This window comes from Staphylococcus sp. Ze2, assembly GCF_048568365.1.
GTDB classification, from domain to species: Bacteria; Bacillota; Bacilli; order Staphylococcales; family Staphylococcaceae; genus Staphylococcus; species Staphylococcus xylosus.
Genome location: NZ_CP183486.1, coordinates 230,686 through 346,028 on the forward strand (window position 1 = coordinate 230,686; position 115,343 = coordinate 346,028).

Annotated in this window: 85 protein-coding genes, 2 tRNA genes, 2 pseudogenes, 1 riboswitch and 1 other annotated feature (2 of these 91 only partly in view); of the genes and pseudogenes, 55 read left to right on the forward strand and 34 right to left on the reverse strand. The window is 32.6% G+C overall.

The window, feature by feature from the left end:
- The 7 genes from metE to ACM591_RS00990 all read left to right on the forward strand — a co-directional run.
- On the forward strand, nucleotides 1–300 hold the final stretch of the coding sequence (gene metE / locus ACM591_RS00960) for a 5-methyltetrahydropteroyltriglutamate--homocysteine S-methyltransferase (RefSeq protein WP_326026113.1). It extends 1,947 nt beyond the left edge of the window; 300 of the gene's 2,247 nt are visible here — the last part of the coding sequence; the start codon falls outside the window, past its left edge; it ends in the stop codon at nucleotides 298–300.
- A gap of 24 nt (nucleotides 301–324) precedes the next feature.
- Nucleotides 325–1,065: a cyclase family protein gene (locus ACM591_RS00965; RefSeq protein ID WP_029378761.1), complete on the forward strand. Its 741-nt coding sequence runs from the start codon at nucleotides 325–327 to the stop codon at nucleotides 1,063–1,065.
- A gap of 430 nt (nucleotides 1,066–1,495) precedes the next feature.
- Nucleotides 1,496–3,352 carry a diflavin oxidoreductase gene (locus ACM591_RS00970; RefSeq protein WP_326026096.1) on the forward strand — a complete coding sequence of 619 codons (1,857 nt, stop codon included), beginning with the start codon at nucleotides 1,496–1,498 and terminating at the stop codon, nucleotides 3,350–3,352.
- Between the two features lie 132 nt (nucleotides 3,353–3,484).
- On the forward strand, nucleotides 3,485–4,552 hold the full coding sequence (locus tag ACM591_RS00975; protein ID WP_138406174.1) for a WD40/YVTN/BNR-like repeat-containing protein: 1,068 nt from the start codon (nucleotides 3,485–3,487) through the stop codon (nucleotides 4,550–4,552).
- Nucleotides 4,553–4,738: 186 nt separating this feature from the next.
- Nucleotides 4,739–5,179 (forward strand): LytTR family DNA-binding domain-containing protein, encoded by a 441-nt coding sequence (locus tag ACM591_RS00980; RefSeq protein ID WP_029378758.1) that lies wholly within the window; start codon nucleotides 4,739–4,741, stop codon nucleotides 5,177–5,179.
- Nucleotides 5,176–5,652 (forward strand): DUF3021 domain-containing protein, encoded by a 477-nt coding sequence (locus ACM591_RS00985; RefSeq protein ID WP_138406172.1) that lies wholly within the window; start codon nucleotides 5,176–5,178, stop codon nucleotides 5,650–5,652. Before ACM591_RS00980 ends, ACM591_RS00985 begins: the two co-directional genes overlap by 4 nt.
- Complete coding sequence (locus tag ACM591_RS00990) at nucleotides 5,639–6,109, forward strand: DUF4188 domain-containing protein (RefSeq protein WP_138406171.1); 471 nt, start codon at nucleotides 5,639–5,641, stop codon at nucleotides 6,107–6,109. The genes ACM591_RS00985 and ACM591_RS00990 overlap by 14 nt, the downstream gene beginning before the upstream one ends.
- A gap of 611 nt (nucleotides 6,110–6,720) precedes the next feature.
- On the opposite strand, the gene ACM591_RS00995 is transcribed toward ACM591_RS00990, so the two are convergent.
- The 5 genes from ACM591_RS00995 to ACM591_RS01015 form a co-directional block, all read right to left on the reverse strand.
- Nucleotides 6,721–7,905 (reverse strand): thiolase family protein, encoded by a 1,185-nt coding sequence (locus ACM591_RS00995; protein WP_038679492.1) that lies wholly within the window; start codon nucleotides 7,903–7,905, stop codon nucleotides 6,721–6,723.
- 32 nt (nucleotides 7,906–7,937) lie between these two features.
- A complete protein-coding gene (locus ACM591_RS01000) occupies nucleotides 7,938–10,196 on the reverse strand; it encodes a 3-hydroxyacyl-CoA dehydrogenase/enoyl-CoA hydratase family protein (protein ID WP_029378754.1) in 2,259 nt (752 codons plus the stop codon).
- A 42-nt stretch (nucleotides 10,197–10,238) separates the two neighbouring features.
- Nucleotides 10,239–11,447, reverse strand: coding sequence for an acyl-CoA dehydrogenase family protein (locus ACM591_RS01005; protein ID WP_029378753.1), 1,209 nt, complete (start codon nucleotides 11,445–11,447; stop codon nucleotides 10,239–10,241).
- 61 nt (nucleotides 11,448–11,508) lie between these two features.
- Complete coding sequence (locus ACM591_RS01010) at nucleotides 11,509–13,035, reverse strand: class I adenylate-forming enzyme family protein (RefSeq protein WP_326026940.1); 1,527 nt, start codon at nucleotides 13,033–13,035, stop codon at nucleotides 11,509–11,511.
- 17 nt (nucleotides 13,036–13,052) lie between these two features.
- Nucleotides 13,053–14,627, reverse strand: coding sequence for a CoA-transferase (locus ACM591_RS01015; RefSeq protein WP_216715575.1), 1,575 nt, complete (start codon nucleotides 14,625–14,627; stop codon nucleotides 13,053–13,055).
- A 1,142-nt stretch (nucleotides 14,628–15,769) separates the two neighbouring features.
- Here ACM591_RS01015 and mgtE point away from each other — a divergent pair.
- Nucleotides 15,770–17,155, forward strand: a complete 1,386-nt coding sequence (gene mgtE / locus ACM591_RS01020; protein ID WP_216715576.1) for a magnesium transporter — start codon at nucleotides 15,770–15,772, stop codon at nucleotides 17,153–17,155.
- 456 nt (nucleotides 17,156–17,611) lie between these two features.
- Here the strand turns inward: mgtE and ACM591_RS01025 are convergent, their stop codons facing one another.
- The 6 genes from ACM591_RS01025 to ACM591_RS01050 form a co-directional block, all read right to left on the reverse strand.
- Nucleotides 17,612–18,565 (reverse strand): metal ABC transporter substrate-binding protein, encoded by a 954-nt coding sequence (locus ACM591_RS01025; RefSeq protein WP_029378749.1) that lies wholly within the window; start codon nucleotides 18,563–18,565, stop codon nucleotides 17,612–17,614.
- Nucleotides 18,566–18,576: 11 nt separating this feature from the next.
- Entirely contained in the window at nucleotides 18,577–19,419 is an 843-nt protein-coding gene (locus ACM591_RS01030) for a metal ABC transporter permease (protein WP_326026093.1), read from the reverse strand.
- Nucleotides 19,412–20,149 carry a metal ABC transporter ATP-binding protein gene (locus tag ACM591_RS01035; protein WP_029378747.1) on the reverse strand — a complete coding sequence of 246 codons (738 nt, stop codon included), beginning with the start codon at nucleotides 20,147–20,149 and terminating at the stop codon, nucleotides 19,412–19,414. Before ACM591_RS01035 ends, ACM591_RS01030 begins: the two co-directional genes overlap by 8 nt.
- Before the next feature lie 297 nt (nucleotides 20,150–20,446).
- Nucleotides 20,447–21,517: an acyltransferase gene (locus ACM591_RS01040; protein ID WP_038679489.1), complete on the reverse strand. Its 1,071-nt coding sequence runs from the start codon at nucleotides 21,515–21,517 to the stop codon at nucleotides 20,447–20,449.
- Nucleotides 21,518–21,820: 303 nt separating this feature from the next.
- Nucleotides 21,821–23,200 carry an MFS transporter gene (locus tag ACM591_RS01045; protein WP_029378740.1) on the reverse strand — a complete coding sequence of 460 codons (1,380 nt, stop codon included), beginning with the start codon at nucleotides 23,198–23,200 and terminating at the stop codon, nucleotides 21,821–21,823.
- A 163-nt stretch (nucleotides 23,201–23,363) separates the two neighbouring features.
- Entirely contained in the window at nucleotides 23,364–24,164 is an 801-nt protein-coding gene (locus ACM591_RS01050; RefSeq protein ID WP_029378739.1) for a Cof-type HAD-IIB family hydrolase, read from the reverse strand.
- Nucleotides 24,165–24,374: 210 nt separating this feature from the next.
- Here ACM591_RS01050 and cidR point away from each other — a divergent pair, with 210 nt between their 5' ends.
- The 3 genes from cidR (at nucleotide 24,375) to ACM591_RS01065 (ending at nucleotide 26,282) form a co-directional block, all read left to right on the forward strand.
- Complete coding sequence (gene cidR / locus ACM591_RS01055; protein WP_029378738.1) at nucleotides 24,375–25,262, forward strand: cidABC operon transcriptional activator CidR; 888 nt, start codon at nucleotides 24,375–24,377, stop codon at nucleotides 25,260–25,262.
- Nucleotides 25,263–25,374: 112 nt separating this feature from the next.
- Entirely contained in the window at nucleotides 25,375–25,911 is a 537-nt protein-coding gene (locus ACM591_RS01060; protein ID WP_029378737.1) for an acyl-CoA thioesterase, read from the forward strand.
- Nucleotides 25,908–26,282, forward strand: a complete 375-nt coding sequence (locus ACM591_RS01065) for a hypothetical protein (RefSeq protein ID WP_029378736.1) — start codon at nucleotides 25,908–25,910, stop codon at nucleotides 26,280–26,282. The genes ACM591_RS01060 and ACM591_RS01065 overlap by 4 nt, the downstream gene beginning before the upstream one ends.
- A gap of 487 nt (nucleotides 26,283–26,769) precedes the next feature.
- Here ACM591_RS01065 and ACM591_RS01070 read toward each other — a convergent pair whose 3' ends face one another.
- The gene (locus ACM591_RS01070) at nucleotides 26,770–28,797 is read right to left on the reverse strand and encodes an acyltransferase family protein (protein ID WP_216715579.1); all 2,028 of its coding nucleotides are present in this window, start codon (nucleotides 28,795–28,797) and stop codon (nucleotides 26,770–26,772) included.
- Nucleotides 28,798–29,015: 218 nt separating this feature from the next.
- Nucleotides 29,016–30,458 carry a glycosyltransferase family 2 protein gene (locus ACM591_RS01075; RefSeq protein ID WP_216715580.1) on the reverse strand — a complete coding sequence of 481 codons (1,443 nt, stop codon included), beginning with the start codon at nucleotides 30,456–30,458 and terminating at the stop codon, nucleotides 29,016–29,018.
- Between the two features lie 103 nt (nucleotides 30,459–30,561).
- On the opposite strand from ACM591_RS01075, the gene ACM591_RS01080 reads away from it, so the two are divergent.
- Both ACM591_RS01080 and ACM591_RS01085 read left to right on the forward strand, forming a co-directional pair.
- Nucleotides 30,562–33,750, forward strand: coding sequence for a CDP-glycerol glycerophosphotransferase family protein (locus ACM591_RS01080; RefSeq protein ID WP_326026091.1), 3,189 nt, complete (start codon nucleotides 30,562–30,564; stop codon nucleotides 33,748–33,750).
- Nucleotides 33,751–33,851: 101 nt separating this feature from the next.
- Nucleotides 33,852–36,041, forward strand: a complete 2,190-nt coding sequence (locus ACM591_RS01085; protein ID WP_326026090.1) for a bifunctional glycosyltransferase family 2 protein/CDP-glycerol:glycerophosphate glycerophosphotransferase — start codon at nucleotides 33,852–33,854, stop codon at nucleotides 36,039–36,041.
- Between the two features lie 399 nt (nucleotides 36,042–36,440).
- Here ACM591_RS01085 and ACM591_RS01090 read toward each other — a convergent pair whose 3' ends face one another.
- The 5 genes from ACM591_RS01090 to ACM591_RS01110 form a co-directional block, all read right to left on the reverse strand.
- Nucleotides 36,441–36,959 carry a hypothetical protein gene (locus ACM591_RS01090; RefSeq protein ID WP_029378730.1) on the reverse strand — a complete coding sequence of 173 codons (519 nt, stop codon included), beginning with the start codon at nucleotides 36,957–36,959 and terminating at the stop codon, nucleotides 36,441–36,443.
- A gap of 105 nt (nucleotides 36,960–37,064) precedes the next feature.
- The gene (locus ACM591_RS01095) at nucleotides 37,065–38,984 is read right to left on the reverse strand and encodes a hypothetical protein (RefSeq protein WP_232164241.1); all 1,920 of its coding nucleotides are present in this window, start codon (nucleotides 38,982–38,984) and stop codon (nucleotides 37,065–37,067) included.
- Nucleotides 38,985–39,605: 621 nt separating this feature from the next.
- Nucleotides 39,606–43,982, reverse strand: coding sequence for an amino acid adenylation domain-containing protein (locus ACM591_RS01100; RefSeq protein WP_326026900.1), 4,377 nt, complete (start codon nucleotides 43,980–43,982; stop codon nucleotides 39,606–39,608).
- A gap of 253 nt (nucleotides 43,983–44,235) precedes the next feature.
- Entirely contained in the window at nucleotides 44,236–44,982 is a 747-nt protein-coding gene (locus ACM591_RS01105) for an SDR family NAD(P)-dependent oxidoreductase (RefSeq protein WP_029378727.1), read from the reverse strand.
- Between the two features lie 358 nt (nucleotides 44,983–45,340).
- Nucleotides 45,341–46,762 (reverse strand): APC family permease, encoded by a 1,422-nt coding sequence (locus ACM591_RS01110; protein WP_029378726.1) that lies wholly within the window; start codon nucleotides 46,760–46,762, stop codon nucleotides 45,341–45,343.
- A gap of 217 nt (nucleotides 46,763–46,979) precedes the next feature.
- On the opposite strand from ACM591_RS01110, the gene ACM591_RS01115 reads away from it, so the two are divergent.
- On the forward strand, nucleotides 46,980–47,813 hold the full coding sequence (locus ACM591_RS01115) for an aldo/keto reductase (protein ID WP_038679475.1): 834 nt from the start codon (nucleotides 46,980–46,982) through the stop codon (nucleotides 47,811–47,813).
- Between the two features lie 65 nt (nucleotides 47,814–47,878).
- Here the strand turns inward: ACM591_RS01115 and ACM591_RS01120 are convergent, their stop codons facing one another.
- Together ACM591_RS01120 and ACM591_RS01125 are read right to left on the reverse strand one after the other, a co-directional pair.
- Nucleotides 47,879–48,778 carry an ABC transporter substrate-binding protein gene (locus tag ACM591_RS01120; RefSeq protein WP_029378724.1) on the reverse strand — a complete coding sequence of 300 codons (900 nt, stop codon included), beginning with the start codon at nucleotides 48,776–48,778 and terminating at the stop codon, nucleotides 47,879–47,881.
- A gap of 251 nt (nucleotides 48,779–49,029) precedes the next feature.
- On the reverse strand, nucleotides 49,030–49,326 hold the full coding sequence (locus ACM591_RS01125) for a hypothetical protein (RefSeq protein ID WP_029378723.1): 297 nt from the start codon (nucleotides 49,324–49,326) through the stop codon (nucleotides 49,030–49,032).
- A gap of 398 nt (nucleotides 49,327–49,724) precedes the next feature.
- Here ACM591_RS01125 and ACM591_RS01130 point away from each other — a divergent pair, with 398 nt between their 5' ends.
- From ACM591_RS01130 to ACM591_RS01140, 3 genes are read left to right on the forward strand one after another with little or no spacing between them, the layout of a single operon-like run.
- The gene (locus ACM591_RS01130) at nucleotides 49,725–49,961 is read left to right on the forward strand and encodes a FeoA family protein (RefSeq protein WP_029378722.1); all 237 of its coding nucleotides are present in this window, start codon (nucleotides 49,725–49,727) and stop codon (nucleotides 49,959–49,961) included.
- Entirely contained in the window at nucleotides 49,954–51,948 is a 1,995-nt protein-coding gene (gene feoB, locus ACM591_RS01135; protein WP_029378721.1) for a ferrous iron transport protein B, read from the forward strand. Before ACM591_RS01130 ends, feoB begins: the two co-directional genes overlap by 8 nt.
- 12 nt (nucleotides 51,949–51,960) lie before the next feature.
- Nucleotides 51,961–52,110: a FeoB-associated Cys-rich membrane protein gene (locus ACM591_RS01140; RefSeq protein ID WP_080661273.1), complete on the forward strand. Its 150-nt coding sequence runs from the start codon at nucleotides 51,961–51,963 to the stop codon at nucleotides 52,108–52,110.
- An 81-nt stretch (nucleotides 52,111–52,191) separates the two neighbouring features.
- Here the strand turns inward: ACM591_RS01140 and ACM591_RS01145 are convergent, their stop codons facing one another.
- Nucleotides 52,192–52,953 carry a MerR family transcriptional regulator gene (locus ACM591_RS01145; protein WP_058625792.1) on the reverse strand — a complete coding sequence of 254 codons (762 nt, stop codon included), beginning with the start codon at nucleotides 52,951–52,953 and terminating at the stop codon, nucleotides 52,192–52,194.
- A gap of 661 nt (nucleotides 52,954–53,614) precedes the next feature.
- Here ACM591_RS01145 and ACM591_RS01150 point away from each other — a divergent pair.
- Both ACM591_RS01150 and ACM591_RS01155 read left to right on the forward strand, forming a co-directional pair.
- Nucleotides 53,615–53,968 (forward strand): hypothetical protein, encoded by a 354-nt coding sequence (locus tag ACM591_RS01150; RefSeq protein WP_029378719.1) that lies wholly within the window; start codon nucleotides 53,615–53,617, stop codon nucleotides 53,966–53,968.
- Nucleotides 53,969–54,033: 65 nt separating this feature from the next.
- Entirely contained in the window at nucleotides 54,034–54,741 is a 708-nt protein-coding gene (locus tag ACM591_RS01155; protein WP_029378718.1) for a peroxiredoxin, read from the forward strand.
- Nucleotides 54,742–54,919: 178 nt separating this feature from the next.
- On the opposite strand, the gene ACM591_RS01160 is transcribed toward ACM591_RS01155, so the two are convergent.
- From ACM591_RS01160 to rpmH, 10 genes are all read right to left on the reverse strand, one after another.
- Nucleotides 54,920–56,647, reverse strand: coding sequence for a solute:sodium symporter family transporter (locus ACM591_RS01160; protein ID WP_029378717.1), 1,728 nt, complete (start codon nucleotides 56,645–56,647; stop codon nucleotides 54,920–54,922).
- A gap of 226 nt (nucleotides 56,648–56,873) precedes the next feature.
- Nucleotides 56,874–57,434: a helix-turn-helix domain-containing protein gene (locus tag ACM591_RS01165; RefSeq protein WP_069796794.1), complete on the reverse strand. Its 561-nt coding sequence runs from the start codon at nucleotides 57,432–57,434 to the stop codon at nucleotides 56,874–56,876.
- Between the two features lie 317 nt (nucleotides 57,435–57,751).
- The gene (glpT, locus tag ACM591_RS01170; RefSeq protein WP_326008162.1) at nucleotides 57,752–59,101 is read right to left on the reverse strand and encodes a glycerol-3-phosphate transporter; all 1,350 of its coding nucleotides are present in this window, start codon (nucleotides 59,099–59,101) and stop codon (nucleotides 57,752–57,754) included.
- 252 nt (nucleotides 59,102–59,353) lie between these two features.
- Nucleotides 59,354–60,811, reverse strand: a complete 1,458-nt coding sequence (locus ACM591_RS01175) for a carbon starvation protein A (protein WP_326026898.1) — start codon at nucleotides 60,809–60,811, stop codon at nucleotides 59,354–59,356.
- 414 nt (nucleotides 60,812–61,225) lie between these two features.
- Entirely contained in the window at nucleotides 61,226–62,062 is an 837-nt protein-coding gene (locus tag ACM591_RS01180; RefSeq protein ID WP_029378714.1) for a ParB/RepB/Spo0J family partition protein, read from the reverse strand.
- A 46-nt stretch (nucleotides 62,063–62,108) separates the two neighbouring features.
- Entirely contained in the window at nucleotides 62,109–62,828 is a 720-nt protein-coding gene (gene rsmG / locus ACM591_RS01185) for a 16S rRNA (guanine(527)-N(7))-methyltransferase RsmG (protein ID WP_029378713.1), read from the reverse strand.
- Nucleotide 62,829: 1 nt separating this feature from the next.
- The gene (gene mnmG / locus ACM591_RS01190) at nucleotides 62,830–64,707 is read right to left on the reverse strand and encodes a tRNA uridine-5-carboxymethylaminomethyl(34) synthesis enzyme MnmG (protein ID WP_042363514.1); all 1,878 of its coding nucleotides are present in this window, start codon (nucleotides 64,705–64,707) and stop codon (nucleotides 62,830–62,832) included.
- 15 nt (nucleotides 64,708–64,722) lie between these two features.
- Entirely contained in the window at nucleotides 64,723–66,102 is a 1,380-nt protein-coding gene (gene mnmE / locus ACM591_RS01195; RefSeq protein WP_029378711.1) for a tRNA uridine-5-carboxymethylaminomethyl(34) synthesis GTPase MnmE, read from the reverse strand.
- A gap of 173 nt (nucleotides 66,103–66,275) precedes the next feature.
- Nucleotides 66,276–66,620: a ribonuclease P protein component gene (gene rnpA / locus ACM591_RS01200; RefSeq protein WP_029378710.1), complete on the reverse strand. Its 345-nt coding sequence runs from the start codon at nucleotides 66,618–66,620 to the stop codon at nucleotides 66,276–66,278.
- 158 nt (nucleotides 66,621–66,778) lie between these two features.
- The gene (gene rpmH / locus ACM591_RS01205) at nucleotides 66,779–66,916 is read right to left on the reverse strand and encodes a 50S ribosomal protein L34 (protein WP_000240855.1); all 138 of its coding nucleotides are present in this window, start codon (nucleotides 66,914–66,916) and stop codon (nucleotides 66,779–66,781) included.
- A 732-nt stretch (nucleotides 66,917–67,648) separates the two neighbouring features.
- Between rpmH and dnaA the strand changes: the two genes are divergently transcribed.
- From dnaA to gyrA, 6 genes are all read left to right on the forward strand, one after another.
- A complete protein-coding gene (gene dnaA, locus ACM591_RS01210; protein ID WP_029378709.1) occupies nucleotides 67,649–69,016 on the forward strand; it encodes a chromosomal replication initiator protein DnaA in 1,368 nt (455 codons plus the stop codon).
- Nucleotides 69,017–69,258: 242 nt separating this feature from the next.
- Nucleotides 69,259–70,392, forward strand: a complete 1,134-nt coding sequence (dnaN, locus tag ACM591_RS01215) for a DNA polymerase III subunit beta (protein WP_418354401.1) — start codon at nucleotides 69,259–69,261, stop codon at nucleotides 70,390–70,392.
- A gap of 654 nt (nucleotides 70,393–71,046) precedes the next feature.
- Nucleotides 71,047–71,280, forward strand: a complete 234-nt coding sequence (gene yaaA, locus ACM591_RS01220) for a S4 domain-containing protein YaaA (RefSeq protein ID WP_171031830.1) — start codon at nucleotides 71,047–71,049, stop codon at nucleotides 71,278–71,280.
- Nucleotides 71,277–72,392: a DNA replication/repair protein RecF gene (recF, locus tag ACM591_RS01225; RefSeq protein ID WP_029378707.1), complete on the forward strand. Its 1,116-nt coding sequence runs from the start codon at nucleotides 71,277–71,279 to the stop codon at nucleotides 72,390–72,392. The genes yaaA and recF overlap by 4 nt, the downstream gene beginning before the upstream one ends.
- Nucleotides 72,393–72,404: 12 nt before the next feature.
- On the forward strand, nucleotides 72,405–74,339 hold the full coding sequence (gene gyrB, locus ACM591_RS01230) for a DNA topoisomerase (ATP-hydrolyzing) subunit B (protein WP_029378706.1): 1,935 nt from the start codon (nucleotides 72,405–72,407) through the stop codon (nucleotides 74,337–74,339).
- Nucleotides 74,340–74,374: 35 nt separating this feature from the next.
- Nucleotides 74,375–77,089: a DNA gyrase subunit A gene (gene gyrA / locus ACM591_RS01235; protein ID WP_029378705.1), complete on the forward strand. Its 2,715-nt coding sequence runs from the start codon at nucleotides 74,375–74,377 to the stop codon at nucleotides 77,087–77,089.
- A gap of 47 nt (nucleotides 77,090–77,136) precedes the next feature.
- Here gyrA and ACM591_RS01240 read toward each other — a convergent pair whose 3' ends face one another.
- Nucleotides 77,137–77,952: an NAD(P)H-hydrate dehydratase gene (locus tag ACM591_RS01240; RefSeq protein ID WP_042361707.1), complete on the reverse strand. Its 816-nt coding sequence runs from the start codon at nucleotides 77,950–77,952 to the stop codon at nucleotides 77,137–77,139.
- 390 nt (nucleotides 77,953–78,342) lie between these two features.
- Here ACM591_RS01240 and hutH point away from each other — a divergent pair, with 390 nt between their 5' ends.
- The 10 genes from hutH to ACM591_RS01290 all read left to right on the forward strand — a co-directional run bounded on the left by hutH (nucleotide 78,343) and on the right by ACM591_RS01290 (nucleotide 90,740).
- Nucleotides 78,343–79,851: a histidine ammonia-lyase gene (hutH, locus tag ACM591_RS01245; RefSeq protein ID WP_038679466.1), complete on the forward strand. Its 1,509-nt coding sequence runs from the start codon at nucleotides 78,343–78,345 to the stop codon at nucleotides 79,849–79,851.
- 62 nt (nucleotides 79,852–79,913) lie between these two features.
- Nucleotides 79,914–80,114: a binding site (T-box leader), on the forward strand.
- Between the two features lie 65 nt (nucleotides 80,115–80,179).
- Nucleotides 80,180–81,463: a serine--tRNA ligase gene (serS, locus tag ACM591_RS01250; RefSeq protein ID WP_326026086.1), complete on the forward strand. Its 1,284-nt coding sequence runs from the start codon at nucleotides 80,180–80,182 to the stop codon at nucleotides 81,461–81,463.
- Between the two features lie 343 nt (nucleotides 81,464–81,806).
- Nucleotides 81,807–82,508 (forward strand): AzlC family ABC transporter permease, encoded by a 702-nt coding sequence (locus ACM591_RS01255; RefSeq protein WP_326008147.1) that lies wholly within the window; start codon nucleotides 81,807–81,809, stop codon nucleotides 82,506–82,508.
- Nucleotides 82,505–82,834, forward strand: coding sequence for an AzlD domain-containing protein (locus ACM591_RS01260; RefSeq protein ID WP_135059211.1), 330 nt, complete (start codon nucleotides 82,505–82,507; stop codon nucleotides 82,832–82,834). Before ACM591_RS01255 ends, ACM591_RS01260 begins: the two co-directional genes overlap by 4 nt.
- A 131-nt stretch (nucleotides 82,835–82,965) precedes the next feature.
- Nucleotides 82,966–83,065, forward strand: a riboswitch (SAM riboswitch).
- Between the two features lie 60 nt (nucleotides 83,066–83,125).
- Nucleotides 83,126–84,094: a homoserine O-acetyltransferase MetX gene (metX, locus tag ACM591_RS01265; RefSeq protein WP_029378699.1), complete on the forward strand. Its 969-nt coding sequence runs from the start codon at nucleotides 83,126–83,128 to the stop codon at nucleotides 84,092–84,094.
- 292 nt (nucleotides 84,095–84,386) lie between these two features.
- Nucleotides 84,387–85,313, forward strand: coding sequence for a DUF2232 domain-containing protein (locus tag ACM591_RS01270; protein WP_171031829.1), 927 nt, complete (start codon nucleotides 84,387–84,389; stop codon nucleotides 85,311–85,313).
- A 14-nt stretch (nucleotides 85,314–85,327) separates the two neighbouring features.
- Nucleotides 85,328–87,295, forward strand: coding sequence for a DHH family phosphoesterase (locus ACM591_RS01275; protein WP_029378697.1), 1,968 nt, complete (start codon nucleotides 85,328–85,330; stop codon nucleotides 87,293–87,295).
- Nucleotides 87,292–87,738, forward strand: coding sequence for a 50S ribosomal protein L9 (rplI, locus tag ACM591_RS01280; protein ID WP_017723688.1), 447 nt, complete (start codon nucleotides 87,292–87,294; stop codon nucleotides 87,736–87,738). Before ACM591_RS01275 ends, rplI begins: the two co-directional genes overlap by 4 nt.
- Before the next feature lie 30 nt (nucleotides 87,739–87,768).
- Complete coding sequence (gene dnaB, locus ACM591_RS01285) at nucleotides 87,769–89,169, forward strand: replicative DNA helicase (RefSeq protein WP_042361712.1); 1,401 nt, start codon at nucleotides 87,769–87,771, stop codon at nucleotides 89,167–89,169.
- 287 nt (nucleotides 89,170–89,456) lie between these two features.
- Nucleotides 89,457–90,740, forward strand: coding sequence for an adenylosuccinate synthase (locus tag ACM591_RS01290; protein ID WP_326008141.1), 1,284 nt, complete (start codon nucleotides 89,457–89,459; stop codon nucleotides 90,738–90,740).
- Nucleotides 90,741–90,831: 91 nt separating this feature from the next.
- Here the strand turns inward: ACM591_RS01290 and ACM591_RS01295 are convergent, their stop codons facing one another.
- Nucleotides 90,832–92,049, reverse strand: a complete 1,218-nt coding sequence (locus ACM591_RS01295) for a macrolide family glycosyltransferase (protein WP_029378694.1) — start codon at nucleotides 92,047–92,049, stop codon at nucleotides 90,832–90,834.
- A gap of 307 nt (nucleotides 92,050–92,356) precedes the next feature.
- Between ACM591_RS01295 and ACM591_RS01300 the strand changes: the two genes are divergently transcribed.
- The 8 genes from ACM591_RS01300 (at nucleotide 92,357) to rlmH (ending at nucleotide 99,889) form a co-directional block, all read left to right on the forward strand.
- Nucleotides 92,357–92,431 (forward strand) — tRNA-Glu (locus ACM591_RS01300).
- A 7-nt stretch (nucleotides 92,432–92,438) separates the two neighbouring features.
- Nucleotides 92,439–92,511 (forward strand) — tRNA-Asp (locus tag ACM591_RS01305).
- Nucleotides 92,512–92,926: 415 nt separating this feature from the next.
- Entirely contained in the window at nucleotides 92,927–93,628 is a 702-nt protein-coding gene (gene yycF, locus ACM591_RS01310) for a response regulator YycF (RefSeq protein WP_029378693.1), read from the forward strand.
- Nucleotides 93,629–93,640: 12 nt separating this feature from the next.
- The gene (gene walK, locus ACM591_RS01315) at nucleotides 93,641–95,473 is read left to right on the forward strand and encodes a cell wall metabolism sensor histidine kinase WalK (protein WP_038679457.1); all 1,833 of its coding nucleotides are present in this window, start codon (nucleotides 93,641–93,643) and stop codon (nucleotides 95,471–95,473) included.
- Nucleotides 95,463–96,800, forward strand: a complete 1,338-nt coding sequence (gene yycH / locus ACM591_RS01320) for a two-component system activity regulator YycH (protein WP_069794190.1) — start codon at nucleotides 95,463–95,465, stop codon at nucleotides 96,798–96,800. Before walK ends, yycH begins: the two co-directional genes overlap by 11 nt.
- Nucleotides 96,801–97,583 (forward strand): two-component system regulatory protein YycI, encoded by a 783-nt coding sequence (locus tag ACM591_RS01325; protein WP_029378690.1) that lies wholly within the window; start codon nucleotides 96,801–96,803, stop codon nucleotides 97,581–97,583. It abuts the gene before it with no gap.
- A gap of 419 nt (nucleotides 97,584–98,002) precedes the next feature.
- Complete coding sequence (locus ACM591_RS01330) at nucleotides 98,003–98,803, forward strand: MBL fold metallo-hydrolase (RefSeq protein WP_029378689.1); 801 nt, start codon at nucleotides 98,003–98,005, stop codon at nucleotides 98,801–98,803.
- A gap of 606 nt (nucleotides 98,804–99,409) precedes the next feature.
- A complete protein-coding gene (gene rlmH, locus ACM591_RS01335; protein ID WP_326008137.1) occupies nucleotides 99,410–99,889 on the forward strand; it encodes a 23S rRNA (pseudouridine(1915)-N(3))-methyltransferase RlmH in 480 nt (159 codons plus the stop codon).
- Nucleotides 99,890–100,086: 197 nt separating this feature from the next.
- Here the strand turns inward: rlmH and ACM591_RS01340 are convergent.
- A pseudogene (locus ACM591_RS01340) lies at nucleotides 100,087–100,206 on the reverse strand (IS3 family transposase); the annotation flags it as partial.
- Between the two features lie 197 nt (nucleotides 100,207–100,403).
- Between ACM591_RS01340 and ACM591_RS01345 the strand changes: the two are divergent.
- The 12 genes and pseudogenes from ACM591_RS01345 to ACM591_RS01400 form a co-directional block, all read left to right on the forward strand.
- A complete protein-coding gene (locus ACM591_RS01345; RefSeq protein WP_326008062.1) occupies nucleotides 100,404–102,467 on the forward strand; it encodes a heavy metal translocating P-type ATPase in 2,064 nt (687 codons plus the stop codon).
- Between the two features lie 17 nt (nucleotides 102,468–102,484).
- On the forward strand, nucleotides 102,485–103,030 hold the full coding sequence (locus ACM591_RS01350; RefSeq protein ID WP_000592150.1) for a YdhK family protein: 546 nt from the start codon (nucleotides 102,485–102,487) through the stop codon (nucleotides 103,028–103,030).
- A gap of 792 nt (nucleotides 103,031–103,822) precedes the next feature.
- Nucleotides 103,823–105,856 (forward strand): MrcB family domain-containing protein, encoded by a 2,034-nt coding sequence (locus ACM591_RS01355; protein WP_326026083.1) that lies wholly within the window; start codon nucleotides 103,823–103,825, stop codon nucleotides 105,854–105,856.
- The gene (locus ACM591_RS01360) at nucleotides 105,843–107,165 is read left to right on the forward strand and encodes a 5-methylcytosine restriction system specificity protein McrC (protein ID WP_418354402.1); all 1,323 of its coding nucleotides are present in this window, start codon (nucleotides 105,843–105,845) and stop codon (nucleotides 107,163–107,165) included. The genes ACM591_RS01355 and ACM591_RS01360 overlap by 14 nt, the downstream gene beginning before the upstream one ends.
- A 461-nt stretch (nucleotides 107,166–107,626) precedes the next feature.
- On the forward strand, nucleotides 107,627–108,055 hold the full coding sequence (locus ACM591_RS01365) for an Rrf2 family transcriptional regulator (protein WP_029378672.1): 429 nt from the start codon (nucleotides 107,627–107,629) through the stop codon (nucleotides 108,053–108,055).
- 144 nt (nucleotides 108,056–108,199) lie between these two features.
- The gene (locus ACM591_RS01370) at nucleotides 108,200–108,859 is read left to right on the forward strand and encodes a DsbA family oxidoreductase (protein ID WP_069796384.1); all 660 of its coding nucleotides are present in this window, start codon (nucleotides 108,200–108,202) and stop codon (nucleotides 108,857–108,859) included.
- 44 nt (nucleotides 108,860–108,903) lie between these two features.
- Entirely contained in the window at nucleotides 108,904–109,542 is a 639-nt protein-coding gene (locus ACM591_RS01375) for an NAD(P)-dependent oxidoreductase (protein WP_326026080.1), read from the forward strand.
- A gap of 646 nt (nucleotides 109,543–110,188) precedes the next feature.
- Nucleotides 110,189–111,055: pseudogene (locus tag ACM591_RS01380) on the forward strand (LysR family transcriptional regulator).
- A 125-nt stretch (nucleotides 111,056–111,180) separates the two neighbouring features.
- On the forward strand, nucleotides 111,181–112,674 hold the full coding sequence (gene tcuA, locus ACM591_RS01385; RefSeq protein WP_038679330.1) for an FAD-dependent tricarballylate dehydrogenase TcuA: 1,494 nt from the start codon (nucleotides 111,181–111,183) through the stop codon (nucleotides 112,672–112,674).
- A gap of 357 nt (nucleotides 112,675–113,031) precedes the next feature.
- A complete protein-coding gene (locus ACM591_RS01390) occupies nucleotides 113,032–114,012 on the forward strand; it encodes a tripartite tricarboxylate transporter substrate binding protein (RefSeq protein WP_058625638.1) in 981 nt (326 codons plus the stop codon).
- A 12-nt stretch (nucleotides 114,013–114,024) separates the two neighbouring features.
- On the forward strand, nucleotides 114,025–114,468 hold the full coding sequence (locus ACM591_RS01395) for a tripartite tricarboxylate transporter TctB family protein (RefSeq protein WP_029378666.1): 444 nt from the start codon (nucleotides 114,025–114,027) through the stop codon (nucleotides 114,466–114,468).
- Nucleotides 114,469–114,482: 14 nt separating this feature from the next.
- Nucleotides 114,483–115,343, forward strand: partial view of a tripartite tricarboxylate transporter permease gene (locus tag ACM591_RS01400; protein ID WP_029378665.1) — the 5' portion only. It continues 639 nt past the right edge of the window; the window shows 861 of its 1,500 coding nt (coding positions 1–861); the start codon lies at nucleotides 114,483–114,485; its stop codon lies off the right edge, out of view.

Here is a 115,343-nt window from a genome sequence, read left to right on the forward strand (position 1 = left end):
GTCATTTCTATTGAAACATCACGTAGCCATGGTGATTTAATTCAAGACTTTGAAGACATCACATACGATTTAGGTATCGGTTTAGGTGTATATGATATTCATAGTCCACGTATTCCAACTGAATCAGAAATTACAGAAGCAATTAACCGTGCTTTACAAGAAATTGATCGTTCACTATTCTGGGTAAACCCTGACTGTGGTTTGAAAACACGTAAAGAAGATGAAGTTAAAGAAGCACTTAGCGTGTTAGTAAATTCCGTAGATAAATTACGTAAATCAACAAATACTGCAACTGTTTAATTATCAATCTTGTAGGTGATGCCAATGAGTTATCCTTTATGGAAGCAATTAGAACAATTAAAATCATCAACGTGGGTCGACCTGACCCACACCTTTGATGAAACTATTCCCTGTTTCAGTGAATTTGAACGTGCCAAAGTTTCAACACTTTTCAATGTTCCAGACGATGGCTTTTATGTTCAAAATTGGAATATTGTAAGTCAGTATGGTACTCATATTGACGCCCCTATTCACTTTGTAGAAAATACACGTTACTTACATGAATTAAATTTAAAAGAATTAGCCCTACCACTTGTAGTTTTAGATTTTTCACAAAATGTAGCGGAAGATGCCGATTTTATTTTAACGCGTAGTCATATTGAACAATGGGAAGCTGAGCATGGCACAATTGAACCTGAGACATTTGTTGCCTTTCGCAGTGATTGGTCAAAACGTTGGCCAAATATCGAAGCATTTGAAAATAAAGACTCCGATGGTAACCAACATTTACCAGGTTGGGGGCTAGACGCTTTGAAGTATTTACTTGAAGAACGTAAAGTTAAAGCGATTGGTCATGAAACTTTCGATACAGATGCCTCAGTAGATATTGCAAAAAACGGTGACATCATAGGTGAACGTTACGTGTTAGGTCAAGACACCTACCAAGTTGAGCTACTAACCAATTTAGATCAATTGCCTAATCGAGGCGCAATCATTTATGCCATTAGCCCCAAACCGAAAGATGCACCAGGGTTCCCTGTTCGTGCATTCGCGATAAAACCTTAAACTTAAAACATAAGATTAGTACCATCCATATAAAGGTCCGAGGCATACATATATGTCTCGGACCTTTATTAATACATCAACCTGAAGCAAATTATTCCTACACATAAAATCAAAGGTGCTCTTATTGATTTTCATGCTCATTATGTATTGTCTTTAGCCTAGTAAACATTTTGAACCAAACATTTGCGTTCTTAGTTATCTTTACCTGATTGTGAGTCAGAAATCTCTTTAGAACAATAAAGTTTTGGGTTCTTTTTATTTATTTCATAGTACAAAATATATAGGTCATTAGTTTGATTTTCCATAAATGATAATCCATATCATTTAAAATAATTTAATCAATGTTATAATTCAAGAAAATTCAATATAGTTTATTTTGGGTGTTTTCCACCTATTTTCTATATAAATACTATAAATAGAGGTGACTTTTTTGCAACTTAATCAAACCAACACCCCTTTTAACGAGGAGCAATTGGCGCTCATAAATCAACTACTACCAATGCTTTCGACAGAACAGCAACATTGGTTAAGTGGTTACCTTATCAACCCAAATGCACATCAGTCTGAGCACGATACTTCAGCAACACAAGAACCAAACACCGCAGACAACCCAGAGTATGAAACAGATAATACAACTTCTATAGTTAATTCAGCAGAACCTATAGATGTTAATATATTATATGGTACAGAAACAGGTAACGCTGAAGAAATTGCCGAAACATTTGAAGGTAAGTTGAAAGAACATAATTTTAATGCACATTTATGGGATATGGATGATTTCTCTAAAGAATCATTAAGCGATGTTGAACATCTCTTTATCATTTGTTCAACACAAGGTGTGGGTGAACCCCCTATTAATGCTTTAGATTTATATGACTACCTTCATAGCGATGAGGCGCCTCAACTAGAAAGTGTTAACTTTGCAGTATTAGCTCTTGGTGACCAAGACTTTCCAGATTTTTGTCAGGCCGGCAAAGACTTCGATCATATTCTAGGTGAACTTGGTGCAAATAGAATAGCTGACCGTGTGGATTGTGATTTTGACTTTGAAGAAACTGCCGAGCAATGGATTTCAAATATGCTTGAATTGCTTTCTCAAACATCAACGAATATAGATACGATTGATGAAGATGATGAACCTGTCACTATAGATGAACCTGAAGTGCCATTTTCCCGATCAAACCCTTTTCAAGCAGAAGTGTTAACAAATATAGTACTCACACAACCAGAAGCTTCTCGTGAAGTACGTCACTTAGAATTATCACTTGAAGGTTACTCTGAAACATACGAACCTGGAGATAGCCTAGTCGTTATGCCGCACAATGACTTAACATTAGTTTCAAGTTTAATCTCAGCATTAGGTTGGGAAGCTGATACTAATATTCAACTAAGCGACAATGATGCGCCACGCTCACTTAAAGATGTATTGTTATATGACTTTGAAATCTCTAAATTAACACCCGCGCTCTTGCACAATGCGGCAGAATTGTTTGGCAACCCAATGTTAAATGCAAATGTCCAAAAATCAGAATGGATTCAGAATTATATATATGGTAGAGATGTGATTGATTTAATTCAAGACTTCACACCCGTATCCTTAGAACCTCAAATGCTGCCACAACTATTAAGAAAGTTACCACCAAGAGAGTATTCTATAGCGAGTAGTAATCAGGTCAATCCTTCCAGTGTCGATATTACAGTTCGTGTTGTTAAGTACGAAGCTCATCGTCGCGAGCGTTTTGGCGTTTGTTCTGTACAACTAGCAGAACGGACGCCTATAGGAGACAAATTACCCGTATACCTTAAAAAGAATCCAAATTTCAAATTTCCTTATGAAGCTGATACACCAGTGATTATGATTGGAGCTGGAACTGGAATAGCGCCATACCGGGCTTACCTTCAAGAGAGAGCTCACTTAGGTCTAAAAGGGTCACAATGGCTCATATTTGGTAATCAAAATTATTACCACGACTTCCTCTATCAAAATGATTTAGAGAGTTGGCTTAATGAAGGTGTATTAAGTAAATTAGATTTAGCTTTTTCAAGAGAAACAGAAAATAAAATTTATGTTCAACATCGCATTGAGGAAAATAGTGCTGAATTTTACCAATGGATTACTCAAGGCGCTATTATTTATCTTTGTGGTAATAAAGACGAGATGGCAAGTGGCGTCCATCAATCACTGATCAACGTTCTTAAGAGAGAAGGTAATTACAACCAAGTAGACGCTGAGAACTATTTGACAGAAATGATAAAACATCAACGTTACCAACGTGACGTATATTAATCTGTGGAGCCAGTAACTTAATTTCAATAATGTTTTAATTATCATTAACTATAAAAGTGTTATGCATGCACTGACAAACGTAAGCTGAATCCATGATTAAATTACACTTAAATTTTAAAAGGTGGCTATCATATGACACAATTTGCAATCACTTATGACAATGCATTAATACTAATTAATAAGGAACATAACGAAATCCAACTCGAAAGAAAACTTGAAGGTATGAATATCATTTCAATAGCTCAAGACCCTAACGCTAAAGACATTCTTTATTGCGGCACGTTTGATCGTGGTTTATGGAAAAGTGTGGACAAAGGTCAAAATTGGTTCCCTATTGGTACACGTTTCACATACAATAGCCCCTTCAAACATGATGACATTCACATGACTTCTATCACTGCAGTTACAGTTATAGATACAGGCAATCATCATAGTTCTGTGCTCGTAGGTACTGAACCTAGCGCTTTATTCATATCAGATGATCAGGGAGATTCATTTGAATTACTCACTGATTTTAGTCATATTGCTGGTAAAGAACACTGGTTCTTCCCACCTAGACCACATACTCATCATGTGAAATGGTTTGATACAAATACTAAATCATCAAATGTCATTAACCTCACAATTGAAGCTGGTGGTTTTATACAATCTACAGATTCAGGCCAACATTGGTCAGCACCACAAACTCAAGATACACCTATTGATATTCACGTGTTAAAAAGCTATCCAGATTATCCGAATAAATTGTACGGAGTATTAGGTGATGCTTTCTTAAATGGTGGACGTGATACATTTATTGAAAGTGATGATTATGGTAAGACTTGGACAACGTTTATTAAAGGAATTGAACACAGATATGGCTATGGTTTAGCGATAAATTCTCAAAACCCAGATAATATTGTCATCGCTACTTCAAACTCTCCATATAACGCACATAACTATGGAGACAATACCTTTTCAACCATTTACACTATTAATAAAGCACAAGATAGTGAGTGGACTGAAGTAACTACAGGACTCCCTTCCCCAAATGGCACATTGGTTTCATCTATTACCGAGCTAGATGGCACCTTTTATATTGCCAATAATAATGGAGTCTATTACTCAGATGATGGTGGTATCAATTGGACAGCATTTGACATCACATGGCCAGATTCACTCACATCTCAACACGCACATCAATTTATTACTTTAAATTAGAAATTGTTAAACGCATAACCTTAGATCTTGGTTGTTAACCAAAATTTAAGGTTATTTTTTTGCGCAAACATAACAATATTTAGCGGAATATATACCACTTAAACGTAAATACATGCCACTTATATAATTTATATAGTATTTATAGTTAAAATTTGTTTTACTTATGGCAATAGGAGGTGTGTCTTTATGGATTTAGAAATAATACACGATAATAATTTACCCAAGGGCAAGGTTATCATTCAAAGTCACAAACATACTGAACAATTACCAGAAATTATCGCTTTTATGAAGCAACTATCTCAAAACAAATTATTTCCCGGAAAATATAATAACGATATTTACTATATCAAACATCAAGATATTATTAGTTTTCGTATAGAAAATAAAGTTCTAACGATTATAACGTCAGACCATCAATACACCAGTACTCAACGCTTATATGAAGTTAAATTACAAATTAGCATGCAATTTCTACAGATTTCAAAATCTGAAATAATTAATATCAACTATATCGATCATTTGAAACTAAATAAAAATGGCACTATCGAGATTCGTTTTACTAATAATGACTTCACATACTCTTCACGGAGATATTTGCCATTAATCAAGGAGGCTTTAAAATTATGAAACGTTTATTTCGCGGGGCAACCATCGGTATTGCCATTGGTGTCATCATTGCTTTAATCTTTTCATCTATTTTTGCTCGCACAGCTTTTCATCCTGTCTCACCGGTATCAACCATGGGACACTTCTATTTTCAACATTTAAACGAATTACAAATTATGCTTATTTCAGTTGTTATCTGGGCCTTAATTGGTGTTAGTTTCAGTTTTGGCGAACTCATATTTTCAAGTTCTAGAAAATCGCTCTTGTTTAAAACATCACTTCATTTTAGCCTTATGTTTATGCTTATGTTGCCTTTAGCTATACTAGCAGGATGGTTTCCACTTAAATTATCAGCAATTTTGTTTTTCATCATCATCTATACAATTACTTATTTTATAATTTGGATCATAGAAACGAGACGCAATCAAAACGATATCAATGAAATTAACGCTATGCTTTCTAGCAGAAGGAATGATAAAAATGAACAAAGGTAGATATACTGTGTTACCAAGCAAACCGATTACTCTATTCTTAATTGGCCTTCGTGTGAACAAGTGGTATAAAATTCATAAATGGTTACCCGTTCTTTTAGCTATGCCGCCTATGCTCAAGGAGTTATTAAATAATAAGTCACTCGGGTGTCTATCTTATGAAATGTTTTTTAAATATCGTGGCGTGATGATAGTCCAATATTGGGAGTCGAATGAACAACTTTTAAATTATTCAAAAATGCCAAAACACTTAAAAGCGTGGCGCAAATTTTCAAAGGCGTTAAGGCAAAATGACGCTGTCGGATTCTATCATGAGACTTATAATTCAGAATCAAAGCAATATGAAAATATTTATCTCAATATGCCAGACTTTGGTCTAGGTAAAGCACGTGCATATGATAATCAAATAGTAAATAATGCAACACAATCTGCAAAACAAAGACTACGTGCTCAAAAATAACCTCAGTTTCAGTGTTTTAAAAGTAAATGCATATTAAACATAATAAGGCCGAGACATCATGTTTGGTGTCCCGGCCTCAGAACATTGACAAACCCTTCGCAAATTAATGCGAAAGGTTTGTTTATTTTCTTATTTAAATAAATTTTTCAAAATAGTAGTAATCTTTCAGACCATTAATGGTCCTTTTATTAGTCACATTGCGATTTTTTAAGATTCATGTCAGCACAAATCAGTGTGATATCCATGGAAACTTTGTCATGGCTTCTATACCTCGTTCATCGCATACCACGCTGCACTTTTGCATCATCAAAGCTTCTCTCTACTGTTTGACTTCGCATTTTATATTGTTTTTTACTATATCCACCAATCTTATATATTCAACATAAACACCATCACTGTTTAATTTACATATATTATCATAATTTTTTTGTCATATTGGCAGTGGTTTATGCCGACTCCTGCTGGAATAGCACTAGCCCAAGACTACAGGCTAAGGCAGTGCCCGCGGAAAGCGTGCATAAAAAACTGCCAACAAAGTCGGAGACTTTGTCGACAGACTGAGGCTGTGACATCAAATATGATGTCACGGCCATTATTATATTCATTATATATTACCTTATATATTCGAAGATGCCTGCAGCGCCCATGCCGACACCGATACACATTGTTACCATGCCATATTTTGTATCTGGTCTTTTCTTCATTTCCGATAATAATCTCCCCACCAACATAGCACCGGTCGCACCTAGTGGATGTCCTAATGCAATTGCACCACCATTGACATTCGTCTTCTCAGTATCTAATCCAACTTCTCTCATAGATGCTAATGTTTGAGATGCAAAAGCTTCATTTAATTCTACTAAATCTATATCGCTAACATCTAAGTCAGCTTGTTTTAACACTTCAGGAATCGCGTAAGCGGGTCCGATACCCATTAATTTAGGATCTACACCAACAGCTTTAAATCCTACAAAGCGTGCAATTGGTTTAACACCTAATTCCTTTACTTTTTCTCCAGACATCACAACTACGAATCCGGAACCATCTGTTAATGGTGCAGATTGTCCAGCGGTCACTGTGCCGTCAGCCTTAAATACTGTACGTAGCTTAGCAAGTGCTTCTTTATTTGTGTCGGGTCTAATCAATTCGTCATCTTTAAACACTTCTTTGCTAATAACCGGACCATTTTGATCATAAGTCACCTTATTGACCTCTATAGGAATAATTTCATCTTCAAATTTTCCGGACTGCTGCGCTTCTGCTGCTCGTTGATGACTTTGCACAGCGTATGCATCTTGGTCTTCTCTCGAAACATTATATGTTTCAGCAACCATTTCTGCAGTCAATCCCATAGGATAAGAAACACCAGAATCTTCATCTTGAAGTATTGGATTATTCGTTGGTTCATTGCCTCCCATTGGTACTGCACTCATCAATTCAATACCACCAGCGACAAGGACATCTGCTTGGTCAGCAATAATTTGATTTGCCGCATGTGCAATCGTTTGAAGCCCTGAAGAACAATAGCGATTCACCGTTTGTCCTGGAACTTCATTAGGCATACCTGCAAGTAATGCAATCGTTCGTGCAATATTTTGACCTTGCAAACCTTCTGGGAATGAGTTACCGACAATCACATCTTCTACCATGCTTGGCTCAAATGAACCTCCAACTCTTTCTAATACACCTTTTAATACTTTAGCGGCCACCTCATCTGGTCTTTCATGAGCCATCGCACCATTTTTTGCTTTACCAGCTGCTGAACGTCCATAAGCAACAATATATGCATCTCGCATTTAAGTTCACCCTTTCTTATCCTGATTAATGATTAGTTACGTAGTGGTTTACCTTTTTCTAACATATGTGAAATTCTGTCATACGTTTTTTTGTTTTGTAAAAGTTCTAAAAATCTCTCTTTTTCAAGTTTTTGCAAGTATCTTTGATTAACGTAAGTGTTACGCGGAATATCTCCACCCGATAATACTTCTGCCACTTTCAACGTAATTTCATAATCATAGTCACTGATAAAATGACCCATACGTTGTGCGTCTAACTGGCCTTCAGCTAATGCTTTAAAGTCTTTTCCTAACGCTATATATTGTGTTTTTGGCGTTGGCACATAATTTGTTTCCGCTTCATAACGCGCTCTGTTTAAGGCTACCTCTACACGTCTTTCAGTATTTAAAATTACTGTATCTGTATTTCTTAAATAACCAAATTGGATAGCTTCATAGGCATTAGTTGAAACTTTAGCAAAACCAATTTGCATTAATATATCCGTAATTGATTTTTGTTTATCATCATTTTTATGATTCGTACGTAGCACTCTATCTGTTAATTCAGCGAGCCCACCACCAGCAGGTAATAAGCCAACTCCTGTTTCAACAAGACCTATATAAGATTCACTTGCAGCAACTACAATTGGTGAATGTAAAACTAACTCACAACCACCACCTAAGGCTCTACCGTGAACTGCTGTCACTACTGGTTTCAATGAATATTTCAATCTAGAGAATACATGGTGTAGTTGTTCAACTGCTGCGCCAACTTCTTCTACTACACGACCTTCTTCATGTGCTTTTTTCATTTGGAATAAGTTCGCGCCAACACTAAAGTTATTTCCACCGCCATAAATGACCATGCTCGTATAATCTTCGCTTTCTAATTTATTAATTGCATCTAATAAATCATCAAGAAAACCATTAGAGATAACATTATTTTTACTTTGTAGTTTTAATAAAAGTTGGTCTTTATTGGCTACTGATAAATTTGAGTCCTCTTTATCCCAAATTTCTTCATCAATATATTCTGCTACCGGTGTAATTCGCTCGATTGATTCACCTTCACTATAGAATGGCGCAGTACGTTGTTCTATCCAATCTGGTAGCTGACCTAACTCTTCTTTCATACGTGATTTCACACGTTCGAATCCCATTAAATCCCATAGTTGAAATGCTCCTAGCTTCCAATTGAATCCCCATACTAATGCACGATCAATATCTTTGAAGGATTCTGCAGCTTTCGGCACATTAACTGCTGAATAATAGAAATTATTTCTTAACGTTTCCCATAAGAACACGCCTGCATCATCTTGTGCGTTAAAGATAACGTCTAAATTATTAACTAAGTCTTTACTGAATTTACCTAAAATTTCTAATTGTGGTTGTTCAGGCGCTACATAATCATTCTGTTCTGGGTCAAACACATAACGCTTTTTATCTACTTTTTTATAAAACCCTTGTTTAGTTTTATTACCTAACGCGCCATTTTCCACTAATTTTTCAGACAGTTTAATATCGTGGAAGAAGGGCTGTTCTTCAGGTATACTTTGTAATCCTTTGATAACTGCTATAGCGATATCTAATCCTACTAAATCAGACAAGCCATATGTCCCCATCTTAGGACGCCCAATACTTCGACCCGTTAATGCATCTACTTCTGTTATAGAAAATCCTTGTTGTTCAGCTCTATACATAATGTCATTCATCGTTTGAGTACCGACGCGGTTAGCAACAAATCCTGGCACGTCATTTGCAACAATGACACCTTTACCAAGTACGTCTTCAGCAAATGCCTGCACACGTGCAATAACTTTTTCAGAAGTATTACTATTTGGAATAACCTCCACTAATTTCATAATACGTGGTGGGTTGAAGAAATGCATTCCAAAGAATCTTTCTTTATCTTGTGTATCAAATACATTTGCGATTGATTCGATTGGTATTCCTGAAGTATTCGTCGCAAATATCGCTTCTTTTTTGGCAACGTCTTTCACTTTAGTCCAAACTTGATGCTTAATATCTACTTCTTCTTTAACTGCTTCTATATAAATATCTGCATCATCTTGTCCTACTAAATCTTCATTGAAATTTCCGTAAGATAAATTGGATGCAAATGCTAAATCAAATAATTGTGGACGTTTAGGATTTGTTATAATCTCATATGCTTTTCTTGAAATTTTATTAGGATCATTTTCATCAATCACAATATCTAGCAGTTTTACTTTTAGCCCTGCATTAACAAGCAGTGCTGCGATTTGACTGCCCATTGTACCTGCGCCTAATACTGTTGCTTTTCTTATCGTCATACTAAACCCTCCAAATTTTTTCTTGAATTACATATATGTGTGCTAAATAAATGCCGAATCACCCGTGATTGCTCTTCCAATTACTAAGGCGTTAACTTCATGTGTGCCTTCATAAGTGTAAATAGCTTCAGCATCTGCAAAGAATCTAGCGATATCATATTCTCCAGCTAAAATACCATTACCTCCATGTACACCACGTCCCATAGCTACAGATTCTCTTAATCTTAATGAGTTCATCATTTTCGCAGTTGAGGTCGCTACTTCGTCGTACTCTCCATTAGCCTGCATGCGAGCAAGCTGTGCACATGTAGCCATTGCTTGCGCTAAATTACCTTGCATCATGGCTAATTTTTCTTGAATTAACTGGAACTTACTAATCTCTTTACCAAACTGTTTACGTTTTGTTACATAGTCTGTCGTTGCTCTCAAAGCACCAGCCATAGCGCCTGTAGCCATATATGCAACACCAGCACGTGTAGAGTACAAGACTTTCGCAATATCTTTAAAGGAATTAATATTTTGCAAACGTTTATCCTCTTTGACGACTACATTTTTCAATCGAATTTTTGCGTTAGGAACAATTCTTAATGCTATTTTATGTTCTAACAGTTCAATTTCCACACCTTCTTGACTTGGTTCAATGATGAAACCTTTTGGCTTACCTGTATCGACATCAACCGCATATACAGGCATAACATCAGCTACATTTGCTCCGCCAATCCATTTCTTCTCACCATTGATAATCCATTCATCGCCTTCTCTTTTAGCCGTCGTTTCTAATCCACCTGCAACATCAGATCCATGCTCTGGTTCAGTTAATGCAAAACATGTACGCAATTCATGAGATTGTAATTTGGGTAAGTAGTAAGCTTGTTGTTCTTTACTACCACCAAACCAAAATGAATTATGTCCTAATCCTTGATGGACACCTAACAATGTCGCTAAAGAGACATCAAATCTTGCTATTGTATATGACATAAAGAATTGGAACATTTGGCTTGGTGTTTGCGCACCTTCACGACCTTCAAAAAGTAATGGGTTTCTGAAATAATTTAATTTACCTAACTCTTCGAAATAACCTTCTGGTTCAGTAGCATTTAACCAATGCTCATTGACTGAATCTCGGTATTTTTCTTCTAACATGTCATTCAACTGTTTTAGCAGTTTAACTTCGCCTTCCGTTAAATCTTTCGCAATGCTTAAGATGTCCTCTGGGTATAGTGCTTTGATTGTTTCTTCTTTTGTTGGCATAATTAAAACCTCCATTGTAATGTTTGCGCTTACATTTTTATAGAAAAAATTTGCTTATTAATTAATTTAATTCATCTTTACCTTGAGCTAACTTCTGAGCTTTATCATTCATGTATTTCTTAAGTTCCAACTTGTCTGCTTTTGAAGTAGAATTTAAAGGCATATGTGTCAGTTTTAGATATAATCTCGGTATTTTATAACCTGCAATGTTCTCTCGCATATGTTTATCTAATTTCTGTTCAAAGTCTGGGTCATCTTCAGTAAGTACAACCGCTGCAGAAACTGATTCACCATATTTAGGGCTATCATATCCGACAACCACACCTTGAGCTACAAGTGGATGTTCTGATAATACCGCTTCAACTTCGGAAGGTAATACATTCTCGCCACCAGTAATAATCATTTCTTTGCGGCGATCAACGATATAGATATCACCATCTTCATCTACTTTGGCTAAATCACCAGTTAAGAAATATTCACCATGAAACGTTTTTGCAGTTTCTTCTGGTTTATTCCAATAACCTGGTGTCACGTTATTCCCACGAACCCCAAGTTCACCAATTTCTCCAACTTCTACTTCTTCTAAATTATTATCAAATATGCATATATCCATGAACATTACTGGTTGTCCAATACTACCGGGCTTCTGCGCCCCATTCTCTGGTGTATTAACCATGACGAGTGGTGCTTCAGTTAAACCATAACCGTTAATAATAGAATATCCCATACTATTAAATTTCTTTTGAACCATTGGTAATGGGGCTGAGCCACCTTGAATTAAGAAATCGATACTTTCAAAGTTTTTCAGGTCAAAATTTTCAGCTACTAACATTGCATAATACATCGTTGGAATCTGAATTAAATAATTTGGCTGGTACTGAGCCATTAAATCATTTAAAGATTCGCCATTAAAGTAACGTTGCAGTATAAGCGTGCCACCAGCCATTAATAAAGGTAGTGTCAAATCGTTAAACCCTAATACATGAAACATAGGTGTTGAAATAATAGTTGTGTACGTCGAATTAATTTTATAAGTTAGCGCTATATTAATTGGATTATTGACAAAAGAATCATATGAAAACATAACTCCTTTAGGCAATCCCGTCGTACCACTTGTATACATTAAAGAAGCTAAATCACTTCCTTCAACACTTACAGTATTGAAAGGGCGATGTTGTGTTGGGTCTACAATGTCATCATATACTTTTGAGTCTATATCCATGTGTAGTAATTCATCTGCAACGCCTTCTAAACTTGAAACATGCTTTTCAGCGTAGAAAATGAGTTTCACATTTGAATCAGTGATAACACTCTCAATCTCCTGCGTTTTTAAACGCCAATTAATCGGCAAGTATACTGCACCTAATTTAAATGAAGCAAACATTAAATCTAATAGCGCTACATCATTAGGTGTGAATATACCGACGACATCACCACGTTTAATACCTTGATCTTGTAAATAATTGGCTAAGTTTTCTGCACGAATATTCAAATCTTTATAGGACCATTCAGTGCCTTTGAATGGATCAATCACTGCGGCTTTATTATCGTCAAACGTTGCTCTTGTTTTAATCCAGTCGTAGTTCATATTTTTCTCCCCCTTATTTAAATACGATGTTCCGACTTAATTGCTTGAGACAATCCTCCCCATTCATCTTGATAAATATCGCTATCGGTCACTTTGATATCATCTGCAATGATAGGTTTAAATGCCATATGTGCTAAAATGTCTTTTTCTAGATCCAAGCCAGGTGCTATCTCAAGAAGTTTTAACCCCTTAGACGTTAATACAAAAACTGCGCGTTCCGTTACAAAATAAACTTCTTGCTTTAGTTCCAAAGCGTTGTGGGCGTTAAAATCCGTATTACCAATATTATTTACAAATTTTGAAGTATGACCCTCTTGCTTCACAGTTACTTTGTTATTTTCATACGATAGTTGACCCCCGACAACCATCGAACCTGAAAAAACAATGGTGTGCACTGTTTGGCTGATGTCTATAAAGCCGCCACAGCCATTCATTTTATCTCCAAACTTTGAAACATTTACATTTCCATATTGATCAACTTCGGCAAAACTGAGATACGCTACATCTAACCCATCGTTATAAATGAAATCCCATGTCATGTCGTGTCTCATACGAGCACTCAAATTATAATTCATACCAAATCGCGATCCACTACTGATTAAACCACCGAAAACACCTGTATCAATATTTGGTTGTACTAGATGATTCACTTGTTCTTCAATTAACACATTGGATAATTCATTATTTATGCCAAAACCAATACTGATTACGTCTCCCTCGAGTAGAAATTGAGCTGCACGTCTCAAGATTACTTTACGGGTACCTAAAGCTATATATGGTTCTCGCATCTTAACAATTTGATAATGACCAGAGAGTGCTGGATCATAATGTGTTTGTACGACCTGTCTATGAAGCTTTAGATTCGTATTAATCACTACATAATCCACTAGCTTTCCTGGAATAAATACATCGCTTGGGTTAAAGCTGCCTTTTTCTACAACATCTTTAACTTGAACAATCACTTTTCCTTTATTCCTATGCGTTGCAGCCGCCAAACTATAACCTTCGCCTAAATGGGCCTCATGAGTCATATAAATATTTCCATCTGTGTCGGCATATGTACCTCTTAATAGTGCTATATCAATATCAGGAAAATGATACTGTAAATACTTTTGATCATTAATTTCTATCAATGACACTAAATCCTCTGTTGTACATGTATTGACTTTACCTCCTGAATAACGAGGATCTACATTGGTATTTAGGCCGATTTTAGATATTATGCCTGGTGAAGCGTGTGTTTTATTTCTATAGTGTGTCGTAATCACACCTTGTGGTAAATAATATGCTTCAATGTCATTATTGCGCATTGCATTGATGGTTTCTGGTGAACCAGTAATGATGCTTGTAATTAATCGCTTAATCATACCCCTTGTTGTAAAAGAATCTAAATCATAACTATCTCCACGATAATCACTAATGTCATTCGCTAGCATAAAAGTAAAATCCTTAAAAGATTGATCTTCATCATTATGTTCGACTAACGTTTTCAATATCTCAGCTGGTAAATTAGCCGTTGATAAGGCTGCCAGAGCTATAACATCACCTTTTTTAATGATGCTTGTTAAATCTGAAAATGGAATAATTTTCATATAGGTGTCTCCTATCTTTATTTAATCCAAACTGTTATACATAATTTCCCCTTTTAAAGCCTCTCCTTTTTTATAAATGTAAGCCCTTACATGTAATATACCATTATTTTTGAAAATTATGCAAAAATTTCAAAAATTACAATTAAATTCCTTTTCACAAATTATAATCAAGGTATTTATCAACTAAACATCATCTGCAAACTAATATTTTCATCTAATATACTTAATGTTATCTGGTAATAATTATAGAGGCAATAATACCTGAGAGTGCTTGTGATGATTGGTTAATAGTCTACTATTATTCAAGTTCTATAAATCATAAGAATTTTATTTTTGTGAAGAAAGTTAACGTTTTAAGTTATGTTTTTTTACACAAATTTTGAATACAAAAACTTTTATAATAATATGTAAATGTAATATAAATTCAAAACAAAGGGGTGCTTGATTATGTTATCTGGATTATTAGGACCAATCGTTGATTTAATTGCTGCTTTAGGACTTTAATTTCTTTGACTCAGAATTCATAGACAATACTTCATATTCTCATTTCATAGGAATGTTGATGATATCAATTTAAACAAGGGGGCGCTTGATTATGTTATCTGGACTATTAGGACCAATCGTTGATTTAATTGCTGCTTTAGGACTTTAATTCTCTGACTCAGAATTCATAGACAACACTTCATATTCTCACTTCATAGGAATGTTGATGATATCAATTTAAACAAGGGGGCGCTTGATTATGTTATCTGGACTATTAGGACCAATCGTTGATTTAATTGCTGCTTTAGGACTTTAATTAAACACAATCAGTGCATTGTTATAAACATCAAACTAAAACACTTTCGCCGAATTTATTAAGCGAAAGTGTTTTTTATATCTGGACAGCTACGATCGTCTGCTTTTTTAAAATAAATAAAAGCGAAACTTAACAATTATGTATATATCGCGCATCATATAATTATAAATATCTAATTTATATATTAGGTTAGCCTAAATATATTGTTAAGAAGATGAAAATATGTCATAATTGCACACATGGTTTTTAAGTGAACAAGTAAATAATTATGAAATACTTTGTATGAATATGATGTCTATCACCTTCCCTTAAATAAGACACCCTAGTGATTGGAGATGATAAAATGAAAGTAAACAATAATATTCTAGAAAGAAATAACGCGTTATTCAATAAATATGAAGCGTTATTGAAAATGATTCAACAAGGAGAAGATAGTCAATTTATATATAGTTTTTCTTGTTTACATCCATATGAAAAAAGTGAATTTTTCTTGCTAGTGGATGAAGAAGAAAGGTTATATATGTATCACTGTCTAAATTCGGAAGAAATGGCACAAATTTTAAGTAATACCGAAAGCCTAAGACAAGATATGTCAATTATCTTTAAAGAAATGCCTAATGATTTTTCTAGAGAAGCAATATTAAAAATGTCAGATGACGATGCAACTTATGTATTAAATTTATTAGATAATGATCAAAGATTAGAAATTTTCAACTCCTTACCAGATCAGAAAGCATATGAGCTTAAAAATTTAATGAGTTATCACCACGAAACTGCTGGCAGTATCATGACAACCGAATATATATCAATTTCACCAACAATGACAGCTGGAGATGCATTGAAGCATATTAAGACACGTTCCGGCAAAGTACAAACGATTTATGTAGTCTATGTAGTAAATAACGATAATGAACTTATTGGCGTGCTTTCTCTCAGAAACATTATTAATTCAGATCCTACCCAACGTATTAGCGATGTGATGAATTCAGATGTTATTAAAATTGAGAGTTTTATAGATCAAGAAGAAATTGCACATGTGATGCGTAAATATGATTTCTTAGCCATCCCAGTAGTTGACAATTATAATCATCTAGTAGGAATGATTACTGTAGATGACATCATTGATGTAATCGATAAAGAAGCAAATGAAGACTATCTAAAAATGGCCGCTCTTGACCATGTGAGCGATGCAGAGGGCACAGTCATTAATAGAGCAACTAAACGTTTACCTTGGTTAATATTACTTACCTTTTTAGGGATGATTACTGCCACTATACTAAGTTCTTTTGAAGATACTTTAGCTAAAGTGTCACTGCTCGCAGCGTTTATTCCTATTATTAGTGGTATGTCCGGTAATACAGGTACACAATCATTAGCAGTATCAGTAAGAGGGATATCTACAGGAGAAATGAAAAAGAAAAATAAATTTAAGCACGCCCTAAAAGAATCAACGAGCGGCTTAATCACTGGTAGTGTATGTGGCTTTATCCTCTTTTTAGTTATATTAATTATTTATAGCCAACCTTTATTAGGTTTGATTGTAGCTATCAGTTTAACAATTGCTATGACAGTAGGTACTACAATTGGTTCATTAATACCATTCTTAATGACTAAGATAGGTATTGACCCAGCTGTCGCTAGTGGTCCCTTCATCACAACGATTAACGATATCGTAAGCATGCTAGTATACTTCAGCCTTGCTACAACATTTATAAGTTCTCTCACTTAAAATATGTTCCATTTAAAACGTCACTACTCAATTATTTGAGTATGTGGCGTTTTTTGTTAACTTCCTTTAACTCACTCGATATACTTATTAATTTAAACACCGTCTGGTTAGGCATTAGTCAGTCACTGAACATTTAAAATAGTATTAGAATGAGATAATAATCTAATTTAGGTAAAAAGATTTTATCGCCCCACTACCAAGTCAAAATGACTAGGATTGGTAGGCATAAAAGATTTACCTGAGATGAAATTCTTATGTAATCACTACTAATATGCACAAGTAGACGACCTGAACAAAGGCTCATGCAGACGTCCCATCCTTATAAACAAAAAAACGGCAAGGCTAGACAAGAATCTAATTTTACTCATTAGATATCGCCGTCTTGGCCTTATCATTTTTAGTTTATTGAAGTTTTTACTTATAGTATAAATGTCCCTCTAGTGCTATTAATTTTCTTTATTTTTTCAATCCATCTGTAAGCACATCTAAATTATATTCAAGGTATTTCAAATAAGTATCTGCTTGCTCACCTTTTTTACCTATTTCATCTGAATAGATTGGCTTTTTATAAATAGGTACACCAGTTTCGTTAGATACTGTTTTCATTGGACGTGTATCGACGTTAGATTCTACAAATAAAGTAGCAGGTTTATTACTTTTTATAAATTTAGTTAAATCTTTGATTTGATTTGGAGTGCCATTCTCATCCGTATCAATTGGCCAAATATAACCTTCTTTTAGATCATAACGGTCAGTCAGATATTGAAAGGCTTGCTCACTAGCTACAAATACACGGTCTTCTTCAGGGATACTACCGAGTTGTTGGTTATAGTCATCCTCAATGTTATTTAATTTCTTTAAGTATTCTTTTTCATTAGCTTCATAATAACTTTTATATTTGGGATTTCTTTCTGATAATGATTTTGTAATATTTTTAATCATTTTTTCTCCAACATTTGGGTCGATGAAAGCATGTGGATTTACTTCTTTATTACCATCTTCGTCTTTAATGTATTTAGGTGAAACCCCTTCTGATACTTTAATAGCATTCTTTTTAGAAAAATCGGTAGAACTTAAAGCTTTAGAGAGCCAACCTTGATCTCCACCTTCTAAATTCAACCCATTATAAAAAACTAAATCAGCTTGAGATAAATGTTTAATGTCGCTTGGTTGCGGCTCGTAATCGTGTGGATCTGTACCAGTCGGAACAAGATTGGTTACTTCCACATGTTTCCCACCTATTTCTTTGGCCATATCCTCAATCATTGAAAAACTTGTAACGACTTTAACTTTATCTTTATCAACAGCTTCCAGCTGATTGTCAGAATCGGTGTCTTTTTGATTATTGCCACATGCTGATAATATTATCGTTAATAACGCTGTAGCTAAAATTAATATTATTTTTTTCATTGTGAGACCTCCTATCTAGAATTTATCATTTTCCATAGCAATCCATTTTTCGGTGCTAAGAAGAATGTAATGATGAATATGATTGTAATTACCAACACGATGACTACGCCTGATGGTAAATTAAATGTCACGCTAAAGAACAGTCCAATCACAGATGACACCATACCTATCAACGCAGAAGTTAAGATCATCGTTGATAACCTTTTGGTCAATAAATAAGCCGTAGATGCTGGCGTAATTAATAATGAAACAACTAAAATCACACCTACTGTTTGTAGTGAAGCTACAGTTACTAACGTTAATAAAACCATAAGCGTATAGTGGGTGAATTTTACTGGTAAGCCAGACGCAGCTGCCATTGTGGGATCAAAACTGGATAGTAAAAATTCTTTATAAAATACAATAATGACTATCAAGACAATCGCTACTACAATAAATGTGATAGTTCTATCTTCTGGCTTCACAGTTAACACGTTACCAAATAAAATTTCTGTCAAATCTATGGATGACTGTGCTTTAGTAATGAGTAATACACCCAGCGCTAAAAATGAAGAAAATACAATACCTATTGAGGAATCACTCTTAATCTTACTGTTTTGGTTAACAAAACCAATGCCTAATGCCGCTAGTACACCAAATACCACAGCCCCATAAAAGAAATTAATCCCCATCATATAAGAAATTGCCACACCAGGTAGGACAGCATGTGAAATCGCGTCTCCCATTAAAGCAAGACTTCTAAGTACAATAAAGCACCCTATCACACCACAAATCATCCCTATTACAATTGAAGTAATGAGCGCTCGTTGTAGAAAACTAAATTCAAATACATCGTGTATAAACTGACTAACCATGATGCGCCCCACTTTCTGAAGCGATTAAAATATCAGTACCGTAGGCAGCTTTTAAATTACTGCTATTAAATACTGTCCCTACCGAACCAAAATCAATTAATCGTTTATTTAAAATAATTAAACTATCAAAGTATTTCTCTACTTTAGATAAGTCATGATGAACAATTATAATTGTTTTACCTTTTTGAGATAACTCTTTTAACAATTTGACTATAATTTCTTCACTTGTAATATCGATACCAACAAAAGGTTCATCTAATAAAATAAGATCTGTTTGTTGAACGAGTGTTCTCGCAATAAGTACACGTTGAAATTGTCCACCTGATAGCTCTCCAATTTGATTATCTTTATACTCAAGCATATTTACTTTTTTAAGTGCCAATTCAGCCTCATGTTTTTGTTTTTTACTTGGTAATTGCCACGGTTTTAATATCGGATAAAACCCTAACATCACACAATCTAAAACTTTCATTGGAAATGTTGAATCAATATTACTTTTTTGTTCGACATATGAAATATTTTTAGGTTGCTTAGCTATTGGCAAATCGTTGAAGCGTACTATGCCTTTATGCGGCATCAAATTAACTATAGACTTAATTAACGTTGTTTTGCCTGCCCCATTAGGCCCGACAATGCCTACAATTTGTCCTTTTATAAGTTGGAAAGAAACATCTTGTAACGCTTCTGTTTTATTTTCGTACGTTACAGATAAATTTTTTATATCTAACATGAAATTACTCCTTTCCTTCTTTTATGATATAAAAACAATAATATTAGGCTAACCTAATTTATATATTTAGTCAATAAAATAATTTTATTCAAGATGTTATTAAAACAATAATTATATGTTTAACTTTGCAGTTATTTTTGATTTTAAAACGATTGGCAGATCAAATTAATGTTATCGCTTAAAACCTAAAATGTTAAAATTCAATTTTTCCTTATACTTAAAGAAATAAAAAATAACAGCTAATATTTCTTAAATATAAATAAAAAACTTCCCACCTAAGGCAGAAAGTTTGAATGGCTATTTATTTTCTAAATTTTTATTTACGATTGCTTTTTTAGATGGAATAGGAACAATAAAACTGGAGAAAGGTAATTTACTTATTAAATAAATCACTAATACTGAAATACATAATACAATGATATATGAAGCAACAAATGTAGAAGGATTATTTACAATATCAACATATGGAGTTTGTCTATATACCATAATTATAAAAACGTGAATTAAATAAATTCCCATAGAATAATTACCTATAACTGTTAAAGTTTGAGTTAACAACGTATGATTCTTAACATGGCTATAAAATATAATTAATAAAGCAAGAAAAATTGGTATATATATAATATTAGCAACGTTCGTCGAACCATATAAGTTTGTAGTGTCAATTTTAATAATTAAATCGATAAATAGAAGGATTCCAATGATTTTGAAATATATTTTATACTTTAAAACAATATCATTAATTTCTTTATAATACTTCGCATAACAGATACCGAGGAAAAAGAAAGATATCCAATTTAAGATAAATGCTTTACTATTAACGAACGTATTTAACATTTCACTATACAAAGTAACTGCACCACTACCATAGCTTAACCAAAGCGCATTAATCAGCGTTCCTATTACATACGCAATAATCAGTGGTGCTCCTTTTTTCAGTTTATGCACAAAAGGAAATAACACATAAAATTGAATCACTACTAAAATAAAGTACAAATGAATTTCTGCAGTCCCTAAAAGATAGTACTTAATTATTGGTGTTCCTGCTGGATAATACGTATTCGATAAAAGTATTCTCAATATAAGATATAAAGTAGTCCAAAGTATATAAGGGATTAAAATTTTTGTGAATCTAGATTTAATAAAATAAGGTAGTTCGAACTCACGCTTTAGTGTCGAACTTGTAAGTAAAAAAGCACTAATCACTGCAAAAATAGGTGTCCCTAACCTCGCTATTTGATTAAAATAAGATAAAACTGGGTCTACGATAACACCATTTGAATTATATAATTGTGCCGTTAAATGTATACAAAGCACTAACATCGTTGCTATAGCTCTTATGACTGGTATTTCTCCATAGTATTTCATAAACTGCACCTCTAAATTTGTTATAAGCATTTTGTAAATTTAATAAAATTGCAACTAATTGATGATAACATGTATTATAAATTTAAAATACAACTAATACATAATTATAATTCAACACGCATATAATTTGTTCACAAGTTTTCAAGAAATAGATGCACGTTATCTTTTCTTAATATTAATGTAATGAAATTTTTTAATAAAAAGAGGGCAGGATGGAAACTAAAATTTTCAAATTAGTTTCTTAATCCTGCCCTCACAGTATTGATTAGATAGCTATAATATTATTTATTTGCTCGAAATAAATTATGCTTTTATATTTTTAGGAATAATGATTTGCGCTACAATGATACCTATAATCATCAAGGATACGCCTGTAATCATTGACCAAGCAGCTGCTACACTAGCACTATTCGATACTTGTAATGTCGCGAAAATAGTCGTGTACATTGCTATACCAAAAGCACCGCCTAAAGTAGCACTCATTTTATAAAGTCCTGATGCTAGACCCACCTTTTCATCAGGAATAGTTAATATTGCAACAGTTAAACCAGGCGTTGCACACAAACCATTACCAATGGCACAAATGACAAAACCAAACGTGACAGCTGCAATATACCATTCAGATGGTAAAATAGTTAAACTGATAAATATAATACCAATTGCAGGAAAGGCTGGTCCTAATAGTAACATTGGTTTTCCACCATGCTTCATCGATATTTTCTCACCTAAACGAATCATTAAAATTGCCATAATTACATAAGGTACTGTTACTAATCCAGATTGAAATGAACTCAACCCTAATTCAACCTGGGCATACATATTAAACACCGTTGTAATACCTACAGCTGAGTTTAAAACAAAATTTATCACAGATGATCCCATTAAACCACGATTGCGAAATAACTCAAAATCTATAAATGGTAGGTGTTTACGACGCTCAAAGAAGTAAAATATAATTGTCGAAATAACAAAGATACTTAAACAAATCATTGAAAAAGGACTTGTCCAACCTTGTTCAAAGCCTTGTGTTGCAAATAAAGTAATACTTCCTATAAGTACCGCAAATATTAACATACCTGCATAATCGAAAGGTCGTTTGTCTATAACTTCCTTAGCTTCTTCTTTTGTACCAAGTAATAATAGAAATGCAATAATTGCTATAATAATGGATAGTATAAAGTTAGATTGCCAATTAATATATGTAGCAATCAATCCTCCCACCATAGAGGCTAAACCTATACCACCTACACTACCAATCATTAAATAACTGAAAGCTCTTCGTAATGCTTTACCATTAAATTGATCGTTGAACACACCAACTGTTGAAGGTAATAATATAGCTGCAGAAATCCCTTGCAAAATTCTACCAATAAGTAGTAGCGCTGTAATATCAGAAATAATAATTAATAGTGAACCTATAATACTTAAAATAATGCCAATATAAGTCATTTTTAAGCGACCAATTTTATCTGATATATCACCGGCACCCACCATAAAAATACCCGTTGCAAAAGAAGTAATACTAACAGACAAATTCAAAATTCCTGGAGTAGTATGATAAGTCTGTTGGACTGGTGTTGATATATTTATAAACGATTGGGCAAATAGCCAATACGTTAATATACTTAAAACAATTGCTAAAATCAATTTATTGCCAGAGCGTGAATGTTCGCTTGTGCTCATGATGTAAAACGCCTCCTAATATCAATAATAAAGCTAGAATAATGAAAGTTTCTTAAAAACTCTCCTCATTCTACTCCTAACTGATAATATCACAGAAACATTGAATTATTGTGAGCATTATAATGTTTTTAGTTGTTTTTTAGTAGTTTTTCATATTCACAACTTATTTAAAGCCTAATAATAAATTAAGTGTTTGTACCACACCATCTTCATCATTATTTTTTGCTATTAAATTAGCTTCTTTCTTTAATTCTGGGTATGCATTGTCCATCGCAACTTTATATTTAGCTGCTTTAAACAAATCAATGTCATTTAACCCGTCCCCAAATGCTATTGTATCTGTGGGACTTATTTGCAGTAATCTTTGTATTCGCCGAATCGTTGTCCCCTTATTAACACCTAAATCTGCGATATCAATCCACTCATCATCAGAAGCTATAATATAAACCTCTGACTCATAATGCTTTATTTGATTAGCAGTAGTCTTACAATTTCCCATAGCATCATGAGCTGAAATTTTTAAGAAATCATCTTCAACTTCAGCAAAATCATTGATATATGTTACGTTTTGAAATGAGCCATGCACAATTTTCTTTTCAATTTCTGGTATGTGATTTAATACATAAGCGCCCTTTTCAGTACAACCTAATATGGTTTGTGTTTGATCAATATCTTGAATCGTCTGTATAATTTCTTTCCCTTTTGTATTTTCAATTTTGGCATTATAAATAAACTCTCCATTATATTTAATCCTCGTTGCACTATCTCCAACAATAAATGTATCTTTGGACAACTCTCCAATAATACTTTCAACACGCTCACATTGTTTTCCAGTACAAAAGACAAAGCGAATTTGATGTTCTTCACAATTTTCTTTTAATAATTGAAAAGATTCGCTATTAAATTGACTGTCACTATTCAAAAAAGTACCATCCATATCTGCAACAATAAGCTTAATATTCACTTTTATGCCCCCTATGATTAATATTTATACTAATTGTATCTATTTGCTAATAGAAAAAACAATATTTACATTCAATAAACTAAGTATTCTATTCTTCAGTGAAAAAATATATAACTTTTACCACATTAATAGTTGATATATAATAAATATATAAATTCAATATACAATAAGCATATAAATAACGCTTTTATTTAAGGAGAGCAAAATATAATGGAGCTCAGACATATGAAGTACTTCGTGGAAGTGGTTAATTTAAAAAGCATGACTAAGGCAGCGTCAAAACTATTTATTACACAGCCTACTATTAGCAATACAATCAAATTATTAGAAGATGAATTAGATGTTACTTTATTTCACAGATTTAAAAACCAAATTTATTTAACAGACGCTGGTGAGGCATTTTTCTTCCAATGTAAAGAGATGCTAAAAATGTATGACAACATTCCTAACGATTTAAGCAATTTACTAGAAATGAAGTCCGGTCATTTAAAAATAGGCATACCCACTATCATTAATATACGAAAACTGATTAATTTAATTTCTCAGTTTCATGAGTCTTATCCAAATGTGACTTTCCAACTTTTTGAAAATGGAAGCAAAAAAATTGAAAATGATATTTATTATGGAGATTTAGACATGGGCATCACCGTTTTACCAACTGATACTAAAATTTTTAGTACTTTTGCATTTTTAGAGGAGTCTCTAAAGCTCGTCGTGCATAAAAACCATCACCTCGCTAATAAACAGATGATAGATATAGAAGATTTAGTAAATGAGGAATTTATTTTATTTAACTCTGACTTTTATCTAAACGATAAAATTATTAATATTTGTAGAAATCATGGATTTAATCCAAATGTTATTTTTGAAACAACACAATGGAGTTTTATTGGAGAAATGCTTTTAAATAATATGGGCGTTTGTGTGCTACCAGAAGGAATTTTAGAATTATTAGACTCTGATTTAACAGCAATAAACATCAATGAAGCATCGATGAAATGGGAGTTAGCACTTATTTGGAGAAAAGATACAATAGTCGATTCACTTACTAAAAATTGGATTAAATTTATACAAGAAAACTTTTTATTGAATGATTAAAGAACAAGGTATTTGTAAATTTTATACCTTTATAAATTATAGATATTTTATAGTTATAACTGCTCCTCCTATAATTTAATGTGTAATAAATAATATAAACGGGAGATAAGTTATGGAAAATTATAAGTATCCGAACGACAGTAAAATTATTAGTACTGATCAAGTATTAATTAATGATTTAAACAATTATAATACCTTATTTGGTGGTGTATTAATGAAAAAAATTGATAATAACGCTACTTTATCAGCACGAAGACATGCACGAGTTAAAGAATGTGTGACTGCATCCACTGATTCTATAGAATTTTTACATCCTATTACCCAATTAGACTCTGTTTGTATTGAATCTTATGTAGCTTATACAGGAGAAAAATCAATGGAAATATTTTGTAAAGTAATTGCAGAAGACATGATAACTGCTGAGCGAAAAATAGCTGCAGTTGCCTTTTTAACATTTGTTGCTCTAGATGAACATAAAAAACCAATCAAAGTAGCAAATATCACACCTCAAACCCAAGAAGAAAAATTATTGTATATGCATGGAGAAGATAGAGCAAACATGCGAAAGCATAGACGTCAACAAAGTAAACACCTTATTCAGTCACTTAATACAGTTAAGCCCTGGGCATTGGAGGTTGTAAACAAATGATAAACGAAATGGAAAAACTACAACAAATTAAAACAAATCTGTCTCAATTACAAGTTCATTCACCAGAACTCTACTTAAAATTAGAATATATTGCCAGTTTAACTAGACAACTGAGCATACATTATAAATATTTAGGATTACTTATGTTTTCAGAAGACTCATATGTTATTCAAGAAAACAGACCCTCTTTAATTAGAGATTCTGTTTTAAGTTTATACGAACAAGAAGTTGAAAAAGTAAAAAGTAATGATTCATTTAATGATTTCTATGGTATGATTCAAAAATTTCAAGATATAGCTTATTCACAAGTATTTCTCATTATTTTAGGCGCTGAACCTAGCTTCGTATTTCAGAATACGATTATTAAATAGTTAGAGCAAGCTTTTAAAAAATGAGGTGTACTTAATGAGCATATCCGAGTGTAGATATGTATGCGTCAAAAGCAACCAAACCTTTATAGTAGGTAAGCTATATTGGTTATTTCCAACAGAAGTTACAACTTTAGATGAAAATTATTCTTACGTTTCCAATGATGGCCAACTATTAACAGAGTCGTATAAAACAAATCATTTTATAAAAGCCAAAAATTTAGCGAGTCAGAGTTGTTAGTATAAAGCATTCGTAATATCATTAAACCGATAATACAACATCACTCCTGTTCCCTAAACCACTACCCAATAGTAATTAAAATCAAAGACCAAAACTCTGATTCCCTTATCCTAGCGTTTTGATTGTGAATCTAAACATAATAGTTTATTGGATAATGTAAGAATTGACATAGATTAAAATGGCCGAGACATAATTTTGATGTCTCGGCCGTAATCATTGTATTGACAGTATCTATCATTATCTACAATTTTATATATTGTTTAAGTTTACTTCTTTATTCTCTTCCTTGTTTTCAATAATGTATTTTAACTTTTCGGCCAGTACATTACCGAAAGACTCTGAATACGTATTTGTCATATGATCCATGTCTCTATAAATATTAATATTTCCAATTACTGGCGCATATTGATTATCTACTTTAAAAAATTCAGTAGGGTCAAACTTGTATAGTCTCTCATCATTTTCAGCAAAATCTTGCCAATATGATGTGTCTTTTTGGCTTTCAAAATCGTTCATTTTTTTGATAGTTTTCTCTTCGCCAAACTTTTCAAATTCTTCAGGAACACTAAAATCATAAGTTGGAATATCTCGTATAGCAAGAACATCCATATCATACTCATCCTTCACAATATTCAATTGATTAATCATTTGATTTTGAACCCATTTGCTATCGCTAGCAGCTGAAGTTGCATGTGATACAACTAAGTCTATATCTTTATGATGCTGTAAATAGTCGTTAACATTTTTAACCCATTTTCCTTTAGGGCTATCATCTTCATAGCCAGTAGAAAAACGTGTGCCAGAACGTGTAATATTCAATATTCTATAACCATTTTTATCTGCCGCTTTAATAAATCCACCAAGCCAATGCTCAGAGTGAGAACTTCCAACTAAAGCAATAGTCGCTTTATAGTTCTTTGTTTTACCATATTCACCTACTTTTACATCTGTTTCTTTAAGGTTTTGGTTACTATTATCAAGATGAGATTGAGGTAAATCATCAAACACTTTTGCAAAATTTGGCATAGGGTTTTGCTCTTCAATTTCTTCACTTTTGGCGACTGCATCTACACCCGGATAATCTTTATGGCTTACTTCCTTATCAGAACCGCTGTTTTTCATTACACCCATCACAAATAATGACACAATTAAAATTAAATTCACTGATAATACTTTACCTAACTTTGAAAAAGCTTTTTTATTATTTTGACCGTTTCTAATAGGTGCTTCAATAAACCTCGTCATAAAGAAAGATAAACCAATTGATAACAAAATAATCATTACACCTGATATTAGTCCTGGCTCTTCTGCAATTTTAAACTTATAGAAAGAAAGTAATACCCAGTGCCATAAATAAATACCAAAGGATATACCCCCTAGTTTTGTCATAATAGGTAATGCTAAAAATCTTTTCACACCATATTTTGTATCCACATTACCAGAAAGAACAATAAGTAATGCACATGTCATTGGCCATAAGGCAATATATCCAGGGAATAGTTTAGACACATCAAATAAAGCACCTGTTAATATCAATCCTACTAAACCTATCCAGCCAATAATAGCAGCTGCTAAACGATTAATTTTGATTCGTCCTAAATTAACACATAATAAACCACCTAAAGCGAATTCCCATACCCTTGTAAATGTAATGAAGTATGCAAAAGGTTGATTAACTTGGGTAAGATATATGGAATAAATAAATGACACTATGAATATAGTCGTTAGTAAAAAGTTAACAAGTTTTTTGCCATTCGATAGCGCATATTTTCGTACTAAATATAAAACAAATGTAAATAATAAAAACCAAATAAGATAAAATTGGCCTTGGATAGACATGGCCCAAAAATGTTCAAGTGGACTCTTCATTTGGTTAGCATCTAAGTAATCTGTACTACTAAATGCAAGCTGCCAGTTTTGATAATAAAATATTGAAGCTAGTGCTTCTTTAATCGTTTTCATTAAAATCGTAAGCGGTAAGAAGAAGAAACTTAACACCAATGTCACCAAAACTATAAATAATGCTGATGGTAAGAGACGCTTCAATAATTTAGATATGTATGGCCAAAACTTATATTCTCCAGTTTTATTTATGGTTGATATAATAGATGTTGTTATTAAAAAACCAGATATAACAAAGAAGACGTCCACTCCTCCCGACACTCTTCCAAACCATATATGATAAATAGCGACAAGTAGTGCTGCTACTATTCTTAGTCCTTCAATTTCAGGACGAAATTTGCGTTCAATATCAATTAAATTTTTATTTTGATTCATTTTAATCCCCTTAATAAAATATACTCATTACTTCCCATGACTTATTGATGATAGAAAACACATAAGCGCGTGACAGAAGTTTGACAATAGCTTTCTGTCTTCCCTCTGTCTACGCTTAAATCATATGACACGATACAAATGTTTAAACATTGCTGAAACAAATATTAAAATCACATAATTCTTTTCAAAGAAAAAAACATACACATAGTTACTTCACATCATTCATTTCGTTGAATCTTAAGCGCTAAATTACCATTGATAGTTGGATAGATAGTAGCTGTTGTTGAAGTGTTTTTTATTTTTTTAGTATATCCGTACTTAACATTTAATGTTTTATACTCATCATAAATAATTATAATGTTATAAATACCTGTAGCTAGTGACTCTAATAGTTCTTGATTTAACTTGATTGTAAAAAAACCATCTTTCAATGTCATTTCTTCATAAGTTATATTTTGTTTATAATACGTACGACTTTCTAATTGAATTTCTTTTATTCTACTATCTTTCAAATTATTAACTTCTATTTGAAGGTACATAGCTTTTTGCATTACTTGTAAATTTTTTAAGTTTGCAAATGGCGTTATTATTCTAAAATCATTGTCATCAGTATCTTTGAATTCATAATGGTTATCAGATAGTTTTTCTAATAACTTATGACCTCTCTTCAACCATTCAAAGTAGGCTTCAAATTTATTAAAATCATTGCTATAAATTGCTACTACGGCATCATTAAACTTAGCATCAATTTGTGGCACAATGCGTTTTTTGACATATACATTTTCAAATACTGTTTTAATCATTTCAAAAACATTTACTTTAGTTTCTTTTGATGAATCTAAAAAGATATGAGAATTACAACTTGTTAATAAATCATATTCTAAATTTCGCAATAACAACTTATCTCGACGTTTTTTGTCTTTCATATCCAATACATAATCAAATATAGCTAGATCACTTTCTCTCTTTTTAATAAAATGAGTTCTTCTAACAATTGAAATATTATCTGAATAGCGATTGATATGCACTCCAATGCACGTTGTAGTTGTTACTTTTTGCGCTTTTTCATATACTTTCACAAAAAATAGTTTATCTTCTCCAAAGTGTAAATTTATTGGAAATTTTATATCATGTTTTTCTATTAACTCACGCTTAATAAACTTTCCACCAGGACCTAAATAATAATATAAATAGGGGATTTTGTAACTTTGCTCATTAATGTATGTCTTAGCTGTCATAAATCTCGCATGAACAGATTGATTTTTCTCTGTATGTTTAATGACTTTTGAAATAATCAAATCACTTTTATGCCATTTTTTATTAATTGAAATCGTTTCCAAAATATTCTGTTCTAACCAATCATCACCATCCAAAAAGTATAAATACTTACCAATACTATGTTCAATACCAGTATTTCTAGGTATAGATGGTCCACCACTATTTCGGGCTAATCTATACTTTTTAATATTAAAATTATTATATCCTTTCAATATTTCCCATGTACCATCGTTTGAACAATCATCGACAATAACTATCTCATATAAATCTGAGTCTAAACTTTGTTCCATTACTGAGTCCAAAGTTTTTTCTATTGTATTTTTATTATTAAAAGTAGTAATAACAATAGAAAAAATAATCTTTTTATCTTCGATTATAATCACCTTTTCATATTTATATTAATACATTATGTTAATTTAAATATTATTATAACAATTTATACGTTATAATTGTTACAACTTATTAAATTTATTGGAGGCCAGTAGCTTGCGACATATTAATCAAGAAGGTTCTATACTTTATATTTCTTTCAATCAACAAAATAATAGTATTAGGAAATTATATGTGAAAAATGAATTCCATTCTATTTCGTATAATCCAGTAGATGAATTTTGTAATTTTGAAATTGATTTAAACGAAATTTTGAAAGCGTTTAAATCTTATAATAGAAGTAAAATTTTTTTAATTATGGAAGAATCCGATGCAATTATTACGACCCAAAAAAATATTAAGGTAACAGGTGAGCGATCTTCTGTTTTTAATTTATCAGAGATTTCAGATGGCTCGGATGTTATTCATCCGTATATCACCAAAAATGGTTTTTTACATCTTTCTATGGAGAGTTATGTACCACAAAAAGTATTCTTTTCAAGACGTCATATTGATGCACTTAAATTTAACAATAGTGAAGCTTATATTACAGGAGAATTTTCAACATTAAATGCTGTTGTTCAAAAATCTAGTATCGTAATACGTACGCGCTTTACGGAACGCGAAACTGAAATACCTTTACCAATCACTTTGAAAAGTGAAAATAAACGGAGACATACTAATAATTTTAAATTTTCAGTAGATATTTATAATGAATTAATCGACTTTATGAAATATCCTTTTGAAACAGAAGATGTTATAGATATTTATTTGAAAGTTGATGTACAAGAATCAGCTGAACCACTTCTAATCAAACTTGGTAATCCTAGAATTTTTACAGAACGGTTCCTTAAAGGGGAAATTATTACAGATTATAAAGAGGAAATTGTCTCTATCACACCTTATTTCACAATGAAAGGTCGTAACTTATCTTTTCGCATAAATCGCTATAGCATTGAAAGTTACCTGACTTATCTTCAAAGTCTAAAAACACCTTCATTAAAAAACCTATCTCTAAAATCTAAGAATAAAGTTTGGATTATCGGAGAAAAATCTTATAAAGCTCAAGATAATGGATATCATTTCTTTAAATATATGAGAACGTATCATCCAGAATTACCTGTTTATTACATTATTGATGAACACTCAAATGAAGCAAAAAATGTATTACCACTTGGTAATGTCATTTACTATCAATCTCCTGAACATTTTTCAGTAATGTTGCAAGCAGATTATATTTGTTCAACACATCATCCAGAATTATTGTTCCCAACTAACAGTGCAGCCTATACAAGAAAAATTACTGCCACTAGAGTGTTTTTACAACATGGTGTCTTAGGAACTAAAAATTTAACTCAGATTAATGGTAATCAATTAAAAGACTTCAATGTAGACATCTTTATAACAAGTTCAGAGCGCGAAAAAGAGATTGTAGTTAGAGATTTAAAATTTGATGAAGCACAAGTTAAAGTTACAGGCTTAGCTAGATTTGACGAACTGTTCAATAAAGACATTCAGACAAAAAATCAAATCTTAATTATGCCTACATGGAGAGATTGGTTAACTAACTATGAACAGTTAGAATCCTCTGAATACCTAGAACGTATGAATACTTTAATTAACAGCGATAAAGTCAAAAATATTGCAGAACAAGGCACAAAAGTCATTTTCTGTTTACATCCTAACATGCAACCATTTATTGATTTATTTGATGTACCACAGCATGTTACAAGTATTAAGCAAGGCGATGTGGACGTTCAACAACTCATACAAGAAAGTAAATTGATGATTACAGATTATTCTAGTGTCGCCTTTGATTTTAGTTTTTTAGCTAAACCTGTGATTTATTATCAATTTGATAAAGATCAATTTTTAGGGAAAGAACCCTCTCATATTAATATTGAGGAAGAACTACCTGGATTAATCGTAAATAATCAAAAAGATTTAGAAGCACAACTTACTAGAATAATAGCAAACGACTATATAACAGATGAAAGCGTTAGCATAAAAGCGCAACGTTTCTATAACTTTAATGACCGTCATAATAGCGAACGAATCTATACAGAAGTTAATAATTTTAAAACAAAGAATCAATTTAAAAGTAAGATAAAATACGATATTTTATCTCAACATTTATTTAAACGTTTTAGAAGAGATAAGCGTTATTTTAAAGTTATGGATAAGTATAATAGTGCAATATCTAAAGTCGTTCCTGTTAAAAAAGATTTGGTAGTATTCGAAAGTAATGTTGGTAAGTCAGTTAGCGATAGTCCAAAAGTGATTTATGATGCTTTAAAACAACACAGTGACCAATACCAAATTGTATGGGTCAGCAACACACAATATCCATTTAATGATGCGAACGTTAAATCAATAAAACGTTTATCACCAGAATATTATCATTATTTATCACGCGCTAAGTATTGGATTAACAATCAGAATTTCCCTTACTATATTAACAAGCCGAAAGATACGCTTTATATTCAAACTTGGCATGGAACTCCACTCAAAAAAATGTTGAATGATATTGAAACTTTTGCCGGCCGTGATGATGGTTATAAAAATCGTGTCAATCATGCAATAAAATATTGGGACTATCTTGTATCACCAAGTCCTTATGCAACAGAATGCTTTAAATCTGCTTTTGATTTTCATAAAGAGATACTAGAAGTTGGGTACCCAAGAAATGACGTATTTTATCAAGACGAAACTATATTAGAAAATGAACGCATTCATATTAAACAAAAATTAGGTATTCATGATGACCGTAAAGTAATTTTATACGCTCCGACATTCCGTGACGACGAACTTACAAAAGCAAAAAAACATATCATTAATCTGCAAATAGATTTATATGAAATGCAAAAACGCTTAAGTGATGATTATATTTTAATTTTGCGCCCACATATTATTATCAGTAATGCTTTACATTTAGACAGTAGTCTAAATGATTTTGTGATTAATGGCAGTAATTATAATGAAATAAGTGATTTATACCTCATTGCTGATATCTGTATTACTGACTATTCGTCAGTTATGTTTGATTACGCTAACACAAAAAAACCATTATTGTTCTTTACTTATGATCTTGAACACTATAAAAACAGTCTTAGAGGATTTTATTTTGATTTTGAAGATCAAGCACCTGGACCTCTTTTAAAAACAAACGAGGACTTAATTCAATCAATAGAAAACATTGATCAAGTTCAAGAAACTTATAAAGATAAATATGAAGCATTCTATAATCGTTTCTGTACTTTTGAAACTGGCACTGCTGCTAAAAGTATAGTTCAACGCTTCTTTTAAAAACATATAAGGGAGTAGAACAGAAAACTCATTCTACAAACAGCGTTTCTGTCCTACTCCCTCTTCTCTATTTTATAAAACAGCATGACGGAGGTTTACATATGTATAATCAACTTACAATCATCGTACCTTTTTATAACAACGAAACACACCTCAAACAATGCCTAGAAAGCCTTATTAATCAGTCAAATCAACAATTTGAATTAATATTAGTTAATGATGGTGCACAAGATCTATCTGAAAATTACTTATTTGAAAAACTAGAAAATTATTCAAAACAACCTAAATATATTAAATTAAATAAAAATCATGGTCATGCCTATGCACGAAATAAAGGAATCGCTCATGTTGAGACACCCTATTTTATGTTTGTAGATGCTGATGATATCATCTCGCCTTATACCATTGAAGTATACTTAAAACATCTCAAACAGCAAGATGCAGTTATTTCGAAAATACATGACTTCTCTTTAAATATACCTAATTGTTATCTTGATGAAGATTTAACTGTTCATTACAAAAAGATTAATAAATATCCAGACGCCTTACTAAAGCAAGATTCAATCAGTAATATTATATTCAAAACAAGCATTGTACAAAATCATTGTATAAAGCTTAATGAAAATCTTAATATTTACGCAGATTGGTCGTTCATTTTAGAATATAACAATTATGCAGAAACATTTATTCATATTGAAGGCGTATCTTTTTACTTTTGTGGGGAGATTTATGATCCTTTTAAAACTGAAAAGCTGAGAGCCCAACCGTTTGAATCTATATTTCCTGACTATATAGATGCCTTTAAAGATGCTATTCAACGCGTTAATAAACTTAATAATAAAAAATCATTAAAAATTTTTATACTACAACACATGGTAGATAAACTACATATTTGGTTTGAACCAAATAATCAAAATAATGCTGCTCATTATCAATTCGCTAGCAAAATGTTAGCTGGTATCATACCGATGATCAAACCAGCATTAAAATCAGAATCACCTTTATTTAATTTAGAATTACGATTTATTCAATTTGGCTTTACGCAACTTGCCATCAAACTTAATTATAAAAGGTATCGTTTACGCTTTTATAAAGCCATTTTGCTAAACAAACCGAATAAACATTATGCTAAATATGTCTTGTTTAATAAAAATTCTGATGTGTCACAGCAAACAGTAGTGTTCGAATCGTTCGGTGGTAGTAGTTATAATGATAGCCCTAAATATATTTATGAGTATATGAAATCACACTACCCAAACTTTCATTATTACTGGGTGTTTAGAGATACTAAAAACATAGATATCCCAGAAGGTATTAAGCCTATACAAAAACAAAGTGCTGCATATTACGATATTTATAAAAAAGCACAAGTTTGGGTTTCTAATGCACGATTACCATTATTTATTAAAAAGAAAAGTAACCAACTCTATATTCAAGTTTGGCACGGTACACCTTTAAAATTTCTAGCAAATGATATGACAGTAGTTCGCATGCCTAATACAACAACTGCCACATATAAGAAGCATTTTTATGAATCTACACGACGTTGGGATTATTTAGTATCCCCGAATACTTATTCTACTACTATATTCCAATCAGCTTTTTGGATGGCACGTAATCAAATTTTGGAAATTGGTTACCCTAGAAACGACTTACTCATCAATCATCAACATGATCAAGAGCTACATCGTAAAATTAAAGATAAATTAGGAATCCCGTCCGATAAAAAAGTGATTTTATACGCACCAACTTGGAGAGATGATGAATACAGTACAGAAAATAAATATATTTCGAATTTAAAACTAGATATCAATAAACTTCAAAATCGCTTAGGAGACACATATGTAGTTTTATTCCGAATGCATTATTTAATTTCTAATGAGCTAGACCTTAGCCAATATACAAATTTTGCGATTGATGTTTCAAAGTATGACGATATTTCAGAATTATATCTGATTTCTGATTGCTTAATCACAGATTATTCTTCGGTCATGTTTGATTTTGGTATATTAAAGCGTCCTCAGATTTTCTATGCCTATGATATGGAGAAATACAGTACTGACTTGAGAGGCTTTTACTTTGATTATCTTAATGACTTACCAGGCCCTATTTATACAAATACAGAAGATTTAATTGCAGGGTTGGAAAATATTAAACAAATTGAGCAACAGTATCAGCAAAAAATCAATCAATTTTATAATCGTTTCTGCGTAATCGAGAACGGTAAAGCATCGCAACACCTCGGAGATTTGATCGCAAATAGAATACAAAATACAGATAATAAAATTTAATAAGATAATAATATAAATAGCCATTAGTAAACATTCGGACTGAAGATTGCTATATAACAGGAAATCACTTTTTAAGTTAATATTTGTTATATTAATCCTATATTATGACAAAAAGAGTAATATTTTTAAAAAGTTCTATCTAACTAGAGTATCATCTAGAGTAGTGCTATTTAATAAATTAGATAACCCCACTTTATCTTTTCATTCAAGAATCTATTACCTATATAAAAATAAAGTTCCTAGACATCGATAAATGTTTAGGAACTTTATTTTTATTATTCAATTTCACTAAGTTAGTTTGAACAGTTAGAGAATTCATTGTAGCTAATACTCATCAGTAATTCTGCGGTTTAGGTTAACATCAAACTAGATATAGTTTTCTAACTATATAGATTGGCTTTATTCATTATTATTGATTTGTGCTTGTAATGATTGTGAATTAGATTGTGAAATATTGAGTAAATACTTGGATCTTGCCAATGATTGTTTACTATCATTATAGGAAACTCCAATTCGCTTGGAAAGTAAAACTGTGACAAGTGACCCTAATATCGCTAACACTGTAATTGTGATAAATAATGACACGTTCGCAGTTGGATTCACAAAAAAGATAATCACAGCTATAAGTATAGACACTATAGCGATACCGATTAATATTAATGTAGCATACATATATTGCGTTGCTTGTTTCAAATCTTTTTGAAATTGTTCTTTGGAACGCCTATAGTAGAGGTTATTTTTGTATAATTTCAAATCTCTGTTTGCATCCATCGTTTGTGCAAAATCTGAAACTTCTTTATTTTCATCCTTTTTTAATGCTTCGATGATTGGTTGATAACCAAATGTAAGTGCAATTTTTTTCTCTTTTACTGTGCCCTTTGCCAGCCGGTTCAATTCTTCTAGTTTTTGTTGGTTCATTGTTTCCACTCCCGTATTGTTTAATATTGATCCGTGTTATTAAGCTAGCGCTCACTTATCCATTGAGACCGCTATTTTGTTAACAATAGGTGCTTCTAAACATCATCATTTATTTTTTGATAATTCTGTTTTTTGTGAATTTTGAACATGAGTTTGCGTCTCTGTATTATTATCTTGTTTTTCTTGGCTATTGGCTACATGACTACCAAATAAAGTACCTGAACCTAGCACGGCACATAAAAAGAGTCCACCTAACCAAGTAAAGAACGTTGGTTTTTTTCTTCGTTCATATCGTTTTGCTTTTTCAGCATCATCATCTAGTAAGTTACCGACATCGATATTCTGCGGCCCAGCTACCTTACTGAAATTTGATTGATTTGACTCAATATTTGAAAAACTTAGGGCCTGTTGTTTAATTTCCATAGCACGCGCCGAGATACTTAAACTTGTTTGATTACTTTGTTCTAGTTGTTGATTTAATCGATCTAGATGACTTCTATTATTTTGAAGTTCCATTTCTTTAGAACGGATCGATTCATCTTTATCTGCGCTTTCTCTTTTTGATTTTTCTAATTCTACTCTTAACCAATTAATTTCATCTGTCATTTGTGAGTCTTTTAATTCATAATCAGTTACTTTTTGATTCACTGCTAAATCTAAACGTTCATTAAATGTTGCTTCATTATGAATTAAATCTTGTTCTAACTTACTAATTTCTCCTCTAAGTTTGTCGACGTCTTCACTTCTTTTTTGGACTAATGTTTCCACGTCTTTTTCCATAATATTTTGAAGTTCCGACTTTTTACTAGCTATTGTCTCTTGATGATGTTGAACGATGTCATCGACAATTTTAGTAATATGCAAGTCATAGTCATTTTTGACATTAGCATCTAATACTTTAATTTGGTTATTATAAGCATTTTTGGCTTTATCTGATAATGTCTTCTCAAATTCACGAATACGATTTGTTAAAATCGGTCTTTCTTCTCTTTCTATTCTTTCTTCCATATCTCTACGTGCTTTTTCACTACGCTCATTTTTACTTGTTTCAAATTCTTTTTCTAATTTTTTAGTTTGTTCTTCAACTTTCTTTGGAATAACTCCTAAATCTTCTTGTAATTTACTTTCAATTTGTGTGTATGTTCTATGATATTGAGAATCATTTGATTTATAATTACGCATTTTATCTGCTTCAATACTTTTACTCCACAAATCATTAACAAGTTGATTAAATATGGTATTAATAATATCTTCTCTCTTTTTTTCTAAAACTGCTAATTTATCATTTTTGGCTTTGTTAAAGTCGTCTTCAGTTAATTGCTCAAGCTTTCGATAAGTAGGTAATATTTCTTCATTATAACCTTTGTCATCGACAATACTTCTAAACTCTAAATTTTCGTCATCTAAATATACTTTATCTATAAGCGAATCTAATGTGTTATATAGATTACTTTTTAAAAACTGAATATCTGAAGAATCTTCGGTTTTATTAATAGCTATAACTTGTTTATTCTGTTTCTCATTAAACAATTTTTGCTTAGCTCCATTTTTATTTTGAATTTGTTCTATTATTGCGTCTTTTAGTGGTTGTAATGTTTCAAAGTTTAATCCTTTACTTAAATCAGAAATATCAAAACCAGTGAAATTGATTTCTTTTAAAATATCATTATTTATAACTTTTAATTTGGATTTATTTTTATGAGGCATATAAAGCCTTAAACCAAAATTACAGTCAGGACGTTTAACCTCTTTAATATTATGTAAGGAAGTTAGGTCTGTAATACAGTATTCTCGATCTTCGAATATTTTGAATGGCTCATTTTCATCATTATGATCTATTGTCACATCAAAAGATTGGACAATTTTAGAGGAACCTAAGATTTGTTTAAAACAATCAACAGCATTCCCTTTAGAATCTCCTTTTCTTAATACTGGGGCAACGATTGGAACAATATATATTTCTGTTTCTCCTGCAAGTACATGGTCTATTTCTAAAGAACTAATATCTAAAACATTATTGCTCATTACATGTCATCCTTCCATTCGAGTTATTGTTTAAAAAGTATTTTAATAATACTTAAATGACTTCACTTTATACTTAATCGATGGTCAAGAATCATAAACTAATATTCTTGCCTGTACAACGGAATAATATCAAAAAAAGAACTTATGTATTTTTTAATATCTTCTATAATAAATTATAATCATCTATCATATTTAGATGATAACATATTAATTAAATATATAATATTAATATTTTGAATAAAAACACGTATTTTAATTATGAGTTTCCTAATTTTGTAATTATTTTTTTACAATTTCCGATATATAAATGTCTTTTTAGTATAAAAGGAAGTAGTAACAGTAATGTGTAGAAATTTACCAGTATAAAATTTTTTACATGAACTCCATCCAAATACTTCATTGATTATAGAAATATTTATGTTGTGCAGCATTTCCAGGAAATATTAGCTAATGCAATTTAGTTTGATTTTACAATAATAAGTGAAGCCTTATTCTAAAACATAAAAATAGAAAGTCCGAGACATTACTTTATGTCCCGGACTTTTAGCGTTTTACATCAACTTTTCTTAATTAGCAATTGGTATCAAACACAGTTCTGATAAGTTTTATTTAATTAATCTTTTACTCTATTTCACTTATTTTTTGTTCTGGATATTTTGTAACACTATCCAATATGTTTATAAATCTATCCAACATACGTTGAATTGTTGATGAAGAAAATAATTCACTCGCATATTTTAAAGAGACTTTGTAAAATTCGTCCCCTTCTATCATCATGTGTAAATCAAATTTTATATTTGTATCGATAGTTTCTTTAGGTTCAATTTCCCAACCATCTACGTTCAATAATTGCTCATTAATATTTTGGAATGCAAAAGTTACATCATGTAATGTATTACGAGTTAAATTATATTTTTCTACAATTTCTTCTTTCAAGTATTCAATAGGATAATCTTGGTTATCTAAAGCTTTCAACGATAGCTCAGTAATTTCTGTTAATAATTGATTAAATGATTTATTATCTTCCGGAAAACCACGTAATGCAAGTCTATTAAAAAATGCACCGACAACTTCTTCAGTATCTTTTTGTGTACGTCCTGAAACGGGGCTACCGATTACTACATCTTCTTGATTAGTATACTTATTCATCAATATCATTAATGATGTTAATAGGATTGTATAATCAGTGCTACCAGTCGCTTGTGCAAGTTTATCTATTGCTTTTTTTGTTTCATTAGGCATGTTCACAGTAATTGTTTTACCTTCAAAAGTTTGTTGTTTAGGTCTTGGATAGTCCAAAGGTAAATCTAAAATTGGAAGTTTATCTTCAAACTGTGACAACCAAAATGTACGTTGCTTGCTTAAATCATAATTTTTAATCCATTCACTATAGTCTTTATACTGTAACTTCATCTCAGCTAAAGTATGCCCTTGATATAATTTTGAAAATTCGCCAATAATATGATAAATGGAAGCACCGTCTGAAATGATATGATGAATATCGAATAACAATATATAACGCTGTTTATCAAATTTCACTATTTTAACTCTTAACAACGGTGCAATTTTTAAATTGAATGGTTTTACAAAATCTTGTAAAAGTGCATCATAATCAATATTTGGTTTTTCTTCATAATCTACACTAATTTGTATGTCATCTTCAATTATTTGAACAGTTTCTCCATCAATTGTTTCAAAACGCGTTCTTAATGCTTCATGTCGATTAACTAAAGTTTGAAAAGCATTCTGTATGCTTTTTATATCTATATCACCTTTTATTTCAAAAGCTCCAGGCATGTTATATGAAGTTGTTTGTTTACCAGCAATTTTATTCAATATATATATATGCTTTTGCATCGGAGATATAGAATAAAATAATTTATCTTCAGCTTTTGGTATTTTTCGTAAATTTGTGTATTTATTACTTTCCTTTATAATTTTAGCCAATTGTATAACTGTTGGTTTTTCAAAAATATCAGTAACTGGTATACGGACACCGCTTTTATGTTCTATTTCATTTATAATTCCCAAAGCATTAAGTGAGTGGCCACCAATTTCAAAGAAATTATCATTCGTGCCAACACTTTCAATATGCAATATATTCTCAAATATTTGAGTGATCATTACTTCTGTATCATCTTTAGGTGCAACATATACTTTACTTTCAATCTTAATTTCAGGCAGCTGCCTTTTATTTAATTTACCATTATCTGTAACTGGTATTTTTTCAATTTGAGTTATATATGTTGGAATCATATAATTTGGCAAGCTTTCGCTTAAATCTCTTTTGATATATTCATAGTCTAGATCTTCTTCTGAGACTAGGTAAGCGCAAAGAGCTATATTTCCTTCTCCCATTGATTTGGCAATGACAGCGACATCTGTGAGTTTTTCATTTTTACGTAAAGCACTTTCTATTTCACCGAGTTCAATGCGATAACCACGTATTTTTACTTGATCATCGATACGCCCTAAACAAATAATATTTCCATCTTCTTGCCATTTCGCTAAATCACCTGTACGGTATAACTTTCCTTTACCAAACGGGTTATCAATAAATCTTTCTTCTGTTAATTGAGGTCGGTTTAAATAACCATCAGCCACACCTGCTCCTCCGATACAAAGCTCTCCTTGATTATCAATACCCACGAGGTTATTATCTTCATCCATAATATACGCTTTCGTATTCGCAATAGGTTGACCAATAGGTATAGTTTCATAGATAACATTATTTTTAAAACTAAAGTTCGTCACATCAATAGTAGTTTCAGTAGGGCCATAAACATTGATTAATTGTGTATTATTCACCTTACCAATCCATTTATTAAATTGATTAACTAACTCTGGCTTCACTGCTTCGCCTCCAACTAAGACATACCTTAAGCTGGAAAGTAAGTTCGCTTGTTTAGTTAACTGAATATAATGAATAAATGGGTTAAACATAGAAGGTACAAAGACAGCTAACGACACTTTAGATGTGTGAATTAATGATGTGATTACTTCTGAGTTACCTTCTTTACCCGAAGGTAACAATGTAGCTTGTGCCCCAACCATAGCCCATCCAAATAATTCCCAAATTGACGGGTCAAATGTAAATGGCATTTTAAATAATATATTATCTTTACTACTAATACCAAATCTCTTAATTCTTCTATTAAGATTATTCATAACACCTTTAGAAGTTATCTTAACACCCTTAGGTTTACCTGTAGTGCCAGAAGTATAAATAATACACATCAAGTCAGATATACTTGTAACATGCGATAAATTCTTTGTGGGTTGTATTGATATACTTTTATTCTCCACTAAATTTATAACCGATTGATTAAATTCAATAGAAGTGCTTAAAGCTCTATCTGTTAATAGTGTATTGGGTTTACTGTCTCTTAAAATATAATTGATACGCTCGCTCGGATATTCTGGATCAATTGGAACATAGGCGCCACCCGCTTTTAAAACACCATATATCCCAACTATCATTTCCAAATTACGGTTTGTCATTACACCTACTAAGCTATTCGGTTTGACGCCATTGCGTCGTAATTGATGCGCGACTTGATTTGCTTTAGTGTTTAATGTTTGGTAAGTAAGACTTTCACCTTCGTAAGTAACTGCCTTATTATTTGGCGTTTTTTTCACTTGGCTTTCAAAAATCTCTACAAAGGGTTTCGTGTTACCCATGCTTACTTGTGTATTATTAAAGTCATGTAAAATAAGCGTCTTTTCTTCTTCAGTAATAGTCTCAATTTCACTAATTTTTTGTTCTGGATTCTCTAGAATTACATTTAAAATTTTTATAATATTTGAGTGTAAATTTATAACTTCTTTTTCGCTAACCAGGTCTAGCTGGTACTCATAATCTATTTCAAGGGTGTCTTCTCCATCTCTATTACTTATATTTAGACCTAATGGGACATTTGTTGTACCAGGGTCTAACCATTCTTCTGAGTATCCCTTTTTAATAAAATCTGGGTTATGCTGAGTGTTTTGAAATGATACTACAAAGTCTAATAAACCTTTTGCATTTTTGCTATGTTCAACTATATAACTATTTGGATATTTTCTATGTTTCAACAACTTGAATGTTTCTTTTTTCATTAACTTTAAAAATTCATTAATAGATAATTTTTTATCTATTTCCACAATTATAGGTAAAACTCTTGAATAGACTCCTGTCACTTGCTTTTTAAATTGCGTATTTCTATTGTGTAATATTAATCCAATCGAATTCTTAGTTACTGAATTTTTTTTATACTTTAAAATCAATATAGCAGCAGAAAACAAATTGCTAATACTTAATTGGTTACTTTTACAAAATTCCATAATTTTATGTGTATATATTTCTGAAAGACTATAATTTAGCCTATTCCCCTGGGCACTATTATTCCTTTTATTTTCAAATAACTCGTTATTTTCTAAATTTTCTACTTTTTCAATCCAAAATTGTTTATCTTTTTCAAATCTAGATGAATTTTTATAATTTATTTCTTCTTCCACGTGGTCTAAATACGTAAATTCAAAACGCTCTTCTTTTTTTCCGTAAATTAATGACTCACATAACGTATTCCCAGCTATGGTCATACTCCACCCATCTGAAATAATATGATGTTGTAACAGTAATATTCCAATATCTCCACTAGGTTGAGTTAAAATTACAAACTTAAATAATTCGCTATTGAAGGCAAATATATTTGATTCTATCTGTGTAGTAATCCATTCATCATAACCCTTTTTATTATTATAAAAATCAATATACTCAAAGTCTTTTCTCTTATATTCATCAATATATTGTTTATATTCAGAGTTCAATTTTCTAACTTTAATCCTATAACTCTCATGTCTTTTTATTAAATTGTTTAGTGATTTATCAATTTCTTCTATTTTAACATTATCTTTAATAGTAACCATTGCTGCTATATTATTAATACTAGTGTTTTCATAATATTCTTCTAACTGAATAATTTCACGTTGCGCTTCAGATAATCTATACTCTCTCACTAATTTTACCTCCATAATTTTAATAAATGAATACAACATATAATTACACGTTATATTCATTTGCACATTATTTTATGACGATATTCTTTGTAATTTTTATTACAATTATATATTCAAATAAGTATAGTTCAATAAAACAGAAAAGTATTTATATTAATAGATTCTGAAACATAAATACATTTCATCAACTAAAAAGTAGCAAGTTTTATTTACTTTGGATTACTAGATCCCAGGATGTGCTATTTATTTCTTTTTAAGCCAAGTATTTGTGTAATTTTTTCTTCAAATATAATGGTGATATTTGATATATTTTTAAAAGATAATAAACAAGTTGGGGCTTGTTTATTTCTTCTTTTTGCTTTTGAATACCTTTTACTATAGTTTCTGCTAATTTATCAGGATTTAATATAAATGTTTTATTCATGTTTTTATATAGTCCATGCAGATCTGCTTTCTTTAAAAAAGGAGTATCTATTGGTCCTGGATTTACTACAAGAACATGGTACTTTGGCTCTTCCATTCTTAAAGTATTTAATATTTGAGAAAATGCCGCTTTAGAAGCTCCGTAATGACCAGTACCTTTATCTGTTATTAATGAAGCAAAGCTGGAAACCCCTACAATTGTTGGTTCTTCAACAAAAAATTTTCGCAAAACATTCAATAAAATAGAAAAATTAATTGTATTAATTTTATAAATTTCATTCATTTGCTCTATAGAGATGGAAGACATATTTACTATATAACTCAAACCTGCACAATGAATAAAACCGTCTATATCATTGCTTAATTTACTCTCCAACAATGTTAAATCTTCAATATTTAATAGGTCACATTCTATAACCTGAACATTCTTGTTATTTTTAAATAATTCAATTTGATTATATTTATATAAATCTCGCGATAGAATAGTAACTTTACATCCTTTATTAAGTAATGCTTTAACGATAGAGTAACCTAAACCACTGGTTCCCCCAGTAATAATGTAATGCTTATTATCCACACTAACACTCCTTTTAATTATATTTTAAAAACGAAATATCAATGACAATCACGATAATAACATAAAAATCAGTTATAAATCATTTTTTATATATTTATCAATCAATAAAACATGTTTTTATATACTATTAAAATAATCAAAAAAATAGGAAGCTATTCAAAGTTTAATAAAAGAAAATTTTGTATATAGTACTATTACAAAGAGAATGTTTATAGAAGAAAATAAGAATCACAAACACACTATACCTTCATAAACTCCTACCATAAGGAGGGATATGAAAAAAACTGCCATCAAGTCAAAGACTTGATGGCAGTTTGAAGTGTACATTTTAATATTATATTTTAACATTTACATCTAACTATTTTTGTTGACCATTCGTCTTAATGATATAGAACAGGTAGTATACTATACCAATGACAAACCAAATCAATGTATAGAATTTAGCTTGTCCACTTAATCCCCAAAATACTGCAAACACACAAATAAAGATAAGTATTGGCATAACTGGATACAAAGGTAATTTAAATGCTGGTAATGGTAAATCTTTACCTTCTCGCTTACGTAAAGCGAAAATACCCACTGTTACAAACATAAAGGCTACTAATGTTCCTGCAGTAATTAATTGAGCTAAGAATCCAAATGGGAATACAGATCCAACAATTACCGCAACGATAGATAATACGACTAAGGCGCGATTCGGTAAGTTCTTATTGTTCAATTTACCTAACCAAGACGGAAGGATGCCATCTCTACCAAATGAGTAAAGTAAGCGTGAACCAGCTAGCATCATTCCAATTAATGCAGTAAACATACCAATGACAGAAATGGCTTGTACAATAATGGCAATCGTGCCATGACCGCTTGTACGTAATGCCCAACCAACTGGTTCAGCATTATTTTTATATTCACTATAATCAAACATACCCACTAGTACTAATGCTACAATGACGAATAACGTCACGGCAATTAGCAATGAGCCTAAAATCCCTCTAGGCATCGTCTTTTGTGGATTAATAGCTTCACCAGAATTGGCAGCGATAGAATCAAAACCAATGTAAGCAACAAATATAACAGAACTGCCTGCATAAATGCCTTGCCAGCCACCAAAAGCACCTGCTGCCGTTTCTTTATATTCAGGAATAAACGGTACATAATGTCCAATGTCTATTACAGATAAACCTACTATTATAAATAGGAAAATTGCTAGTACTTTTAACACAACTAATATATTCTGTACTCGTGCTGTTTCTGAAGTACCTCTAGACAATAATAAAGCAGTAATAACAACTACAATTGCTGCTATCAAGTCTATTACCCCACCATCAGTACCTAATGAATTTGAAAGTGAATTAGGTAGAGAAATATGGAAGGGGTCTAACAGCCCTCTTAAATTTGCAGAAAAACCAGATGCTACAAAGGAAACTGCAATTAAATATTCAGCGATTAATGCCCAGCCAACAATCCAACCAAAAAACTCTCCAAATAATATACTAATCCAAGTATATGCAGAGCCTGCAAACGGCATTACTGTTGCCATTTCAGCATATACAAATGCAACCATAGCTGCCACAATTGCTGCAACTAAAAAGGATAGACTGACGGAAGGTCCCGTATGATCCGCAGCCACAACCCCTGGCAATGTAAAAATAGCAGTTGAAACGATTGTCCCAACACCTAATGCTAAAAAGTCCTTAACGCGAAGTGTACGCTCTAAGTGCGCATCTTTATTTTGATAGCGCGATACATCTTCTTTACGTAGTATTCTATGTATTAGATTCATTTTTATATCTCCTAGCTTTTTTTAAAACAAACATGTTTTTAAGTATAATGATATTTGAAACTATTGTACATGCCATTTTCAAAAAGAATTATTATTTTTAAGTAATTTTACCTAGGTTACTTTAAAGTGCGTACTTACATTTTCCTATTAAGAGGTTTAAAATGGCGTTCATAGGTAATAATTTACTAAATTTTATTTAATGAAAAGGAGCATAATGATGCAAAATATAACTTTTAATAATGGCAACTCAATGCCACAACTTGGCTTAGGCGTCTTTAGAGTAGAAAATGATGATACAGCAAAAAATGCAGTTAAGCATGCAATCATTAACGGATATCGTAGTATCGACGCGGCATTAGTTTATGCTAATGAAGAAATGGTTGGACAAGGTATACAAGAAGGTATAGCAGCAGCAGGTATACAAAGAGAAGATTTATTTATTACATCTAAATTATGGTTAAATCACTATGGTAAAGATAACGTGAAAGATGGCTATGAAACGTCATTAAGCAATCTTGGATTAGATTACTTAGACCTATACCTCATTCACTGGCCAGGCACAAATGAATCACTTATGCTAGAAACTTGGGAAGGCATGGAAACACTATATAATGAAGGCAAAGTTAAAAATATTGGTGTTAGTAACTTTACAATTGAACAATTAGAGTTGCTAGAAGCGAAAACGACTATTAAACCAGTTATTAACCAAGTAGAATTCCACCCATACTTTACACAAGAACCATTAAGAAACTATTTAGCTCAAGCATCTATTCAAATGGAATCTTGGTCACCTTTAATGAATGCTGAAATCCTTACAGATGAGACAATAAATGCTATAGCCGATGAAACTGGAAAATCTCCTGCACAAATTGTGATCAGATGGAACATTGAACATGGTGTTGTTACAATTCCTAAGTCTGTAACACCACATAGAATTGAAGAAAATATAAATGTTTTTGATTTTTCATTAACTGAAGCTCAAATTAATCGTATTGATGCTTTAAATCAAGATAAAAGAATTGGGCCAAACCCTGAAGAATTTAATGGATAAATAATTAATAGAGTGGAACGACAATCATTTTATAATATATGATTGCTGTCCCACTCTTTTTTTGCTTATTTCATTAAATTATTTTTAAGTTCTTTTCTTTGAAATGCTAATGAATACGGGTCATTGTACCAATATGTCTCGGCTTTCACTTTAATAATATGATTATTTTTAACAGCAGGTATTTGTTGCCACATATTTGTTTTTTCAAATTCTGATTGAGCTTTGCCTTCACTCATCGTGATAACGTAATCTCCAGCAAACTTCGGCAGTTGTTCTTGTGATAATTCTTTCCAACCATCTTTTTTGACTTCTTTTTCTAACGGTTGAGGCATATTTAAATCAAATGCTTGATATAACACTTCTCCGCCACGTCCCCACTCTGGACCAAATGCATAGATGTTTTTGCTAAAATCATCAAAAATTGAAACTGTTGCGTTTTCTCCTATATGCCCTTTGATTTCTTTAGAATCCTTAGCAGTTTGAGCTTTCCATTTTTCCACCCAATCTTTAGCTTCTTTCTCCTTACCAAGTATCTTACCTAATTCAATTTGCGTGTCTAAATAATCTTTATTACCGTATTCGATTGGTAATGTTGCCGCAATTTTTTCATACTTTTTAATATTTTTGTCAGTAGTATCAACAATAATTAAATCTGGCTTAAGTTTTACAACTTTTTCCACATCGTTTTCATTTAGCTTTGCAGTATTTTTAAATTTATCTTTTAGAACATTACTCTTTTCTATATCTTTAGTAACACCGATTATATTACCACCTAAATATTTTATGCCACCTGCATATGTATTAGCCACAACTGCAATACGCTTTGGATGCTTTGGAATATCAACCTTTTTACCACTACCCAATGTATAACTTTTCGTGCTTTCTTTTTCATTAGATTTTGACTCATTACTACACGCTGAGAGCAACAGTACTACTAAAATAATAAAACTTAATAATTGTTTCATTTGGCCCCTCCTATTGATAATGATTATCACTATTAATTATATTTTATGCCTAGCATTAATAATAAGCAATATATTTATTTGTATTTTAAAATTAATAATAAATATTATTAGTTTTAACACTTTATATTTTTGCTTGATTCACCTATTAAATAGTTTACTTACAATGTTCTGAAGGGATGAGATAAGTTGATTAACTCATGAGATAAAAATAAGTGGCTGGGATGTAACTCCCAACCACTTTCACATTAAATTTATTCCATACGTTTTAATATTTCTAATTTAATTACTTTTAATGCTTCGCTATATTCTCTGTTAGTACTTTCTTGGGCATTAACGATTAATAGTTCAACAAGTTCTAAGTCACTTTTTTCGCTAACTTCGTGTTCAAACTGATGTAAGTGTTCTTCAGATGTTTTAGCATTTTGTTTTTCTATTTGATAATATTGATCTGCTCCTAAGCCGCCTTCTTCAATCATGACAGATATACCACTTGATCGCGCTTCATTCAGTCTTTTCACTTTAATGCTTTTGTTTTCACGGATAGTCATTTGAATCCCTCCTAATTTAATGCGTATTTTAAAGTTGCTGCTTATAAACATCACATTGCTTCAAGAATTAGATTGATTTCAAATAATCTAGTTGTCTTTAATCATTATGTATCTCTTTATCTTCACAAACCTCAAGTTAGTTAATTAATAAAATTGATGTTTACTGTAGTGTATTATTACACAATAATAATTACAACATCTTTGCTCACTATACTATACCCGTTTACATAATTAATTATGGATTACTAAATAATATCTTTTTTACTACTTCAAATAATGTATGTCTTGCTCAAAAATGTTTAACAAAGTTTTCATAAATACAATATGCCAACGACTTCTATTGCTCAAAATATAACTATATAATTGATAATGATTATTATTATGAAAGAGTGATGAGTATGTTGAATTTAAAGACTGGTATTTTAGAAAAAAATTATAAAATTAAAGGTATGAAAATCAAAAACACACACATGATTCAGCGTCTTAACGCTTTAGGTGTAACCCCTGGATCGAATGTAAAAATTAAACAAAAATGCTTATTTAGAGGCCCTTGTATTTTGGAAATAAATGGCCAAAATTTAAGTATCCGTGGTTGTGATGCATGTCATATTTTACTTGAGGAATCTCATGACTAATAGTTTCTGTATTTTAGGAAATCCTAATGTAGGAAAAACCTCATTATTTAACGCTTTAACTGGCACATACGAATATGTAGGTAACTGGAGTGGGGTCACTGTAGAGAAGAAGGTAGGACGTCTTAAATCTAATGCTGGTGAGCTCATTGATTTACCTGGAATATATGAATTATCACCTATTTCAAAAGATGAGACTGTAGTTACCGACTACTTATTAAAAAATGAGTTTTCTGGCATGATTAATATCGTTGATGCTAGCCAATTAAAAAGAAATTTACAACTAACCGTTCAATTAATGGAACTCGGTGCACCAATAATTATAGGCTTAAACATGATTGATGTTGCTGCGAAACGGGGTATCCATATTAATCAAGACGCACTCATGAAAAAATTAAAAACTCCTTTACTTCCTATTATCGCTAGAAATGGGAAAGGTACTAAAAAATTATTAGAAGCACTAAACGATACACATTTGACTAGAAATTCACCATTACAAATTAATTATGGTGAAATTATAGAAAATACAATCCAAAACATATCAAATCAACTACTGAAGCACAGTAATTTCGAAAAGCACTTATTACGTTTTATCGCCATACAATTTTTGTTAGATAATCCAAAAATCCATGAACTTCTTGATAAAACTTTAATTAATCGAATTGAACCTTTACGTCAACATTTAGCCGCTTCCCAATCCATTGATATTCGAGCAGTAATACAACAAAAACGAAGCGATTATATAGATGCTTTGTTATCTGACGTTGTCGAATACCCTGATGAAGAACATCAATACTTCTCTTCACGTTTAGATAAATTATTAACGCACAAATTTCTAGGTATTCCTATATTCCTAGGTATTATGTGGTTGATATTTCAAATAACATTTACTTGGTTAGGCACACCACTATCAGATCAACTTGATGAATTTATTGGAGGAAGACTAACCGACACTGTTAAATCCGTCATGGAAAGCATTAGTTTAGTACCATTTTTACAGGATTTAATCACTGATGGTATTATCGCCGGCGTAGGTGCAGTCATAGTATTTGTACCTCAAATCATGGTACTTTTCTTCTTTATTTCATTATTAGAAGACTCTGGGTATATGGCTCGTATTGCTGTACTCATGGACAGAATTATGGAAATTTTTGGATTAAGTGGAAAATCATTTATTCCCATGATTATAGGATTTGGCTGTAATGTGCCTAGTATTATGGCTGCTCGTAGTATCGAAAGTGAAAAAGAACGACTTACAACAATCTTAATTGCACCTTTTATGTCCTGTTCTGCACGTCTACCGGTCTATGCTTTATTTGTTAGTGTATTCTTTGCACAGCAGCAAGCGCTGATTGTATTAAGTCTTTATATCCTTGGCATCATTGTAGCATTGGCTACGAGTATAATTCTGACTAAGACTGTATTGAAAGATGATGACTCTGTATTCATAGTAGAATTACCAACATACCGTATGCCATCTATCAAGACACTGTGGCGAAGCACATGGGAAAAAGCTAAAGGATTTGTAAAAAAAGCAGGTACATTTATTTTTGGTGGCTCAGTTGTAATTTGGTTATTAAATTACACTGGACCTAGTGGATTTAATGTAGACGTCAATGATAGCTTTTTACATGCAATTGGTAGCTTCTTTGCCATTTTTATAGCCCCATTAGGTTTTGGCACGTGGCAAGCTGGTGCAACTTTAATTCCTGGCTTCCTTGCAAAAGAGGTCATTGTCAGTTCAATGGCAATTATTTATGCTTCCGATGAGTCAGGTTTAGTCAATATTATCCAAGAGCAATTCACACCATTATCTGCATATGCATTTATGATATTTATATTATTATATATACCATGTTTATCAACCGTAGCAACTATTCGAAAAGAAACTTATTCTCTTAAATGGACTGTACTAGCGGTTGCATATCCTTTAATTGCTGCCTATGTGTTATCATTCATTTTCTATCAGATTGGCCATCTATTTATATGAGGGAGTGATTTTATGACTATTTTAATAAATATTATTGTGTTTGCTGCAATATTTAGTTATACCGTATATACACTCACTAGATTTATTAGAAAATCCAAATCTGGAAAGTGTAGCTCATGTGGTTCAAAGGACGGCTGTATAACTGAACGTAAAAACAACTAAAATAACGCCGCGCTCTATATATCAAAATCATATAGAGTGTGGCATCTTATATATTTAATGCTAATTAACATCATGGTGTGCTTATACTTCACCAACGAATACTAAAATCGCATCTTTAAGAAATTGTGTACCACCTTCAACGTGTCTATCATAATAATTAGTAAAAGCAGTATCATTAACATACATTTCTGCTAGTCCCGCATGAGCATCTTTAGAGTATTCAGGCCACGTATACATGAGCCAAGCTTTGTGTTTTGCTGCCAATAATTGTGCAAGTTCAGAAGTTGGATTGCCTGTTTGATATGCTTTAGGTAATAAATCAATAATTTCTTTTTCCAAATTCTTCCAAGCATCGTAATCTATCTGTGTCATATTCTTAAATTTTTTATTACTTTGATCTATAAGATTATCTCCATATTGCGTTCTTATCTCTCTTCCATAGTGTGTTTCATTTTCTTTAATAACTTTTTCCTTGAATCCTTCAAATTTTTCTTTATCTTGCATGGTAATTTCTCCTTTATTGTTAGCAATCGTTTTTTCAACTGTTTGAATGATTTTATCGAGGCGTTCACGTTGTTGTTTCAAGTTATGACAATGATTTTCTAAAGCTTTCATTTTATTAAAAGTTGGTTGTTGAATAATATCTTTAATTTCATCTAAACTGACATCTAATTCACGGTAAAATACGATTTGTTGAAGTATATCCACTTCTTCTTGCTCATATATACGATATCCAGATTCGTTAATTCTAGCTGGCTTAAGTAAACCTATTTGATCATAATAACGTAAAGTCCGATTACTTACGCCTGATATTTCAGCTAATTGACTTACTGTATATGTCATCATTTACCTCCTTTCAAATTTCACTTTACACCTTTACGTAACGTAAACCTCAAGGGTGAATTTATTATATATTTCGCTATAATTAACCTCATATTCGTATAACTTAAAAAACATAGTTCACCATTAAAATTATTTATTATTTTGATTTGCCACACTAATAATATTTGAATATAACTAAAATAAAACTTATTTTAAATACACTTTTAAATGTTTGATAAAATAATTGCTGGGAATATTAATATAGTGGTGAAATATTACATTTTCAAAAAATATTAAAGGAGGTAGCTTAAAATGACCAATAATCTCTATAGAACACGTAGAAAAGTTCAGACATAGATGCTCTAAATTAACTAACTTACTAATTAATTTAGCTTATAGATTAAGTTATCTAAAATCACAGTAAAACATTACTAAAAATTTTACTTTCACTTTTCGACAATGAAGCCGCCTATTAAGTAATAACGTACAATATACTACCCCAACGCCTTAGTATTAATACGAAAATTCCCAATTCATTTTCATACAAATACTTTTTATTTATCGTTAGAAACAACACAGTATTTATTAGTTATGACACATGCTTACAATTAAATTTTTAACTAAAGTATTATAGACCATTTTTCGAGAGTTTAACTTTTAATAAATAGATAGAGGTGATTCTATGAAAATAGAAGATTGCATCGAAAATTTTATTCTCAGTATAAATGAAAAAAATTCCCAGCTTTTTTGTAATTTATTAGGGCCTAGGGAACTCTCCAAATTAAGAAAAAAGTTATATATTAGTAGAAATTATATAAGTATTAACAGATATGTCAAAGAACGATATTTAGAGAAACTATCTCGTTTAGTATCTCCTCTATATTCCTATGAATATTTTAAGAGAGGCAATAAGTATATTGTCAAATATAAATTCACCAAAAATCAGTCTTATTTTATAACAGAATTTAATGTTTCAGAAAATGAAGGTGGATCCTTGATTAGTTTAAATATTACTAAAATACAGGCTAAAATATAAAACTTTAAAGGACCTTTAGTAGACACGCATGTTTTCACAATTTGAAGCGAAGTGAGGTTAGTGTTATGAGTTTTGAAAATGAAACAGGTTATGATATGAACAATTCACTCTACATTGGTCAGCAAGCCCCGCATTTCAAAGGATTATCAACCCATGGGGAAGTAACTTTAGACAACTTTAAAGGACAATGGACGCTATTATTTGCATATCCATCTGACTTTTCTCCAGTATCTACTTCTGAGTTTATAACGTTACAAGAAAATTATGAAGAACTTAAAGATTTACAAATATCTGTCTTAGGTTTAAGTATGGATAGTATCGCTTCTCATATATCTTGGTTAAAAAATATAGAGTCATCTTTTAATATTAATATAGAGTTTCCACTTATCTCTGACTCAAGTAAACAAATTTCAATAGACTATGGTGTATTGTCTAAAGAGGATAACAATGAATCAGTTACACGTGCAGTTCTGATTATCGACGATAATTTAATTGTGCGTTCGATTATGTATTACCCTATTGCTATTGGACGCAATGTGGACGAAATTATACGCATAGTAAAAGCATTGAAAACTACTGACGAAAATGATTCAATAACACCCGAGAATTGGCAACCAGGAGACAAAGTACTATCCATACCTCCCGCTAACTTTAAAGATGCCAATGGCCATATAAATGATACTAACTATAACTGTAAAACTTGGTATTACTGCGAAAAAGATATTGAACATAAAACTAAAAAAATTTATAATGCTTTTTTACAAGATGAATAACATATAAATAGTAATCAGACAGACTTGACCAGCAAGTATCTAAAAAATAAAAGGAAGGCTTTTACTATATATTGTAGTAAAAGCCTTCCTTTTTTATTATGGGTAAATAATGAGAGTTGCTTTGTTATCAATAACACATTAGACACACAAATTTATAATTTTTAATTGGATATCGCTTCTATTCATGTAAATACTTTTTCTTCCAATTTTTTATAGAAATAAATGATAATGCCATCGTACAAATAGTTAATATTATAGTAAATGGCCAAAACCATATAGATACAATACTGCCTTCTATTGCTAAACCAATTTTAGAAAATAACCCAAATGTAAAAACAATACTCCCTAATAAGCAAATTGAAACTGGCAAAGCATATTTCCATGGTGTTAAATTAACAACAGCTTTGTTCTGAAATGTAAATGGAACCTGTAATGGCATTATTTTTCCTAAAATTAATAAAAACAGTAATTCTATTAAGAAAAGTAGTCCTTGAATATGAATAAAGTTAATGGGTATCGTTACATTGAAAATTGTTGGTAAACCCCACATTAACATATAATAAATCACTACATGCGATATAATAACAATTTTAGCTCCAATTGCTGGAACAGTTTTTGAAAATATACCCACTAATACGATTACTATAATTGGTATATTAAAAAAACCTGTAAATTCCCTAATAATCGTCCATAAGCCGTCTGGAGCATACAGTAATAACGGCGAAATAAAGAAGGTTAATAATGATAATATAACGCCAAACCATTGGCTCACTCTTATCATTTCTTGGTCATTTGCTTTTTTATTCAGCACAACTTTATAAATATCGTAACAAAACATGGTTGCAGCACTGTTTAACAAAGAATTAAAACTTGAAAAAACTGCCCCTAATAATACAGCTAAAAAGAAACCATTTAAAAACGTAGGAAAAACATCATTTATTAGTGTTGGGTAGGCTAAATCCATGTTTTTTAACTTAGGACCATAGAGATGATAGGCTATTATACCAGGAATCATCATCAAAAATGGAACTAATATTTTTAAAAAACCTGTAAGCAAGGCTCCTTTTTGACCTTCAGCAAGACTTTTGGCACCTAACGTACGTTGAATAACATATTGGTTAGTCCCCCAGTAAAATAAATTAGCGAATAGCATACCAGTAAATATAGTTCCAAAAGGTACACCATCACTGCTAGAGCCAATAGAATTCAGTTTTTCTGGATGTTCTGTCACTACTGTTTTTATACCTATAAAAAAATCACCGTTTCCTAATGCTATAAAACCTAATATAGGTACAATCAGACCAACAAGCAATAAACCAATGCCATTGATGGTGTCTGAGATAGCAACCGCACGTAATCCTCCAAATATAGCGTAAATAGAACCTATAATGCCTATCGTCCAAACTGACAACCACATAGCTTGTTCAAATGTAATACCTAACATATTAGGTATATCAAAAACCTGTAATACGGCTATCGCTCCTGAATATAAAACTGACGGTATTGTAATAAGGCCATAGCCAAGCATAAATAATAATACAACTAGCAATCTTGTTCCTTGATCAAACCTAGCATTTAAAAACTCTGGTAATGTTGTAAATGCACCTTTTAAATAACGTGGTAATAGTACAAGTGCTAAAATAATAACAGAAAAGCCCGCTGTGACTTCCCAAGCCATATTAGTTAAATTAGCATTATAGGCTTGACCATTTAATCCAATTAATTGTTCTGCAGATAAGTTTGTCAATACTAAAGAGCCTGCTATAAAGCCACCTGTTAATCCTCTTCCTGCTAAGAAATATCCCGTTGAATCATTAACTTTATTTTTAGTTTTGTGGTAAGAATACCAAGCAACAAATGCCATAAAACCTGCACAAGAAAGAAGTGTAAAAAAAGTTTCTCCCATAATTGTCCCCCTATATTGGAAAAACTTAACGTCTAAAATCAATAATTAATATTGATTAATATACTTTTGAATTCCCACAATATTTTATCTTTTTACATCTCTTCCCTATCACAGAAAAATTATTTGAAAAATATAAAATTACACAAAAATATTATGATTATTATTACTTTTGAATAATGTCCTCTATTCACTCAATCCTTTTAAAACACCATATTCACTATTTTTATCATTTAAAAATAAAAGTACTTATTAGTGCGATTATTAAAAATGTACCTACAACTAATATAAAGCTGTACCAAAATGTAGCTACATTTCTTAATTTAGTAGTCTTGACCTCATTTGGGTCGTTACCTTTCATAAACGCAACGATGCGGTCATAAGTTTGTATATTGTATGATTTCTTAATGCTATCCACTTTAATAGAAGCCATTATACCAATACCTAATAATATAACTTCGATTATAGTACCAACTGTTCCCCAATAATACATTGCTGGTCCAATTAAAATTGCAGCCATTAGCATTGGCCATATCATTAAATGCGTCCACAAGTTAAACCGAGCTTTTCTTAATTTTTGCTCCATAATCTCTACATCTCCTTTGACTAAATCATCTAAAGAAACATCGAACAATGAACTAAGCATTAACAAATTATGCACGTCAGGATAACTCTTATCATTTTCCCAGTTTGATATTGTTTGTCGTGAAACATATAGTTTGTTAGCTAAATCTTCTTGAGAAAGTTGATCACGTTGGCGAAAATATTTGATTTGATGACCTAGGTTCATTGCTTTTTGCTCCTTCGAATAGAGATTAAGATAAAATATATTATTAGACTATCAAAGTTTTTTAACATCTGCACAATTTTCTTTGTCTAAATGCTTTTACATACTATAATGACAGTATTTTAAGACTGACTTTAGACAGAACGAAAAAAAAGGCGAGATTGAAACTAATAAAGTTTCATATCTTCGCCCTCATGATAATCATATATTTTGATATTTATTTAGTTACTAAATTTTGATAACTACATAGATTCAGTAGTTAAAACTTCATTCATACCCATATAATTCATTAATTGACGTGATTAGCTCAATTAATGTATTTATTCTTGACCACGTTTGTTCCAAGTTAGTAAGAAGCTAAGCATTGCTAAAATACTAATAACAGTTAATAATACAAAGCCAATATCCCAACCAAAATGTTGCACTACAAATCCTAATACGATATTAGCCATTACAGCTCCGAATAAATAACCGAACAACCCAGTTAATCCTGCTGCAGTTCCAGCTGCTTTCTTAGGAACATAATCTAACGCTTGTAAGCCAATTAACATTACCGGTCCATAGATAAGGAACCCAATAGCAATGAGTGATACATTATCTAACCAAGCATTACCAGGAGGATTCAGCCAATATATAAGTACAAATATTGTTACACCTAGCATGAAGAAAAATCCTGCTGGGCCACGACGTCCCTTAAATAATTTATCAGATAGGTAACCGCATAATAATGTACCTGGGATACCTGCCCATTCATATAGGAAGTACGCCCAACCCGACTCACTTAGATTGAATTGCTTCTCTTCACTTAAGTATGTAGGTGCCCAATCTAACACACCATAACGTACAAAATAAACAAATATATTGGCAAAGGCAATTGCCCAAACCCATTTATTATTCAGAACATATTTAAATAAAATTTCTTTCGTAGTCAGTTCTGTCTCTAATGTCTGTTTAGATGATGTAGAATAGTCATTATTATAATGTTCAATTGGTGGTAACCCCTGTGATTGAGGTGTATCTCTAACTAAACAGTATGAAATAATCGCAATAACGATGGCTAATATTGCTGGATAAATGAATACACCTTCAAAGCCTTTTAAGTAACCAAAATTATACATTGATGTCATGGAAATACCCCATGTCGCTATAGGCGCCATTAAACCGCCACCTACATTATGAGCTACATTCCATATTGAAGTCTTACTACCACGTTCACTGACACTATACCAATGGACAAGAACACGTCCTGAAGGTGGCCACCCCATACCTTGGAACCACCCATTTAAAAATAGTAACACGAACATAATTGTAATACTTGATGTAAAGAAAGGCACAAAACCAAGTAATAAATTTACAATTGCCGTTAGTATTAAGCCTAAAGTTAAAAATATTCGGGCATTACTACGGTCACTAATGGTTCCCATTATAAACTTACTAAAGCCATAAGCAATCGAAATTGCTGAAAGTGCAATACCAAGTTCACCTTTACTAAAGCCATCCTCGATTAATGATGGCATTGCTAATGAAAAGTTTTTACGCAATAAATAATAACCTGCATAACCAATGAAGATACCTAAGAATACTTGAAAGCGTAATTTCTTATATGTATCATCCACTTGCTCCTTAGGCAAAGGTTCTATATGTTTTGCCGGTTTCAAAAATTGAAGCATTGAATCACTCCTGACTTAATATACTTTCGATATATGATTTATAAAATATCATTATTATATTATATTTAAAAGTGAAATATAGCAAGGCGTTTTGCAGATTTTTCATAAAATAGGTTATTATTTATAAATCGTTAGATATTAGAAAAAACGAGAATGATAAATTAAAAATTCATATGCTCGCTTTTTCTATTAATAATTATATTATTTTGTTATTATCGTTTTTGATAAACTGACAACTCTATATTAATAATATTACATTACCTGTTGTCGTTGATGTGGAATAGGATGATCTAATTCAAATTGAGCACCGGTAGTAATCTTCTTATATTGATAACCAAAGTAAGCAACCCATAATATCGTCAATACGAATGCGAGTATATAGCTCAAATTAAGGTCTAAACCTAAACCAATTTTTTGGCTTAAAATATAGGTGAATATATTCCAAGTCATAAATACAGCTGGTATAGCTGCAACCCAGAAATTCTTTTTCGCAATTAATAGATACATGGCACCTACCCATAATGCCACTACAGCAGTTGTCTGGTTAGCCCATGAAAAATAACGCCATAAAACTGTGAAGTCAACTTGTGTTAACCCAAAACTTATAATAAATAATGGCGCAGCAACTATAATTCTTTTTACAATACTATGTTGACCATAATTTAAATAATCTGCAATAATCATTCTTGCACTACGGAAGGATGTATCACCACTTGTTATCGGTAATATGATAACGCCTAATACAGCAATTGTACCGAAGACAGAACCTAATAATAGATGCGAAGCTTGACTAACTACTAGCGCTGCTTCACCACGCGCTAAGACATCATTTAAGCCATTATAGCCATTAAATAGACTCATTCCAGCTGCAGCCCATATCATTGCAATAATACCTTCTGCAATCATCATACCGTAAAAAATGAAACGAGCATTCTTTTCCTTATTCGTTGTTCTAGAAATAATAGGTGTCTGTGTCGCATGAAAACCAGATAAGGCACCACAAGTGATAGTAAAGAATAATAATGGAAAAATAGACGCGCCATCAGGATGCATATTCTTTAAATTTAACTCAGGTATAGGAGCGCCTGTTTGAATGAGACGGAAACCAATACCTACCGCACTTACTAAAAGTAAGGCACCAAATATTGGATATATACGACCAATTATTTTATCTATTGGTAAAATTGTAGAAAGTATATAATATACAAAAATAACAAATATGATTATACCTAGAGCAATACGACCATCCATTAAATTATGTAAAAGTAAGGCTGGACTTGTTACAAAAACTGTACCCGTTAACAACAATAATAAGATTGAAAATATATTAACGAAATGTTTCATAACTTGTCCCAAAAATTTACCTGCAAGTTCAGGTAAATGTGCTCCTTTGTTTCTTATAGAAATCATTCCAGTTAAATAATCATGCACAGCACCTGCAAATATACAGCCAAAAACAATCCAAATAAATGCTACTGGCCCGTATAAAGCCCCCATAATTGGACCAAATATAGGACCAACTCCTGCAATATTTAATAATTGGATGAGTGAATTAGATGATGTTTTCATAGGTAAATAATCTACATTATCCCTTTGATGATAAGCAGGCGTAGGTCGCTCTTCTTTTGTTCCGAACATTTTATCGATATATTTCCCATAAGTGAAATACCCAATAATAAGTATAATAATAGAAACTATAAATGTAATCATGTTACCATTCCCCCTTAAGATAACGTGAAAGCGTTTTCTTAATTTAATCACAAATAGTAATTTTCCACAATATTCCGTTAATATTTTATTCTAGTTTGTTTCATAGAAATTGGTAATATTATTATATAAAGCACAATCCCTATACACTTGTTTTTCGATTATTGTAAAATGCTTTACTGTAAATCAGACAACAGATAGCCATGTCACCTATTAATATAAAAACAATCTATAAGATCTTGAGTTTAATATTGGCGGTGATTTGGGACGTCTCCTACGGGAAGATCACTAACCGAAGACTACAGGCTAAGGTATTAGTTCCAAAGGAAAGCACGCACAAAAAAAACTGCCAACAAAGTCGGAGACTTTGTCGACAGCCTGAGATCGAGACAAATAGATGTCTCGACCTTTATAACACTAATATTTATATAATTTAATTTTAATTTCATAGTAATCATCGTGATCTTTAGCTTGGTGTTCGAATTTAATACCACTTTTTTCAATAGACTCTAAGCTTTGACCAACTGCTTCACGAGCATCAGTTAAGTCTTTTTCAAACTCAAATCTACGGGCTTTAACTTTTTCAGGGCCAAGTTTTTGTTTAACTCGTGCTTCTGTCTGTTTAACATTTAGTTTTTGGCTAATCACTGTTTCAACCAAGTCAACTTGATCTTCTTCTGATAAGCTTAACATCGCACGTGCATGACGTTCTGTAATCTTACCTTCACGTAGACGTCCTATCACTTTAGGATCTAGTTTCAATAGTCTTAATTTATTTGCTATAAAACTTTGGCTTTTACCAACACTTTTAGCCAATTCACTCTGCGTAGTATCGCCAATATCTAATAATTTCTTATATGCTTCCGCTTCTTCTATGACAGATAGATTTTCACGTTGAATATTTTCAATTAAAGCTACTACTGCTGTTTCTTCATCGTCTAAATATCTAATAATCACATCAGCATGTGTTTTATTAAGTGTTTGTAAAGCTCTAAATCTACGCTCACCAGCGATAATTTCAAACATATCTTCTTCAATTGGACGTACTACAATCGGTTGTAGCAAACCATGTTCTTCTATAGATTCTGCGAGTTCTTTAATCTTATTTGGCTCAAATACTTGTCTCGGTTGATAACGGTTTGGCACAATGCGTTCGGTATGAATAGATTCAACGTTATTATGATCCTCTTCAATATAACCAACAATGTCATCTTTGTTCTTTAAACCAAATAATTTAGAAAAAGGTTTCTTCATTTATTATGCGCTCCCTCTAAATTAATTGTATTGAATTGAATTATTTCTATTTTTCAAGTAACGGTGACTTATTCGGCGTTCCCGGTTTTCTTGGATATTTCTTAGGTGTTTGACTTCTCTTATCAACGATAATCATCTGTCTTTCACCTGCGTTTTCAGGCAATTCGTATGAAATGGTATCCACAACTTTACCACCTAGGACACCTATACCAAAACTTGCTTCTTTCAATTCTTCTTCACCTTTAGAAGATTTTAAAGCAATAAATTGTCCGCCTTTTTTAACTAATGGAATACACAATTCGCTTAATACTGAAAGTCTTGCAACTGCACGTGCAGTCACAATATCATAAGACTCCCTGTAGTCTCCCTTACCATATGTTTCAGCACGATCATGTACAAAACTAACATTCTCTATATCTAAAGCATCTGCTAATTGGTTTAAAAAATGTATCCGCTTATTCAATGAATCTACAATCGTAACTTTTAAATTGGGAAAAATAATTTTTAAAGGAATGCTAGGAAAACCAGCACCAGCACCTATGTCACATATTGTTAATTCTTTAGTTAAATCCGTATAAAAACTAGCCGCAATTGAATCATAAAAATGTTTCAAATATACTTCATGTTCCTCTGTAATACTTGTCAGATTCATTTTTTCATTCCACTCTACAAGCATTTGATAATACGTTTGAAACTGTTGTTGTTGTTTATCTGAAAGTTCAATTCCATGTGTACTGAGTTGCTTAGTTAACCATGTTACACTCATTTTAATTATTCACCCTTTGAATTTTACCTTGTTCAAGAAATACAAGTAAGATTGAAATATCGGCTGGATTTACACCAGAAATACGAGAAGCTTGTGCAATATTTAAAGGCTTCACTTCTGCTAATTTTTCTCTTGCTTCCGTAGCTAAACTATCTACTTTGCTATAGTCTAAATCCTCTGGAATTTTCTTCTCTTCCATACGTTTAACTTTTTCAACTTGTTGTAATGACTTATTAATATAACCTTCATATTTTGTTTGGATTTCAACTTGTTCTTCAACATCTGAAGGTAATTGATGTGTTTCATCCAAGATTTCAAGTATTAAATCATAAGTCATTTCTGGACGGCGTAGTAATTCTAAAGCTAATATACCATCTTTTAGGCGTGAACCACCTTGTGCTTCTATAATTGCTTGTACACGTTCATTTGGTTTAACACGAATACCTTGTAGTCGTTCTTGTTCTGCTGTAATCATGTCTCGTTTTTCATTGAAGCGTGCATAACGTTCTTCAGAAATCATACCTAACTCGTAACCTAAGTCTGTTAAACGCAAATCAGCGTTGTCATGTCTTAATAATAAACGATATTCTGCACGAGAAGTTAATAAACGATAAGGTTCGTTCGTACCTTTAGTAATAAGATCGTCTATAAGCACGCCGATATAAGCATCAGAGCGACTTAAAATGACTTCTTCTTTACCTTGAACTCTAGCTGCTGCATTAATACCTGCCATAATACCTTGGCCGGCCGCTTCTTCATAACCAGAAGTCCCATTAATTTGACCAGCTGTATATAAGTTTTTAATTTTCTTAGTTTCAAGCGTTGGCCATAACTGTGTAGGTACTAGTGCATCGTATTCGATTGCGTAACCCGCGCGCATCATGTCTGCTTTTTCTAAACCAGGAATTGTTTCTAACATCTGACGTTGTACATGTTCTGGTAAACTTGTTGATAGACCTTGAACATAAACTTCATTTGTATTTCTACCCTCTGGTTCTAAGAATAACTGGTGACGTGGTTTATCATTGAAACGAACAAACTTATCTTCAATTGAAGGACAGTATCTTGGACCAGTACCTTTAATCATACCTGAGTACATAGCTGATAAATGTAAATTATCATCAATTACTTGGTGTGTATCGCCATTCGTATATGTTAACCAACATGGTAATTGATCTAAAATATACTCTGTTGTTTCAAAACTGAATGCTCTACCAACATCATCGCCTGGTTGAATTTCTGTTTTAGAGTAATCAATTGTTTTTGCATTAACACGTGGTGGTGTTCCTGTTTTGAATCTAACTACATCAAATCCAAGACCTCTTAAGTTATCAGCAAGTGAAACAGACGGTAATTGATGGTTCGGACCACTAGAATACTTCATGTTTCCTAGTATAATCTCTCCGCGTAAGAACGTACCTGTTGTTATGATTACTGCCTCTGCCCAGTATTCTGTTCCAATATTAGTACGTACGCCTTTAATCACATCATCTTCAATGATTAAATCGTCTACCATACCTTGCATAATATCAAGGTTGTCTTCATCTTCAATTACTTTCTTCATTTCTTGTTGGTATAACACTTTATCAGCTTGAGCACGTAAAGCTCTAACTGCTGGTCCTTTACCAGTATTTAACATGCGCATTTGAATGTGTGTTTTATCAATTGTCTTAGCCATTTGACCGCCTAATGCGTCAATTTCACGTACAACAATACCTTTGGCTGGGCCACCAACTGATGGGTTACATGGCATAAACGCGATGTTATCTAGGTTAATTGTTAACATTAACGTTTTTGCACCACGTCTCGCTGAAGCAAGTCCTGCTTCAATACCAGCATGCCCGGCTCCTATTACTATTACATCATATTCTTGAGCCATAATTTTTCCTCCTTATTATTTTCCTAAGCAGAATTGACTAAATAACTGATCAATCAATTCATCACTTGCGGATTCTCCGATAATTTCACCTAAAATTTCCCAAGTTCTAGTTAAGTCTATCTGAATCATATCCATTGGTATGCCTGTTTCTGCTGCGTCTATAGCATCTTGAATTGTATTTCTTGCCTGTTTCAGTAATGAGATATGTCTTGAATTGGATACATAAGTCATATCTTGGTTTTGAACATCGCCACCAAAGAATAAATCTCTGATTTGAATCTCTAATTGATCGATACCTTCTTGCTTTAACATAGACGTTTGTATCAATGGCATATCACCAATCATTTCTTTAACTTCATCTAAATCTAATTGTTTATCCAAATCCATCTTATTTACAATGACAATGGCATCTTCATTTTTAATAACTTCATATAATTTGCGGTCTTCTTCAGTTAATCGCTCATTATAATTAAGTACAAATAAGATTAAATCTGCTTCGCCAAGTGCTTTTCTAGAACGCTCTACACCGATGCGCTCTACAATATCTTCTGTCTCACGTATACCAGCTGTATCTACAAGTCTTAATGGTACGCCTCTTACATTAACGTATTCCTCTAATGTATCTCTTGTTGTTCCGGGTACTTCAGTCACTATAGCCTTGTTATCTTGAATAAGATTATTGAGCATAGATGATTTACCAACATTTGGTTTACCAACTATTACTGTAGCTAAGCCTTCTCTCATAATCTTACCTTGCGTACCTGTATCAAGTAATTTATTAATTTCAGTTTTAATTTTATTAGATTTATCCAATAAGACTTCTGTTGTAGCATCTTCTACATCATCATATTCTGGATAATCTATGTTAACTTCAACTTGTGCGAGGATTTCGAGAATGGATTGTCGCTGTCGTTTGATCATATCACTTAAACGACCTTCTATTTGATTCATTGCAACTTTAGATGCACGATCGGTCTTAGAACGAATAAAATCCATAACTGCTTCAGCTTGAGATAAATCAATACGACCATTTAAAAACGCACGCTTTGTATATTCACCCGGTTCTGCCATACGAGCACCATGTGTCATTGTTAGTTCTAATATCCTATTTATTGTCAAAATACCGCCATGACAGTTTATTTCAACAATATCTTCTCTTGTAAAAGTTTTAGGCGCTCTTAATACACTAACCATAACTTCTTCTACTACTTCATTTGATTCAGGATCAATTATATGACCATAATTAATAGTATGAGATGCCACATCTTCAAGTTTTTCTTTACCTTTAAATAACTTATCTGCAATTTCTACTGAACCAACACCAGATAAACGCACGATACCTATCGCACCTTCACCCATTGGCGTGGATATACTCGTTATCGTATCTAAATCCATCATCCATCTCGCCTCCTTTTTAATCTCATTTTTTATCATTATAATATTTTAAAGACTTTCCCATTAAAATGCGAACATATTGTTTCGAAAACTTTAAAAATACACACAAGTAAGTCTGAGGTTTGTCTGAGGTTAGGCTCACTTACGTCTTATTTCAGCCTCCCCTACCCTACTTAAATACGCTTGTTAAAAACTTTTGCTATTTTCAAGACATGTTCCAAACTAGCTTGTATTTGTAAAGTATTCATATGTTTTGCTGGTTGCCTTGCAATTACAACAATTTCTATTGGTATAATATCTTCCTTATGAACTTTAAAATTTTCTCTAATAGCTCTCTTAATTCGATTTCTAACAACCGCATTTCCCAACTTTTTAGAAACACTAATACCTAATCGAAAATGTTCCAGATTTTTATTAGCTTTTGTGTATACCACAAACTGCTTATTAGCTACTGATTTCCCTTTTTTATAAATGAATTGAAAATCACTATTCTTTTTAATTCGGTACGCTTTCTCCACCAAACATCACTCACTTATCTATTCATTACATATATTTACAACTATATATGTTATATCTATATCTATCATTGTCCTAAAACAACAACTAAAATCAGCATTCTCACTAATCATTTTGCTAAATTAAAACCAAAAAAAAGACCACTGATGAGTCAGTGATCTTATGCTGATAATACTTTACGGCCTTTACGACGACGACGCGCCAAGACTTTACGACCATTTTTTGTGCTCATGCGTTTTCTGAAACCATGAACTTTACTATGTTTACGTTTATTTGGTTGATAAGTACGTTTTACCATGCAAAAACACCTCCATCTTTATTCGGTTCTATACTATTATAATAGATAAATTAATATACGTTTCTGCCTTAAGTCTTGATTTAACTGTTATTAATTTCTAGTCATAATTCAAGCAACTACTACAATATAACAAAATATATTTTATAAAGCAAGTATCAATTTAAGCAGAGCTTCTAAAATGGTTGCAGAGCAATAATACTATTTCTTTAACTATTTATATTGAAGAAACGTAGCAACTATCACTCAATATTGTCGTTAAATTGTATCATACTCCTCTTTTTGAACATAACCTTTTATAAATAATTCCTTATATACATTTTTCATACATGTTTTATAAATTATTTCCCACGCCACATTATGCTAAAAATTTGCTATACTTAATACTCCTTAAAGTTATCCACTTATACACAGTAGAACATTACATATTTGTGGATAAATTATATGTTATTCACAGGATTTCACATGGTTTAACAACATATTCACACCTATTTGACAGAGGTTACTGTTAAAAAGTATAATTGTGTGGATAAGTCGTGTAGATATTGATAGATACAGGGTTTAGTTTATTAAATTATATAGTAAAAGTCTGTGTATAAATCGTAGTGCTAAATTAGTTATCCACCGATTGTTAGTAAGTTGTGGATAATTATCAACAGGCTGTGATTCTTTTTAATTACACTTGTTACTTTTGTGTATAACTTTTAAAATTTACGAAAGTTGGAGTTAGTTATTATGTCAGAAAAAGAAATTTGGGAAAGAGTTCTAACCTTAGCTCAAGAAAAAGTTAGTTATCCTAGCTATCAAACTTTTCTTAAAGATACAAAACTTTATCAACTACAGAACAATGAAGCCATTGTAGTTATAGATGATCCTTTTGTAGCTAATTGGTTAAAATCGAATTACGTTGAAATTGTTCAAAGTGCCTTATACGAAGCGATTGGTCATGAAATTATGCCTGTTTTCTATACTGAAGATGAATTGGAAAACTTAAAACCGAGTAAAAATAAAGAAACTAATGAGGCAGAACAATTCAAAAAAGAATATACACCTGGTGTAGATGAAGCTGTTATTGGCGGAGAACAGTTCAATACTCATAATACATTCGAAACATTTGTTATTGGACCTGGCAACAGGTTTCCTCATGCAGCAAGTCTTGCTGTTGCTGAAGCACCCGCACAAGCATATAATCCGTTATTTATATATGGTGGCGTGGGTTTAGGTAAAACCCATTTGATGCACGCAATTGGACATTATGTATTAGCAAATAATCCTGATGCTAAGGTTATTTATACTTCAAGTGAAAAATTTACTAATGAATTTATTAAATCTATTCGAGATAATAAGACTGAACGTTTTAGAGAAAAATATCGTAATATTGATGTACTTCTCATTGATGATATTCAATTTATTCAAAATAAAGAACAAACTCAGGAAGAATTCTTCCATACGTTTAATGAATTGCATCAAGCAAATAAACAAATTGTTATTTCTAGTGATAGACCTCCTAAAGAAATTGCTAAACTTGAAGATCGACTACGTTCACGTTTTGAATGGGGACTCATTGTTGACATTACACCTCCTGATTATGAAACAAGGATGGCAATTTTACAGAAAAAAATTGGCGAAGAAAACTTAGATATTCCGACTGAAGCACTTACCTATATCGCAAATCAGATTCAGTCAAACATTCGTGAACTTGAGGGTGCATTAACTCGTGTATTAGCATTTTCGAAATTACAAGGTCAACCTATTACAACTGAATTAACAGCCGCAGCGTTGAAAGATATTATCCAAGCGCCTAGATCCAAAAAGATCACTATACAAGATATTCAAAAAATTGTCGGCCAATACTATAGTGTGAAAATTGAAGACTTTAGTGCCAAAAAACGCACAAAATCAATTGCTTATCCTAGACAAATTGCAATGTATCTTTCTCGTGAGCTAACAGATTTTTCACTTCCTAAAATTGGTGAAGAATTTGGTGGACGTGACCATACGACTGTTATTCATGCGCATGAAAAAATCGTAAAAGATATACAAAATGATCCAACTTTTAAACAAGAAGTTGAAAATTTAGAAAAAGAAATAAGAAATCAGTAAAACAATCTGTATTATAACAGTTTTATTGTAGTTTATTTGAGGAATAACGAGATGTAACTATTTTTGTGAATTGTGGATAATGTGCAAAAGTCATACACAGTGTGCACAAGTTATCCACAGTCTCTAAAGGACGACCTTATCACTTAAATTTGAGTTATCCCCTAATCCACAAGCCCTACTACTATTACTACTGTTTTAAAACCTATATAATTTAATATATAAACGACTGGAAGGAGTTTACTATGATGGAATTTACAATTAGAAGAGATTATTTTATTAATCAATTAAACGACACATTAAAAGCCATCTCACCAAGAACAACATTACCAATCTTAACTGGTATAAAAATTGAAGTTAAAAATAACGAAGTAATACTTACTGGATCTGATTCAGAAATATCAATAGAAATCACTATTCCTAAACAAGTTGATGGTGAAACTATTATTGAAATTGCAGAAACTGGCTCAGTAGTACTTCCTGGTCGTTTCTTTGTAGATATTATTAAAAAATTACCAGGTAAGGAAGTTAAATTATCTACCAACGAACAATTCCAAACATTAATAACATCTGGTCATTCTGAATTTAACTTAAGTGGTTTAGATCCTGATCAATATCCTTTATTACCACAAGTTTCTCGTGATGATGCAATTGAATTATCAGTTAAAGTACTTAAAAACGTGATAGCACAAACAAATTTCGCAGTGTCCACCTCAGAAACACGCCCAGTACTAACAGGTGTTAACTGGCTTATACAAGATAATGAATTAATATGCACAGCTACAGATTCACACCGCTTGGCTGTAAGGAAAGTAGCTTTAGAAGACGATTCTGAAAATAAAAATGTCATCATTCCAGGTAAGGCATTATCTGAATTAAATAAAATTATGTCTGACAACGAAGATGATATCGACATTTTCTTTGCATCTAATCAAGTACTTTTCAAAGTGGGTAACGTAAACTTTATCTCACGTTTATTAGAAGGTCATTATCCTGATACATCTCGTTTATTCCCGGAAAATTACGAAATTAAATTAGGGATTGATAACGGTGAATTCTATCACGCAATTGATCGTGCATCATTATTAGCACGTGAAGGCGGAAATAATGTAATAAAATTAAGCACAGGTAATGAATTAGTAGAATTATCTTCAACATCTCCAGAAATTGGTACGGTGAATGAAGAAGTTAAAGCAAGTAATGTAGATGGTGGTAACTTAAAAATTTCTTTCAACTCAAAATATATGATGGATGCACTTAAAGCCATTGATAACGATGAAGTGGAAATCGAATTTTTCGGAACTATGAAACCATTTATTTTAAAACCAAAAGATGATGACTCAGTTACACAACTTATTTTACCAATTAGAACATACTAAGTTAGTGTGAAGGGTGAATAAGTGAGTCATAGCAACTAAATTAAGCAGCATATAATAGTTAACTAAGATATATTTAAAAAATATTATTTACTGACTAATCAATTTTGCAGGAGCGAGACTATGAAATCAATTTGTATATTGGTTTCTGTCCGTTCCTTTTTTTATGGAATTTAAACAGAATAAAAGTAATGTGACACATAAAAACGTGTATACAAGAAAGAGATAATGCTAAAAAGTGAGTAGAGTATGAAAGATAAAATAAATTTTAATGATTAGAGGCGTATAGAGGGGCAATATAAGCAAAAAATAGACATTAGTGGACCCAAACATCGTAACTCAAAAAAATACGCTGAAAAATAGCTTAAAACGCAAATTTTAGTTAAGCATATTAAAATTATGGATTTTATAGCAATACTTTTAATTTGTTTTTAAATAATTATTTATGAATGGATTGATATTAATTTTAAGGAAATGGATTATTAATGATCAATTTTTGATATAATATTATTAGTAAAGAGCTATTATAAATAACTTTGAAACTAAATATTAAAAAATAGTTAAAATAAGTTGGAAGAAATCGCTTACTCACTGTATTTTACATGAAATTTTTCGTAAAAAAAGGTATAATATATAAGTGAGCTTAAAAGAAATGGAGTGATTGATTTGGTTGAAGAGGTAATCGTTGATGGGGATATTACTTTAGGACAATTTCTAAAGACAGAAGGTATTATCGAATCCGGCGGACAAGCAAAATGGTTCTTACAAGATTTTGACGTCATGATTAATGACGAGCGTGAAACACGTCGTGGTAAAAAATTAAATCATCGAGATAATATTGTTATACCAGAAGTCGGTTCATTTTTGATTTTACATCAAGGTGAAGAATGAAATTAAAGAAACTCCAACTCGAGCATTATCGAAATTATGAGTCAATCAGTTTAAATTGTCATCCTGACGTAAATATCTTGATTGGTGAAAATGCTCAAGGGAAGACAAACTTACTTGAATCAATATATACCTTAGCATTAGCAAAAAGCCATAGAACATCTAATGACAAGGAACTGATACGTTTTAATAGCGATTATGCTAAAATAGAGGGTGAACTTAGCTATAGATATGGCGACATGCCTTTAACGATGTATATTACCAAAAAAGGCAAGCAAGTTAAAATCAATCACTTAGAGCAAAGTAGACTGACACAATATATAGGTCATTTAAATGTCGTATTGTTTGCGCCTGAAGATTTAAACATTGTCAAAGGATCGCCACAAGTTAGACGCAGATTTATAGATATGGAACTCGGCCAAATATCTGCGGTATATTTAAATGATTTATCACAATATCAGAGGATTTTAAAACAAAAAAATAATTATTTGAAGCAACTGCAATATGGTCAAAAGACGGATAGTACAATGCTAGAAGTCTTAAATCAACAATTTGCAGAGTATGCGCTCAAAATCACACAAAGACGTGAACATTTTATTAAAGAACTTGAATCACTAGCTAAACCTATCCATTCTGGTATTACCAATGAACGTGAAACATTGTCGTTAGAGTACTTGCCAAGTATTAAATTGGCAGATGAAGAACAAAGTGAGACGGAACGACTAGAGGGAGTCTTAACTTTACTTAATGACAATATGGAACGTGAGAAAGACAGAGGCGTATGTTTATATGGCCCTCACAGAGATGATTTAGGTTTTAATGTAAATGGTATGGACGCTCAAACATACGGTTCGCAAGGTCAACAGCGAACAACCGCACTATCAATAAAACTCGCTGAAATTGAGTTGATGAACATTGAAGTCGGTGAGTATCCAATATTATTGCTAGATGATGTACTAAGTGAATTAGATGATTCGCGTCAATCTCATTTATTGAGCACTATTCAACATAAAGTGCAGACTTTTGTAACGACGACATCCGTAGATGGTATAGAACATGAAATTATGAAAAACGCTAAACTTTATCGCATTAACCAAGGCGAAATTATAAAGTAACAGAAAGTGAAGGTGGAAGCATTGTCAGATGTGAACAACACGGAAGATTATGGTGCTGGACAGATACAAGTATTAGAAGGTCTAGAAGCGGTACGTAAAAGACCTGGTATGTATATAGGATCAACTTCAGAAAAAGGTTTACACCATCTTGTATGGGAAATTGTCGATAATAGTATTGATGAAGCACTTGCAGGGTATGCTAACCAAATTGAAGTTGTTATTGAAAAAGATAATTGGATTAAAGTAACGGATAATGGACGAGGTATCCCAGTTGGTATACAAGAAAAAATGGGACGTCCTGCAGTTGAAGTTATTTTAACAGTACTCCATGCCGGTGGTAAATTCGGCGGTGGCGGATACAAAGTTTCTGGTGGTCTACATGGTGTAGGTTCTTCTGTAGTTAACGCCTTATCTGAAGACCTAGAAGTTTATGTATATAAAGATCGTCAAGTTTATCATCAAGCTTATAAAAAGGGTGTTCCTCAATTCGACTTGAAAGTAGTTGAAGAAACAGAAGATGATAATACTGGTACAGTGATTCGTTTTAAAGCGGACCCTGAGATTTTTACAGAGACGACTGTATATCACTATGAGATATTACAACAACGTACAAGAGAACTTGCTTTCTTAAATAAAGGCATTTCAATTACTTTGAGAGATGAACGTGGTGAAGAAGTCAGAGAAGACACTTATCACTACGAAGGTGGTATTAAGTCTTACGTTGAGATGTTAAATGAAAACAAAGAGCCATTACATGAAGAACCTATATATGTCCATCAAACAAAGGATGATATTGAGGTTGAAATAGCATTACAATACAACAAAGGCTTTGCAACTAACTTATTGACTTATGCGAATAACATACACACTTATGAAGGTGGTACACATGAAGAAGGCTTTAAACGAGCACTTTCTCGTGTATTAAATAGCTATGGTATAAGTAGTAAAATTATCAAAGATGATAAAGAGAGACTTTCAGGTGAAGATACACGTGAAGGTTTAACAGCTATTGTTTCAATCAAACATGGCGATCCACAATTTGAAGGACAAACGAAAACAAAATTAGGTAACTCTGAGGTACGTCAAGTTGTTGATAAATTATTCTCTGAGTTGTTCGAGCGTTTCTTATTAGAGAACCCGCAAGTAGGACGCATAGTTGTTGAAAAAGGTATTATGGCTTCTCACGCGCGTCTTGCTGCGAAAAAAGCACGTGAAGTGACACGTCGTAAATCTGCTTTAGAAATCTCAAGCTTACCTGGTAAACTTGCAGATTGTTCTAGTAAAGATCCTTCCAGAAGTGAAATCTTTATCGTAGAGGGTGACTCTGCCGGAGGGTCTACAAAATCAGGCAGAGACTCGGAAACACAAGCGATTTTGCCATTGCGTGGTAAGATATTAAACGTTGAAAAAGCTCGCTTAGATAGAATATTAAATAATAATGAAATCCGTTCTATGATTACAGCATTTGGTACAGGTATTGGTGGAGAATTTGATTTAAGTAAAGCTCGTTACCACAAAATTGTACTTATGACTGATGCTGACGTCGATGGTGCGCATATCAGAACGTTGTTATTAACATTCTTCTATCGCTTTATGAGACCGTTAATAGAAGCAGGCTATGTATATATTGCTCAACCGCCTTTATTCAAATTGACACAAGGTAAACAAAAGTATTACGTGTTTAATGAACGTGAGTTGGAAAAACTGAAATCTGAGTTAGATCCTACGCCGAAATGGTCAATTGCACGTTATAAAGGTCTTGGTGAAATGAACGCAGACCAATTGTGGGAAACAACAATGAACCCAGAAAATAGAGCTATGTTACAAGTATCATTAGATGATGCGATAGAGGCAGATCAAGTTTTTGAAATGCTTATGGGAGACGTTGTTGAGAATCGTAGACAGTTTATTGAAGATAACGCAGTCTATGCCAACCTAGATTTCTAATTGTATGAACTGAATTTTTGAAGGAGGATATCTTGATGGCTGAATTACCTGAATCAAGAATTAATGAACGAAATATAACGAGTGAGATGCGTGAATCATTTTTAGATTATGCGATGAGCGTTATTGTATCACGTGCTTTACCAGATGTTAGAGATGGTTTGAAACCAGTACATCGACGTATATTGTATGGTTTGCATGAACAAGGTATGACACCAGATAAGTCATACAAGAAGTCTGCACGTATTGTTGGGGACGTAATGGGTAAATATCACCCACATGGTGACTCATCTATTTATGAAGCAATGGTAAGAATGGCACAAGACTTCAGCTATCGATATCCTTTAATTGATGGACAAGGTAACTTTGGTTCAATGGATGGCGATGGCGCAGCTGCGATGCGTTATACAGAAGCACGTATGTCTAAGATAACACTAGAAATGCTCAGAGATATAAACAAAGATACGATTGATTTTATAGATAACTATGATGGTAATGAGAGAGAGCCGGCAGTCTTACCATCAAGATTTCCAAACTTACTAGTTAATGGTGCTTCTGGTATCGCAGTAGGTATGGCTACAAACATTCCACCACATAATTTAACAGAAGTTATCAATGGTGTATTGAGTTTGAGTCATAATCCGGACATTACTGTTGCAGAATTGATGGAAGATGTTCAAGGGCCTGACTTCCCAACGGCTGGAATTATACTTGGAAAGAGCGGTATTCGTCGTGCATTTGAAACAGGTCGTGGATCTATTCAAATGCGTTCTCGTGCAGAAATTGAAGAACGTGGTGGCGGACGTCAACGTATCGTTGTAACTGAAGTCCCATATCAAGTGAATAAAGCACGTATGATCGAAAAAATTGCTGAATTAGCACGTGATAAAAAAATTGAAGGTATTACAGATTTACGTGACGAAACAAGTTTACGTACAGGTGTACGTGTTGTTATTGATATTCGTAAAGATGCAAATGCAAGTGTCGTACTAAATAATTTATATAAACAAACACCATTACAAACATCATTTGGTGTGAATATGATTGCTTTAGTTAACGGCAGACCTAAATTAATTTCACTAAAAGAAGCTTTAGAAGAATACTTAGAGCATCAAAAAGTAGTAGTGCGTAGACGTACAGAATATAACTTGAAGAAAGCATTAGATCGCGCGCATATTTTAGAAGGACTAAGAATTGCATTAGATCACATCGATGAAATTATTCGAGTAATTCGTGAATCAGAAACTGATAAAGTAGCGATGGCTAGCTTACAAGAACAATTTAAATTATCTGAACGTCAAGCGCAAGCTATCTTAGATATGCGTTTAAGACGTTTAACAGGTTTAGAGCGAGATAAGATTGAAGCTGAATATATTGAATTAATTGCCTATATTGAGGAATTAAAAGAGATTCTTGCTGATGAAGAAAAGTTATTACAAATCGTCCGCAATGAATTAATTGATATACGTGAACGCTATGGTGATGAACGCAGATCTGAAATTCAGCTTGGCGGACTAGACGATATTGAAGATGAAGACTTGATACCTGAAGAACAAATCGTGATTACACTAAGTCACAATAACTATATTAAACGTTTACCAGTTTCAACATATAGAGCACAACATCGTGGTGGGCGCGGTGTACAAGGTATGAATACACTTGAGGAAGACTTTGTTAGTCAACTCGTAACGTTAAGTACACATGACAACGTCTTGTTCTTCACTAATAAAGGACGCGTTTACAAACTTAAAGGTTATGAAGTGCCTGAACTATCACGTCAGTCTAAAGGTATTCCAGTAGTCAACGCGATTGAACTGGATAATGACGAATCAATCAGTACTATGATTGCCGTTAAAGACTTAGAAAGTGAAGATGATTACTTAGTATTTGCAACACGCAAAGGTAGAGTGAAGCGTTCTGCATTAAGCAACTTCTCTCATATTAATAAAAACGGTAAGATTGCCATCAGCTTCAAAAATGATGATGAACTGATTGCTGTTCGTCTCACTGATGGAGAGCAAGACATTCTGATTGGTACGTCTCATGCATCATTAATACGCTTTAACGAAACGACATTGCGTCCGCTTGGTCGTACAGCAGCAGGAGTTAAAGGTATTACACTTAGAGAAGATGATAAAGTTATCGGTTTAGATGTTACAAATGCTGAAAGCGATGAAGAAATTCTAGTCGTTACTGAAAATGGATACGGTAAGCGTACACCAGTTGGTGATTATAGATTATCAAACCGTGGCGGTAAAGGTATAAAAACAGCTACAATTACTGAGCGTAACGGTAACATTGTATGTATTACTTCAGTAACTGGAGAAGAAGACCTGATGGTTGTAACAAACTCAGGTGTCATTATCCGTATTGATGTAGAAGATATCTCGCAAAATGGCCGTGCTGCACAAGGTGTAAGATTGATTAAATTAGGTGAAAATCAATTTGTATCAACAGTAGCTAAAGTAAATGAAGAAGATGAGATTACTGAAGATGATGAATCAACTGAAGCTATAGCAGCTGATGTAAACAATGCCAATGCATCACAAACTGATTTGCAAGGTTCACAAAACAGTGAAGTGGTTGTAGAAGATGGTGCGCCTGGAGATGCAATACACACAGAAGTTGAAGACGAGGAAAATACGTCAAGCAATGATGAGCGACAAGAAATAAGACAAGACTTCATGGATCGTGTTAATGAAGATATAGATAACGCGGATCATGGAACTGATGAAAATAACGAAGAAGAATAATAATTCTAACTAAAAGACCTACCTCATATGAGGTAGGTCTTTTTATATTATTTATTTTCTAATGATTTCATAGCAATTGGAATTTCACTAATGAGTCTAGAAGGTGGAACGACATACATTTTTTCAGCTAATTGTTCACCAATAAAACTGTGCGTATATGTCGCACTTGTAACAGCTTCTTCAATATCATTAAATTGTCCAACAAAGCTAGTTATCATACCAGATAAAGTATCACCCATGCCTCCAGTGGCCATCGCTGGTGTACCAATAGGTAGTTTGTAATCTTTATCTTTAAAGTAAAGTTCTGTACCGTGCATCTTCAGTATAATTGTTGCACCAATACGATCTACCGCTTCACGATTACGCTCATATGTTTGTTCCTCTATTGGAATACCACTTAAACGTTCCCATTCTTTTTGGTGTGGTGTAAATACGACTTTACAAGTTGGAATCTCAGGTTTCAATTTACTGAAAATCGTAATAGCATCACCATCTACAATTAGAGTTTGATGAGGTTGTATATTTTGAAGTAGGAAAGTAATAGCATTATTACCTTTAAAATCACAACCTAATCCTGGACCGATTAAAATACAATCTGTGTTTTCAATCATTTTTGTTAACATTTTTGTATCGTTTATATCGATTACCATTGCCTCAGGACAGCGTGAATGCAAAGCAGCATGATTTGTAGGATGCGTTGCTACTGTTATTAAACCACTACCACTGTATACACATGCTCGTGCTGCAAGCATGATTGCACCACCTAAGTTCGCATTACCACCAATTAAAAGAATTCTTCCATAATCGCCTTTATGTGTTTCATCTTTACGTTTTGGGATGCTTACAGATGATAAAGTTTCCATATTGAAACCCCCTTCTTAAATTACTAAATGTGTGTAAATTTCTGTATTTTAATAAAGAAAATTAACTGGATAACATATTATAATGGTTCTGCTTTTATTAGTGATTATAACAATTGCAGAATTATTTGTATTTCAGTTACTTTTCCTTTGTTTTCGTAATAGGAATTATAAATACAATAAGAAATATTATACCTGGTTGTCCTATTAGTCAATAGTTAAAAGCGTTAAGAAATTATTAATTTTAATAAACTTATTTTTATTATAGCTTTATCCCATTAAAACAGTAATTTAATACCATGTTACGGATATTGGTTAAGCTATTGTTTGGGTAAAAATGTAAGCGTATACTCAAAATAATTAGAAAAAATTACTAAACAAGGAGATGGGGAAATGACATTACAACTTAATGGAGAAACGTTAACAATTAATGATATTAAACAGTTTTTAAATAGAGAAGATAAAGTAGAAGTTACGGAGGATGCGTTTGAACGTGTGAAAAAGAGTCGCCAAACAGTAGAAGATATTATAGAGAATAAAGAAACAATTTATGGAATTACAACCGGCTTTGGTTTATTTAGTGATGTACGTATAGACGAAGGAGAATACAACCAATTACAAGTCAATTTAATTCGTTCACATGCATGTGGTATAGGTAAACCATTTTCAGAAGAAGTGGCATTAGTGATGATGGTGTTAAGATTGAATACATTATTAAAAGGGCATTCTGGTGCAACCATAGATTTAGTAAAACAACTAGTTTATTACATCAATCAAAGAATTATACCTGTTATTCCGCAACAAGGTTCATTAGGTGCTTCTGGTGATTTAGCGCCACTATCGCACTTGGCTTTGGCCCTAATAGGAGAAGGAAATGTCTTTTATAAAGGTGAAGAAGTAGACAGCCGGTATGTCTTAAATCAGTTAAATCACAAAGCATTAGAGTTACAAGCCAAAGAAGGTCTTGCGTTGATTAATGGTACACAAGCCATGACTGCTCAAGGTGTTATTAATTATATTGAAGCGGAAGACTTAGGTTATCAGGCGGAATGGATTGCCTCCCTTACACATCAAGCTTTAAATGGTATTACAGATGCCTATAATGAAAAGGTACATAAAGTTCGTAATTTCCAAGAACAAATAGATGTTGCGGCGAGAATGTTAGATTGGTTGGAAGGTTCAGAATTGACCACTACTCAAGGTGAAATACGTGTACAAGATGCATATACTTTGCGCTGTATACCTCAAATTCATGGTGCTAGCTTCCAAGTATTCAATTATGTAAAGGAAAAATTAGAGTTTGAAATGAATGCTGCAAATGATAACCCACTTATATTTGATGAAGATGATGAAACACTTGTTATCTCAGGAGGGAATTTCCATGGTCAACCTATAGCGTTTGCCTTAGACTTTTTAAAACTAGGTGTAAGTGAATTAGCGAACGTTTCAGAGCGACGCCTAGAGCGCTTGGTAAATCCTCAATTAAATAATGGGCTACCTGCCTTTTTAAGTCCTCAACCTGGATTACAAAGTGGTGCAATGATTATGCAGTATGCTGCAGCAAGTCTTGTTTCAGAAAATAAAACACTCGCGCATCCAGCAAGTGTGGATTCTATACCGTCTTCTGCTAATCAAGAAGATCATGTTTCCATGGGGACTATAGCTTCAAGACATGGTTATCAAATGATCGAAAATGCTCGTCGTGTATTGGCTATTGAAACAATCATTGCTCTGCAAGCCGTAGAATATAAAGACATTGATAAGTTATCACCTAAGACGTATGAAAAGTATCAAGAACTACGTCATATTGTGCCATCTATCACAGAAGATAGACAATTTCATAAAGATATTGAAGCAGTATCACAATATTTACGCGATGTTGCTTATATGGACGAGATATAAGCGACATAAATACTATCACTCTTGAAAAAAATGATGTTATTTGCTATATTTAATTTAACTTAATAAATTATTGTTCGTAGGATAAGTAGTATTAATTTTTCGGTTTCAGAGAGCCTGTGTGGAGTGTGAACAGGTAGCCAAAGTTAATGTGAATCTACCTACTATAAGTGAACAACCGGATTTAACCGTTATTTTTGTGAGAGTGCAGTCTAATTATTTTAGACTGTTAAATAGGGTGGCAACACGTAGACCACGTCCCTTGTAGAGGGATGTGGTCTTTTTTGCGTGTTTATCCCAAATTTTTAAAATTGAAAGGATGGATGAAGTTATGTTAGATATTAAGTTATTTCGTAATGACCCTGATTTCGTTAAAGAAAAAGTAGCTAAGCGCGGTATGGAAGATACAGTAGTAGATGAAGTGCTAGAATTAGATGAACAGCGTCGTCAGTTAATTAGTAAAGCTGAAGAAATGAAAGCTGAACGTAATAAAGTTAGTGGTGAAATTGCTCAGAAGAAACGCAATAAAGAAGATGCTGATGATGCAATCGCAGCAATGCGTAAACTTGGTGATGAAATTAAAGTTTTAGATGACACACTTAATCAAGTTGATGTGAATCTTAATGATAAATTATCACGTATTCCAAATATTATTCATGATGATGTGCCTGAAGGAGCTACAGACGAAGATAATGTAGAAGTTAAACGTTGGGGGACACCAAGAACTTTTGATTTTGAAGAAAAAGCGCATTGGGATTTAGTAGAAGAATTAAAAATGGTTAATTTTGAACGTGCAGCTAAAGTATCTGGAGCTAGATTCGTCTTCTTAACAGGCGAAGGTGCACAATTAGAAAGAGCATTGATGAACTATATGATTACGAAACATACAACGCAACATGGTTATGCAGAAATGATGGTACCACAATTAGTTAACGCTGATTCAATGTATGGTACTGGTCAATTACCTAAGTTTGAAGAAGACTTGTTTAAAGTTGAAAAAGAAGGACTATATACTATACCAACTGCAGAGGTACCACTGACAAATTATTACCGTAACGAAATTATCGGACCAGATGAATTGCCAGCTAAATTCACTGCCCAATCAGCGTGCTATCGTAGTGAAGCGGGATCAGCTGGTCGTGATACGAGAGGTCTTATCCGTTTACATCAATTCGATAAAGTGGAAATGGTTCGTTTTGAAAAGCCAGAAGATTCATGGCAGGCTTTAGATGAGATGACTGAGCATGCAGAAGCAATTTTAGAAGAATTAGGCTTACCGTATCGCCGTGTTATTTTATGTACAGGTGATATTGGTTTTGGTTCAAGTAAAACTTATGATTTAGAAGTTTGGTTGCCAAGCTATAATGAATATAAAGAAATAAGTTCTTGTTCAAATATTACTGATTTCCAAGCACGTCGTTCAAATATTCGTTTTAAACGTGATAAAAATGCTAAACCAGAATTAGCACATACGCTTAATGGTAGTGGCTTAGCAGTAGGACGTACGTTTGCTGCAATAGTTGAAAATTACCAAAATGAAGATGGTTCTGTAACAATACCAGAAGCATTAGTTCCATATATGGGTGGGAAAACAGTCATCCGTCCTATTAAATAAATGTAAATAGTTAAAAAGTGCGTAGTTAAAGTATTAGCTACGCACTTTTTTATATATATGGAGAGGGTAGGGGAGGGTGAAAGTAGTGTGATTTAACTATAAGAAACACATAAAATCTTAACTATTAAAGTAGTTAATCTGATTGAAAATATTGAGTTCTTCAAGGGGTGTCTAACATATAACACAAAATTATGGAATGGTATAAGTGCTGTTGTAACAATAATACAAGACTACCGTAAGTCTAACGTCACACAAACCGTTGTCTAAAAACATTGATTGTCTTTCTATTGTTGTATTAGAATGAATTTACTGTTTTTAGCTTTTGAGATGAGAGGGTGGGGAAATGGGAAATGAGGCACACGTAACTTTTAAACAAGGTGTAAAAGAGTGTATTCCTACTTTGTTAGGTTATGCTGGTGTTGGTCTGTCTTTTGGAATTGTTGCAGTAGCTTCAGGCTTTAGTATGTTGGAAATTATTTTACTTTGCTTGCTAGTGTATGCGGGTGCGGCACAGTTTATTATTTGTGCACTTGTTATTTCAGGCACGCCCATATCTGCAATTATATTGACGACATTTATTGTGAATTCAAGGATGTTTTTATTAAGTATGACGCTTGCTCCAAGTTATAAAAATTACAGTTTATTAAATAGAATTGGTCTTTCTACATTAGTAACTGATGAAACATTTGGTGTAGCCATTACGCCACATTTGAAAGGTAAAAAGATTAATGATCGTTGGTTGCACGGACTAAATATAACAGCATATGTTTTTTGGACATTTGCATGTATTATTGGTGCAGTCTTTGGTAAATACATACATCAACCAGAAGCATTGGGATTAGATTTTGCGATTACTGCTATGTTTATATTCTTAGCTGTCTCGCAATTTGAATCGCTTAGACGTTCAAAGATCAATACTTATTTTGTATTGATTATATGTGTAATTGTAATGATGCTTAGTTTAAGTTTGTTTATGCCTTCATATTTAGCTATCATATTAGCTTCAACTATTGCAGCACTGATTGGGGTGGTGATGGAACGATGACAACGACGATACATATGCTAACAATCATCGTGCTATGTGGCGTGGTAACGTGGCTAACACGCATTATTCCATTTATTTTGATAACTAAAATAAAGTTATCTGAACGTGTGATTAAATGGCTTTCATTTATACCGATTACATTATTTACTGCTCTAATTATCGATGGATTAATAGAGCAACAAGAAGGAGTGATGGGTTATACCATCAACGTGCCATTTCTAATTACGATGCTCCCGACTATTGTCATTGCTGTGATATCACGTAGTTTAACAATTACTATAATTAGTGGCATTATTATTATGGCGGTGTTACGTTGGGTATTTTAGACAATCCTATTGAAGTAAGTTATATTATCCGTTAAACTATAAATAATTAGAAAATTAAGATATTTCAGATTATATTATCATTTTAATTTTATCTCAATTTATGAGTTTATCTTTAATACAATTAAAATCAAATCTTATTTCGAGAAGCTGAGGGACTTGGCCCGTGGACGCTTCAGCAACCGGCTTATAAAGTACGGTGCTAATACCATCGATACACTCGAATGATAAGTACTTTTAACTTCTTACTTATTTTATGAGTGAGGAGTTTTTTTACTAAGTAGGAGGTAAAACATGACGAATTATACGGTTGATACATTAGAACTAGGGCCATTCACAACAGAGTCAGGTGAATTCATCTCAAACTTAAAGTTACGTTATGAACATGTAGGGTTAAAAGGCCAACCACTTGTAGTGGTTTGTCATGCTCTAACAGGTAATCACTTAACGTATGGTACAAATGAAAACCCTGGATGGTGGAGAGGAATTATTGACGGCGGTTATATGCCTGTAAATGATTATCAATTTTTGACATTTAATGTTATTGGAAGTCCTTATGGTTCAAGTTCTGCATTAACAGATGCAAACTTTCCTAAGTCACTAACGTTAAGAGATATTGTGCGTGCCATAGAATTAGGTATTGAAACATTAGGTTTCGAAAGGATTAATATATTAATCGGTGGTTCGTTAGGCGGCATGCAAGCAATAGAATTATTATATAATCGTAAATTTAATGTTGAAAAAGCAGTGATTCTCGCAGCTACAGATAAAACGTCGTCCTACAGTCGTGCGTTTAATGAAATAGCAAGACAGGCGATTCATTTAGACAATAAAGAGGGCATGAGCATTGCAAGACAGTTAGGGTTTTTAACATACCGTTCGTCTAAAAGTTATGATAAACGCTTCTCCCCAAATCAAGTGGTGACTTATCAAAAACATCAAGGTAATAAATTTATGAATCATTTTGATTCTTTATGCTATTTAACACTCCTAGACGTCTTAGATAGTCATGATGTAGATAGAGGACGTAATGATGTAGATGAAGTATTTAGTAACCTGGACACTAAAGTAATGACGATGGGCTTCACAGATGATTTGTTATATCCAGATGATTTAGTTTGTGCCGTGGGAAATCGTTTTAAATATCACAAACATTTCTTTGTTCCAGATAACGTAGGTCATGACGGTTTTTTACTGAATTTTAATGATTGGGCTCCTAATTTATATCACTTCTTAAAAGTATATAAAATTAAAAGAAAATGATTTAACAACGCTATTATATGCGTTTTTAGGATGTAACTATACGACTACTTTCGATAGGGGAGACTGACGTATAGTACATCTTTTTTTATACAATCATTGAAGATGTGATGACGTAAAGTGACGCTAAAGTAGTAGCGTTAGAAAGGGAATATTGTGAAGTGCTGATTAATTCAATCATTTATACGTTTATAAATAGGAAATTATAGTATATCGTTAACTTCTGTATTTGGATTGCCAATAATTGTATAAAAGTTTTAAAGAGGTTAAAATAATAGTTATAGTCAAAAATAGTATGGGAGTGGCGAATTTGTTTTCAAAAATATATCCTAAAGTAACTGTGCTTAGTATACTAACTCTAATCGTAGTGGCTTTAGCTTTACATATATTACCTCCGTTAGGCCTGGTGTTAGGTATCTTTGCAACAATTCCAGGCATTATCTTATGGCATAAGTCTATTGAATCATTTGGTTTAACAGCAGTCATTACAGTGGTATTAACAACATTATTAGGTAATATATTTGTGTTGAGCACCATGGTCATCATACTCTTAGTGAGTTTTGTTATCGGCCAATTATTAAAAGAACGTACATCTAAAGAACGCATACTTTATATCACAACTACATATATTAGTATGTTCTCGTTAATTGCGTTTATGGGACTACAAACGTTTGATAAAATACCAAGTTCTACAGTTTTGATGAAACCAGTGAAAGATTACATGCATAACGTTGTTTCTGGAATTGCGGGAAGTGCAGAATATAAGCAAATGCTTGAAGAAGGCTTCCGCCAAATGTCAGTTCAGTTACCAAGTTATGTCATTATCACAGTATTTCTACTTATTTTAATCAATTTAATTATTACTTTTCCAATTTTACGTAAGTTCAAAATCGCTACACCAATATTTAAACCATTATATGCTTGGCAAATGAAGCGTTCACTATTATGGATGTATATTATTGTCTTGATTTGTGTTATGTTTGCGAGCCAACCAGGGACTTTCCAAAGTATCGTTTTAAACTTTGAAATTGTGTTATCATTATGTATGTATATTCAGGGGTTAAGTGTTATTCACTTTTTCGGAAAGGCAAAATCAATGCCAACCGCACTTTCTGTGTTACTAATGGTGATAGGGACAGCTTTAATGCCATTAACACATATTGTAAGTCTCCTGGGTGTTATAGATTTGTGTATTAACTTAAAAAGTATCATTAAAAAATGATTTGAGGTGGAAGAATGAACCGTCAATCCACTAAAAAAGCGTTAGTTTTACCATTTATTATTATGGCGCTCACAGCAATTGCACTTGTAGTAGTTTGGTTTATTTTTAACCAACTCATTGCAGGCATAGCGACAGTTGTATTAGTGATTATTATTGTAGGGACAGCAATAATGGTAAGACGAGCTTTACAGAAACTAGATAGCTATGTTGATAATCTAAGTGGCCATATTTCGGCAGGCAATAATATCGCAATTAAAAATTTGCCAATCGGTATGATTATCTTAGATGAAAATGAGAACATAGAGTGGATGAACAAATTTATGTCGGAACGCTTAACGCGTAATGTAATTTCCGATCCAGTTAATGAAGTATATCCTAATATCTTAAAACAGTTAGAAAAAACACAAGAAGTTGAGATTTCTGAAAATGAGTACCATTACCGCGTACGTTATTCTGAAAAAGAACATGTATTGTATTTCTTTGACATTACTGAAGAAGTACAAATAAATAAATTATATGAAGATTCTAAGCCGATTATTGCTACATTGTTCTTAGATAATTATGACGAGATTACGCAAAATATGAACGACACACAAAAATCAGAGATTAACTCAATGGTTACACGTGTGATTAGTAGATGGGCTAGCGAGCATAATATTTATTTTAAACGCTATAGCTCTGATCAATTCGTTGCTTATTTAAATCAAGATATATTAAACAATATAGAAGCAACAAACTTTAGTATTTTAAGTCAGTTGCGTGAAAAAAGCGTCGGTTACCGTGCACAATTAACCTTAAGTATTGGTGTCGGTGAAGGCTCAGAAGATTTAATAGATTTAGGGGAACTATCACAATCAGGTCTAGACTTAGCACTAGGACGTGGTGGCGACCAGGTTGCTATCAAGAATATAAACGGAAATGTACGTTTCTATGGCGGTAAGACAGACCCAATGGAAAAACGTACACGTGTTAGAGCACGTGTTATATCACATGCGCTTAAAGATATTCTGATGGAAGGTGACAAAGTTATCATCATGGGACATAAACGCCCTGATTTAGATGCAATCGGTGGCGCAATTGGCGTTTCACGTTTTGCAATGATGAATAACTTAGACGCTTATATCGTCTTAAATGATTCTGACATTGATCCAACATTACGACGTGTCATGGATGCAATAAATGAAAAACCAGAATTAAAAGACCGTTTTATCACGTCGGATGAAGCATGGGACATTATGACATCTAAGACAACATTAGTCATAGTTGATACGCATAAACCTGAAATGGTCATCGATGAGAATATTTTAAATAAAGCTAACCGTAAAGTGGTTATTGACCATCATAGACGTGGTGAAAGCTTTATTTCGAGTCCGTTACTTGTTTATATGGAACCATATGCAAGTTCAACAGCAGAACTTGTCACAGAGTTACTTGAGTATCAACCGACAGAACAACGTTTAACACGCTTAGAATCGACAGTCATGTTTGCTGGTATTATTATAGACACACGTAACTTTACGTTACGAACAGGTTCTAGAACCTTTGATGCAGCAAGTTATTTACGTGCGCACGGTGCAGATACAATACTGACACAGCATTTCTTGAAAGATGATATTGATACGTATATCAATCGTACAGAGTTGATTCAAACAGTGAAACTGCAAGAAAATGGCGTCGCCATAGCACACGGTTCGAACGATAAAATTTATCATCCTATTACAGTTGCACAAGCTGCCGATGAACTGTTAAGTTTAGATGGTGTAGAGGCTTCATATGTAATTGCAAGAAGAGAAGAAAATGTAATAGGTATGTCTGCCCGCTCACTTGGTGCTGTCAATGTACAGTTAACGATGGAAGCGCTTGGCGGTGGTGGTCATTTAACTAATGCAGCTACACAGTTAAATGATGTAACCGTGGATGAAGCAATAGAAAAATTACAACAAGCTATAACAGAACAAACGAGTAGGAGTGAAAATGCATGAAAGTAATATTCACACAAGATGTAAAAGGTAAAGGTAAAAAAGGCGAAGTTAAAGATGTACCAGTAGGCTATGCAAATAACTTTTTATTAAAGAAAAATTACGCTATAGAAGCAACACCTGGTAATTTAAAACAATTAGAACAAAAAAATAAAGCTGCTGAAGCAGAGCGTCAACAAGAAATTGAAGATGCTAAACAATTAAAAGCACAATTAAGTGAAATTGAAGTCGAAGTGTCTGCTAAAACAGGCGAAGGCGGTAAATTATTTGGTTCAGTAAGCACAAAACAAATCACACAAGCGTTACAAGAACAACACAACATTAAAATTGATAAACGTAAAATGGACTTACCAAATGGTATCCATGCATTAGGTTACACTAACGTACCAGTGAAACTAGATAAAGAAGTTGAAGGTACTATTCGTGTACACACAGTTGAACAATAATAGTGGATTGAGATATGAGGTGTAATCACAATGGATGGAATGTATGAACAAAATCAAATGCCACACAGTAATGAGGCTGAACAGTCTGTCTTAGGTGCCATTATCATAGATCCAGAATTAATCAACACAACTCAGGAAGTACTACTTCCTGAGTCATTTTATAGAGGTGCACATCAACACATCTTTAGAGCGATGATGAACCTCAATGAAGATAATAAAGATATTGATGTTGTAACCATTATGGATCAATTGGCACAAGAAGGTCGATTGAATGAAGCGGGTGGTCCTCAGTATCTTGCAGAATTATCAAGTAATGTGCCGACAACACGTAATATCCAATACTATACCGAGATTGTTTTTAAGCATGCAACTAAGCGTAAATTAATACAAGCGGCAGATAGTATTGCAAATGATGGTTATAATGATGAGCTGGAACTAGATACGATACTTAACGACGCTGAACGTCGTATATTAGAATTATCATCCTCACGTGAAAGTGATGGATTTAAGGACATTCGAGATGTACTTGGTGAAGTATATGAGAATGCAGAAGTATTAGATCAAAACAGTGGTCAAACTCCAGGTATACCTACAGGATATCGAGACTTAGACCAGATGACAGCAGGGTTTAACCGCAATGATTTAATCATTTTGGCAGCACGTCCTTCGGTAGGTAAGACTGCCTTCGCACTTAATATTGCACAAAAAGTTGCAACACACGAAGATCATTTTTCAGTAGGCATATTCTCGCTAGAGATGGGTGCAGATCAACTTGCAACACGTATGATTTGTAGTTCAGGAAATGTGGACTCAAACCGCCTGAGAACAGGTATGATGACTGAAGAAGACTGGAATCGATTTACTATTGCGGTTGGTAAACTATCACGTACTAAGATATTTATCGACGATACACCTGGTATTCGTATTACAGACATTCGTTCTAAGTGCCGTCGTTTAAAACAAGAGCACGGCTTAGATATGGTTGTTATTGATTACTTACAATTAATTTCAGGTAGTGGCTCACGCTTTTCAGATAACAGACAACAAGAAGTTTCTGAGATTTCACGTACATTAAAGGCTATTGCTAGAGAGTTAGAATGCCCCGTTATTGCACTGAGTCAGTTATCACGTGGCGTTGAACAACGTCAAGATAAACGACCGATGATGAGTGATATTCGTGAATCAGGTTCTATCGAGCAAGATGCAGATATCGTCGCTTTCTTATACCGTGATGATTATTATAATCGTGGTGAAGATGAAGAGGACGATGATGACACTAATTTCGAACCTCAAACCAATGATGACAATGGGGAAATTGAAATTATTATCGCTAAGCAACGTAATGGTCCTACAGGAACAGTGAAGCTGCATTTTATGAAACAATACAACAAATTTACAGATATAGACTATGCACATGCTGAAATGGGATAAAAAATTATAAAAAATATTTTCCGTACAATGAAACATTAATTTGTTTTATTGTACGGTTTTTACTTGTTATTGGTTCATAGATTTTTAAGTAAGTATGTGTCTTTATTTTACAAATTAGTTCGATAAAACTATGGTATCACTAGTTTAAAGGTGCATGCAGGTTAGTTGATGTTTTTTAATAATTAGAGAGAATCATTGGCAATCAATGTTCGATTTTTGGTTTGCAATCTATCCTGTGTATTGGTAAAATACGTAATGGTTAATCGAGAAAACTTGGAGGTGCTCACATGTCATCAATAGTAGTAGTTGGGACACAATGGGGAGACGAAGGTAAAGGTAAAATCACAGATTTCTTAGCAGAACAAGCAGACGTTATTGCACGTTTTTCAGGTGGTAATAATGCTGGTCACACTATTAAATTTGGCGGAGAAACATATAAATTACACTTAGTGCCATCTGGTATTTTTTATAAAGAAAAATTAGCAGTTATTGGTAACGGTGTCGTTGTAGATCCAGTGGCACTATTAAAAGAATTAGACGCTTTAAATGAAAGAGGTATTTCGACAGATAACTTACGTATTTCAAATAGAGCACAAGTTATTTTACCTTACCATATTAAACAAGATGAATATGAAGAAGAACGTCGTGGAGATAATAAAATTGGTACAACGAAAAAAGGTATTGGCCCTGCTTACGTAGATAAAGCACAACGTATTGGTATTCGTGTTGCCGATTTATTAGACAAAGAAACATTCGAAAGATTATTAAAAGATAATATTGAATACAAAGGTGCGTACTTCGAAGGCATGTTTGGTAAACCATGTCCATCATTTGATGAAATCTTTGAAGCTTATTATGCAGCCGGCCAACGTTTAGCTCCATTCGTTACTGACACTGCAAAAGTTTTAGATGATGCATTTGTTGCAGAAGAAAAAGTATTATTCGAAGGTGCGCAAGGTGTAATGCTAGATATCGATCATGGTACTTACCCATTCGTTACTTCAAGTAACCCAGTTGCCGGTAACGTTACTGTTGGTGGCGGTGTAGGTCCAACATTCGTATCTAAAGTCATTGGTGTATGTAAGGCATATACATCACGTGTAGGCGATGGTCCTTTCCCAACTGAACTATTTGATGATGACGGGCACCATATCCGTGAAATAGGCCGTGAATACGGTACAACTACAGGTCGTCCACGCCGTGTAGGTTGGTTCGATTCAGTTGTATTACGTCACTCTCGCCGTGCGAGTGGTATTACAGACCTATCAATCAACTCTATTGATGTGTTAACAGGTCTAAAAGAAGTTAAAATCTGTACTGCCTATGAGTTAGACGGTAAAGAAATCACTGAATATCCAGCAAACTTGAAAGACTTACAACGTTGTAAGCCAATCTTTGAAACATTGCCTGGTTGGACAGAAGATGTAACTGGTTGTCAATCATTAGATGAATTACCTGATAATGCACGTAGATACTTAGAACGTATATCTGAGTTAAGTGATGTTAAGATTTCTATCTTCTCAGTAGGACCAGACCGTAATCAAACAAACTTATTAAACTCGTTATGGTAAGCAATTAGTGCCATTTAAATTTTATTAAAAAAAACCTTGTAGTCGCTCATTTTTCTAAAAATGATTTTGGCTACAAGGTTTTTTTGTATATTTATTTTTGTATCATGCAATGTGTGTCACGAAATTCTAGAATTTTATTAACGGCTAACTCATAGCCATATTGTTCACTATGTGAAGGGTCTTTGATCATAGCTATATTGTCTTGATATTCATCTAAATGATCAAGCATCATTAACACGGTTTGTTTCAATTGTTCTACTGTAAAAGTTTCGGAATTTAACTGCTGTCCGATATTTAAATTTTCTATTTGTTGAGCTACAACGGGTTGGTCTGCATTTTGAGGAAAAGCTAACATAGGGACACCCATCATAATTGCTTCATTCGCACTATTCATACCTGCGTGTGTTAAGAACAATGAAGTGTATTGAAGTAATTCAATTTGAGGTACAAACGACTTTATGACAAAGTTGGAAGGTGCCTCATCAAAATCCTCTATACGATTCGTTTCTCCAATAGAAACAACAACTGTGGCATCAATATCAGCTAATGCCTTAAAACACTTATTGAAAAATGGTATATTTTCATTGAAAACAGTACCTAAAGAAATATAGATGATAGGCTTAGACTGATCAATTTCTGACATGAAATTCGATGGTTGTGGCAAGATGACAGATGGCCCAGCAAAGAAATAGCGATTACTATCAAATGTATCAGGGTGGATTTGGAAGTTTCGCGTAACGTATGAAATATTTAAGTCACCTGGATTATTCATCACTTCAAATCTTGAAGGAATTGAAATATCATAAGTTTGTTCTAGATGTGTCTTTAAAGTAGTAAACGCTTTGTCTGCGTCATCTTTTGCTTCAGTACTCAAGTTTATGTTCAATTGATTTGTGAATTGATCAAAGGAATCTTTAGTATGTGCAAATGTTGTAATAGAAGAAATAGCAGGGATACCTAATTTTTGAGCCAGCATATAGCCGCATCCAAACATAGAATCATAAATCATATAATCGTAATGTTCATCTTTAATCTCTTTTAATATTTTTGGTAAGAACAAATCTGTGGTATTCAATAATCCATTCATGACATTAAAAAGGTTATCACGTCCATAAGTTGAAAAATGAGCCATCATGTCGTCTGAATTAAATGTACGTATTTCTACGCCAATATCCTGAAGCCTATCTGTGAATTTATCAGTTGCGTAATATACAACTTCTTCACCTTTCTCTACTAATGTTTTACAAACGGCTACTGTTGGATTTACATGTCCGGCAGAACCTGGGTTAATAAATAGTACTTTTGCCAATTGAGTGCCTCCTCATATGTATTATTTAATTATTTTATCAAAATACATAGAAAACATAAAATATTTCAAATTTAATAAATAGATTTAATATTAAAGTTCGATACATTGTTATTAGTATTTTAGGAGTGATTTTTGAATTTTAAGCATGATTTTGTCGGGGGTTCATCACATTTTTATAGTTTTTTGCAGGTATAGGTAAAAAAGCTACACATTATACAATTAAGATAGAAAATTATACTAATTTAATTTAAAAAAGAGCTTGTCATACTGTAAAAGAGTTGGTATAATATATTTTGTGCTTAAGAGAGGCTCCTTGGTCAAGCGGTTAAGACACCGCCCTTTCACGGCGGTAACACGGGTTCGAGTCCCGTAGGAGTCACCATTTTTTAGGTCTCGTAGTGTAGCGGTTAACACGCCTGCCTGTCACGCAGGAGATCGCGGGTTCGATTCCCGTCGAGACCGTATAATGCCCATCCAATAGGATGGGCATTTTTTTGTATATAATTTTTTAATTACTACATGATATGACCTCAGTATAAATGACTAGTTTAACAAGCATAATGTTTTTGTAGTTACGTCAGGTTAAAAAGAATTAATAAGTATTTAATATAGAAAAAAGTAGTTTTTTATTTCGTAAGTAGATTGTGTAAGCAATTAATTCGAACGTAAACGTAATATTGTTTAGACTAGATATATCTATTCATGACTCGAAAAGTACCCATTTTATAGCAATAATGTTATAATTTTACAATATACAATTTTAATTTTTTATTTAGAAAAATAGAATTGAAGTGCCATAAATGGTAAATTATATTATAGAGATGTGCGTAGAATTTAATGTAAATGTACTACAATATAGAAATGAGGTTTATAAAATATGGCTAGAAAAGTTGTTGTAGTCGATGATGAAAAACCAATTGCTGACATTTTAGAATTTAATTTAAAAAAAGAAGGGTACGAGGTATTTTGTGCCTATGATGGAAATGATGCAGTAGACTTAATATATGATGAAGAACCAGATATCGTGTTGTTAGATATCATGTTACCTGGTCGTGATGGCATGGAAGTCTGCCGTGAAGTACGTAAAAAATATGAAATGCCAATCATTATGTTAACTGCAAAAGATTCAGAAATAGACAAAGTATTAGGTCTTGAGCTTGGTGCTGATGACTATGTGACGAAACCATTCAGCACACGTGAATTAATCGCACGTGTGAAAGCAAATTTACGTCGTCATTATTCACAACCAGCACAAGAAACTAACGACGAATCTAATGAAATTACTATTAAAGATATCGTTATCTATCCAGATGCTTATTCTATTAAAAAACGTGGCGGTGACATCGAATTAACACACCGTGAATTCGAATTATTCCATTATTTATCTAAACATATGGGTCAAGTCATGACACGCGAACATTTATTACAAACCGTTTGGGGCTATGACTATTTTGGTGATGTGCGTACTGTAGACGTTACAATTCGACGCTTACGTGAAAAAATTGAGGATGATCCATCTCATCCAGAATATATTGTGACACGCCGTGGTGTTGGATATTTCCTCCAACAACATGATTAGAGGCTATGTTAGATGAAATGGCTCAAACACTTTCAATCCTTACACACGAAACTTGTTATCGTCTATGTATTGCTGATTATAATCGGTATGCAAATTATCGGTTTATATTTTACGAATAGTCTTGAAAAAGAATTAACACAAACATTTAAAAATAATATTTCGCAATACGCGAAGCAAATAGAAATTAATATCGAAAAGGTCTACGACGAAGATAATTCGGTAAATGCTCAAAAAGAAGTTCAAAACTTATTGAATGAGTATGCTAATAGACAAGAAATAGAAGAAATTCGCTTTATTGATAAAGATCAGATTATCATGGCTACTTCAAAGCAGTCTACGCGTAGTCTAATAAATCAAAAAGCTAATGATAATTCTATTCAAAAAGCACTGTCTCTAGGTGAAATCAATAGCCATACCGTATTAAAAGACTACGGTAATGGTAAACAGCGTGTCTGGGTATATAACTTACCTGTTAAAACATCTAACGATGGTACGATCGGTGACGTTTATATCGAAGCAGATATCAATGATGTATATAACCAACTAAGTAATATCAATCAAATCTTTATTGTTGGTACAGGGATTTCATTGTTAATTACGGTAATCCTCGGATTCTTTATTGCACGTACAATTACGAAACCAATTACAGACATGCGGAATCAGACCGTAGAAATGTCTAAAGGTAACTATACGCAACGTGTGAAAATTTATGGTAACGATGAAATTGGTGAGCTCGCACTCGCCTTTAATAACCTATCTAAACGTGTACAAGAAGCACAAGCAAATACTGAAAGTGAGAAACGGCGTCTTGATTCCGTTATTACTCACATGAGTGACGGTATTATCGCAACAGATCGCCGCGGACGTATACGTATTGTTAATGACATGGCATTAACGATGATGGGGACAATGAAAGAAGAAATTATTGGCGATTATATGCTTAACGTATTAAATCTTGAAGAAGATTTCTCATTAGACGAAATTCAAGAGAATAACGATAGCTTCTTGTTAGACATCAATGAGACGGAAGGCATTATCGTTCGAGTTAACTTTAGTACGATTGTTCAAGAAACCGGCTTTGTCACAGGTTATATCGCCGTGCTACATGATGTAACTGAACAACAACAAGTTGAACGAGAACGTCGTGAATTCGTGGCTAACGTGTCTCACGAATTACGTACACCATTGACTTCGATGAACAGTTATATCGAAGCATTAGAAGGTGGCGCGTGGAAAGATGACCACCTAGCACCACAATTCCTATCCGTTACACGTGAAGAAACAGAACGTATGATTCGTCTTGTAAACGATTTACTACAATTATCTAAGATGGACAATGAATCTGACCAAATTACTAAAGAAATCGTCGACTTTAATATGTTTATCAATAAAATCATTAACCGTCACGAGATGTCTGCGAAAGATACGACATTTATCCGTGAAATTCCAAAACAAACCATCTTTACTGAAATTGATCCAGATAAGATGACACAAGTGTTTGATAACGTTATTACCAATGCGATGAAATATTCACGTGGTGATAAACGTGTTGAGTTTCACGTGAAACAGAACGCGTTATACAATCGTATGACGATTCGTGTGAAAGATAATGGTATTGGTATTCCAATCAATAAAGTGGATAAAATCTTTGACCGCTTCTATCGTGTAGATAAAGCACGTACGCGTAAGATGGGTGGTACAGGTCTAGGATTAGCTATATCTAAAGAAATTGTAGAAGCTCACAATGGCCGTATATGGGCGAACAGTGTAGAAGGACAAGGAACGTCAATCTTTATTACACTTCCATGTGAAGTCTTAGAAGATGGTGATTGGGATGCGGAGTAAAGAGTTAATCAAATCCATAATCCTTATCCTTCTTGTATTAATGAGTGCTGTTTTAACATATATGACCTGGAATTTCTCTCCTGATTTAGCCAATGTGGATAAGCAAGATAATGATAAAGAAACAGAAGCTAAGACGATAGGTAAACCATTGGATCAAGGAATGGATAAGGTGGTCACACCCTATCAGTTAATTCACTCTAAAGGTGAAGATTCTCAAGGTATGGAAGCGACGAAAAGTAATATAGAAGCAACATTGAAACCATTAAAGAACCATCGTGTATTACGTTCAGAGCAAATGCACAGTAACCATAATTTAATTATTCCAGATCTTAGTGATGATTTTTTAATATTGGATTTTACGTATGACATGCCACTAGCAACTTATTTAGGTCAAGCCTTGAATATTAACGCCAAAGTGCCAAACAATTTTAAATTCGATCGCTTAATCGTCGACAATGATAAAGATGGTACAGTGAAGCTCTATGCGATTAGTAAAGATCGCCATAACGTTGTGCGTATGACAACATCTGCTAAATTAAGCCAATTTGAAAAGGTAATGAAGCAGCAACAGAAAAATATGCAGCCTTACACAGAGATTATTACGAATAAAGATACGATTGATAAGGCTACACATATTTTCGCACCAAAAGCCCCTAAAGGGTTGAAATCATACCACACCATTTATAATCGCATTAGTGTAGATACGATGAATGCAATACTATTTAATGATTCTGTTGTTGTGCGTAGTTCGAAAAGTGGTAACGCAACATATAATAATAATACGGGCGTTGCCAATTATAGTGATGATAGCGAAAAATATCGCTATACTAATCTCTCAGAAGATGAAAATCGTTCTACTAATATGAAAGAAAGCATACCAAGTACTTATGATTATATAAATAACCACGGTGGCTTTACAGATGATTTTAGGTTATTCAATGTGGATAACAAGACTGGTGAACTGACATATCAAATGTTCTTAAACGGTCGCCCAACATTTAATAACGATGATCTTAACAACATTAAAGTATCATGGGGCGATAAAGGTGTATTTAGTTATGCACGAGCGCTATTGAAAGCAAATGTAACGATTGATAGTGGTGAAGATGAGGTTAAACTACCTGGTGCTGAGACTGTACGCGCAGAATTAGCAAATAATCCAGAGATTAACTTTGAAGAAGTAACAAACATGACTATCGGCTACAATATGAACAATAAACCAGACAATACTGATATTGAAATCCAACGCAATAGTGAATTTAAACCACAATGGTATGTACAATATGATGGTGAATGGCGTGCATACAGTGATGGGGGGCTAGAATAAATGAACTGGAAACGTACAAAAACATTATTTATTTTCGTCTTTATTCTAGTAAATATTGGCTTAGTTATTATCTACATCGATAAGGTGAATAAATCACATATCAATGATAGCGAAGTTGAAAATGCTGTGGATTTTAAACAAGAAGAAATTAAAATTCCAGATAACCTCCCAAGTGTTAGAAATTTAAAAATGCAGTTGTTAACTGCGCGTTCATTTGATTTTTCATCCTATGCTAAGGCACATTCTGATATATCGAGTGAACAGTCAGGTGCCATGGCTAAAGGTGACATCAGTAGTCCTATCGATGTCAGCAATGACCAATACACCGACTTAAAGACATATGTCAAAGATAAGGTGTATAAAGGCAAAGACTATGAGATGAGTAATATAGATAACAAAAATGTAACGTTTGAACAAACTTACGATGATTATCCAATAATGAATAACAACAAAGCGAGATTAGAATTTAATATAAATAATGATGGCAAAGCTTCAAGCTATAAACAAACAGCAATGAAGTCTATCACACCATCAGAAGGTGCTAACAACGAGAAAAAACAAGTGAATACGGCGAGAAGCGCAATAGAAGCCCTTTACTTTAACCGTTACCTTAAACGCAACGATGAAGTCACTAACGCAAGACTTGGTTACTACACGGTTGTGAAAGAACCCAATGTGCAAGTACTCGAAGCCAATTGGGAGATCAAAGTAAAACACGGAGAAAAGATTAAAACTTACTATGTTGAAGCCGTATCCGATAGCCCGAAAGTAATTGAAGAATAATACACAAATCAGCACATCTTTAGGAAGGTGTGCTGATTTACTTTTTTGATCATTAATTATGAGATTTCTAGAAGATGATTGTATTTAAAATAAACATATCTACATAAGTGATAGCAAAAGTATGTTAAAATTAAATACTGTTGATGAGCGTTATACAAAAGCAAAAAATAAAGCGCTGTAGTATAATAAAAGCGTAAAATTCGCGATAAGTTGAAGCAGAAAAGAGAAAATAATTTTATGAGACAGGTTTTTTTAAATTCTGTGATTGCAGTCGTATGCATGAGGTTACATTAGCTATGCGCAGTGCTCCTAACAGCACGAGCAATGAAAATTTTAGACAGAGGGTATATTGACGGCACATAAACCGAAGTCTGCCCTATAACAATATATTACTAAACAGTGTTTACAGATTAGAAAGGGTGAATCGCTTGATACGTATGAGTGTATTAGCGAGTGGTAGTACAGGAAACGCCACTTATGTGGAAAATGATAAAGGCAGTATCTTAGTTGACGCAGGTTTGACTGGGAAGAAAATGGAAGAACTTTTTGGACAAATTGATAAACAGATTAAAGACTTAAACGGCATTTTAGTTACTCACGAACATTCAGACCATATTAAAGGGTTAGGCGTATTAGCACGTAAATACAACTTGCCTATTTATGCGAATGAAAAAACATGGTCAGCCATCGAAAAGAAAGACAGTAAAATTCCAATGGATCAAAAATTCATCTTTAATCCATACGAAACGAAATCATTAGCTGGATTCGACATTGAATCGTTTAACGTTTCACATGATGCCATCGATCCACAATTTTATATATTTCATAATAACTATAAGAAATTTACGATTTTAACAGATACAGGTTATGTTTCAGATCGCATGAAAGGTATGATTCAAGGCAGCGACGCATTCGTCTTTGAAAGTAACCACGATGTAGATATGTTACGCATGTGTGGTTATCCGTGGAAGACAAAACAACGTATCTTGAGCGACATGGGACACGTTTCCAATGAAGACGCAGCACACGCAATGACAGACGTCATCACAGGTAGCACAAAACGCATTTACCTATCTCACTTATCTCAAGATAACAACATGAAAGATTTAGCCCGCATGAGTGTAGGACAAGTTCTAAATGAACACGACATCGATACAGAAAAAGAAGTATTGTTGTGCGATACTGATAAAGCCAATGCAACCCCAATATATACGCTATAAAAGCGCTTGGTCTCAATTTTGAGACTTAGCGCTTTTTAATGCATTATTACGTAGTAATGATGCAATCTATAAATAAACTCACAAATTAATTGAGGAGTACTAATGATTATTGATAAACCATTAGTCTGATTTGTGTTGTCATAACCTAACCAATATCACAATTTGAGGTATTGGTTTTTTATTATGTGTAAGAATAGTGTTACTAAATTTTACTGGTCATACATCCCTGTGTCTTAATTGAAAACCAATATACAGTTAAAGCATAAGTATAAACAGTGGATAACTTAGCTAGGTAAAGGTTTTTATAGGTGAAAATTATGAAGAAAACGTAAAATTTGTGAATAAGTATGTAAGACATCCATCAACTTATCCACGTTTCTATCCATAGTTATCCAGAGATGTGCACAATTAACATATAAATACCCACATTATACACAGTGTTATCCACAAATTAACATGTTATTAACGTATTTTTGTTTAGAAAACGTAAACATTTTTAAATAATGATATACATTCCTGTTATAATAAGAGGGAATAGTGTGAATAAGTGTACAACTTGTGGATAACTCTAATAACTATTGTTTATTATGAATTTGGAGGACAATTATGAAGATTACAATACTAACAGTAGGTAAATTAAAAGAAAAATACTGGAAACAGGCAATCGCAGAATATGAAAAACGTTTAGGAGCATACTCCAAAATTGAAGTTATAGAAGTTGCTGACGAAAAAGCACCTGAAAATATGAGCGACAAAGAAGTTGAACAAGTGAAGGAAAAAGAAGGCCAACGCTTACTAGCAAAAGTAAAACCTCAGTCAACTGTCATAACACTTGAAATCAAAGGCAATATGTTGACGTCTGAAGGATTAGCTAAAGAAATAGAAGGACGAATGACTAGAGGACAAAGTGACTTCACCTTTATTATTGGTGGATCCAACGGCTTACATAAAGACGTGCTAGACCGCAGTGATTATGCATTATCCTTCAGTAAAATGACCTTCCCACACCAAATGATGCGCGTCATATTGATAGAGCAGATCTATCGTGCATTTAAGATTATGCGTGGGGAGGCATATCATAAATAAAACTAAAAAATATATTGTATGTAACTCACTTTGAAATTGATTGAATATATAGTATCTTTAATAAAATGCAGCTATTGTGGCGTAGAATTTGAGAATCAAAAAATGATTAATATAGTTTGAAGAGACTGAGCATAAATACTAGAAAAATGGCCAGTAAATGAGTTTATTATAAATTCATTTACTGGCTTCTTTAAATAATTATCTAGACAATTTGCTTTTCTAGACATACTCTGAAATGCGTTATTTTCTTTAAGAATATTAATATATGACTTGTGTTGGTAATGATAACCTTGGTCAGAGTGTATTGTCATGCGATAGTTAAGATTAGATCTTTTAATTAAAACATTGTTTTAAATATCGATGACAAGGTCTAATGTAGGACGTGTAGACATAAGTTTCGGAATTATATAAATCCATAAAAGAAGATAAATCGAAAACATTTATACCCCTAAGGGGTATGTGTTATAGTATAAGTATAGCTAATATAATATTTTCATAAATAGGAGGAGTTAATTTGAAGAATAATGGTGAAGAGCTTAAGCATCAAAATCACATGAATCATTCCAATCAAATGCATCATGATAACCATGAATCACATAATCATCATAGTGGCCATGCACATCATCATGGGAATTTTAAAGCTAAGTTTTTTGTTTCATTAATTTTTGCAATACCTATCATTTTTTTATCGCCAATGATGGGCGTTAAATTACCTTTTCAATTCACATTTCCAGGTTCTGAATGGGTAGTGTTAATATTAGGTACAATTTTATTCTTTTATGGTGGTAAACCGTTCTTGTCTGGTGGTAAAGATGAAATTGCTGCAAAAAAACCAGGCATGATGACCTTAGTTGCCCTAGGCATTTCGGTAGCTTATATTTATAGCTTGTATGCTTTTTATATGAATAACTTTAGTAGTGCAACTGGTCATACAATGGACTTTTTTTGGGAATTAGCTACCTTAATTTTAATTATGTTATTAGGACATTGGATAGAAATGAATGCTGTCGGAAATGCTGGAGATGCCTTAAAGAAAATGGCAGAACTTTTACCTAATAGTGCTATTAAAGTTATGGACAATGGTCAACGCGAAGAAGTTAAAATATCAGAGATCATGACTGATGATGTCGTCGAAGTAAAAGCCGGAGAAAGCATTCCAACAGATGGTATTATTGTTCAAGGACAAACATCCATAGATGAATCCCTAGTCACTGGAGAATCAAAAAAAGTACAAAAAAATCAAAATGACAACGTTATTGGGGGTTCTATTAATGGATCTGGAACAATACAAGTCAAGGTTACAGCTGTTGGAGAAGATGGATATCTTTCTCAAGTTATGGGACTTGTTAATCAAGCACAAAATGATAAATCTAGTGCTGAATTGTTATCTGATAAAGTGGCGGGTTATTTATTCTACTTTGCTGTAAGTGTTGGCGTGATTTCTTTTATTGTCTGGATGCTCATTCAAAATGATGTTGATTTTGCATTAGAACGTCTTGTAACTGTGTTAGTCATTGCTTGTCCACATGCTTTAGGCTTGGCAATACCTTTAGTCACTGCACGTTCTACTTCAATTGGTGCACATAATGGTTTAATTATTAAAAATAGAGAGTCTGTAGAAATAGCTCAACATATCGATTATGTAATGATGGATAAAACTGGTACTTTAACTGAGGGTAACTTTTCTGTGAATCATTATGAGAGCTTTAAAAATGATTTGAGTAATGATACAATATTAAGCCTTTTCGCCTCATTAGAAAGTCAATCTAATCACCCATTAGCTATAAGTATTGTTGATTTTGCGAAAAGTAAAAATGTTTCATTTACTAATCCACAAGACGTTAATAATATTCCAGGTGTCGGATTAGAAGGTCTAATTGATAATAAAACATATAAAATAACAAATGTCTCTTATCTTGATAAACATAAACTTAATTATGACGATGACTTGTTTACTAAATTAGCTCAACAAGGTAATTCAATCAGCTATTTAATTGAGGATCAACAAGTCATTGGCATGATTGCTCAAGGAGATCAAATTAAAGAAAGCTCAAAACAAATGGTAGCTGATTTACTATCAAGAAATATTACACCAGTCATGCTTACAGGTGACAATAATGAAGTGGCACACGCTGTCGCAAAAGAATTAGGTATTAGTGATGTCCACGCACAACTCATGCCAGAAGATAAGGAAAGCATTATAAAAGATTATCAAAGTGACGGTAATAAAGTCATGATGGTCGGAGACGGTATCAACGATGCGCCGAGTCTTATAAGAGCCGATATTGGTATAGCAATTGGTGCAGGCACAGATGTTGCAGTGGATTCAGGTGATATCATACTTGTTAAAAGTAATCCATCAGATATTATTCATTTCTTGACCCTTTCAAATAATACTATGAGAAAAATGGTGCAAAACTTATGGTGGGGTGCAGGTTATAATATTGTTGCTGTACCTTTAGCAGCTGGTATTTTAGCATTTATCGGCTTGATTTTATCACCTGCAATAGGTGCTATTTTAATGTCACTAAGTACGGTTATTGTTGCAATTAATGCCTTTACATTAAAATTAAAATAAAAGATAGGAGTTTTATTATGATTAAAAAATTATTTTTTATGATATTAGGATCATTACTAATATTATCAGCTTGCTCCAATAATGATGAAAAAGATAAAGACACTAATGACCAAAAAAGTGAGAGCCATATGAAGCATAATGATGAAAGTAAAGTTCCAGAAGATATGAAATCGACTAATGAGGGTGAATTTAAAGTGGGAGATAAAGTAACGATTACAGCAGGGCATATGCCAGGTATGAAAGGTGCAGAAGCTACTGTAAAAGGTGCGTATAAAACATATGCCTATGTTGTAAGTTATAAACCCACAAATGGAAATGAAAAAGTAAACAATCATAAATGGGTCGTAAACGAAGAGATTAAAGATGCACCTAAAGATGGATTTAGTAAGGGCGATACTGTTAAATTAGAAGCAAGTCATATGTCTGGTATGAAAGGTGCTACAGCCAATATAGATAACGTGAAAAAGACTACTGTTTACGTAGTTGATTACAAATCCAAAGATAATGGTAAAATCATTAAAAATCATAAATGGATGACAGGAAATGAGCTGAAAGCACGATAAAAATCTAGTTCTAAATTGAGAAATAAATAGATATAAAAATATCCTCCTTAATCAATAATTTAAATAACTTATTATTGTTAAGGAGGATATTTTTTAGTGTGTAAATTAAAAAGAATTTTAGAAGAATAACATTTATCAAAAAACTGTTCATTACCTTATTAATTGAAATTATATAATTAAAAACCGCATCATTAACCGATACGCAGAAACGTATCATAAGTGATGGAGGTTTTAATAGAACTATTAATTAAAATAGTTCTATTTATTTCCGGAAGTATTCGAAGACAGAGAGATTAAAGTATATTTGTCTAAAGTAGAACAATAATTGAGTGTATATTATTTTATAAAGAAAAATATTAATACAACCAAAAATCTCCCGATTCTGTAGTTCTGTTCTACGGATAGGGCGATTATTTTAATACATAATTTGACTATTCCATTAAATAACTGTCTTCAGTGAGTTTGATTGTTTTGTTTTTCAATGGGTCGAGTATTTGTTTAACAATAAATCCTATTGTGAATATTACGACGCGACCACAGCAATTAGTAGTTTCATGATTACTATAGTTAGTTTTTTTAAACCCCATCATCAAATGATAAGTAGAAGAGTATCATGATTGAAATCAAGAGATGAATTTATAACATATTAAATGCTTTAGTAAATTACCTTGTTTAATTTTCTCAACGTTTGATTAATATCCTTATTTGTAAAAGTTTTTGATATGCTAAAATTATATTTGAATAGATAATTTGAAGAGTTAATCAAACTTTTATGAATGGGGATAATTAATAATGACACTTTCAAAATTAATTAAAGAGATAGGAAATACATACCTTAAAGAAAAGAAATCGGGTGAATTTACGGGGGCGCCAGTTGGAGACTTAGTAAAAAATCAGATGGTCGATGAACTAAAAAATATAGAACAGCTAAAGGGTTTTAAACTCAAAGGTAGTATTGGAAATGGGAATTTTGCAGAAGTGCCGTGGGTTGCTATTATGGATGAAAATATAACAAATGCTACTACTAAAGGTATCTATATTGTTTTCTTATTTAGTGGAGATGGAGAGAAAGTATTTCTTACTTTAAATCAAGGTGTTACGTATTTTAAAAATAAAAAATTAAAAAAACATGACATAGTAAAAGCATCAAACACGATCTATGAAATATTAGATTCTCCTGAAAGCGCGCCTATTGATATTGATTTAAAAGCTAAGACATCATTAGGGAAAGGTTATGAAAAAACCACGATTAGTGGCTTTGAATATTATATAAATGATTTGCCAGATTCTTCAGTAATTGAAAATGACATGAATAAATTATTGAATGATTATGAACAGTTAATTGCTAAATTTAAAGAAAATGGTGAAAACCTTGATCAATTTTATCAATATATTTTAAATGCAAAAGATAAAAAATATCAATTATTCAAAAATCTATTTAGAAATTTTGTAGAACAAAGTCAAATTAATATTACGAGTAATGACAAAAGTACTGAAATAAAACATGAAGGTCTTGATGAGGTGAAAATCACTAAAATTAAAGACTTTAACTCTGTGTTAATGAATGATGTCGAATTTCATATTCATTTATTTAATAGTGGACAATATGGTAGAAAAAACGGTAGTGGAAGCGGTAAAATTCCATATATGTGTTATAAAAATTCGAATTCAAGATGGGTAACCATTAGAACAACTTTTGAAAATTATAACATGACTGCCGTTCGATTTACTTTATGGGATGAAGAAGCACAAAAAGAGCAAGAAACGGAACAAACTTATAGTATTGCAGAAATGGACCTTTTTTCTGATAATCCTCCCAATGAATATTTCAAGCAATTTTATGATGATTATATGAGTTACAAAATTGAGGTGGCGCCTATGATAGAAAGTGGAGTAGTTAAAGAATTAACAGATAAATTATTAAAGTCTAAAAATCTCATACTAAGGGGTGCGCCTGGAACAGGTAAGAGTTATCTAGCGAAAGCAATAGCTTGTAATATGATAGGGACTTCTAATGAAGATCTAGAGTCTTCAGAACAATTTGAGTTTGTTCAATTTCATCCTAATTATGATTATACTGATTTTGTTGAAGGCATTAGACCTGTTATATCTCATGATGGAACTATGGGGTTTGATTTAAAATCAGGAATATTCAAAATGTTTTGTGAGCAAGCTTTAGAGACACAAAGTAGTAATTCTTCAGATAAAACGATGGAAAAAGATGAAAATCACATTAAATATAGTGATAATCATAAAAAGTATATCTTTGTAATTGATGAAATAAATAGAGGAGAAATTTCAAAGATATTTGGAGAATTGTTTTTTTCAATAGATCCTAGTTATAGAGGAATTGCTGGAGCAGTAAAAACACAGTATTCAAATATGGAGTCTGAAAAAGATAAATTCTATATTCCTGAGAACGTTTATATTATAGGAACTATGAATGATATAGATCGCTCTGTAGATACTTTTGATTTTGCGATGAGACGTAGATTTAGATTTATTGAAATTAAGGCAAATGAAAATATAGAAATGTTAGAGTCTCTCGGAGATAAAAAAGAAGAAGCTGTTAATAGAATGATTAGTCTTAACGATACAATATCTCAAATAGATGAATTGGATAGAAATTACCATATTGGAGCTGCGTATTTCTTGAAATTAAAAGATATAAGTTTTGAAGAACTATGGGAAGATTTTTTAGAACCGCTTTTATCTGATTATATTAGAGGCATGTTTAATGAAGAAGAGATTATGGAATCATTTAAATCGTCTTATGATCATCCACAAATAAGTTCAGAATTGGGTTCAGAAGATGAAGTTGGTTAAAATTAAGGATAATTCTACTGAATCTTCCAATGAGTTTAGTAAAATTCCCAATATAATTTCTTCAATATTAGATAAAAGTATATCAGAACTTGATGAGACGGGCATATTTGTATTCCCAAATAGTTTAAAAGAGCAAGAAGGTATAACAGCAGATCAATTTATTCTTAATAAATTTGGCCAAGAATATCGTTCCAGTAATATTATGGGATTTCTAGGCTATAATGAAGAAAATTTAATCATTAAAACGCGTTTTTCGAAAGGACAACAAGATTATTTTTTTCAATATTTAATAGAAAATGTTTTGAAAATACCTTATGTTATTGATCTAAATACGATAATCGACAAAGACAATAAAATTATTGATTTGTTTATATTTATTTTTCCATATTATTTAAAGAAAGCTATGCGTAAAGGTCTGTTCAAGCAATATACAAGAAATGAATATAATAATAATAATATAAAGGGCACTATTGATATTCAAAGACATATTAAGAATAACACACCTTTTATAGGTAATATTGCTTATTCTCAGAGAGAATTTTCATATGATAATTATATGCTTCAGTTAATTAGACATACGATAGAATTTATTAAAAAAAGAAAAGAAGGCGCAGGCGTGTTAAATAGTGTCAGGAACGAAGTGAAGGAAATTCGTGAAGTTACTACAAGTTATAATCATATGGATAGAAATAAAATAATAATGTTTAATAATAAGCGACCTATAAGACATGCTTATTATAAGGAATATAGAGAGTTGCAGAAACTTTGTTTAACAATTTTACAGCGTCATAAGCATTATATTGGTAATGGTAAAGAGAAAATTCATGGTATTTTATTTGATGGAGCATGGTTGTGGGAAGAATATATTGATACGTTAGTTAGTGCAGATTTTTATCATCCTAAAAATAATGGCGGTAGTGGATCTCAAAGATTGTTTAGTAGACATTTAGGAACGAAAATTGGGTTAGTTTATCCAGACTTTATTGGACGTAATCAAGAAAATAGAATAATTGCCGATGCAAAATATAAACCAATTCAAAATATAGGTAATAGAGACTATTTGCAAGTTCTAGCTTATATGTTCAGATTTGATGCTAAAATAGGCTATTATTTCTATCCAAACCATAAAGAAACTAGGGATGAAGTATTATATTTAAATCAAGGAACTAGCTATGAGAGAAATGTGCAAATGCGAGAGGAAATAAAAGTAATTAAACTTGGTCTCTCTATCCCTAAAGCAGTTAAAGATTACAAAGAATTTTCTGAGGAAATGAAAAAAGCTGAGCAAGCATTTTTAGCTAAAATATAAATTATTTGGGAATTTAGAAGGTTAGATGGTGAAATTAAATTACTATATCATAAAATAGAAAATTATATTTCTATTAATAATTGAAACAATTAATTTTATTCATTTTCTTTTCATATTGGTAGTAGATGACTGAAAGTTTGATTCAAATTCAGATTTATAAAGTTTATCCGTAAAAACGCACCCCTAAAGTCGCATTAAAAATCTAACTTTTGGGGTGCATTTTTAGTATCAATAATGTTTGTAACTAATAACCCCGTAAACCCAATTCCGATAATAAGTTGAATAATTGTTTCTATCATTTGATTGAATTGTAAGTGAATTTTTTTGAGATGAATGTAATTTTATTTGAGGCGTTATATGTAACAAATAATTAGTAAAAATAGCTAAAATTAGAATAAATGATAAAAAATTATTGACATTTCATCTAGTTGTAACTACAATGGTTACATGAGGTGGTTAATATGAAAATAAGCAGTCGCTTTACAGTAGCTGTTCATATATTAGCTTTAATAAAGATAGAAAAAGCGTATACGTTAACATCAAGTCAAATAGCAGAAAGTGTTAATACGAATCCAGTAGTCATTCGAAGATTAATGGGTAAACTTAAAGAAGCTGGTTTTATTGAAGTGTCACGTGGTAATTCGGGCGCTAGGCTATTAAAATCACTAGATGAGATAACATTATTCGATGTTTATAAAGCTGTAGAAGTTGTTGAAAAAGGGCACCTATTCCAAATACATGAAGATACAAATATCAATTGTACTGTTGGTGCAAATATTCAAATTGTATTGGAAGTTATTTTAGAAAGTGCGCAAGATGCAATGGAAACAGTACTAAAAAGTGTAACGTTAGAAAACATAGTAAATAAGATTCTAGTAAATAACGGATAAATTTATCCGTGCGTCCAACTTGTAACTGTAACCATTACAATTACAACAATATGTATAAGTTCTGCTGCAATAGTTAGATGTCCATTGGATTTAAAAACGCAACGCGAGCCACCTTAATCAACTTTATTGAAAGGAGAGATGATGATGTCGTTGAAAGTAAGTATTTATTCTGATTACGTATGTCCATTCTGTTTCATTGGTAAGGATCAACTTGAAAAAGCAATAAAAGAAACGGATATAGAGGTATCTGTAGAGTGGAAAACATTTGAGTTGAGACCAAAACCTTTAGCACAGCTTGATCCCAACAATGATACATCGAAATTATCGCTCTGGCAACAAGTGATTTATCCAAGAATAGAAGCGTGGGATATCAATATGAAATTACCGAATGTTTCTCCACATCCTTATACCGATTTGGCACATGAAGGTTTTTATTATGCAAAAGCTCATGGCAAAGCGAATGATTATAATCATCGCGTTTATGAAGCATTTTTCCAAGAAGATCAAAATATTGGAGAAATAGAAGTGTTGACTCAACTTGCTAAAGAGGTTGGGTTAAATGAAGATGAATTTAAAGATGCTCTAGTTTCAAGAAAATATAGTCCTACGAGAATGAAGGCACTAGAGCATGCGAATAAAGAAGCGAACATTACAGGTGTACCTACTTTTATTATTGGTGAAGAAAGAATTAACGGAGTAGTTGATAAAGGGACTTTTGAAAAGGTATTAAAACAAGAGAGTGATAAATTAAAAGCTTCCGGTATAAGTGACATGCAATGTAGTATTGATGGAGGCTTTTGTTAGATAGCAATTTTAAATTGAAAAGTATAATTGAGGAGGAAATTATTATGAAAATTGGAATTATTGGAGCAACTGGTAAAGTAGGAAGTTTAGTATTAGAAGAAGCAATTGAAAGAGATCATGATGTAACAGCAATCGTTAGAAATGCTTCAAAAGTATCAAATAGCGATGTAAACGTAATAGAGAAAGAAATATTTGATATTACTTCGGAAGATCTAAAAGATTTAGATTTAGTTGTTAATGCTTTTGGTGCGCCACTCGGTGAAGAAGAAGCACATGTGACAGCAGGTCGTGCATTAATTGAAGCATTGAAAGGAACAGAAACAAGAGCAATTATCGTAGGAGGCGCTGGTAGCTTATATGTTGATGAAGACCAAACTATTCAGTTAATTGACACACCAGAATTTCCTGATGTATTTGTACCAACTGCAAAAGGACAAGGAAGAAATTTACAAGATTTAAAAAATTCAAAAGATATTACTTGGACATTCATGAGCCCATCTGCTGATTTTAATGCAGAAGGTGCAAGAACTGGTAGTTACCAATCAGGTAAAGATAACTTATTAGTTAACTCAAATGGTAATAGTTACATTAGCTATGCTGACTTTGCAATCGCGGTTTTAGATGAAGCTGAAAACTCTCAGCATAAAAATGAGCGTTTTACAGTAGTTGGCGAAGAAAAATAAATTAAGTAAAAAGTTTATAGATAATGTATGTATTTAGATAATTACTATCTTCATATAACAACATTAAAATAATAGGATAATCGTGTAAACTGAGCTGATACTCATCATAAGTATCAGCTCAGTTTAATTTCTTTATTCATTATCTCTTTAATTATAAATGTTCTTTTGAAATAAGAACCTAAAATATCAAGACTTGTATAAAGCGTTATGTTTATTCTTATTGTATTTTCATAATTTCCATAGCAATACCAAGTGAAGCCATAGGTTAATCTGATATCATTATAGAAGGGATGGTGCAAAGCGTTTTTGCGATAGCAAACCTTTTTATCCATCAGATATTTCTTTTGGCAATTTACGTTTTAAGTCATTTAATCCTAATTGTCGATTGAGCTTTTTTAATTTCATCTTGAGTCATTTTAGATACAGGTTTGTTGTTAATAGGCACTTCTCTTGAACTAGGTGTTTATTTAGCCACAGTTATAGTTATAAAAGTCTCAATGCTTCATGCTATAGCATGTATAAAAATGATAATGCTAAAGATTTATGTAATAAGTTTAGTACAGTGTCATAATAGATTCTAATATAGATACTTTATAAAATATGATAAAAATATTTTGTGTTTAAATCTGTTAAAGGGGAAATAGCTATGAATTTTAGAGATTTAGAGGTAATAAAAATACTAGATGATGAAAGAAATATTACGAGTGCTGCGACAAAGTTATATATATATCAGCCTTCGTTAAGTTACAAAATTAATACACTTGAACAGGAACTTGGCGTGCCATTACTCATTCGTAGCAAGAAAGGTATTCGATTTACTGCTCAGGGTAGTCATCTAGTTGATTATGCTAAGAAAACATTAAATGGATTTAATAAGATGAAAGATTATCTCCACAGTATAGATAATGAGGATGAGGGAGTCATTAGACTCGGTGTCTCTCAGAATTTAGCCAGATATGATCTGCCTGAACTACTGAGTAGTTTTACGGACGATTTTCAAAAAGTTCAATTTAAAATTGTTACATCTTGGAGTCAGTCTATCTATAAATTAATAGAATCTAACGAAGTTTCGCTTGCAATAGTGAGAGGGGATGTATCTTGGAAGGGCTATAAAACGCTATTAAATAAAGAACCAATATGTATAATTAGCAAAGATGAGATTGATTTAGACAATTTACCTTCAAAGTCTAGAATAGCTTTTGAGACTGATACAAGATTACAAAATACTATTGATAGCTAGTGGAAAGAATCCTACAATGAGCCTCCGAATGAAGCGATGTTAATTGATAACTTGGAGTCTTGTTTAAAGTTAGTAGAAAAAGGTATGGGTTACGCAATTGCTCCAAATATTGGTGTTAGAGAATATAAAAACTTAAATGTTGTACCTATTAAAAATAAAGAGAATGAAATAATTTATAGAGATACTTGGTTATTATATAGAGAAGAAGAGGATTACCCCCTAATGCAAAAGTTTATTAAACATATAAAAGCGTATTATAATGATAATAATTAAGAAAAACGTAATATCATAGAAAAATTCTATGATGATAAATAGAATTTATGTATTTTACTTCTTATATCTCATTAAGTAATCTTAAGAGAAATACTTTGAAATTACTTTTTTATGGAGGGATATTTTTGAAGAAATATGATGTGATTGTAGTTGGAACAGGAAATGCTGCATTAAGTTCAGCAATATCAGCAAAAGAGAATGGTAGTGAAGTGCTTGTATTAGAAAAAGCTCCCAAAGAAAAAAGAGGAGGAAACTCAATATTTACTGATGGAGCAATAAGGTTTGCTTACAATGATTTACAAGGGATCAAAGAAGTTGTCACAGCACTATCCGAAAGTGATTTATCAGAAATACAAATGCCTGATTATAATACTGAAGATTTTTATGAAGATATTTTAAAAGTAACTAATGGTGAGAGTAATCCAGAATTAGCCCAATTTTTATCAAATGAGTCATTTGAAACTATTTTATGGATGAAAAAACAAGGCGTAGAGTTTCAATTAAATGAAAATCAGTACTTTGAAATTAATGGAAATAAAAATTTTTGGGGTGGCTTACCTATTAAGACAGTGGATAAAGGGATTGGATTAATGAAATCTTTATTTAATAGAGCCCAAGAACTAGGTATTGATATTATATATAGTGCTGAAGTTAATAAAATTGAAATGAATCATAATAAAGTATCAGCTGTAACTTACTTGGATAATAATAAGCAAAGGGTGAGTGTAGATACTGAGGCTATCATATTAGCATGTGGTAGTTTTGAAGCGAGTAAAGATAAAAGGGTTAAAAACTTAGGTGAACAATGGGAAAAAGCAATCGTTAGAGGTACTGAATATAACACAGGTGACGGAATAGAAATAGCGACAGAAATTGGAGCTAATAAAACAGGCCAATATGATGGTTGTCATGCACATACTACAGATTATAATGCGCCTAAGGTGGGCGATTTTTCAAAACCTGGTGATATTTATAAAAAATCATCTTATCCGTTGGGCCTAATCATTAATAAAAATGGAGAAAGATTTGTAGATGAAGGTGCTGATTTTAGAAATTATACTTATGCCAAATATGGAAAAGAGACTTTGAAACAGCCTGGTCAAAAAGCTTTTCAAATTTTTGATTCTCAAGTCAGCCCTATGTTGAGAAAAGAATATCATTTGAAAGAAGCGACTAAGATTGTTGCGGACACATTAGAAGAACTGGCTGAAAAAATGGACATCAATCCTAATGATTTTGTTGAAATGATTAATGAGTATAACGCTAGCGTTCAGGATGGAGACTATAACCCAAGTGTGAAAGATGGTAAATCTACAAAAGGGATTACTCCAGAAAAGACGAATTGGGCTTTAAAATTTGATCAAGCCCCTTATTATGCGTTTCCTATCACATGTGGTATTACTTTTGCATTCGGCGGTATCTCTACAAATACTAAAGCTGAAGCTTTAGATGAACAAAACAATGCAATAGCTGGATTATTTGTAGCAGGAGAAATGGTAGGGGGATTGTTTTATCATAATTACCCTGGAGGATCTGGTTTAATGTCTGGCTCAGTTTTTGGTAAAAGAGCTGGAAAATCAGCTGCGGAGTATGTACAAATGAACAAAGTAGATAATTGATCATCATTCTGTTTATTGTATAAAAATACAAATTTTGTTACGCTTGATAGTAGTTTGGTTGGCTAGGTGTTGAAAATAAATATCTATTAGCAACAAGCATGCACATTGAATTCTTTAGGAACCAGTTGCCCTTGGTTGCTCTAGATGTTTCAACGCAGTGCGGAATAATGTGGATGTAAGAATGTTACAGTATAATCTCATTACAGTAGCCATATATAGCGGATATTTGATCGCTATAAAAATCAGAATTTTCAGTCAAAAATCACTGTATTGAATGCTTTATTATGTTCCGTTTAACATCTTTAAGTAGGGTATGACGCTAAATTTTGTAAGCGTTTTCAATAAAGGGGGGTTCCGGTGAAAAGATGGGGTGTGTTAATCATCATTTTTTCAATTGTATTAGCAAGTTGTGATAATGACAATAAATCAAGTGCATCAAACAAGCAATTTCCTGATGAAATGGTAGAAATTGTTGCACCAGCTTCTCCGGGAGGTGGCTGGGATACTACAGCGCGTGCGATACAAAAGATCATGATTGATGAAGAACTGACCAAACAAAACGTCAATGTGATTAATAAACCTGGAGGCGGTGGAGAAATAGGGTGGCAATATTTAAAATCACGTTCACCTAATACGATTTCTATCAACTCAAGTTTATTATTATCTAACAATGAATTAGGATTAAGTGATTTAGGTACGGATGACTTTACACCTATTGCAATTTTAGCGACTGAGTGGATTAGTTTAACTGCATCTAATCAATCGAACTTAGATTCTGGTAAAAAAGTAATGGAAAAATTAAAAGAAAATCCAGAATCCTTAACTATCGGTGTTGCACCAGGCTTAGGAAACAATGATCACTTAGCTTTTGTACAGGCAGCTAAGGCGTATGGCGTTGATGTAGATAAAATAGATTTCCTTGTATATAAAAGCGGAGGAGATTTACAAACAGCTTTATTAGGTGGACATGTAGATGTTGCCTCTACTTCTGTCTCTGAAGTAAAAGAACAACACCAGACTGGTAAGTTAAAAATGTTGGCAGTGACTTCTGATAAACCAGTTGAAGGTATTGAAGATGTGCCTACATGGAAAGAACAGGGCATTGATGTCGTCTTTCCACATTGGCGTGGTGTGATGGGGCCGAAAGATATGACGCCAGAACAAATTGCCTATTGGGATGAAACGATGAAGGATGTAGTGAAATCCGATAGATGGCAAGAAATAAGGAAAAATAATGATTGGGAAAACTACTACAAAGATAGTCAAGAAAGCGAGAAATTTTTAAAAGATCAACGTAAGAAATATAAAGAATTAGTCAAAGATTCAGGAATGAAATAAGGGGGGATATGAATGTCGCGACTTGTCTTTCCAGTATTATTAATATTATTTGGTCTTATTTATTTAGTGTTGACTTTAAATATACCTAAATCAAATATTGGCAATCCAAATAGCCCGATGTATTTTCCAATTTTAGTTGGTTTATTACTTCTAATAATGAGCATTGTGTATTTCTTTCAAGAATTTAAAAAACGTCACGAAACATTTACGGCATTTTCTCAATTATTAGAGAGAAAAACGTTTATACGTATTGTGTTAACCATTACGCTTACAATAATATATGCTTTAATATTTGAACGCCTCGGTTTTTTAATTTCAACAATAATATTCTTAGGTGCCATTATGTTCTTAATTAACGGTTATAAAAGATGGCTGCAAAATATTTTAGTCACGGTTATTTTTTCTGGCATTGCATGGTACACATTCGCACAATTATTGAATGTCAGTTTACCTTAAGGAGGGTGATTTAAATGGGGATTGATGCAGGTAGTTTTTTAGAAGGCTTATCAACTGCGTTTCATCCGATGAACCTTTTATGGGTACTTATCGGAGGGTTTTTAGGTACAGTGGTAGGTATGTTACCTGGATTAGGGCCTGCGACTGCGGTTGCCGTACTCATACCTGTGACATTTGGTATGGAACCAGTGAGCGCATTGATTTTAATGGTCTCAATTTATTATGGCGCCATGTATGGTGGCTCAAGAAGTTCGATTTTATTAAATACGCCAGGTGATGGCTCAGCTATTGCAGCTACATTTGATGGTTACCCAATGACCAAAAATGGGGAGGCGGGTAAAGCACTAACGATTTCAGCTATTGCTTCATTAATTGGTGGCATTATCGCAGTTATTGGTTTTATCATTTTAGCAAAGCCGCTCTCTGATTTTGCTTTAAAATTCGGACCACAAGAATATTTTTTACTATTCTTATTTACACTTTCAGCTATTGTAACTTTATCATCTGGAAAGATGGTCAAAGGATTTATTGCCACAAGTATAGGTTTAATTATTAGTACGGTAGGTGTTGATTTACAAACAAGTATTTATCGTTTTACTTTTGATATTCCTCATTTAAGTGAAGGTATCAATTTCTTAGTCGTTATCATAGGGGTATATGCAGTAGCAGAAGTATTATATAATTATTTGTATTTACACGCGTTGAAACCACCTAAAGCTGATGTAGGATCGATGAAATTAACAAAAGAAGATTGGAAACGAACGAGAGGTGCTATGTTGCGACAAAGTCCTATTGGATTTCTAATCGGTGTTTTACCAGGCGCTGGGGGTTCTATTGCGGCAATGTTAAGCTATTCAACCGAAAAACAAATATCT

Bases quoted from the DNA above. Each gene is read 5' to 3' on its own strand.
- ACM591_RS01180 (WP_029378714.1), bottom strand. From the start codon at position 62,062: ATGAAGAAACCTTTTTCTAAATTATTTGGTTTAAAGAACAAAGATGAC.
- rsmG (WP_029378713.1), bottom strand. From the start codon at position 62,828: ATGAGTGTAACATGGTTAACTAAGCAACTCAGTACACATGGAATTGAA.
- yycF (WP_029378693.1), top strand. From the start codon at position 92,927: ATGGCTAGAAAAGTTGTTGTAGTCGATGATGAAAAACCAATTGCTGAC.
- ACM591_RS01125 (WP_029378723.1), bottom strand. From the start codon at position 49,326: ATGACTATCCGTGAAAACAAAAGCATTAAAGTGAAAAGACTGAATGAA.
- ACM591_RS01115 (WP_038679475.1), top strand. From the start codon at position 46,980: ATGCAAAATATAACTTTTAATAATGGCAACTCAATGCCACAACTTGGC.
- cidR (WP_029378738.1), top strand. From the start codon at position 24,375: ATGGAGCTCAGACATATGAAGTACTTCGTGGAAGTGGTTAATTTAAAA.
- serS (WP_326026086.1), top strand. From the start codon at position 80,180: ATGTTAGATATTAAGTTATTTCGTAATGACCCTGATTTCGTTAAAGAA.
- rlmH (WP_326008137.1), top strand. From the start codon at position 99,410: ATGAAGATTACAATACTAACAGTAGGTAAATTAAAAGAAAAATACTGG.
- ACM591_RS01370 (WP_069796384.1), top strand. From the start codon at position 108,200: ATGTCGTTGAAAGTAAGTATTTATTCTGATTACGTATGTCCATTCTGT.
- ACM591_RS01155 (WP_029378718.1), top strand. From the start codon at position 54,034: ATGAGTTTTGAAAATGAAACAGGTTATGATATGAACAATTCACTCTAC.
- mnmE (WP_029378711.1), bottom strand. From the start codon at position 66,102: ATGGATTTAGATACGATAACGAGTATATCCACGCCAATGGGTGAAGGT.
- rplI (WP_017723688.1), top strand. From the start codon at position 87,292: ATGAAAGTAATATTCACACAAGATGTAAAAGGTAAAGGTAAAAAAGGC.
- ACM591_RS01120 (WP_029378724.1), bottom strand. From the start codon at position 48,778: ATGAAACAATTATTAAGTTTTATTATTTTAGTAGTACTGTTGCTCTCA.
- recF (WP_029378707.1), top strand. From the start codon at position 71,277: ATGAAATTAAAGAAACTCCAACTCGAGCATTATCGAAATTATGAGTCA.
- ACM591_RS01010 (WP_326026940.1), bottom strand. From the start codon at position 13,035: ATGAACTACGACTGGATTAAAACAAGAGCAACGTTTGACGATAATAAA.
- ACM591_RS01325 (WP_029378690.1), top strand. From the start codon at position 96,801: ATGAACTGGAAACGTACAAAAACATTATTTATTTTCGTCTTTATTCTA.
- ACM591_RS01255 (WP_326008147.1), top strand. From the start codon at position 81,807: ATGGGAAATGAGGCACACGTAACTTTTAAACAAGGTGTAAAAGAGTGT.
- walK (WP_038679457.1), top strand. From the start codon at position 93,641: ATGAAATGGCTCAAACACTTTCAATCCTTACACACGAAACTTGTTATC.
- ACM591_RS01395 (WP_029378666.1), top strand. From the start codon at position 114,025: ATGTCGCGACTTGTCTTTCCAGTATTATTAATATTATTTGGTCTTATT.
- ACM591_RS01365 (WP_029378672.1), top strand. From the start codon at position 107,627: ATGAAAATAAGCAGTCGCTTTACAGTAGCTGTTCATATATTAGCTTTA.
- ACM591_RS01260 (WP_135059211.1), top strand. From the start codon at position 82,505: ATGACAACGACGATACATATGCTAACAATCATCGTGCTATGTGGCGTG.
- ACM591_RS00985 (WP_138406172.1), top strand. From the start codon at position 5,176: ATGAAACGTTTATTTCGCGGGGCAACCATCGGTATTGCCATTGGTGTC.
- hutH (WP_038679466.1), top strand. From the start codon at position 78,343: ATGACATTACAACTTAATGGAGAAACGTTAACAATTAATGATATTAAA.
- dnaA (WP_029378709.1), top strand. From the start codon at position 67,649: ATGTCAGAAAAAGAAATTTGGGAAAGAGTTCTAACCTTAGCTCAAGAA.
- ACM591_RS00980 (WP_029378758.1), top strand. From the start codon at position 4,739: ATGGATTTAGAAATAATACACGATAATAATTTACCCAAGGGCAAGGTT.
- ACM591_RS00975 (WP_138406174.1), top strand. From the start codon at position 3,485: ATGACACAATTTGCAATCACTTATGACAATGCATTAATACTAATTAAT.
- ACM591_RS01160 (WP_029378717.1), bottom strand. From the start codon at position 56,647: ATGGGAGAAACTTTTTTTACACTTCTTTCTTGTGCAGGTTTTATGGCA.
- rpmH (WP_000240855.1), bottom strand. From the start codon at position 66,916: ATGGTAAAACGTACTTATCAACCAAATAAACGTAAACATAGTAAAGTT.
- ACM591_RS01360 (WP_418354402.1), top strand. From the start codon at position 105,843: ATGAAGTTGGTTAAAATTAAGGATAATTCTACTGAATCTTCCAATGAG.
- ACM591_RS01060 (WP_029378737.1), top strand. From the start codon at position 25,375: ATGGAAAATTATAAGTATCCGAACGACAGTAAAATTATTAGTACTGAT.
- ACM591_RS00965 (WP_029378761.1), top strand. From the start codon at position 325: ATGAGTTATCCTTTATGGAAGCAATTAGAACAATTAAAATCATCAACG.
- feoB (WP_029378721.1), top strand. From the start codon at position 49,954: ATGACTAATAGTTTCTGTATTTTAGGAAATCCTAATGTAGGAAAAACC.
- gyrA (WP_029378705.1), top strand. From the start codon at position 74,375: ATGGCTGAATTACCTGAATCAAGAATTAATGAACGAAATATAACGAGT.
- ACM591_RS01140 (WP_080661273.1), top strand. From the start codon at position 51,961: ATGACTATTTTAATAAATATTATTGTGTTTGCTGCAATATTTAGTTAT.
- ACM591_RS01070 (WP_216715579.1), bottom strand. From the start codon at position 28,797: ATGAATCAAAATAAAAATTTAATTGATATTGAACGCAAATTTCGTCCT.
- ACM591_RS01015 (WP_216715575.1), bottom strand. From the start codon at position 14,627: ATGAAAATTATTCCATTTTCAGATTTAACAAGCATCATTAAAAAAGGT.
- ACM591_RS01005 (WP_029378753.1), bottom strand. From the start codon at position 11,447: ATGCCAACAAAAGAAGAAACAATCAAAGCACTATACCCAGAGGACATC.
- ACM591_RS00995 (WP_038679492.1), bottom strand. From the start codon at position 7,905: ATGCGAGATGCATATATTGTTGCTTATGGACGTTCAGCAGCTGGTAAA.
- ACM591_RS01175 (WP_326026898.1), bottom strand. From the start codon at position 60,811: ATGATTACATTTATAGTTTCTATTATTATACTTATTATTGGGTATTTC.
- metX (WP_029378699.1), top strand. From the start codon at position 83,126: ATGACGAATTATACGGTTGATACATTAGAACTAGGGCCATTCACAACA.
- ACM591_RS01030 (WP_326026093.1), bottom strand. From the start codon at position 19,419: ATGGTTAGTCAGTTTATACACGATGTATTTGAATTTAGTTTTCTACAA.
- ACM591_RS01090 (WP_029378730.1), bottom strand. From the start codon at position 36,959: ATGAACCAACAAAAACTAGAAGAATTGAACCGGCTGGCAAAGGGCACA.
- ACM591_RS01270 (WP_171031829.1), top strand. From the start codon at position 84,387: ATGGGAGTGGCGAATTTGTTTTCAAAAATATATCCTAAAGTAACTGTG.
- ACM591_RS01355 (WP_326026083.1), top strand. From the start codon at position 103,823: ATGACACTTTCAAAATTAATTAAAGAGATAGGAAATACATACCTTAAA.
- ACM591_RS01085 (WP_326026090.1), top strand. From the start codon at position 33,852: ATGTATAATCAACTTACAATCATCGTACCTTTTTATAACAACGAAACA.
- ACM591_RS01095 (WP_232164241.1), bottom strand. From the start codon at position 38,984: ATGAGCAATAATGTTTTAGATATTAGTTCTTTAGAAATAGACCATGTA.
- ACM591_RS01240 (WP_042361707.1), bottom strand. From the start codon at position 77,952: ATGGAAACTTTATCATCTGTAAGCATCCCAAAACGTAAAGATGAAACA.
- ACM591_RS01000 (WP_029378754.1), bottom strand. From the start codon at position 10,196: ATGACGATAAGAAAAGCAACAGTATTAGGCGCAGGTACAATGGGCAGT.
- ACM591_RS01165 (WP_069796794.1), bottom strand. From the start codon at position 57,434: ATGAACCTAGGTCATCAAATCAAATATTTTCGCCAACGTGATCAACTT.
- ACM591_RS01045 (WP_029378740.1), bottom strand. From the start codon at position 23,200: ATGAGCACAAGCGAACATTCACGCTCTGGCAATAAATTGATTTTAGCA.
- ACM591_RS01350 (WP_000592150.1), top strand. From the start codon at position 102,485: ATGATTAAAAAATTATTTTTTATGATATTAGGATCATTACTAATATTA.
- dnaN (WP_418354401.1), top strand. From the start codon at position 69,259: ATGATGGAATTTACAATTAGAAGAGATTATTTTATTAATCAATTAAAC.
- ACM591_RS01145 (WP_058625792.1), bottom strand. From the start codon at position 52,953: ATGACATATACAGTAAGTCAATTAGCTGAAATATCAGGCGTAAGTAAT.
- ACM591_RS01025 (WP_029378749.1), bottom strand. From the start codon at position 18,565: ATGAAAAAAATAATATTAATTTTAGCTACAGCGTTATTAACGATAATA.
- ACM591_RS01150 (WP_029378719.1), top strand. From the start codon at position 53,615: ATGAAAATAGAAGATTGCATCGAAAATTTTATTCTCAGTATAAATGAA.
- ACM591_RS00990 (WP_138406171.1), top strand. From the start codon at position 5,639: ATGAACAAAGGTAGATATACTGTGTTACCAAGCAAACCGATTACTCTA.
- ACM591_RS01275 (WP_029378697.1), top strand. From the start codon at position 85,328: ATGAACCGTCAATCCACTAAAAAAGCGTTAGTTTTACCATTTATTATT.
- ACM591_RS01375 (WP_326026080.1), top strand. From the start codon at position 108,904: ATGAAAATTGGAATTATTGGAGCAACTGGTAAAGTAGGAAGTTTAGTA.
- ACM591_RS01110 (WP_029378726.1), bottom strand. From the start codon at position 46,762: ATGAATCTAATACATAGAATACTACGTAAAGAAGATGTATCGCGCTAT.
- ACM591_RS01035 (WP_029378747.1), bottom strand. From the start codon at position 20,149: ATGTTAGATATAAAAAATTTATCTGTAACGTACGAAAATAAAACAGAA.
- mnmG (WP_042363514.1), bottom strand. From the start codon at position 64,707: ATGGCTCAAGAATATGATGTAATAGTAATAGGAGCCGGGCATGCTGGT.
- ACM591_RS01040 (WP_038679489.1), bottom strand. From the start codon at position 21,517: ATGAAATACTATGGAGAAATACCAGTCATAAGAGCTATAGCAACGATG.
- glpT (WP_326008162.1), bottom strand. From the start codon at position 59,101: ATGCTTCAATTTTTGAAACCGGCAAAACATATAGAACCTTTGCCTAAG.
- mgtE (WP_216715576.1), top strand. From the start codon at position 15,770: ATGAAAGTAAACAATAATATTCTAGAAAGAAATAACGCGTTATTCAAT.
- dnaB (WP_042361712.1), top strand. From the start codon at position 87,769: ATGGATGGAATGTATGAACAAAATCAAATGCCACACAGTAATGAGGCT.
- ACM591_RS01290 (WP_326008141.1), top strand. From the start codon at position 89,457: ATGTCATCAATAGTAGTAGTTGGGACACAATGGGGAGACGAAGGTAAA.
- yycH (WP_069794190.1), top strand. From the start codon at position 95,463: ATGCGGAGTAAAGAGTTAATCAAATCCATAATCCTTATCCTTCTTGTA.
- ACM591_RS01130 (WP_029378722.1), top strand. From the start codon at position 49,725: ATGTTGAATTTAAAGACTGGTATTTTAGAAAAAAATTATAAAATTAAA.
- ACM591_RS01065 (WP_029378736.1), top strand. From the start codon at position 25,908: ATGATAAACGAAATGGAAAAACTACAACAAATTAAAACAAATCTGTCT.